This is a genomic window from Pseudomonas sp. MIS38 (assembly GCF_019891575.1).
Taxonomy (GTDB): domain Bacteria; phylum Pseudomonadota; class Gammaproteobacteria; order Pseudomonadales; family Pseudomonadaceae; genus Aquipseudomonas; species Aquipseudomonas putida_A.
This window is the reverse complement of record NZ_JAFLXF010000008.1, coordinates 1-113,332: the sequence shown is the minus strand read 5'-3', so window position 1 is coordinate 113,332 and position 113,332 is coordinate 1. Positions and strand designations below refer to the sequence as shown.

Below are 113,332 nucleotides of genomic sequence, written 5' to 3'. Positions count from 1 at the left end.
AAGAGGCCATAACTGGCAACGCATAAACATCTGACTGAAGAGATCAAGCATGAGCGACTCCGGCCGCGCCGACGCGCTGTTAGCAGACCTGCCCCGCGACGGCCGTGGCCGGCTGAAGATTTTCCTCGGCGCCGCCCCCGGGGTCGGCAAGACCTACGCGATGCTCCAGGCCGCGCACACGCAATTGCGCCAGGGCGTGAAAATCATCGCCGGTGTCGTCGAAACTCACGGCCGCGCGGAGACCGAAGCGCTGCTCGGCGGTTTGCCGCAGCAGCCGCTGGTGCGCTCGGAATACCGTGGCGTGATGCTCGAAGAAATGGACCTCGACGGCCTGCTCGCGGCCAAACCCAAGCTGGTGCTGGTGGACGAACTGGCGCACACCAACGCCCCCGGCAGCCGACATGCCAAGCGCTGGCAGGACATTCAGGAACTGCTCGCCGCCGGCATTGACGTCTACACCACGGTCAACGTCCAGCACCTGGAAAGTCTCAACGATCAGGTGCGCGGCATCACCGGCGTGCAGGTGCGCGAAACCCTGCCGGACTGGGTGCTGCAGGAAGCCTACGAACTGCTGCTGATCGACCTGCCGCCGCGTGAATTGCTGGAGCGTCTGCGCGAAGGCAAGGTCTACGTGCCGGAGCAGGCGCGGGCGGCGATCGATGCGTTTTTCACCCAGACCAACCTCACCGCGTTGCGCGAGCTGGCGATGCAAACGGCGGCCGCGCAGGTTGATAACGATCTTGCGCAAGGCTATCGCCAACTTGGTCAGGCAGCTCCGGCGGTGCGCGGGCGTTTGCTGGTCGGCGTCGATGGCGATGCGCATGCCGAACGCCTGGTGCGTCACGCCAGCCGCGTGGCCCAGCGCCGGCATTTGCCGTGGAGTCTGGTGCATGTCGACAACGGCACAGTGCGCGACGAGCAATCGCGCCTGCGCCTGCAAAATGCCCAGCAACTGGCCGAACGCCTCGGCGGCGAAGTGGTGTTGTTACGCGCCGGCGAAGTGGCGAAAACCCTGATTCAGCATGCTGCCGAACGCCGGGCGAGTCTGCTGCTGGTCGGCCAGTCGCGGCCGAGTCTGCGCCGTCGCCTGTTCGGTGGCGGGCTCGCCGCGCGTTTGCTGCGCCAGGCCCACGGCCTGGAAATCAACGTCCTCGACAACGACCATGAGCACCCGCAACAGCGCCTGCGAACGACGCCGACGCTGGTCTGGTTCGACTATCTGTTGGCGCTGGTTGCCACGCTGTTGGCCAGTGCCCTGGCCTGGGCGGTATCGAGTATTTTGCCGCTGCCGAACATCTCGCTGGTGTTCCTCGCGGCGGTGTTGCTGGTGGCGGTGCGCAGCAGTCTGGGCCCGGCGCTGGCCTGCGCGGCTTTGTCGTTTCTGACTTACGATTTTCTGTTTATTCCGCCGAATTTTTCCTTCGCCATCCAGCGCGAAGAAGATGTTCTGACCTTGCTGTTCTTCCTGCTGATGGCGGCGCTCACCGGCAATCTCGCGGCGCGTCAGCGGCGGCAGTTGCAGGCGTTGCGCGATACGCAGGAAGAGACCACGGAGCTGCTCGATCTGTCGCGCAAACTGACTGCGGCAACGGATCGTCAGGCGGTAGTCAGCGCTGCGGCGCAGCACCTCAACGGCTGGAGCGATCTGCAATTGTGCCTGCTCAACCGCGACGGGCAGGGCGGCTGGAAAGTCGAGACCGGCGGGCCTCTGGAATTCAGCGAATCGGAGCGCGCCGCCGCCGACTGGGCCTGGCAACACGATCAACCGGCCGGCATGGGCACCGGCACGCTGCCTTTCGGTCGCTGGTGGTGGTGGCCGCTGTCGGTGGAGGACGGGCCGCTGGCGCTGCTCGGGGTCTGCGCCAAAGAGGGCCAGACCTTGAGCGGCCAGCGTCGACGCCTGCTCACCGCGTTGAGTCAGCCACTGGCGCAGGCGCTGGCGCGGGCGCAACTGGCGGACGATCTGGAAGCCGCGCGCCTGCACGGTGAAACCGAGCAGTTGCGCAGTGCGCTGCTGGCCTCGGTATCGCATGATCTGCGCACACCGCTGACCGCCATGCGCGGCAGCATCGACAGCCTGCTGGCCCTCGGCGAAGCCATTCCGCTGGAGGATCGCCGCGAGTTGCTCGAAGGCACCCGCGACGAAGCCGAACGCCTCGATCGCTACATTCAGAACCTGCTGGACATGACCCGCCTCGGCCATGGTGCATTGAAGCTCGCGCGCGACTGGGTAGCGCCGGCGGACATCGTCGGCAGTTCGCTCAATCGCCTGCGTGCGGTGCTCGCGCCGTTGCAGGTCAGCACCGATGTGCCGTCCGAGTTGCCGCTGCTGTTCGTGCATGCGGCGCTGATCGAGCAGGCGCTGGTCAATGTGCTGGAAAACGCTGCACGCTTCTCGCCGCCACACGGGCGTTTGCAATTGAGTGCTGGTGCCAATAACGAAGAGATCTTCTTCACGGTCAGCGACGAAGGCCCGGGGATTCCCGAGGACGAGCGAGCGAAAATTTTCGACATGTTCTACACCGCCGCGCGCGGCGATCGCGGCGGGCAGGGCACCGGTCTGGGGCTGGCGATCTGTCAGGGCATGGTCGGCGCGCATGGCGGCCGGATCAGCGTCGCCGACGGCATCGACGGGCGCGGCACCAGCATCACCCTGCACCTGCCGTTGCAGACGCAACCGGGGATGGACAATGAAGCCTGATCGCGACTGCGCTACTCTCTTGCCAATCTTTTGTGTTGATGTGAATTCATGAGCCAGACCGCGACCATTTTGGTCATCGATGACGAACCGCAGATCCGTAAATTCCTGCGCATCAGCCTCGCCTCACAAGGCTACAAAGTGCTCGAGGCCGGCACCGGTGCCGAAGGCCTGGCCCAGGCGGCGCTGAACAAGCCCGACTTGCTGGTGCTCGACCTCGGCCTGCCGGACATGGACGGCCAGCAGGTGCTACGCGAGTTTCGCGAGTGGGCCACCGCGCCGGTGCTGGTGCTTTCGGTGCGGGCCAGCGAAGGGCAGAAAGTCCAGGCGCTGGATGGCGGCGCCAATGATTACGTGACCAAGCCGTTCGGCATTCAGGAATTTCTCGCCCGGGTCCGTGCGTTGTTGCGTCAGGCACCGGCCGGCGAGGCCCAGCAAGCGGCGCTGACGTTCGGCCCGTTGACCGTGGACCTGGCCTATCGACGAGTGCTGCTCGACGGTGCCGAAGTGGCGCTGACCCGCAAGGAATATGCGGTGCTGGCGCAACTGGCGCGGCACCCGGGGCGGGTGATCACCCAGCAGCAATTGCTCAAGGATATCTGGGGGCCGACGCATACCGAGGACAGTCATTACCTGCGGATTGTCGTTGGGCATTTGCGACAGAAACTGGCGGATGATCCGACGCGGCCGCGGTTTATTGTGACGGAGGCGGGGGTTGGGTATCGGTTGTTGAGTGAGAACAGCCTGTAGGTTTTGGGGTGGCTGAGCTGACGCCTTCGCGAGCAAGCCCGCTCCCACAGGGTTCTTCGGTGTGATTGAAATTTTGTGTTTCACACCCGGCCACTGTGGGAGCGGGCTTGCTCGCGAAGAGGCCCTGACAGCCAGCCGAGAACTTCAGGGCTCTCTACTCTGCTCACTCTCATACCGATCCAGCGTATCCCGCGCAATCTCCCGCCCCAGCGCGATCAGTTCCGGCGCCTTGTAGAACTCGAAAAACCGGCACACGCGCTTCGGCACGTTGATCAGGATGTCCGGCGGATAGCCGGCGATCTTGTATTGCGCCAACGAGGTCTGCATCACCTCGAAACTCTGGTTGATCAGGTCCAACAGTGACGCCGGCCCGACGTTGTCGATGATGAAAGAACCGGTGGCGGACTTCGGCGCGCCTTCGCGCTCGGGTGCCGCTGCCGGTTGCTGACTTTCCGGTTCGCTGCCTTCCAGCCATGGGTTGATGTCCGACGCCTCCGCGCGCAGGGCTTCCTGCTCAAGCAACAGCAATTGCTCGGCCTGTTTGCGGCGGAACGGCATCTTCGAACCCAGCGAACTGAGCAAACTGTCAAAGCGCGAACGAAACGCGGGCGGGCGCTGGATCACCGGCAATTTGTAGTGGCGCTGGTTGGTCGCGTTGAGGTTGACCGCGATGATCAGATCACAGTGGCTGGAGACCACCGGCACGATCGGCAACGGGTTGAGAATGCCGCCGTCCACCAGCATCCGGTTGCCCTGCATCACTGGGGTGAACAGGCTGGGAATCGCCGCCGAGGCGCGCATCGCCTGATGCAGACAGCCTTCCTGAAACCAGATTTCCTGCTGGTTGGTCAGGTCGGCGGCGACCGCGGTGTAGGGGATGCGCAAGTCTTCGATGTTGATCTCGCCGACGATCTTGCGGATCTGCCCGAAGACCTTTTCGCCACGTATCGCCCCGAGGCGAAAACTCACGTCTACCAGCCGCAGCACATCCAGATAATCGAGGGTTTCGATCCAGGTGCGGTACTCGTCGAGTTTGCCTGCGGCATAGATCCCGCCGACCACCGCGCCCATCGAACAACCGGCAATGCAGGCAATGTCGTAACCGCGTCTTTCGATCTCCTCAATGACCCCGATATGGGCATAGCCCCGGGCGCCACCGGAACCCAGCACCAGTGCGACACGCTTTTTCATCAAACATCCTCCCGACAAGGCTCCACAATGCACCCATCCGGGGGCGGGCGACAATCGCCAGGGTCGTTCGGGGCGGCAGCAGAGTCGTTTTCCGATACTGTGTGACCCGTCGGGGTTATCTTTTCGTTACCGCAGATTCACCGGGCGCCAAGGCACTTTTTTCGCGCCGCAACGTCTTACCTGCACGACTGTTGACCTATTTTGAGGTGTGAGTGATGAAAGCCTGGATCTGTGTGCCGTTGATTGCGCTGGCATTGGCCGGTTGCGCTGGCAAGACTGCTTATCGTGACAGCTGTGGCAGTCAGCTGGATGCGGCGTGGCATGAGCTGGACCTGGCCAAGGCCGAAGGTTTCGCCGGCACGGTCAGCTACTCCAAGGCGCTGTCGCTGCTGACGGCGGCCAAGACTCAGCAGCAATTCGAAGGCTTTGAAGGCTGCAGCAACAAGGCCGAGAAAGCCCGTTTCTATATTCGCGAATCCCGCGCCGGGCGCTAAGCTGCTGACTTGACGCAAGGATGCGGCTGGCCGACCACGGCAGACTCATCCTTCAAGCCATGTGAATCAGGAGCAAGTGATGTCTGCGTTGGTTGACCGGTTGGTGGCTCATGTCCTGAGTCTGGAAGTGCGTTTGCTGGCCTGTCAGGCGCGCGTGACTGCGCGTACCGACCCCGAGGCGCTACATGATTTGCGCACCACGGTGCGCCGCTTGCGCAGCCTGTTGCGACCCTTGCGTGGTTTGCCCGGAGTCGAGCAACTGGAAGGTGCCGCCTCGGCGGTCGGTCAGTTGACCACCCCGTGGCGCGATCGCGAGGTACTGGCGGCGTACCTGCTCAAGCATGATCAACCGCAAGCCGCACAGCGACGCATGGCGCAAATGGACGAAGCCTATCCAGCATTGGCAGCGAGCGCCGAAGTCGCTTCGCTGCTGATCATTCTCGACGCCTTCCCACGATTCCTGCGTGCCTCCGAGCGTCAGGGCCTGCTCAAGGGCCTGGGCAAACGCATCGAAAAACGCCTGCACAAACAATGGAAGAAACTCGACGAGGCGCTGCACGATCCGGCCCACGACCGCCATCGTCTGCGCTTGCTGATCAAGCGCGTGCGGTATGGCATCGAAGCCTATCCGGAACTGGATCGCCTGCCTGAGCCGGCGCTGGAGCGGCTGAAGTCGGCGCAGGGCGCGCTGGGTGACTGGCACGATTGCTGGCAGTGGCTGGCGCGGGCCGAACTGGAAAGCGATCTGCAAGCCTGCGTCGCGACCTGGCAGGCGGGCCTGATCAAGGCTGAAGCCAAGGCCGATCGGGTGCTGGAAAAACTCAGTTCAAGCTGCTTCAAATCCTGAATCCACTCAGATCCCCTGTGGGAGCGGGCTTGCTCGCGAAAGCGGTGTGTCAGTCACAGATGTGTCTACTGATACAGCGCTTTCGCGAGCAAGCCCGTTCCCACATTCGAATATCTTCCTGACCTTAAGGCCTTTCTGTCAGTCCATTTGACCGGAATAGACGCTGCGGCGCTCTGCCATGCTGGTTAAGATCGCTGCATTCCTTTTTTCGCTTGCCGAGGTTGTCATGCGTTTTTCCGATCTGCTCGATGCGGTTCGTCGCCAGCCAGAAGTGACCATTCCTGCCGAGTGGGGTCAGGGTCGGGCCAGTTTTGGTGGCCTGGTGGCGGCGCTGCAATACGAAACCATGCGCGCGAAAGTGCCGGCGGAGCGTCCGGTGCGTTCGTTGGCGATCACCTTTGTCGGCCCGGTCGAACCGGAAGTCCCGGTGAGCTTCGAAGTCGATGTGTTGCGCGAAGGCAAAGCGGTCAGCCAAGTGCTGGGCCGGGCTGTGCAGAACGGTCAGGTAGTGACGATCGTGCAGGGCAGCTTTGGTGCTTCGCGACCTTCGGAAGTCGCAGTCGAGGCCTATCCGGCAGCTGAAATGAAACACTGGGAAGAATGCCAGGAGTTGCCGTACATCAAGGGCGTGACCCCGGAGTTCATGCGCCATCTGGCGATGCGCTGGAGTGTCGGCGGCATGCCTTTCACCGGCAACACTTCGCGGCAGATGGGCGGCTGGGTGCGTTTGCGTGGCGATGTGAAGGAAGAGCCGGTCAATGAGGCGCATCTGCTGGCGCTGGTGGATGCGTGGCCACCGGCCTTGTTGCCGTACCTGAAGAGACCGGCACCGGGCAGCACGCTGACCTGGACTATTGAATTCGTGCAGCCGTTACGCGAGTTGAGCACGCTGGACTGGTGCAAATACTTGGCAGACATCGAATACGCCGCCGACGGCTATGGCCATGTCGCCGCCAAGTTGTGGAGCGCGGAGGGAGAGTTGATCGCCATGAGTCGGCAGACCGTGACGATTTTTGCCTGAATCACTCAATGCCGACGGTGGCGCTCACGCCAGGCGCGCCACCAGCCGCCACTGAGGAAGAACCGCGGAAAGGTCAGAAACTGCTCGACCAGCAAGCGTGACACGGCATCTTTGCGATCACTGAACGGCTCGGAGGCTTGCGCCTCCAGGCTGTGGCCGTGGCGCTGCAGACCCAGCGCCGCGACGATACCGATTACGCCGATGGCGATACTGGCCAGACTCAAGCTGAACACGCCGGACACGATCAACAGAAATGCAACGATAAACAGCGGCACGGCAATCAGGTGCAGCACCAGATTGGTCGGGTGCTGGTGATTGTTCGGGTACGCGCGCCATTGCCACGCGGGAAGATTGGGGTGACGTTTGCCCATGTTGACTACTCCTCGATCCATGTTGAACACATGCTTGAAGAATAGGCCGGGGCGGGTGGGGCGGCGAATCAAGGTTGGCTATGGCGGTGATAGGCGCAATGGCTGGATTCGATGGTGTTGCAATTGACGCCATCGCGAGCAGGCTCACTCCTACAAAGGATCTGCTGCGCACACAAATCCCCTGTAGGAGTGAGCCTGCTCGCGATGAGTCCCTTAAAGTTTGAGTTGACCGATGGCCTTGCTCAACTCCCCGGCCAGCGTCGCCAACTCATTACTGGTAGTCGCCGAATCCACGGTCTGTTGCACGGTGTTTTCGGTCACATCACGAATGCTCACCACCGCCCGATTCATCTCTTCCGCGACCTGACTCTGCTGCTCCGCCGCCACCGCAATCTGCGTGTTGCTCTCGCGCATCTGCGCCACCGCGCCAGTGATTTCCGCCAGCGCCTCGCCAGCCTCCTGCGCCTGCTGCACGCAGTCGTCGGCCTTGTACGAACTCTCCTGCATGAAGTCCACCGCATCGCGGGTGCCGGCCTGCAGCGCTGAGACCATGGTGGTGATTTCATCGGTGGAGGTCTGCACACGTTTCGCCAGGTTGCGCACCTCATCAGCGACCACCGCAAAACCGCGGCCCATCTCGCCGGCACGCGCCGCTTCGATGGCGGCGTTGAGCGCCAGCAGATTGGTCTGTTCGGCGATGCTGTGGATCACACTGACTACGCCGTTGATCTTCTGGCTGTCTTCGGCCAGGCGCTGGATCATTTCGGCAGTCTGCTGCACGCCGCTGGAGAGTCCGGCAATCGACTGCTGCACACGGCTGACCACTTGCTGGCCGCTGCCCGCGAGACCATCGGCGGTCTGCGACAGGTCACGGGTGGCGCCGGCGTGTTGAGCGATGTGATAAACCGTGGCGGTCATTTCATTAATTGCGGTGGCGGCCTGATCGGTCTCGCTCTGTTGACCGAGCATGCCGTGGCGCACTTCGTTCATGCTCGCCGCCAGACGCGCAGCGCCGACGTCGAGTTGCCGCGCGGTGTTGGCGACGGTGGTGACCACGCGCTGATAACCGGCCTGCATCGCGTTGAACGCATTGGCCATTTGCCCGACTTCGTCCTTGCAGGCCAGCGGCACGCGGGCCGAGAGATCGCCGCTTTTCTCGACATGCAGCATTACGTCTTTCAAGGTGTTGAGCTGACTGAGCAGGAAGCGGATCAGCAGTTGCGAAGCGCCGAGCATGGCCAGCATCAGGATGAACACCGCCACGGCGTAGTTGGCGAAACGATCACTGAACACTTGCGCCAGACTTGGGCCATAGGCGATGACCGCGACTTGCTCGCCGTCGCCACGACTGAACACTTCAGCGCCCAGCAGCGGGTTGCTGCCGAACAGCGGCAGATGATTGATCTCGTTCCAGCCGTTGTTGTCGCCGATCTCCAGCACGGGTTGATCGTTGATGCGCGGCGCTTCACCGCGTTTGAAGGTCAGCACCTGATCAGTCTTGGGCAAGGCCTGCCCGGTCGGCCAGGCCTTGAGCAATTGTGCCTGGGCTTGCGCGGAGGTTTTCGACGCGTGGCTGCGTGCCTGCTGCTCAAGCTGCACGGCATACAGCACCAGCAGCAGGGTGGTGACGAAAGCGACCGCATTGACCGCCCAGAATTTGTATTTCAGCGAGATATTGCTAAGCCAGGCACCCATGGAGGTCTTCTCTGATAGCGGAAACAGTTTTGGCAAGGTGCCAGCATTGTGCCGCTATGCAGATCTGAAGATCTTGATACAGGTCAACAGGTTCTACGCTGAGCCCCTTTGTGGGAGCGGGCTTGCTCGCGAATGCGGTGGTTCAGTTAATTAACAATGACTGACACACCGCCTTCGCGAGCAAGCCCGCTCCCACAATGGGATTTGAGGCGTGTCAGGGCAGGGCGGGGAGGTTGAAGAACGCGCGGGCACAAGCCGTTGTGTGCGCAGCCAGATCTTCCTCGGTCTCGCCCCGATGCAGCGCCACTTCGCGCAGCACCTCGGTCAGATACGCCGGTTCATTGCGGCCGTTCTTCGGCTTTGGGCGCAAGGTGCGCGGTAGCAGGTACGGCGCGTCGCTTTCGAGCATCAGTCGTCCGCGCTTGATCTCCTTGACCAGCGGGTGCAGATGCGTGCCACGGCGCTCGTCGCAGATCCAGCCGGTGATGCCGATGTGCAGGTCCAGATCGAGGTAACTGAACAGGGCTTTTTGCTCGCCGGTAAAGCAGTGCACCACGGCGGCGGGCAGTTGGTCGCGGAAGTCCCTGAGGATTTCCAGCAGACGCTGACTGGCATCCCGCTCATGCAGGAACACCGGCAATTGCAGTTCTACCGCCAGCGCCAGATGTTCTTCGAGGACTTTTTCCTGTTGCGGGCGCGGCGAGAAATCACGGTTGAAATCCAGCCCGCATTCGCCCACGGCGACCACGTTTTGCTCTTGCAGCAGACTGCGCAAACGACGCGCGCTGTCAGCGTTCCAGTCACTGGCCGAATGCGGGTGAATGCCAGCGGTGGCAAACAGCCGCTGGCCGCTTTGATCCAGTTGCCGGCAGAGCTCCAGCGCCTGTTCGCTACTCTCGACGCTGGTGCCGGTCAGCACCAGTTGGCAGACCCCTGCAGCGTAGGCGCGGTCGAGCACGGCCTGATGTTTTTCGGCGAAACTGGGGTTGGTCAGGTTGACGCCGATATCGATGAGTTGCATGGTTCTACCTCGGGCCGAAGGCCGGAAAGCATACCAGAGCTGTAGATTTATAAGAAAAGCCAAGAACTACAACGAGTTATAGCTGTCTTTTGATGCCGTGACGTAGCCCGGGTTGGCAGAAAAGCCATCACTGTGCCAGTCTCTCGCACTTTGCCAGCGCTCCAGGCGCTCTGTTTTCGTCGGTGATTTCGACCGTTCAGCGGTGAAATCACCCCGTATTCTTTCCGGAGAGTGGATGCATCGTCCCTCGGTTTTGCTCCTGTTGTGCGCGTCACTGCTGCTGCTGCCGATAACGGCGGTTGCGCGCTTGCCCGGGCCACAGCAAGCCGTGCCGGCCGCCAAGGTTCGTGACCTGTCGGAGATCCGCAGCAGTCGAGTGTTGCGCGTGCTGGTCAATCAGAGTCGCAACAGTTCCGGTGAAGTCCAGGGTCAGGCCATCGGCGTCGAATACCATCGCCTGCGCGCCTTCGAGCAATACCTCAATGGCCACGCCCGCGATGGTCAGGAGGTCACCCTCAAGATCATTCCCAAAGCCAAGGATCAACTGCTTGGCGCGTTGCAGCGTGGTGAAGGAGATCTGGTCGCGCCCGGCGAGCTGCTTGATCTGCAACCCGGCCACGCGGTTGCCAGCAGTGAGCCGATCGCCAGCAACGTGCCGCTGGTGCTGGTCGGCATCAAGGGCGAGCGCCGTTACACCAAGGTCGAGCAGCTTTCCGGCAAAACCCTGGCCTTGCCCACCGGCAGCGCGGCGGGGGAGGCGGTCAGCCAGCTCAATCAGAAACTGGCGTTGCACAAACTGGCGCCGATCAAGATCGAATGGGTCGATCCGACGCTGGCGGTCGAGGACGTGCTGGAGATGGTGCAGGGCGGGATTTTCCACCTGACCGTCGTCGAGCAACCGATCGCCGAGCGTTGGGGCAAGATCCTGCCCAAGCTGCGTTTCGACCGGCAATTGATGATCAGCGAACCGGGTGAGGAATACTGGTTCGTGCGCCGGGATGCCTCGATGCTGCGGGCGAGCATCGATCGTTTCCTGGGCGGCTACAGGAAGCCGGCGAACGAGGATGCAGAGTTTCTGCGGATTTATCGACGGCTCTATCAAGTGCATTATCCGTTGGCCAAGGCTGACCGCCAGCGTCTGGAGAAACTGCGCCCGACCCTGCAAAAACACGCCGACGCGCAAAGCATGGACTGGCTGAATCTGGCGGCGCTGGCCTTCAAGGAGTCAGCCCTGCAACCCAGCGCCCGCAGCGGCAGTGGCCCGACCGGGTTGATGCAGATTACCCCGTCCGCCGCGCAGCGGGTCGGTGTGAACAATATCCAGAATCTCGATGCGAATGTGCAGGCCGGGGCCAAGTACCTGGCGATGATTCGCCGCAAGTTTTTCAACAGTCCGAAACTCAATGAGCGCGAGCGCATGGCGTTCACCCTGGCGGCCTACAACATCGGCCCGGAGCGGGTGCAAGGCATGCGCGCCGAGGCACGGCGGCGCGGGCTGAATCCGAACCAGTGGTTCTTTCAGGTCGAGCGCATCGCCATGGAGCAGGTGGGCATGGGCCCCGTCAGCTATGTTAATAGCGTGAACAAGTATTACCTGGCGTTCGACCGGGAGCGGGAGTCGCTGGAGCCCCGGGGACAGAAAGTCGCTTCACGGAAATGATCTAATAATTTGATTGTTATGGCGGAATAATTGCGCTTTTAACATGAATTTAACTGATTAATATAGCGGCCAATCCCAACACACTTCTCGCAAAACAAGGAATGCCCCATGAGCTCTCTGATCAACAAGGTTCTGTTCACTCGCGCCGGTTACGGCCTGACCATTCTGCGTATCGCGGTCGGCGTGATCTTCGCCGCCCACGGTTCGCAAAAACTGTTTGGTCTGTTCGGTGGTTACGGTCTGGCGGGCACCGCGCAATACATGGACAGCCTCGGTCTGCACCCGGGTTACCTGATGGCCACGCTGGCCGGCGGTACCGAGTTCTTCGCCGGTCTGGCGCTGATCATCGGCCTGCTGGTGCGCCCGGCGGCGCTGGGTCTGACCTTCCTGTCGCTGGTGGCGATCTTCACCGTACACATCAGCAACGGTCTGTTCATGGCCAACAACGGTTACGAGTTCGCCCTGGCGCTGCTCGGTGGCAGCCTCGCGGTGATGATCGAAGGCGCCGGCAAGCTGTCGGTGGATCGCGCCATCGCCGGTTGAGCGCTCTGGCTCAAGCAAAAGGCCCGCATTGTGCGGGCCTTTTTTGTTGCGGCCGATTCTTGACACTCATCGGTCACGTTATCTAGGATGTTGCTCATGCGCCGATTTAAACAGCTACTTGCGGGGCGCCAGGTGACTCAGAAAGTTGCCGTCAGAAGCCGGAACAGGGCTTCGAAATACCGCTAAAGCGCTGGTTCGGTGTTGCCTCTCACCTGCCATGCAGACTTTTGAGGCAGAGACACGACACGATGAATGCACTACGCCCTCCAGCACGTCCCGCGCCGATCACGGCACATATCACCCAGCGCAACCCGAAAATCCTGCTTGGCGGCAAACATCAGCCGACGCTGTTGCGTTATCTCGATGGCTGGCCACGTCGCAGCGGCGGTCCTGCCGCGTTCCTGATCCAGTTCGTTGAAGATGGCGAGTCGCTGGCGCGGTTTGCCAGTGACAGTTTTGATCTGGCAGTGATTCAGGCACCGAGCGCTGAAGACGCTCCGGAAATGATCAAGCAACTGACCCGCGTTGCACGGCAGGGTTTGATCACCCGCCGCTGAAACGCTCAGGGATAGTCGATCGCCACGATATAGACAAACTGCTCACCGGTTGGCGTCTGTACCCGGACTTCGGCGTCCAGCGCCTTGCCGATCAAGGCGCGGGCCAGTGGTGAGTCGATGCTGATCAGACCCAGTTTCAGATCCAGTTCATCCGGACCGACGATGCGGTAGCGCGACTGCTTGCCGTCTTCGTCCTCGATGGTGACCCAGGCGCCGAAGTAGACCTTGTTCGGATCGCTGGGTTTTTCGCTGACGACCTTCAGTGCTTCGAGACGCTTGGTGAGAAATCGCACGCGGCTGTCGATCTCGCGCAGCATTTTCTTGCCGTAGGTGTACTCGGCGTTTTCCGAACGATCACCCTGCGCCGCTGCTTCGCTGACCGCTTGCGTTACCTGCGGGCGGCGCACATGCCACAGCTCATGGAATTCGGCGCGCATCCGCGCTTCACCTTCAGGGGTGATCAGCGCGGTGCCGGCGGTGCGGGGAGGGCGATAACGGCTCATGGCAACTTCTTGTGGTGACGAAGGCTGGAGTCTATCAACCCTCGCGCAAGACTGTCAGCGGGCTCGCATTCAACGCCCGACGCGTACCGAACACGCCGGCACCGCCAATCAGCGAGGCGCCAATCAACGGCAGCATCAGCAACCATGGATGCGGATGCCATGGCAGATCGAATGCATAGCGATACAACACCAGACTCACGACTTCCGAACCGATGGCTGCCAGCAAGCCGCTGACCGCACCGAGCAAGCCGAACTCGATGCGGCGGGCCTTGACCAGCAATTGCCGCTGCGCCCCCAGCGCACGTAACAGCGCGCCTTGGCGAATGCGTTCATCCAGGGTCGCCTGCAGGCCGGAGAACAGCACCGCCATCCCCGCCGCCAACACGAACAACAACACGTATTCCACCGCCAGGGTGACCTGGGCGAGGATGCTGCGCAGCTGTTCGAGCAGAGCTTCGACCTGAAGGATGGTCACCGCCGGGAATGCCCGTGACAGTTCGACGATCTGCTGATCGTGACCGGGGGCCAGATAGAAACTGGTCAGGTAAGTCGCCGGCAGATCCTTGAGGGTGCCGGGCTGGAAGATCATGAAGAAGTTCGGCTGGAAGTTGTCCCAGTTGATCTCGCGCAGGCTGGTGACTTTCGCTTCACGATTGACCCCGCCCACGCTGAACACCATGTGATCGCCGAGTTTGAGCTTGAGGCTTTCGGCGACTTTGCCTTCAACCGACACGCCGGGTACGTCATCCGAGGGTTGCCCGGTCCACCACGAACCGGCGGTGAGCTTGTTGCCAGCCGGGAGGTCGGCGGCCCAGGTCAGGCTCAAGTCACGTTGCACGGCACGGTCGCCGGCCGAATCCTTGCTGACGATCTGCTGCACCGGTTCGCCGTTGATGCTGATCAGCCGTCCTGGCACTACGGGGTACAGTGGCGCTGCTTGTGCGGACACCTTGATCAAATGATCGGTGAAGGCCTGTTTGTCCGCCGGCAGAATGTTCAGGGCGAAGTAGTTGGGGGCGTTTTTCGGCAACTGGTTTTGCCAGGTGTCGAGCAGCTCGCCACGCAGCAGGGCGATCAGCGCCATCGACAGCAGGATCAAACCGAACGCCAGCGCCTGACCGGCAGCGGCCAGTGGATGACGCAGCAGCTGCCCTAGGCCGAGACGCCACGGCAGCGGCGCGCGGGCGAGCATTCGGCGCAGGCTGTTGAGCAACAACAGCAGCAAGCCACCCAGCACCAGCGCAGCGACCACGCCACCGCCCAGCAGGGCGAAGGTCAGCAGCAGATCCAGACTCAGGCGCCACATGATCAGGCCCAGTGCACCCAGCGCCGCGCCATAGACCATCCAGGTGCTCGACGGAATCGGCAGCATGTCGCGGCGCAGTACCCGCAGCGGTGGCACCCGACCCAGCGCGGCAAGTGGCGGCAGGGCGAAGCCGGCCAGCGCCACCAGCCCGGTGCCGATCCCGGCGAGTGCCGGAAACAGACCGCCCGGTGGCACATCGGCAGGCAGTAGATCATGTAATAGAGCGAACAGGCCCAGTTGCGCCAGCCAGCCGAGCACTGCGCCGCTGAGGGCAGCGAACAGGCCGAGTACGGCCAGTTGAATGCTGAACAGCAACATGGTTTCCCGACGCGACAAACCAAGGCAGCGCAGCAAGGCACTGGCATCGAAACGGCGACTGGCGAAGCGGTTGGCCGACAGCGCCACGGCCACACCGGCCAACAGCACCGCGACCAGACTGGCCATGTTCAGGTAGCGCTCGGCCTTGCCCAGTGCGCCGCCAATCTGCCGGTTGCCGTCGCGCGCATCCTGTATGCGCTGATTGGCGGCCAGACCGGGTTTGAGCAATTGTCGGTAGGTTTCCAGCGCCTGCGGTTCGCCGCGCCACAGTTCGCGATAACTCACGCGGCTGCCGGGTTGCACCACGCCGGTGGCGGCGAGGTCATCGAGGTTGATCATCACCCGAGGCGTGAGGCTGTAGAAGTTGCCGGCGCGATCCGGCTCGTAAGTCAGCACGCGGGTCAGCTTCAAGGTTTTCATGCCGACGTCGATGCTGTCGCCGATCTTCAGATCCAGCGCAGTCAGCAGACGAGCTTCAACCCACGCTTCACCGGGTTGCGGCTCGCCGCCCGAGGTTTCAGCGGCAAACGGGGCCGGGGCACTTTTCAGCTCGCCGCGCAGCGGGTAGGCGCGGTCGACGGCTTTGATGCTCGATAACTGAATGCCATTGTCGGTGGCAATGACGCTGGAAAACTCCACCACCTGCGCATGATTCAAGCGCAGCTCGGTGCCGCTGCGGATCTGTTCGTCGCGGGCCGGCGAGCTGCCCTCAAGCACCAGGTCGGCGCCAAGGAACTCGGTGGCGCGCAGCATCATCGCACCGTTGAGGCGGGCGCCGAAGTAGCCGATGGCAGTACTCGCCGCGACCGCCACGACCAAGGCAAAAAACAACACGCGCAATTCGCCGGCGCGTGCATCGCGCATGAGTTGACGTAGGGCGAGACTGAACAGACGCAACAGCGGCAGACGTGCCATCAAGGCTCCAGAGGGGCAACCAGCAGCCCGGCTTCAAGTCGGATCAGGCGCCGGCAGCGATGGGCCAGGCGTTCGTCGTGGGTCACCAGCACGAGGGTGGTGCCGCGTTCCTTGTTCAGTTCGAACAGCAAGTCGCTGATGCGCTCGCCGGTGTGGCTGTCGAGGTTGCCGGTGGGTTCGTCGGCGAATAGCACGTCCGGCTCGGCAGCGAAAGCCCGGGCAATCGCCACGCGCTGTTGTTCGCCGCCGGAGAGCTGGCGCGGCGAGTGCGTCAGGCGCTGGCCGAGACCGACCCGTTGCAGCAGTTCGGTGGCGCGTTCGCGGGCGTCTTTGCGGCCATCGAGTTCCAGCGGCAGCATGACGTTTTCCAGGGCGTTGAGGCTGTCGAGCAACTGGAAGGATTGAAAGACGAAACCCACGTGTTCGGCACGGATGCGCGCGCGCTGGTCTTCGTCGAGATTGCTCAGGCCTTGCCCCGCGAGGATGACTTCGCCGCTGCTTGGCAGGTCGAGGCCGGCGAGCAGGCCGAGCAGGGTGGATTTGCCGGAACCGGACGCGCCGACGATGGCCAGGCTGTCGCCCTGGTTCAGTTCCAGGCTGAGTTCGTGCAGGATAGTCAGTTCACCTTCCGCGCTGGGAACCACTTTGCTGAGGTTCTTCGCGGTGAGAATGCTTGCGCCCATGGAGAATCCGATGCGTGTGTGGTTTTTGAGTGCTGGCCTGGCCTTGATGTGCATGGCCCAGAACGCAGCGGCGGGTACTGTCCTGATCGTTGGCGATAGTATCAGCGCCGGTTTCGGACTGGATACCCGCCTGGGGTGGGTATCGCTGCTCGAGCAACGGCTCAAACAGGAGGGTTTTGACGACAAAGTGGTCAATGCCTCGATCAGCGGCGACACCAGTGCCGGAGGCCAGGCACGCCTGCCGGCGCTGCTTGCAGAGCACAAGCCGGAACTGGTGATCCTCGAATTGGGGGGCAACGACGGCCTGCGCGGAATGCCGCCAACGCAATTGCAACAAAACCTTGCGGCGATGATCGACAGCTCGCGTCAGAGTGGCGCCAAGGTGCTGCTGCTGGGCATGCAATTGCCGCCCAACTACGGCAAGCGTTACACCGATGCCTTCGCCGAGGTCTACGGCAAACTCGCCGACGATAAAAAGATCCCGCTGGTGCCGTTTTTCCTCGACGGCGTGGGTGGGCATCCCGAGCTGATGCAGGCCGATGGTCTGCACCCGGCCGCCGGGGCTCAGGGCAAGTTGCTGGAAAATGTCTGGCCGACGCTAAAACCGCTGTTATGAGGCTTTTCTAGTGGCAGGCTTTCGGCTAATGTGGCGCCCCCTTATTTGGAGCCCCCGATGCCGCGTCCTGCCTGGTCCCTGTTTGCCTACCAACTGATCGAGCCTGACGAACAGCTGGATCTGTTCGCCTGCCAGGAAGTGCGGGTGCATCTGGTGACCCGTCAGCTCGAACTCGGTGGCTCGGCAGACCGCACGTTGTGTGGCAGTCTGCTGCCGGCACAACCGCGTTGGTCGAGTGTGGATCGTCGGGTGTTTCAGGATCAGCGTCTGTGTTCGTTGTGCCGGGCGATTCTCGAGTCGCAGAAGCGCGGCACCTCGCCGATCTGGCCTGAGTTGCGTTTCGAACTCTAGGATCAACAGATCGCAGCCTGCGACAGCTCCTACATGAAGACTTCTGGCTGCCCATCGGCGCATCTCCCCGAATTCCCGAGGTGCGGTGTACAATCGCGCTCTTATACCCTTGTTGATCATGCGAAGGATTTTCCGGATGTTGCCGCGCTTTCCTGCCGTCACCCGCTGCCTGTCACTTGCCGCCCTGTGTGTGGCCGGTCCCGTTGCTGCATTGGAGTTTCCCCTGCCACCACCCGGTGAGGACATCATCGGCCAGGTGCAGGTGATCAAGGCCAAATACGAAGACACCTTCGCTGACCTGGGCACCAAGTACGACCTGGGTTATTCGGAAATGGTCGCGGCCAACCCGGGCGTCGATGCCTGGCTGCCGGGCGCCGGTACTGAAATCGTCCTGCCGACCCGGTTCATTCTGCCGCCGGGTCCACGCGAAGGCATCGTGATCAACCTCGCCGAGTACCGCCTCTACTACTACCCGAAAGGCCGGAACGTGGTGTACACCTTCCCGCTGGGGATCGGGCGTGAAGGTTGGGGCTCGCCAATCGCCCACACCTCGATCACTGCCAAGACGCCGAACCCGACCTGGACCCCTCCGGCGTCGATCAAGGCCGAGCACGCCGCCGACGGTGATCCGCTGCCGAACGTGGTACCGGCCGGTCCGGACAACCCGCTGGGGCCGTTCAAGTTCACCTTGGGTACCCCGGGCTACCTGATCCACGGTTCGAACAAGAAGTTCGGCATCGGCATGCGCACCAGCCACGGCTGCTTCCGCATGTTCAACAACAACGTGCTGGAAATGGCGGCCATGGTGCCGGTCGGCACTTCGGTGCGCATTCTCAACGATGCGTACAAGTTCGGCAGCAGTGGCGGCAAGGTCTATCTGGAAGCGCACACACCCATCGATGACAAGGGCAACCCGTCGGTGGTCGACAAGCACACTGCAGTGATCAATGCGATGCTCAAGCGCGAAGATGTCACCAACAACCTGCGCGTGAACTGGGATGTCGTGCGTGATGTGGTAGCGGCCGAAGATGGCCTGCCAACTGAAATCGGCACACCGAATACCTCGGCGCCGATGGTCTCGAACACCCCGATCGACCTGCAGCAGTAAGTCGATCAAAACCCGCAGGCGCGTGCAGCGTCGGCGGGTTTTTTATTGCCCGGGGGAAAGTGCCGGCAATAAAAAAGCCGACCCAAAAAATGGGTCGGCTTGATAACAATCCCGAGGGATTATTACTTGCGGCTAGCTTTGTCCAGCATGCGCAGAGCACGCTCGTTAGCTTCGTCAGCAGTCTGTTGTGCTTTTTGAGCAGCAGCCAGAGCTTCATCAGCTTTACGGTAAGCTTCGTCTGCACGAGCTTGGGAGCGAGCAGCTGCGTCTTCAGTAGCGGTCAGACGTGCTTCGGTTTCTTTCGATGCGCTGCTGCAACCGGTAGCCAGAACTGCGGCCAGAGCCAGAGCAGAGAATTTCAGAACGTTGTTCATCGTGTTCCCCTTCAAGGACTTTCAATTAAGTGGCTTTCTCCTCCGATTGAGGAAATAGCCGGCGTACATACTACCCATTACTTGTAGTAAGTAAACTGACCTAACGCAAGAAGCAAAAAAAATTGTAGGCGTTGATTCTTTTTCGAGCAACTTTTAACCGGGCTGTATAAAAAATATCCAGCTGCAGGCCCCGGCCTGAGCGTGTTAATGAGAAAAAGTTCCCGTTGTCCGGTGCTGTTTCTGCGTCTTGCACCAAGTCTGCCTAGATGAATTCGTCTACACTTTTGTTCCGATTTTGCATGACGCCTCACATATCTTTGTCGCTCTTGAGGTGACTTTAAAGAAGAGGCTGCGTCTTAAGTCTCGACATTCGGCAATGTTCCGGTGAGCGCTTCGGGAAGATCTTCCCTGCGCCTGCCGCTGCGTCCATCGGAGTCACCCGGTCAACGAGCACGATGACGAGCGCACCTTGAGCATTTTCGCCAATGGTGCCTACTATTTATCACGTGCTCGGTTGCGCGAGATCGGTGTGGTTTTTCTCGGTGTCCATCAGGCACGGGGTGGCGTAGATGTTCCTTCGCCGGAAAAACATCGGTAAGGTAGGGGTCAGAATTCAAGACCCGCGAGGAGTAGTGATGAGCGAGGCGTTGTCCATCCACCATGACCAGGCTGGTCATCAGTTCGAGACCAATGTGGACGGTCATCGTGCCTACCTGACCTATATGGATCTGGGGAAACAGACCCTGGATATCTATCGCACCTTCGTGCCCAACGCCTTGCGCGGCCGTGGCATTGCCGCCGCGCTGACCGAGAGCGCGCTGCAGTACGCCGAAGAAATGGGCTACACGGTGATCCCGTCGTGCTCCTACGTCGAGCGCTACATGGAACGTCATCAGCGCCGCGCCGCGAAGATCTGAATCGCACACACGAAAACGCCGGGCAATGCCCGGCGTTTTTTTATGCCCGTGAAACGCTGATCAGCTGCGCTGACGTTTCGGCAGAACATCCTTGAGCTTGGCGTGCATGCCGCGCAGGGTGTTCTCGGTGGCGGACCAGTCGATGCAGGCATCGGTGATCGACACGCCATATTGCAGGTCGGCGAGGTCTTTCGGGATGGCCTGGCAGCCCCAGTTCAGATGACTCTCGACCATCAGGCCGATGATCGACTGGTTGCCTTCGAGGATCTGGTTGGCGACGTTCTCCATCACCAGCGGTTGCAGGGCCGGGTCCTTGTTGGAGTTGGCGTGGCTGCAATCGACCATGATGTTCGGTTTGATCTTCGCCTTGTTCAGCGCCTGCTCGCACAGGGCGACGCTGACCGAATCGTAGTTCGGCTTGCCGTTGCCGCCACGCAGCACCACGTGACCGTAGGCGTTGCCCTTGGTGGTGACGATCGACACGCCACCTTCCTGGTTGATCCCCAGGAAACGGTGCGGGCTGGACACCGACTGCAGGGCGTTGATCGCCACGGTCAGGCCGCCGTCAGTGCCGTTCTTGAAGCCGACAGCCGAAGACAGGCCGGAAGCCATTTCACGGTGGGTCTGGGATTCGGTAGTGCGTGCGCCGATGGCCGACCAGCTGATCAGGTCCTGCAGGTACTGCGGGGAGATCGGGTCGAGGGCTTCGGTGGCGGTCGGCAGGCCTTTCTCGGCCAGGTCCAGCAGCAACTGGCGACCGATGTGCAGACCGTCCTGAATCTTGAACGAGTCATCCAGGTACGGATCGTTGATCAGGCCTTTCCAGCCAACGGTGGTTCGTGGCTTCTCGAAATACACGCGCATGACCAGATACAGGGTGTCGGAGACTTCCTCCGCCAGCACCTTGAGGCGATCGGCGTATTCGTGGGCAGCCTTGATATCGTGGATCGAGCACGGGCCGATCACTACGAACAGACGGTGGTCGGTGCCATCAAGAATGTTGCGAATGACTTCGCGGCCCTTGGTGACGGTGCGCAGCGCAGCATCGCTCAGAGGGATATCACGCTTGAGCTGATCGGGAGTGATCAGGGTCTCGTTAGAGGCGACGTTTAGGTCGTTGATCGGTAAATCAGCCATCGTTTACTCGTCAGGTCACGGGTGCCGGCCGCCAGCGATCCCCGCGCGGCGGAGCACAGCAGATTTAAGCGCGTCGGGGAGCCGAACCTTAGCGCGTCAGACGCGGCTCGACAATGGGCAAACGCCGCTTTAATCCAGCACTGGCTGGGCAAAAGCCTTGCGCACGCTGTCGTGGGAGAACTCGTCGGCGTGTTGTTCGACCCATTGCAGGGCCAGCGCCTGAACATCCTGCAGATCGTCGTGGGCCTCGTTCATGCGGCAATAACGTTCGATCTGGCACACCTGTTCGCCCATCCGGGCACTGAACAGCGTCTGCTCATCGGTGAACGCGATCCCCACCAGATAGCCCTTTTTGCGCCGCAGACACCATGCGACATAGCCCGGATAACAGATCTCGGCGTTGAGTGTCGGCATGCGCACTTGCAGCGCCGTGCCGTGGCGCCACGCGCGGTGATAATTGCAAGCGATCCCGCCGAGGCTGATAGTGTGCAGCTGTTGCCTGGAAATACACTCGGGCTTGAGCAAGGTTAATTCAACCGGCACTTCGTCCGGATGAGGAATGAAACGTCCCATGAGCACAGACTCCCTGTGTCGGCCATTTGACATTGTTTCCCCCAGTATAGTGGTCGAATCCGAGCTGACCGATTTCGACGCCGACCAGCGGTTGCTGGCGATGAGCGGCGTTTCGCTGGTGATTTTCACCAGCGTCGGCTGTTCCAGCTGCCGCTATGCCAGAGAGGTGTTGCCCGGGTTCGAGCTGGCGGTGGATCGCCTGTGCTGGATCGATGCCGGCAACAACGGCGGGTTGGTGGAGCGCTATCAGGTCTTTCATTTGCCGGCGCTGTTTGTGGTGCGCGACGGCGAGTTCTTTGGGGCATTGCACACGCGTCTGACCGCCGTTGCGCTGAACGCGGCAGTGGCGCAGGCGCTGGGTCGAATTGCAGAGGAGTTGCCATAGATGGTGGGAGCAGACAGCAAACCGGTGATCGGGATTATCGGCACTGGGGCCATTGGCGGGTTTTACGGTGTGATGCTGGCGCGGGCCGGTTTCGATGTGCACTTTTTACTGCGCAGTGAATTCTCGGCGGTGGCCGAACGTGGTTTGCAGGTGGACAGTGCCGTGCATGGCACCCTGACGCTGAACCCGGTGCAGGCGTATGCGAAGGCCGAGGACATGCCGGCCTGCGACTGGTTGCTGGTCGGCGCCAAGACCACCAGCAGCGCGGGTCTGGCCCCGGCGATCATTGCTGCGGCCAGGCCCGGCGCGAAAGTGCTGGTGCTGCAGAACGGTCTGGACGTCGAAGACAGCTTGCGCGAGTTGCTGCCCGATTCCCTGCATATGCTCGGTGGTCTGTGCCTGATCTGCGTGCATCGCGAAGGGCCGGGACACATCACCCATCAGGCCTTGGGTGCGGTGAATGTCGGCTATCACAGTGGCCCGGCGGCGGATGAAGCGGCGCGCATGGCGCTGGTCGAGGAGGGTGCCGGTCTGTTCCGCGCCGCTGGCATCGATTCGCAGGCGATGCCCAATCTGCAACAGGCGCGCTGGCAGAAACTGGTGTGGAATATTCCCTACAACGGTCTCTCGGTGTTGCTCGGCGCCGGCACCACGCCGCTGATGGCCGACGCGGACAGTCGCGCGCTGATCCAGGCGTTGATGGCCGAAGTGGTGCAGGGCGCCAGGGCCTGCGGTCACGACGTTCCGCCCGGTTACGCCGATTACCTGTTCATGATGACCGAGAAAATGCCCGACTATTGGCCGAGCATGTACCACGATTTCCTGCATAAACGGCCGCTGGAGCTGGAAGCGATTTACGCCCGGCCATTGGCCGCAGCCAAAGCGGCAGGCTGTGAGTTGCCACGGATCGAAGCGCTGTATCGCACATTGAGTTTTATCGACCGACGCAACACTTGAGTCGGTTTTCGGGGGAGTGGGGGAAGGCATGGCCAAGAACATCGATGACAAACTGGTGCTGGCGATTTCGTCTCGCGCCTTGTTCGACCTGAGCGAGAGTCATAAGGTCTATCTGGCGAGCGGCGTCGAAGCCTATCGGCAATACCAGATTGAACACGAAGACGAAATTCTCGCGCCCGGCGATGCGTTCCCGCTGGTGGAAAAACTCCTGAGCCTCAACAGTCGCCTCGACCGCGCCCGGGTCGAGGTGATTCTGGTTTCGCGCAACAGTGCCGACACCGGCCTGCGCGCGTTCAACTCGATTGATCATTATGGGCTGGACATCTCGCGAGCGGCCTTCGTCGGCGGGCGCAGTCCGTATCCCTATCTCAAAGCGTTTGGCTGTGACTTGTTTCTGTCCACCCACGCCGAGGATGTGCGCGCCGCGCTGGACGCCGGGTTTGCCGCGGCGACGATTCTCTCCGGCGGCGCCAGTCGCGCGGCCAGTGATGAGTTGCGCATCGCCTTCGACGGCGACGCGGTGTTGTTCTCCGACGAATCCGAGCGCGTTTATCAGGCCGGCGGGCTGCTGGCGTTTCAGGCCAAGGAACGCGAGTCGGCGCGCGAGCCCTTGCGCGGTGGGCCTTTCAAGGGCTTTCTGGCGGCACTCAATGCGCTGCAACGCGAGTTCCCCGAAGACGACTGCCCGATCCGCACGGCGCTGGTTACTGCGCGTTCGGCACCGGCCCATGAGCGGGTGATCCGCACCTTGCGCGAGTGGGACATCCGCCTCGACGAGTCGCTGTTTCTCGGCGGGCTGACCAAATCGGCGTTTCTCGAAGCCTTCGCTGCCGATGTGTTCTTCGACGATCAGACCGGCCACTGCGAGGCGGCCCGCGAAGTGGTCGCCACCGGACACGTACCGCATGGCATCAGTAACGAACCGTCGATCTAAAGCCCCAGTGCTTCAAGACGTTGCGTCGCACGTCGTACTCGCCAAGGCACTGCTAAGCTGAATCAAATCTCCGCCATGTTGGCACGCGAGGAGGTCATATGATTCGTTCGATGCTGTATGCCACTGACCTCGGTCTGTACGCACCTTTAGTGATGCAGCATGCCCTGGCGCTGGCGCGGACATTCAATGCCGACTTGTATGTGGTGCATGCAGTGGAACCCATGGGGCTGTTTGCCGAGTCGGTGTTGCAGAGTTATCTCGACGAACAGGCATTGAACGAATTTCACAGTCAGGGTCTGAAAACTGTCATCGCCAATATCGAGCAACGGGTGCTGGACAGTTTTCGCGAAGAGCTGGGCGACGAGGGCGAGCAGGATCTGCAGCGGATTTGCGCGGTTCGGGTAGTGCAGGGCGATCCGGCGCAGGTGATTCTCGACCAGGTGCAGAAACTCTCGGTGGATTTGCTGATCGTAGGCACTCACAGCCACGGCGTAGGGGCGGAAACGCCTTTGGGGCGCACGGCGACCCGGGTCCTGCAATTGGCCAAGGTACCGGTTTATCTGGTGCCATTGGTGGAGCGCCGGCGCCGGGGGGATCGCTGAAGCGGGAATAATGGCCTTTTGATAAAAAAGTTCTAGATTTATTCATCAAACCATTAATATAGTTATATACCGTCGCTGATGCCCGTGGCGTCTACCTGCTTTGAGGGATACATATGAAGCTTCAACAATTGCGCTACATCTGGGAAGTGGCGCACCACGACCTCAACGTTTCCGCTACCGCCCAAAGCCTTTACACCTCGCAACCGGGTATCAGTAAACAGATTCGCCTGCTGGAAGACGAACTTGGCGTTGAAGTGTTTGCCCGCAGCGGCAAGCACCTGACCCGCGTCACCCCGGCCGGCGAGCGCATCATCACCACCGCGGGCGAAATCCTGCGCAAGGTCGAAAGCATCAAGCAGATTGCCCAGGAATTCTCCAACGAGAAAAAAGGCACCCTGTCGATCGCCACCACCCACACCCAGGCGCGTTATGCATTGCCGCCGGTGATCAGCAATTTCATCAAACAATACCCGGACGTGGCGCTGCACATGCACCAGGGTTCGCCAATGCAGATCGCCGAGATGGCCGCTGACGGCACCGTCGATTTCGCCATCGCCACCGAAGCGCTGGAGCTGTTCGGTGATCTGGTGATGATGCCGTGCTATCGCTGGAACCGCTGCGTGGTCGTGCCCCAGGGCCACCCGCTGACCAAGCTGCCGAAGCTGACCCTCGAAGCGCTGGCCGAATACCCGATCGTGACTTACGTGTTCGGTTTCACCGGCCGTTCGAAACTCGACGAAGCCTTCAGTCATCGTGGCCTGACGCCGAAAGTGGTGTTCACCGCGGCCGACGCCGACGTGATCAAAACCTACGTGCGTCTGGGCCTGGGCGTGGGCATCGTCGCCAAGATGGCGGTCGACACCAAGCTCGATAACGACCTGGTGGTGCTGGATGCCAGCGAACTGTTCGAGTCGAGCATCACCAAGATCGGTTTCCGTCGCGGTACTTTCCTGCGTGGTTTCATGTGCGACTTCATCGAGAAGTTCGCCCCGCACCTGACCCGCGAAGTAATGGCCAAAGCCATCCAGTGCCACAACAAGCAGGAACTGGAAGAGCTGTTCGACGGCGTCGAACTGCCGGTCCACTAAGACCCTGCCTCAAAGCACCTCGGTGACAGCAAACTGTTGCCGGGTGCCCGCTACCAGAATCACCACCTCATCACCTTCGAACTTGCCCAGCAGGCTTTTGCCCAGCGGCGAGCGCGGGGTGATGACGGTAATCGGCTGACCCACCACATCGACTTTCAGGCCCGCCGCATCCGGGGCCAGAAACAGCCATTGCTCGCGCCCTTTTTCGTCTTCCAGGCCGAGCAGGGCGCCGATCTCGATGCCGCGATTTTCGTCATAGGCGCGCAGTGTCAGGTTCTGGCACAGCGCCAGTGACTGGCGGATTTCCTCGACCCGTTTCGCCTGACCCGCCGCCAGATAGGAAGCCTCAAGCCCGAGCGTGTCGTATTTGTTCTCGGCGATGTTTTCTTCGTGGGTCGCGGTTTCGTAAGCGGTCTGCGCGGCGCGTTCGGCGATGTCGAGGTCGACGCGCAGTTTGTCGAGGATCAGTTGGTGGACGGTGTGTTTGTTCATGATCAATCGCAGAATTGCAAAACGTTGGCGCGGCTCTTTTCGCTCGGCGCGGTCTGGTCCTGTTGCAGCCAGAACTGGCATTTCGGATTTGACTGGTTGCGACTGCTGCCGCGAGCCTGATCCAGGCGCGCCTGCTGCTCGTTCTTGCGCAGGTTTTCTTCGTACTGTTCGAACAGCGGACTCTGTGGCGGAATGTCCGGTTGTACCTGAACGGCCGCTGGCGGCTTGGCCAGTTGCTGCACCGCCTGAGCAACCGGTGCCAGTTGCTCGGTCAACACAAAACGCGAAATCAGCCAGCAAGTCAGGGCAATGGCGAGAAAACCCAGCCACATGCCCAAGGCAATGCTGCCGGTCAGTTGCAGCGCGCTAAGCTGAACGGGCAACGGGCGACGCGGATTGGGACGATAGGGCATGGCTGCCTCCTGGCGGATGATTGCGGGCAAGTGGCGATTGTCGCACGAAGATTAATCGCCGTCGGCTCTTCTGCGCGAGGTCATTTATGCGGACAATCAGCGCTTTTGCCAACGGGAGTCTTGCATGCCGATACCGAAAACCCGCTGGGATATTTTTTGCACCGTGGTCGACAACTATGGCGACATCGGCGTGACCTGGCGTCTGGCCCGGCAACTGGTAGCCGAGCATGGGCTGGCGGTGCGCCTGTGGGTCGATGACCTGCGCGCCTTTGAACGTATCTGCCCCGAGATCGACATCCACCTGGCGCAGCAATCGCAGCAGGGCGTCGAGGTGCGGCATTGGCCGAGCGACTGGCCGCAGACGGAGGCGGCGGACGTGGTGATCGCCGCATTTGCCTGTCAGCTGCCATCGGCGTACATGGACGCCATGGCCGAGCGGCAACAGCCACCGCTGTGGATGAACCTCGATTACCTCAGCGCCGAAGACTGGGTCACCGGTTGTCACGGTTTGCCGTCGGTGAAGTACAAGTCGGTACAGAAATTCTTTTTCTTTCCCGGATTTCAACCGGGGACGGGCGGCTTGCTGCGTGAAAACGGTCTGCTTGAGCGGCGTCGGCGATTTCAGCAGGACGCGGCTGCGCAGCGACAATTCCTGCACGGCCTGGGCGTAGATCGCGCAGCTGACGCACAGCTGATCTCGTTGTTTGCCTACGAAAATGCCGGGCTGGCCAGTTGGCTGGATGCGTTGGCGGCCGATAGCACGCCGACCCATCTGCTGGTGCCGGAAGGGCGGATCCTCGGTGACGTTGCGCGCTGGCTCGGGGTCGATGCGTTGGCTGTCGGCGATCTGGACGTGCGTCAGGCGCTGACGGTGCAGGTGCTGCCGTTCGTCCGTCAGGATCAATACGATCAGTTGCTGTGGTGCTGCGACTTCAACGCGGTGCGCGGTGAAGACTCGTTCGTCCGTGCACAGTGGGCCGGGCGACCGATGCTCTGGCATATCTATCAGCAGGACGAAGACATCCACCTCGACAAGCTCGATGCCTTTCTCGCGCTCTATACCAAAGGGCTTTCACCGGCCGCTGCCGAGGCGATGAGCGGTCTGTGGCGGGCCTGGAGTGCCGGGAAACCGATCGGCGAGCACTGGCTCCAGGTCCGTAAACACTGGCCAGAACTGCAGGAAAACGCCGAGGCGTGGTGTCTGGAACAAGGCTTGCAGGCGGATCTTGCCACGGCGCTGGTACAGTTTTACCTAAATTGGATATGATACGCGGCCTAGATTTTTGTAAATCCCATCCAAATTCGGATATTCGCAATGAAAACTGGTAAAGAACTCAAACCCGGTACCGTGATCCGTATCGACAACGATCCTTGGCTGGTTCAGAAAGCTGAATTCACCAAGTCGGGCCGTAACAGCGCGATCATGAAGACCAAGCTGAAGAACCTGCTGACCGGTTACAAGACCGAAACCGTTTACGGTGCGGACGACAAGCTGGACGACGTGATCCTCGACCGCAAAGAAGCGACCCTGTCCTTCATCAGCGGCGACACCTACACGTTCATGGACACCACTGACTACACCATGTACGAACTGAACGCCGAAGACATCGAAAGCGTTCTGCCTTTCGTTGAAGAAGGCATGACCGACGTTTGCGAAGCCGTGTTCTTCGAAGAGCGTCTGGTTTCCGTAGAACTGCCGACCACCATCGTGCGTCAGGTTGACTACACCGAAGGTTCCGCTCGCGGTGACACTTCCGGCAAGGTGATGAAGCCTGCCAAACTGAAGAACGGTACCGAGCTGTCGGTTGCTGACTTCATTGAAATCGGCGACATGATCGAGATCGATACCCGCGAAGGCGGTTCCTACAAAGGCCGTGCCAAATAAGCACTGCTTTTTACGGAAAGAAAAAGCCCGACCATTGAGTCGGGCTTTTTTGTGCCTGCGATTCCACGTCTACCCCCGAACCCTGTGGGAGCGAGCTTGCTCGCGAATAGGCCCGGTCAGACAATCTGTGTGTTGAATGACACAAAGCATTCGCGAGCAAGCCCGCTCCCACAGTGGATTGGTGTTGTTCTCAAACGGTGGTGTGCAGGCGTACGTCAACGTTGCCACGGGTGGCGTTGGAGTACGGGCAGACCTGATGCGCCGCTTCAACCAGGCTCTGTGCATCCGCCTGTTCCAGGCCCGGCAGGCTGATGTGCAGGTCGATGTCCAGACCGAAACCACCAGGAATCTGACCGATACCGACATGAGCAGTGATCGAGGCATCGTCGGGGATTTTGCGTTTGGTCTGGCTGGCGACGAATTTCAGTGCGCCGATGAAGCAGGCCGAGTAACCGGCAGCGAACAGTTGCTCAGGGTTGGTCGCTGCGCCGCCGGCACCGCCGAGTTCTTTCGGGGTAGCGAGTTTGACGTCGAGGATGTTGTCGCTGGAGATCGCACGACCGTCACGGCCGCCAGTGGAGGTTGCGATTGCAGTGTAGAGAGTTTGCATGGTGTGGGCCTCGTTGGGTGTCTGTTTTTGCGCTAATTGTTTGCGCGCTAAGTAAGTGCGAGGTGAATGTAGCTCGCTAATGTTTAGTGCGCAAGATAATTTTTTGAGAAAGCTGAATCTCGGTCCTTTAAAGGCACTGTCGATCAGCTTGAAAGTGAAGATTTAGAGCGGATGGTGGGGGCGCGGGCTGAAGAATATTTTTCCTGATGAACCGATCCTTTGTAGGATTGAGCCTGCTCGCGATAGCGGTGGAGCAGGCAATAAGGGGGCCGACTGAACCACCGCTATCGCGAGCAGGCTCACTCCTACAAGAGGGCAGCGCTGTTATCCGGTCAGGCTTTCTTGCAGATGGCTGCGCAGGGCTTGCAGCTCAGATTGAAGATTCTGCAGGCGTTCGAGGGTGAAACCACTGGCGCCCAAGATGCATTGCGGAACGCTTTTGGCCTGCTCACGAAGAGCCCGTCCCTGCGCGGTCAGTTCGACGATCACCACCCGTTCGTCTTCACGGCTGCGGGTTCTGCTGAGCAGACCTTCACCTTCTAGCCGTTTGAGCAACGGTGTCAGCGAGCCTGGATCGGTCAGCAACCGCGTGCTGATTTCGCCCACGGTCAAACCATCCTTTTCCCACAGAACCATCATCGCCAGATACTGCGGGTAGGTCAGGCCCAGCGCTTGCAGCAGCGGCTTGTAGACCTTGGTCATCATCAGTGAAGTGGAATGCAGGGCGAAGCACGCCTGATTGTCGAGCAGCAGGTCGTCGCAGGTGTCGCGTTCGGTGGTCATGGCAAAGCCTTGTTCGGTGATGGGCTTGAATCTAGCGCCCGAATGTTTAATGCGCCAGATAATTATCCAGGATCTAGTGTCGGCCCAGCTCGCGTTGCAGCGCCAGATCCCACGGTGGCACCGGGCTGAAGCGGGTCTTGAGGTATTCCAAAAGCAGACGGCTGCGCGAGTGGGTCTGCTGTTCCATGCGCAATGCATAAATGCCAGTACTCTCCGGTTGTGGCAGACCGTTCTCGCAGAACAGCGGCAGTAGTTCGCCACGCAGCAGGTACTCACTGGCCAGCCAGGTCGGCAAATGCGCGATGCCCAGCCCGGCCAGAGCACCGCACACCAGCGCTTCGGCATTGTTGGCGCTCATGCGGATGCGCGCGGGGCGATGCAGTTGCATTTGCCCGTCCAGTTCGAAGCGCCAGGCGAAGGGCGGGGCGAGACCTTCCCAATCCAGCCCGTCATGTTCACTCAACTGCGCGGGATGGCGCGGTGCGCCACGGCGTTTGAGGTAGTCGGGGCTGGCGCAGGCAATGCGCACCATGCTCGCCAGCGGCGTGGCGACCAGCCGCGTATCGGCCATTTGCCCGGCACGCAGCACCAGATCGACTTTGCCCAGGTTCGAGCCGTGCATATCGATGAAGCTGTCGATCAGGTGCAACTGCACGTCGAGGCCCGGGTACAGCACCAGAAAGTCAGCGATGACCGGCGCGAGATGGCGGCGACCAAAAGCGGCCGGGGCATCGATACGGATCAAGCCTTCCGGCGCACTGCTCAACGACACCGCTTCGGCGCGGGCCAGTTGCAGCTCGCTGACAATGCGTCGCGCCCGCTCGGCAAACGCCAGACCCGCCGGGGTTGCCCGCACGGCGTGGGTGCTGCGGATGAACAACTGGCTGCCGACCGCGCTTTCCAGGCTGTCGATGCGCCGCGCGACGGCGGAAGGCGTCAGCGGATGACGACGGGAAGCCGCAGAAAAACTGCCACTTTCCAGCACATCGAGAAACAGCCCGAGCTGTTCGGTCAACTGATTGGGATTCATGAGTGTTTCGGTGCTTGTGCGAAATTGGCATAGCCATTGTGCGTTGCTGTGCGTTTCCCCGCCAGCCTCGACTGCGTAGGATGAATCGCCTGACGGATGAGGACATCGCTGTGATCGAGTTTTTGTTGTACCTGCTGTTTGGCGCCGCCCTTGGCACATTGGGCGGGATCTTCGGCATCGGCGGTGGTTTGATCGCCATCCCGCTGCTGGGCGTATGGTTTGGCCTCGATCAGCAGATCGCCCAAGGCACGGCGCTGGTGATGGTGGTGCCCAACGTGATGCTGGCGCTGTGGCGCTATCATCAGCGCAATCGCATCGAGCTGCGTCATGCGCTGCCGCTGGCGACCATGGGTTTTTGCTTTGCGTGGATCGGTTCGATCTGGGCGGTGGGCATCGATGCGCAAACCATGCGCATCGGTTTTGTCGCTTTCCTTGTGGTGCTCTCGGCGTACAACCTGCTGAAGATGTTCGGCAAGAAAACCGCCGTGACCTCCGAGATGCGTTACTCATGGCCATGGCTGGGTGTTTTGGGCGCAGCGTCCGGGACCATGGGCGGTTTGTTCGGTGTCGGCGGGGCCGTGGTGGCGACGCCCGTGCTGACCAGTTTGTTCGGCACCAGCCAAGTGGTTGCCCAGGGCCTGTCGCTGGCGTTGGCATTGCCGAGCACCGGCGTGACCTTGGTGACGTACGCGGTGCATCACGAAGTGGACTGGATGATCGGCCTGCCGCTGGCCATCGGCGGTCTGGCCAGCATCAGTTGGGGGGTGAAAGTCGCCCACGCCATGCCGGAACGGCTCTTGCGCGGGCTGTTTTGCGGTTTTCTGGTGCTGTGCGCGGTGATGCTCGCGTTTAAAGTTTGAAGCCTTCGACGATGTGCTCGGCCAGGCATTCGGTGATCGGCGACGGATTGTTCAGGTTGCGGATCAGCATGATGCTGGCCTCGGGCAACAGCGGCAGATCTTCGGCGGCGCCAAGAATGCGCATGTCCGGGGTGATCAGGCTTTCCAGTTGCGCGGTGATCGCCAGACCCGCGCTCACCACCGCCATCAACGCCGACAGGCTGGTGCTGTTGTAGGCGATGCGGTAGTCGCGGCCCATCGCGTCCAGCGCATTGCACGCCCACAAACGGCAGAAACAATCACTGTTGAACATGGCCAGCGGCAACGGCGTCTGCTCGTGGGCGCTGAAATTCTGCGCCTCGGCCCAGACGAAACGCTCCTTGCGCAGCAACTGACCGATCTCGTTGCCCGGCTCGCGGGTGACAATCGACAAGTCCAGATCGGTGCGCTGCAACAGCTGTTTGCTGGATTCGCAGTGCACTTCGATCTGGATCAGCGGGTAGAACTGAGCGAACCGCGAGAGGATCCCCGGCAGAAACCGCATCACGTAATCGTCCGGCGTACCGATGCGCACGGTGCCGACCATGTGCGGCTCGCGCAGCGTGTTGAACACTTCGCTGTGCAGTTTCAGGATGCGCCGCGCATAGCCCAGCAACACCTGGCCCTCGGCGGTCAGGCGCACCTGGCGGCCGTCGCGCTCGAACAAACGACGTTGCAGCACATCTTCTTCGAGGCGCTTCATCTGCATGCTCACCGCCGATTGCGTGCGGTTGACCATTTCGCCGGCGCGGGTAAACCCGCCCTGATCGGCAATCGCAACGAAAGTGCGCAGGACATCGGTATCGATACTGGGGTAGGCCGACAATTGATGAATCTCCGTGATGAATGCCATCAGAAACATTCGTTGGATTGATCTTAGCGCCAGCGCGAGACTTGAGCCATCCACAAGGAGGGCAACACGATGAAAGGTCAAAGAGAGTATGTAGACGACGCAAAATTTTCCGGCCACGGCCATATCGTTTCCGACCTGCTGCACAAGTTTAGCCGCTGGTACGAACTGCACCGTGAGCGTGAGTTGCTTGCCAGCCTGAGCGACGAAGCGCTGAAGGACATCGGGGTCAGCCGTGCCGACGTCGAACACGAGGCCATTCGGCCGTTCTGGGACGATCCGATGCATAAATGATCAGGGCCTTACTACACAAACCACTTTCAGGTGAGGTAGGTTGCGAGCAGACAAGGAGATGCTCATGCCCGCGACTCTGGCCTTTTCTCTCAAACAGGCGCGACGACTGGCGCTGGCTGCCCAAGGGTTCAACGGGCGCCAGCCGCCGACCGTCAAGGCGCCGCAACTCAACCGGCTGATCGAACGGCTGGGGCTGTTGCAGATCGACTCCGTCAACGCCGTGGTGCGCTCGCACTACCTGCCGCTGTTTTCCCGTCTGGGTTCCTATTCTTCCGATCTGCTCGACCAGGCTGCCTGGGGTTCGGGCCGTCGGCGCACGCTGTTCGAATACTGGGGCCACGAAGCGTCGTTGCTGCCGCTGGCGATGTATCCGTTGATGGGGTGGCGGATGCAGCGGGCCAGAACTGGCAGAGACATCTATCAGCAACTGGCGAAGTTTGGTCTTGAGCAGCAGGACGTCGTGCGCCGGGTTTTAAGCGCGGTTGAGGCGCGCGGTGCATTGGGCGCCGGCAGTCTGTCGACCCGCGAGGACAAGGCCGGGCAATGGTGGGACTGGAGCGCGGAAAAGCATGCGCTGGAATGGTTGTTCGCCGCCGGTGAAGTGACCGTCGCCGGCCGCCGCGGTTTTGAGCGTTTGTATGATTTGCCGGAGCGGGTGATCCCGACGTCGATTCTGCAGCAGCCGTTGCCGGATGAAGCCGAAGCACAACGTGGTTTGCTGCTGCACGCGGCCCAGGCACAGGGCGTCGGCACGGAAAAGGATCTGCGCGATTATTTCCGCTTGAACCCTGGCGATGCGCGCCCGCGTCTGGCGGAGCTGGTCGAGGACGGGCAGTTGCAGACCTGCGAAGTCGCTGGCTGGCGACAGATCGCCTACTGCCTGCCGCAGCCGAAAGTCCCGCGAAAAGTCGTCGCCAGTGCGCTGTTGTCACCGTTCGATTCGCTGATCTGGGAGCGCAGTCGCACCGAGCGCTTGTTTGACTTCCGCTATCGGCTGGAGATTTATACGCCGCAGGACAAGCGGGTCTACGGCTACTACGTGTTGCCGTTTCTGCACAATGAGCGGATTGCCGCGCGGGTCGATCTGCGCGCCGAGCGGGCGTCGGGACGATTGGCGGTGCATGCAGTGCACGAGGAAGAGCCGGGGCTGGACGAAGAGGGGATGCTGGCGCTGGCGTTGAATTTGCGGCAGATGGCCGATTGGCTGGGGCTTGCGCGAGTGCAGCTTAATTGTCAGCGTGAGAGTGCGGGGCGGTTGCGGGTGGCATTGGCGCAGATCGGCTGTGACTGAGCGGGCCTCTTCGCGAGCAAGCCCGCTCCCACATGGGTTTTGTGTACGACACAGATCCAGTGTGGGAGCGGGCTTGCTCGCGAAGGCGGCCTGCCCGACGCTAAAAATCTGACTGATTCAGCGGCGAACCTGTTTCAGGGTTTCAGCAATCAAAAACGCCAGTTCCAGCGACTGATCGGCATTCATCCGCGGGTCACAGTGGGTGTGATAACGATCCGACAACCCGTCTTCAGTGATCGGCCGCGCACCACCGATGCACTCGGTGACATTCTGCCCGGTCATCTCGATATGAATCCCGCCGGCATAAGTGCCTTCGGCTTCGTGCACCTGGAAAAACTGCTTCACCTCACCCAGGATCTGCGCGAAGTCGCGGGTCTTGTAGCCGCTGCTGGCCTTGATGGTGTTGCCATGCATCGGGTCGGAGCTCCACAGCACCTGTTTGCCCTCACGCTGCACCGCACGGATCAGCGCCGGCAGGTGATCGCCGACCTTGTTCGCACCCATCCGCGCAATCAGGTTCAGGCGTCCCGGATCGTTGTCCGGGTTGAGCACGTCGATCAGGCGAATCAGATCATCCGGGTTCATGCTCGGGCCGACTTTCACCCCGATCGGGTTGTTCACCCCGCGCAGGAATTCGACGTGAGCGCCGTCGAGCTGACGAGTGCGGTCGCCGATCCACAGCATGTGCGCCGAGCAATCGTAGTAATCGTTGGTCAGGCTGTCGCGACGCACGAAGGCTTCTTCGTAGTTCAGTAGCAGCGCTTCGTGGGCAGTGAAGAAACTGGTTTCGCGCAGTTGCGGCGAACTGTCCATGCCGCAGGCGCGCATGAACGCCAGGGTTTCATCGATGCGATCGGCGAGGTGGCTGTATTTTTCGGCCAGTGCCGAGTTGGCGATGAAGTCCAGGTTCCACTTGTGCACCTGATGCAGGTCGGCGAAACCGCCCTGGGCGAAGGCGCGCAACAGGTTCAGGGTGGCGGTGGACTGGTGGTACGACTGCAACAGGCGCTCCGGATCCGGCACGCGGTTTTTTTCATCGAAACCGATGCCGTTGACGATGTCGCCCCGGTAGGCGGGCAGGGTCACGCCGTCGATGGTTTCATCGTTGGCCGAGCGCGGTTTGGCGAACTGGCCGGCCATGCGCCCGACCTTGACCACCGGGCAACCGGCGGCGAAGGTCATGACGATCGCCATTTGCAGCAATACTTTGAACGTGTCGCGAATCTTCGCCGCCGAGAACTCGGCAAAGCTTTCCGCGCAATCGCCGCCCTGCAGCAGGAACGCCCGACCCTGAGTCACTTCGGCAAACTGACGGCGCAGCTCGCGCGCTTCGCCGGCAAACACCAGCGGCGGATAACTGGCCAGGGTCTGCTCGACCTGGCGCAGATGCGCCGCGTCAGGGTATTGGGGTTGTTGCTGGATCGGCAGGGCGCGCCAGCTGTCAGGGCTCCACGGTTGGCTCATCACGGTCTCTAATTGGTTCTACGCACGGGAAGCCCATGGTAGCAGCAATTAGTGCGTGACCTGCTCCCGCCCCATCACCGACAATCGCCGCTTTGCCACGGCGCCGCAGCGGTGCCATCGCGTCACCGCGCCCGGTGACCATCAGGAGACGAAATGACTGAGGAGCGCGTCGAGCTGTTGCTCGCCGAGGTACAGGATGAGTTCGGCGTGATTCGCGTGCTGGAAGTGGCCGATTACCGCTTTCTGGAATTTGGCGATGCCATCGAACAGAGCTGCGTGTTCACCGCCGATCCGAGCTGGCTCGAATATGACTACACCCGGGCGATGCTGATTGGCGCGTTGTGCCATGAGCAACCGGAGAGCGCGCTGTTTCTCGGCCTCGGTGCCGGCACGCTGACCCAGGCCTGCCTCAAGTTCCTGCCGCTGGAAGACGTCGAAGCCATCGAACTGCGCCCGGACGTGCCGCGTCTGGCGATCGAGTACCTGGGGCTGGATGACGATCCGCGCTTGTACATTCGGGTCGGCGATGCGCTGGAGTTGCTGCCGACGGCCGAGCCTGCGGATCTGATCTTTGTCGATCTGTACACCGATGTCGGCCCGGGTGTCGGGCACCTGGCCTGGAGTTTTCTCGGCGACTGTCAGAAGCGTCTGAACCCGGGCGGCTGGCTGGTGATCAACCAGTGGGCCACCGATGACGGCAAACCGTTGGGCGCGGCGTTGTTGCGCGGGCTCTATCACCGGCATTACTGGGAGCTGCCGGTGAAGGAGGGCAATGTGATTCTGATTGTGCCGGCGGATCTCGATCAGGAGCTGGACATGCAGGCGCTGACCGCCCGCGCCGAAGTGCTGGCGCCACGGCTGGGTTATTCGCTGCAGTCGTTGATCAAGGCGATTCGCCCGGCGACTTGAGTGGTCAGTGATGGCCCCTTCGCGAGCAAGCCCGCTCCCACACTTGAAATGCATTCCAAATGTGGGAGCGAGCTTGCTCGCGAAGAGGGCCTGAAGAACACCCTTTTTCTCAGATCCCTTTGAAGATGCCCGGGCGCCGCTCAACCAGCGACCTCACCCCCTCCTTGGCATCCTCACTCCCCAGCAACTTCTTCACCAGCGCCGGCAATCCCTGCGCCGCCGCCGTCTCGCCTTCATACCGCGCCTGGCGCGCCGACATCAGCGTTGCCTGCACCCCCAACGGTGCCTGCCGGGCAATCCGTTCGGCCAGTTCGATCGCCCGCGGCAACAGATCCTCACTGGCCATCACTTCCTGCACCAAACCCAGACGCAACGCATCGTGGGCATCAAACTCATCGCCGGTCAGCAACCAGCGCATCGCGTTGCCCCAACCGGCCACCTGGTGAAAGCGCAATGTCGCGCCCCCAAACGGAAAAATCCCCCGCTGCACTTCCATTTGCGCGAAGCGGGTATTGCTCGCGCACAGGTTGATATCCGCGGCCAGCATCAACTCGATACCGATGGTCAGGCAGTAGCCCTGCGCGGCGACAATGACCGGTTTGCTGACCCGTGGACCAACGAAAACACCCCATGGGTCGCAACCACCGGTCGGAACCTGCCAGCCTTCGGCGAGGGCGGCGCTGGCGTTGAGCAGATCCAGACCGGCGGTAAAGTGTTCGCCATGCCCGAACACCACCGCCACCCGCGCCTCGCTGTCGGCCTCGAACTCGCCGTAGGCCAGGCTCAAGTCATTGAGCAGATCGAGGTCGAAGGCGTTGCGTTTGGCGGCCCGGTCGAGGCCGATCAAGTGGATATGACCACGACGTTCACGGCTGACGCGGCCGGGGCAGGGCTGATTCATGGAGAAATCCTCGGGCGGGAAGGGCGGGTGCAGCGACGGTATGCCGCACATCGATGAATCGTTTAAGCGTCATCACCCGCAGGGCCGGGCCTTTGCAAAATAGACCTTTGCACGATTATCCGCAAAACCCCGTTACACAGCGGTGACACACCGATTCAGGCGATAAAAAAAGCTCCCTTTTTGGGCAAATTCCGGTATAGTGCGCGCCGGCCTTTAACCGGGCCGCGTTTAGGTAGCGCAATTCCCCGAAGTCAGCTTCGGCTGCATGTCCGCACTGCGGGCTCTTCCTTGACGATTCTTTTTCATTCATACGTTTTCGCAAATCCCCGCCGACAAAGCTGCCAGGGCGACTCTTGAGTCTCAACACGGCATGTGCAGCTTTGGAGCATGGGTCTTTGCGGATGCACTTAGAGGCAGACCCATGACCCAGGAAATCGGCGGCTTCGCCGCTCTTGAACTTCATCCCAATATTGTCGCTGCAGTAGTCGCTACCGGCTATGAAGAGCCTTCGGCCATTCAGCAGCAGTCGATCCCGATCATCCTCGCCGGTCACGATATGATTGGTCAGGCGCAAACCGGTACCGGTAAAACCGCTGCCTTTGCCCTGCCTATCCTGCACCGCATTGATCCGTCCAAGCGCGAGCCGCAAGCTCTGATCCTGGCCCCAACTCGTGAGTTGGCGCTACAAGTTGCAACCGCTTTCGAAACTTACGCCAAGCAAATGCCGGGCGTAACTGTTGTGGCTGTCTACGGCGGCGCGCCGATGGGCCCACAATTGAAAGCAATCCGTAATGGCGCACAGATCGTTGTCGCCACTCCGGGCCGTCTGTGCGACCACCTGCGTCGCGACGAAAAAGTCCTCGCTACCGTGAACCACCTGGTTCTGGACGAAGCAGACGAAATGCTCAAACTCGGTTTCATGGACGACCTGGAAGTGATCTTCAAGGCCATGCCGGAAACCCGTCAGACCGTATTGTTCTCGGCAACCCTGCCGCAGTCGATCCGTGCCATCGCCGAGCGCCACCTGCGCGATCCGAAGCACGTGAAGATCCAGAGCAAGACCCAGACCGTTACCGCGATCGAACAGGCTCACCTGTTGGTTCACGCTGACCAGAAGACCTCCGCCGTTCTCAGCTTGCTGGAAGTGGAAGACTTCGACGCGCTGATCATGTTCGTGCGCACCAAGCAAGCGACCCTGGATCTGGCCAGTGCCCTCGACGCCAAAGGCTACAAGGCCGCTGCGCTGAACGGTGACATCGCCCAGAACCAGCGTGAACGCGTCATCGACTCGCTGAAAGATGGCCGTCTGGACATCGTTGTCGCGACCGACGTGGCTGCCCGTGGTCTGGACGTTCCGCGCATCACCCACGTGTTCAACGTGGACATGCCGTACGACCCGGAATCCTACGTGCACCGTATCGGCCGTACCGGCCGTGCCGGTCGCGAAGGTCGCGCACTGCTGCTGGTGACTCCACGTGAGCGCCGCATGCTGCAAGTGATCGAGCGTGTCACCGGTCAGAAGGTTGCCGAAGTTCGCCTGCCGGACGCTCAGGCTGTTCTCGATGCACGCATCAAGAAACTGACCAACAGCCTGTCGCCGCTGGTCGCTGATGCCGAGTCGACTCACGGCGAACTGCTGGATCGCCTGACCGCTGACATCGGTTGCACCCCGCGTGCCCTGGCTGCAGCTCTGCTGCGCAAGGCGACCAACGGTCAAGCGCTGAACCTGGCCGCGATCGAGAAGGAACGTCCACTGGTGCCGAACAACGCACCGCGTGGCGACCGTCCTGAGCGTTCCGGTGATCGTCCTGAGCGTGGTGACCGCGAGCGTCGCGCGCCAATGCCTCTGGGCGAAGGTCGTGCCCGTTGCCGTACCGCGCTGGGTGCGCGTGACGGTATCGCCGCCAAGAACCTGCTGGGCGCCATCCTCAACGAAGGTGGTCTGGCCCGCGAAGCGATCGGTCGCATCCAGGTGCGTGACAGCTTCAGCCTCGTCGAGCTGCCGGAAGATGGTCTGGACAAACTCCTGACCAAGCTGAAGGACACTCGCGTCGCTGGCAAGCAGCTGAAACTGCGTCGCTACCGCGAAGATTGATCCGCTCTCGGGCTGATTGATCGAACATGAAAAATCCCCGACTGGTTCGGGGATTTTTTTTGCCTGCTTTTTGCCTCGCTCCACAACCCTGTGGGAGCTGGCTTGCCAGCGATGACGTCAGCCGAAGCGATAGATATCCATACCCAGTGCACCCATCGTGAAGCCTTTATGCGCTACGCGGAACTCACCTCCCGCACCACGGGCAAAATACAGCGGCAGCAAATGCTCATCACTCGGATGGCTGCGCACCGCATTGGGCGCCTGCTGACGATAATCATGCAGTGCCGCCTCGTCGTCGGCCGCCAGCTTGTCGATCATCCAGTCACGGAAGTCCCGTGCCCACGGCTCGACGCTTTCCGGGCCGGCGTGCCAGTCCAGTTCGCGCAGGTTGTGGGTGATGCTGCCGGAGCCGATCAGCAGAATGCCCTGCTCGCGCAGACTCGCCAGCGCTTGTCCGACACGGGTTTGCAACACCGGGCCGCCGCGACTCGGCAGCGACACCTGCACCACCGGAATATCCGCCTGCGGGTACATCAGCGACAGCGGCACCCACACGCCGTGATCGAACGGGCGTTGCGGGTCGAGGCGTGCTGGCAGATGCGCGGCGTCAAGCAATTCAGCCACTTCGGTTGCCAGTTGCGGATCGCCCGGTGCCGGGTACTGCACTTCGAAAAGGGCACGCGGGAAGCCGCCGAAGTCATGCCAGGTTTCCGGACGAGGATTGCTGCTGACCAGCAGTTCCTGGCTTTCCCAGTGGGCAGAGACGATCACGATGGCTTTAGGCCGCGGCAGTTCGGCCGCCAGACGCGCCAGCGCCGGGCCACTGGCACCGGGTTCCAGGGCCAGCATCGGTGAGCCGTGGGAGATAAACAGGCTGGGAAACATGGAAAGGTTCCTGAGCGGTAAGATGGCCTCATCTTCAGTCAGATCATTGATCTAAATCTAATATAAGTTTTAACGCCTTTTGATCGAATTTTTTGGGGTGATGCATGCAGCCTGAGTTTTGGCACAAGAAGTGGGAATCCAATCAGATCGGCTTTCATTTGCCTGAGGTGAACCCGTATCTGCAGCGGCACTGGGCGCAACTGGCGATCCCGGCCCAGACCCGGGTGCTGGTGCCGCTGTGCGGGAAAAGCCTGGATCTGCTGTGGCTGGCCGGGCGCGGGCATCAGGTGCTCGGAGTCGAGCTGTCGCTGAAGGCCGTCGAGGATTTTTTCAGTGAGCATCAGATAACGCCGCAGGTCAGTGCCAAGGGGCCGTTCAAGGTCTATCGCGCCGATTCCATCGAGTTGTGGTGCGGTGATTTCTTTGCGCTGACAGCCGACGATGTAGCGGATTGCGCGGCGTTGTACGACCGGGCAGCGCTGATTGCCTTGCCGGCTCCGATGCGTGAGCGCTATGCGGCGCATTTGCAGCAGATCCTGCCGCAAAGTGTGCAAGGGTTGTTGATCACCCTGGATTACGATCAAGCGCAGATGCCAGGGCCACCGTTTGCGGTGAGCGATGATGAAGTGCAGCGCTTGCTGGGCGAAGTCTGGCAGGTGCAGGTGCTTGAGGAGCAGGATGTGCTGGCGGAGAGTGTCAGGTTCCTGCAGGCGGGGGTAACGCGGTTGGAGGAGCGGGTGTATCGGGTTTCTGGCCGATAGTTTTGTATTGGCATTAACGGCCTCTTCGCGAGCAAGCCCGCTCCCACAGGGAGCGTCGGTGTTATAGCAATCTCGAATACACCAGAAAACACTGTGGGAGGGGGCTTGCTCCCGAAGAGGCCAGAACAGGCAACCCATAATCCCGCGCACAAAAAAAGGCCCGCATCGCTGCGGGCCTTTTCGTTACTGCGCCAAACCGATCAACCGCGACGACGCAGCGCGTCGATACGCTCTTCCAGCGGCGGGTGGCTCATGAACATGCGGGCAAAGCCCTGTTTGATGCCGCCGTTGATGCCGAAGGCGTTCAGGGTGTCCGGCATGTGCACCGGCAGGCCCTGTTCGGCGCGCAGGCGTTGCAATGCACCGATCATCGCATTGGTACCGGCCAGACGTGCGCCGGCTTCATCGGCACGGAATTCGCGTTTGCGCGAGAACCACATGACGATGGCGCTGGCGAGAATGCCCAGAACCAGCTCGGCGAAGATCGTCGCCACGTAGTAGGCGATACCCTGGCCTTCTTCGTTCTTGAAAATCACCTTGTCGACGAAGTTGCCGATGATCCGCGCGAAGAACATCACAAAGGTGTTCACCACGCCCTGGATCAGCGCCAGGGTGACCATGTCACCGTTGGCCACGTGACCGATTTCGTGGGCCAGAACGGCTTTCACTTCATCTGGCGAAAAACGTTCGAGCAGGCCCTGACTGACCGCGACCAGCGCGTCGTTCTTGTTCCAGCCGGTGGCGAAGGCGTTTGCTTCGTAGGCCGGGAAAATACCGACTTCGGGCATCTTGATCCCGGCTTCGCGGGACAGTTGCTCGACGGTTTGCAGCAGCCATTGCTCATGCCGGGTACGTGGCTGGCTGATGATCTGGGTGCTGGTGCTCATCTTCGCCATCCACTTGGAGATGAACAGCGAGAACAGTGAACCGGCGAAACCAAAGACCGCACAGAAAACCAGCAGCTGACTGAGGTTGAGATCAACCCCGTTGGCCGCCATGAACCCGTTGAAGCCGAACAGGCTCAGGGTGATGCTGGCTATCAGCACGACCGCCAGGTTAGTGGCCAAAAACAGCAGGATGCGCATCATGGTTGTAGAAATCTCCTCAAGCTAAAGATGTAGCGTACTGCGGGGTATATAAGGTGCGGCACCGGGTGATTCAACCGAGTGACTATTTCAAACTGTGTCCTACAGCGGATTCCCGAGTCGGCAGGTCATTGCCCACGGCCAAAACCGAAAGGGATGACAGCCAGCCGCTACCCGCCGCCACTGCGCCAGAGGCGGGTGGGCCCTATGAATCGCAAGTGTAGAAGGCGCAGCGAGGCGGGGAGAGCAGAAGTGTTGCTGAATCAGACAGTGCGCAACGTTCGGGCCGTTGCGCACCGTTGACCGGTTACTGGCGGTAGGACTTGAGGAAGTTGCCGATGCGGCCGATGGCCATCTCGAGATCGTCGACGCGGGGCAGGGTTACCACGCGGAAGTGATCCGGCCACGGCCAGTTGAAGGCCGTGCCTTGCACCACCAGCAGCTTCTCGGAGAGCAGCAGGTCGAGGACGAATTTTTCGTCGTTGTGGATCGGGCAGACTTTCGGGTCGATCCGCGGGAACGCATACAGCGCGCCCATCGGCTTGACGCAGCTGACGCCCGGAATGTCGTTGAGCAATTCCCAGGTGCGGTTGCGCTGCTCCAGCAGGCGGCCCTGCGGCAGTACCAGGTCATTGATGCTCTGATAGCCGCCGAGGGCGGTCTGGATCGCATGCTGACTCGGGACGTTGGCACACAGGCGCATGTTGGCCAGCATGTCGATGCCTTCGATGTAGCTCTGGGCATTGTGTTTCGGCCCGGAGATGGCGATCCAGCCGGAGCGGAAACCCGCCACGCGGTAGGATTTCGACAGACCGTTGAAGGTCAGGCACAGCAGGTCCGGCGCCAGCGAAGCGGTGCAGATGTGCACGGCGTCGTCGTAAAGGATCTTGTCGTAAATTTCGTCGGAGAACACCACCAGATTGTGCGCACGGGCGATTTCCAGCATGCCCAGCAGCACTTCCTTGGAATACACCGCGCCAGTCGGGTTGTTCGGGTTGATGATCACCATGGCTTTGGTGTTCGGGGTGATCTTGGCCTTGATGTCGGCCAGATCAGGGAACCAGTCGGCACCCTCGTCGCACAGGTAGTGCACGGCGTTACCGCCGGCCAGGCTCACGGCGGCGGTCCACAGCGGGTAGTCCGGGGCCGGCACCAGGACTTCATCACCGTTGTTGAGCAGCGCCTGCAACGACATCACGATCAGCTCGGACACGCCGTTGCCCAAGTAGATGTCTTCGATGCCGACGCCTTCGACATTTTTTTGCTGGTAGTACTGCATCACCGCCTTACGGGCGCTGAACAGGCCTTTTGAGTCGCTGTAGCCTTGGGCGGTCGGCAGGTTGCGGATCACATCCTGAAGAATTTCGTCCGGCGCTTCGAAACCAAACGGCGCCGGGTTGCCGATGTTCAGCTTGAGGATGCGCTGGCCTTCCTCCTCCAGACGTTTGGCGTGCTTGAGCACCGGGCCGCGAATGTCGTAGCAGACGTTGGCGAGCTTGTTCGATTTGCTGAACTGCATGGCGATGTGATCCCGAAAATGAACGATCCAGACGGCGGATGGCCAACCGTACTGGGATTCCTGCGTCTTCGCACAGGCGGAGTCTTGCGCCATGGCGCCGAGAATCCGTTTGAATGCGCCCGGTCTGGCTGCCAGACTGGCGTGTGACGAGGCGCAATCATACGTGCCACCCGATCCGTGGAAAAGGTACAGATCGGGCTTTTTCAGCCGCTGAGGTGTGATGATGGAAAAGTTGGAAAAAACCCTGGAAGAATGGCGGGCGATGCTCGACCCCGAGCAGTACAACGTGTGCCGTCTCAGTGCGACCGAACGGCCGTTTTCCGGCAAATACAACGACACCAAAACCGACGGTGTCTATCACTGCGTCTGCTGCAATGAGCCGCTGTTCGACTCCACGACCAAATTCGATTCCGGCTGCGGCTGGCCAAGCTTTTACGCGCCGATCGGCGAAAGCGCCATGACCGAGATTCGCGATACCAGCCACGGCATGATCCGCACCGAGGTCAAATGCGCCCGCTGCGACGCGCATCTGGGTCACGTGTTCCCCGATGGCCCGCCACCGACCGGCCTGCGTTATTGCATCAACTCGGTGTGCCTGAATCTCGAGCCGCGCGAGTAAGCGGACCGGCGACCTGCGGGTCGCCTTTCGGATAATTAAATTGCACACAATTTAATTGCTCGCTATGTTTGGCCTTTCCCGATAACCCGTGGAGCCGTCTCATGAGCGACAACCTGCTGAATATCCCTGTCACCACCATCAAGGGTGAGCAAAAGACCCTGGCCGATTTTGCCGGCAAAGCGGTGTTGGTGGTCAACACCGCCAGCAAATGCGGCTTCACCCCGCAATACAAAGGCCTGGAAGAGCTGTGGCAGACCTACAAGGATCAGGGCCTGGTGGTATTGGGATTCCCGTGCAATCAGTTCGGCAAGCAGGAGCCGGGTAACGAGGGGGCGATCAGCGAGTTCTGTGAGCTGAATTACGGCGTGAGCTTCCCGCTGTTCAAGAAGATCGACGTCAACGGTTCTGACGCGCATCCGCTGTTCGTGCAGTTGAAAAAGCGCGCTCCGGGTTTGCTCGGCTCCGAGGGCATCAAGTGGAACTTCACCAAGTTCCTGATCGGCAAGGATGGGCAACTGGTCAAGCGTTTCGCCCCGACCACCAAGCCGCAGGACATCAGCGGCGAGATCGAAGCCCTGCTCAAATGAACAGCCTGCCCGACGATTCGCTGAAGCTCGACAGTCAGTTGTGCTTCAAGTTGTACGCCGCGTCCCGGGCGGTGATTCGCGCTTACAAGCCGATGCTCGATCAACTCGGCCTGACCTACCCGCAGTACCTGGCGATGCTGGTGCTGTGGGAGTGGCAGGACAGTGCACCGGAGCAACCGACGGTCAAGGCGTTGGGCGAGCGCCTGGCGCTGGACTCCGGCACCCTGACGCCGTTGCTCAAGCGTCTTGAACAATTGCAGTGGGTGCAGCGCCAGCGTTCGGCGCGCGACGAGCGTGAAGTGCATCTGAGCCTGACCGCGCAAGGCCAAGCGCTGCGCGAGCAGGTCGGGCCGCTCAAGGCCCGGTTGTTGTGCGACAGCGGGGTGGATCTTGATCGGCTCAACGATTTGCGCAATGGCCTCGATCATCTGCTGGGGCAGATCAAAGCGCTGACGTAGCCGGCATCCACTGGTCGAGCAGGGCCGCCAGCTCTTCGCGGCGGAACGGCTTGGCCAGGTAATCGCTCATGCCGGCCGCACGGCAGCGCTCGCGTTCCTCGGACATGGCGTTGGCGGTCAGCGCGACGATCGGCAAATGCGGCCAGCGCCCGCTCTGGCGGATCTGCCGGCTCGCTTCGTAGCCGTCCATCACCGGCATGTTGCAGTCCATCAGCACCAGATCGAACTCATCGTGCTCCAGTTGATCCAGCGCCTCGGCACCGTGGGCAGCGACCACCACGTCGCAACCGAGCTTGCCGAGCATGCCTTTGGCCACCAGTTGATTGACCGGATTGTCCTCCACCAGCAGCACCTTTCCGCGCCGCCGGACCGGCTGGCTCTCGAGGCGCGCATCGTTGCTCGTGGTGACATCGGCCAGCAGAATGCGCCGCAGGATCTGGTACAGCGCGTTGCGTGCCAGCGGTCGGGCTTGTTGCTGCAATGGCGCCAGCGCGGCGGCTTCTTCGCCGGGCATGAAACTGCCATAAGCGGTTACGACGAGGATCGGTGCGCTGATGGTCGGGCGCAGACTGAACAGGCATTCCGGGCAATCGGTGATCAGCAGATCGGGTGACAGGCCCAGCAACGGGTCATCCATGGTGCGCTGTTCATAGCTCACGCCCCACACTGGCAACAATGTCTTGAGCAGTTCTGCCAAGCCGCTGCTGGCCGCGGTGATCGCCAGCACCTTGCCGTGCAGTGGCGGCGGCATGACCGCCCGGGTGTGACACGGCAGTGGCAGGTCGGCACAGAACTGACTGCCGAAACCGGCCTCGGAACTGATGGTCAGCCGGCCTTGCATGGCCTCGCACAGGTTGTAGGTCAACGCCAGACCGAGACCGGTGCCGCCGTACTGCCGGGTGATGCCGGCACCGGCCTGGGTGAACGGCTGGAAGATTTTCACCTGGGCATCCTGAGCGATGCCAATGCCGGTGTCGCAGACTTCGATGCGCACCCCGTCCTTGTGGGCGGACAGGCGCACATCGACCCGGCCGAAGCGGGTGAACTTCAGGGCATTGGACAGCAGGTTGCTGACGATTTGCCGTACCCGGGTCGGATCCCCCAGCACCAGCGCGGGGAAGTGCGGGTCGATCAGGCAGGTCAGCTCGACGCTCGGCGCAGCGTTCTGCGACAGCAGGTTGGCGGTGTCCTCGATCAGCGAGCCGAGGTCGAACGGGATGTGTTCGAGCTCCAGTTGCCCCGCATCGAACTTGGACAGGTCGAGAATATCGTTAAGCAGCTCGACCAGCACCTTGCCCGAGTCATGGGCAATCGACAGTTGCTGTTGCTGCTCGGCATTCAGCGGCCCATCGAGGGACAGGGCGATCATCCCCAGCAGGCCGTTGAGCGGGGTGCGGATCTCGTGGCTCATGTTGGCGAGGAATGCCGAGCGCGCTTCGGCCATGTCCAGTGCGGTGCTGCGAGCGACTTCCAGTTCTTCGTTGGACTGGCTGAGCCGGGTGTTGATGGCCTTGAGCTCGGCGGTGCGGGCCGAGACGATGTGCTCCAGTTGCCCGAGGTAATCGGTGAGGCGGTTTTCCGCGTTGCGCCGTTGCTGGATTTCCGTGGCGATGTTGTCGAACTGCTGGTTGGCGACTTTGACCAGTACGCCGATCTCGTCATTGGCGTGGCCAGCCGGACATTCCAGGGTCGTCGGTTCTGCGCTGCGTGCGTCACGCGCGCTGAGTTCCCGGATCAGGCGCACCAGTGGCTTGGTCAGCATCACGTAGAACAGCGCCAACAGGATCCCGGTGAGAATCAGGCTGCGGGCAAAGCCGTTGAGCAGGGTGACTTCGGCGCGGCGCAGAAACCGGCTGCCGAACGCGTAGGTATCGACCTCCAGGCTCAGCGTGCCCAATGATTCCTCGGGCAGGTGGTCGAGGTACAGGCGGTCTTCGAACTGGCGCTTGGCACCGAACAGAAAGTCGCTGATCACCCGGTAACCGCTTTGCAGCTCCGGGCGCTTGACGTTGGCCAGGACGTTGCCGTTGTTGTCGGTCAGTTGCGCCGAGATGATCGCCGGCGAACGCAACAGGCCCAGGGTCAGTTCCTGCGCCAGTTCCGCATCGATGTTGTAGGCGATTCGCGACGCCGGATTGTGGCTGATTTCCAGCAAAGACAGGATTTCACGGTTGATGGAGGCGTCTTCACTGGCATAATCGATGCCGATTTGCAGCAGGCTGAGCAGCGTGCCCAGAACGAACCCGACCAGCACCGTGAATCTGGCTTGCTTGTATGACAGCCGGTGGGTGAATTTGATATCCATGGGGTGTTGAACCACTTCCGTTTCCCTTCGCTGCTCAAGCATAGTCGATCATGTATGGATACCGAGGTTCCCGAAGCGCCTTGTAACAAGGCTTGAACGGGGATTGAGATCTGTCTGTCGTCGCTGGATCGACATCATCACTGTGAACGTGCCCGAGGAGAAGACGTGGATTCCCGATTGAATGCTTTTCTTGAACGCGCCGAGTCGGTTCTGGCGCGGATCGAACCCTTGCTGCCGGCGCCGCGTCCGCTGATCGACTGGGAAACCTGCCTGGCGGCGCGCTGGCAGCGTGACGGGCGCAGCGGCTATTTGCTGCCACTGGAAGTCAGCCTCGACATGCGCCTGTCCGACCTGATCGGTGTTGATCGTCAGTTGGAACAACTGGGCCGCAACACTCAGCAGTTTCTCGACGGCATGCCGGCGAACCATGCGCTGCTCTGGGGCTCGCGCGGCACCGGTAAATCGTCGCTGGTGCGCGCGTTGCTGGCCGAACACGCCAAGGCCGGCCTGCGTTTGATCGAAATCGAGCGCGACCATCTGGCCGACCTGCCGCGCGTGGTCGAGCAGATCGGCAAACTGCCGCAACGCTTCGTGCTGTTCTGCGATGACCTGTCGTTCGAGTCCGGCGAAGGCGATTACCGCGTGCTGAAAAGCGTGCTCGACGGCTCGCTCGAACAGGCCCCGGACAACGTTCTGCTGTACGCCACTTCCAACCGCCGCCATCTGGTGCCGGAAAAGGAAAGCGACAACGAAAACTGGAAACGCGTCGACGGCGAGCTGCATCCGAGTGAGGCGGTGGAAGACAAGATCGCCTTGTCCGACCGTTTCGGCCTGTGGTTGTCGTTTTATCCGTTTACCCAGGAACACTTCCTCAACGTCGTCGAGCACTGGATCGGCCAGTTGGCCGCCAAGGCCGGCTTGAGCTGGCAGCGCGACGAAGAGCTCGACATCCTCGCCGTGCGCTGGGCAACCGGGCGCGGCAATCGCAACGGACGTTGCGCGTACCAATTCGCCCGTTACTGGGTGGGACTGAAATTGCTGGAGCACAAGGCATGATTGATTTGCAACAAAGCGGCCAGGGCCTCGAAGGCTATGGCATGTTGGCCGCACAACTGGAATCGCTGCTGGCGGACGAGCGCGATTTCATCGCCAACGCCGCGCAGTTTTCGGCGTTCCTGTTCAACCAGCTCGACGATTTGAACTGGGCCGGTTTCTACCTCAATCGCAACGAAGAACTGGTGCTTGGCCCGTTTCAGGGGCAGATCGCCTGTGTGCGCATTCCGTTCGGTCGCGGTGTGTGTGGCGCGGCAGCGGCCAGTCGGCAGACCCAGCGCGTTGAAGACGTGCATGCGTTCCCCGGTCATATCGCTTGCGACAGCGCCTCCAACAGCGAGCTGGTAGTGCCGCTGGTCAAGGACGGTCGGCTGATCGGCGTACTTGATCTCGACAGCCCGAAACTTGCACGTTTCGGCACCGCCGATCAGGCCGGAATCGAGCAACTGGCGGCGATTTTCCTGCGTCTGACCGACTGCTGATCAGGCACTCAGGCCAGCCTTGCGCAGCAGGCTGGCCGGATCCACCACATCGATCTGGCGCGGATCGAGAAACCGTGCGGCGTACTGCATGTACACCCCATCGTTGATGAACAGCGCAAACAGCTCGGGGTCGATGTGCGCCTCGCGGGACATGGTGGCCATGATCCCCAGCGCCTCGTTCAAGGATTTGGCCTTCTTGTACGGCCGATCGGCCGCTGTCAGGGCCTCGAAAATATCGGCAATCGCCATCATCCTCGCCGGCAGGCTCATGTCCTCGCGCTTCAGGCGTTTGGGATAACCGCTGCCGTCCATCTTTTCGTGATGCCCACCGGCGATTTCCGCGACGCTGTCCAGGTGCCCGGGGAAGGGCAGGTGGCTGAGCATCAGGATCGTCTGCACCATGTGGTGATTGATGATGTAGCGCTCTTCGCGGGTCAGCGTGCCCCGGGCAATGCTCAGGTTGTACAGTTCGCCGCGATTGTATTTGTAACGCGGCACATCCAGTTTGAACCCCCACGGATTGTCTTCCGGAATCAGTTCGCTGTCGGCGCGTTCGATCAGATGTTCGGGCTTGTCCGCCAGCAGTGGCTCGCTGACTGGCAGATTCGCCGCCGGCGTTTGCGCCTGGCGGCGGTTTTCCTCCCATGACACCCCCAAGCGATCATCGAGGGTGCGCATCCAGCGGCGCTCGGCAATGCGTTCAAGACGTTGCAGATCGGCGGGCGCCATGGCCTCACCGCCCAGATTGCAACGGGCAACGAAGGCAAAGTCGTCATCCAGTTGCGTCAGCGTGGCGTCACGCAGTTCGCTCAGTTGCGCCGCGTTGCCGCCCAGTGCGATCGCCTGCCAGTAACTGATCCAGGCATCGCGCTTGAGCACTTCGAAACGGGTGCGGATTTCGTGGATGCGATCGTTGAGGGTTTCCAGTTTGGTCGCCTTGTCGACGACATACTCCGGCGTCGTGACTTTGCCGCAATCGTGCAGCCAGGCCGCAATGTGCAGGGCTTCCCATTCGTCTTCGCTCGGTTGGTAGCTCTGGAACGCCGGCGCCTGGCTGGCGGCCGCGGCCTGCGCGAGCATCAGGGTCAGTTCCGGCACGCGCTGGCAGTGGCCACCGGTGTACGGGCTCTTGGCGTCGATGGCGCCGGCCAGTAACTGGATGAACGCATCGAGCAACTGTTTTTGCTTCGCTTGCAGGCGCTGACTTTCGATACTCACCGCCGCCGCACCAGACACGGCTTGCAGGAAGCCGATGCGGTCCGGGCGCAGTTTTTCCAGGTCCTGAGCGCTGCCGCTGTCGTTGATCAGCAGAAGCAACAGGCCGATGGTTTCGTTGTGCCGATTACGCAGGCGGATGCCGATCAGGTGGATGCGCGGCGACTGCATGGCCAACAGGACTTTCTGCAAGTCCCCGGCCTGCTCGAAGCCAAGGCTGCTGACCACGTTGTCAGCGTTGATCAGTTGCTGGAACCACGCCGGCCCTTGATCGGCCAGGAGATCCCGGCCCAGCACAGCGAACTCGCCCGGCTCGTGCGAGGCGCCATCAATGACCAGTCCGTAAGGCTCCATCCGGTTGCCATCGCTTTCGCGCAGATAGATCAACCCCGCCTGCGCCTGGGCGATCTGCACCGTTTCGAACAGCACCCTTTGCAGCAGCGGGGCGAAGCGGGTTTCGGCGCAGAGGCTGTCGGTGATGCGGAAGAAACTGGCGAGCGTGTCCTTCATGCGCGCCATCGACAGGCTCAACTGGTCAACCTCCAGCACCGGCGAGCGGCGGGTGACCGGAAAGTTGAAATCGAAACTGCGGATCGCGTCGGCTTCCTTGACCAGCGCGTGCAACGGTTTGACCAGAATCCGCGAGATCAGCCAGCCCAGCGGCAGGCACAGCAGCAAGATCGCCAAGGTGATCAGCGCGCCTTGCCAGCGCATGCGGTAGGCATCGGCAAGCAGTTCGTCCTCGGGCACCAGCAGGGCCATCTGCAAACCTTTCGGCCCGCCTTCCTGCAGGGTGCTGCGGGCGACGATCCAGTGGCGGCCATTGACGTCGAGCCGTTTGCCCGGATGGGCGGTGGACAGCAACGCGTGCAGATTCGGACTGAGGTCGGCCGCTTTGGCCAGGCGTGCGCTGCTGCCGTCGACGATCAGTCGGCTGCTGTCCGGATAGGCCACGGCATTGCCATCGGCATCGAACAACACGATTTCGGTCGAGGGGGTGACCACATGCTTGGTCAAGGTGGCCGAGAGTGCCTCCAAAGTCAGATCGGCACCGATCACACTGGTTGCGCTGCTGCGTCGGGCCAGGGTGGTGCCCACATTGTGCGTGGAGAAAAATACATAGGGTTCGGTGGTGATCTGATCGCCCTGTTGCAGGGCGTTGCTGTACCAGTTGCGGGTACGCGGGTCGTAGCGGTCGTCGGGATTGGTGTCGCGTCCGACAGGCGTCAGCGTCTGGTCGAAGAACAGTGACTGCGACAATACGGTGCCGCTGGCGTCGTGCTCGATGCTCCAGACCTGATAGACCGCTGTTGGTGGTGCCTTGAGCAGGGTTTTCAGCGCGCTGGTGCGCAAGGGCCGGACCATGAAGAAATCGCCGTTGCCGTACCCCAGATACAGCGAGGCGAGGTCGGTGTTGTCCTTGAGCGACTGACTGAACGGCTTGAGCAGCGCCAGACGCTGTTGCAGGTTCGGCGTCTCGGCCGCCTGATTGTCGGCCAGCAGGCTCAGCAGGTGCCGGATCGGTTCGTAGGTTGAATGCAGGTCCAGGCGCACATCCTGTTCGATGCGATTGAACAGGTTTTCACTGCTCGACAGGATGATCCGGGTGGTCTGGCGATAATTGAACAGCCCCAGCACCACGCCTGTGAGCAACAGCAGAAAGGTGAACATGACGCTGATGTGCACGTGCAACGGGAACCGGCGTTGATCCGGGCGCAGTGGGCTGGGCATTGCTGACTCTCCATTGAAGTAAACACACTGCTCAGCGTCCAAGCATAGTTAAGGCTCGGTCATTGTGCTTTCTGCGAACGGTTCCAGTTGTTGCCGCAACGCCTGCTCCAGTTCGAGCATGGCTGCGTCGGTGGCCTCGACGCAGTGCACGATGGTCGGTGCGGGCGTTGTCTGCATGCAGGCCTGTTCCAGCGCATCGCAACAGGCGATCAGACGCGAGGCCTGGGCGATCCGGGCGGCGCCTTTGATCTTGTGGGCGACCAGCGCCACTGCCTGACGATCATTGCAGGGGGCCAGGGCTAATAATTCCTCGCGATCGAGACGGCTGCTCTTGAGCAATTGCGTGAGCAGACGCCGGACTTGCAGCGGGTTGCCGCCAGTCAACTGACTCAACCCGTCAAGATTGAACGCCGGTTCAAGCGTCGCGGGCTGCAGACCATTGATCCAGTGGCTCAGTGCGCTGAGGCTCAACGGCTTGAACAGGCAGTCATTCATGCCGGCCTGTTTGCAGCGCTGTACTTCTTCAGGCTGCGCGTTGGCCGTGAAACCCAGCACGGTACACGGAGGGCGGCCAGTGCGTTGTTCCTGCTGGCGGATCGCCTCGGTCAGTTCGTAGCCGTTCATCAACGGCATGTTGCAGTCAGCGATAACCAGGTCGAATGCACCGGTCTGCCATTTCTCGAATCCACTCCGACCCTCTTCGGCGAGGGTGAATCGGTGCCCGAGGAACTCCAGTTGCTGGCACATCAGCAGGCGATTGGCCGGATGATCGTCGACCACCAGAATGTTCAGTGGTGCAGAGGTTTGCAGCACAGGCTCGGTTTTTGCCGTGGTCACCTGGCACGGTAGCGTTTGCAGCGGCAGTGACAGGCAGACCTGGGTGCCGATCCCCGGCTGGCTGCTCAACTGCAGCTGCCCACCCATCATTTCACACAGGTTGCGACAGATCACCAGCCCCAGGCCTGCGCCGCTGCGAGCTTGCTGCCGGCCACTCTCGGTCTGGGCGAACGGCTCGAACAGGCGTTGTTGATCTTCGATGCTGATGCCGACCCCGGTGTCCTGGATCGTCAACTGAACGAGCGAGCATTGGCCCGGCCCGTTGGGCAGCACATCCAGATTGATCCGCACCTGCCCGGACTCAGTGAATTTGATGGCATTGCTGATCAGGTTCGACAGGATCTGCTTGAAGCGCAACGGATCCAGTTCCACGTCGACCTGCAGCCCGGGCGGATTGATGATCAGCGGCAGGAGGAGGTTTTTCTGGCGGGCGAGGCCGTCGAAGATCCTGACCACCGACGCCACTGTTTCGACCAGATTGACCCGTTCCGGGCTCAGGCTCAGGTGCCCGGATTCGATCCGCGCGATATCGAGAATGTCGCCGATCAGGCCCAGCAGATCCTTGGCCGAGCAGTAGGCGGTTTCAATGGAGGAGCGATCCGGAGCCTGATCATTCATGCGTTTGAGCGTCAGTTCGAGCATGCCGATAATGGCATTCATCGGCGTGCGGATTTCGTGGCTCATGGTGGCCAGAAAGGTACTTTTGGCGCGGTTGGCGTTGTCCGCCTGTTCCTTGGCCCGGCGCAGTTCATCGAACAACTGGCGACGTTCACTGATGTCGATCCAGCCGCCGATGATCCCTTGCACATCGCCACTGGAGTCGCGGTACGGCAGGATCCAGTGGTAGATCGTCAAACGCCGGCCACCGATGTGCAGCGGTCGATCGAGCAGCAGAGGCGTGCCTTCGGCCACCACCCGCTGGTAATCCGCCTGGTAGGCCTGGGCTTCGAAGGCGTTGCTCAGGGTGCCCTGCATGACACTTTTGCCGATCACGTCTTCGCGTTTGGCGTTGAAGGCTTCGAGGTAGCTGTCGTTGCAGCTTTGCAGCAGACCCTGGCGGTCGCGCACGTAGATCGGGTGAGGGGTGCCATTGACCAGTGAACGCATGAATTCGAACTGATCGTTGAGTGCCCGTTCGGCGGCCTGGCGTTGCTTGATCTGGCGACGCATGTAGGCGTTCCACAACAGCGACAGCAATAGCAGCAGGCAGGCCGCGCCGATCAATTGGTAAAACAGGCGCTTGTAGTGATGCCAGTTGCTTTGAGCCGCATTGGAGAAACCGCGCCAGCGACTGTTGATGACCCCCAGTTCCTCCGGTGTGATGCTCAGCAGCGCCTTGTCGAGGATCGAGCCCAGTTCGGCATTGTCACGGGCGCTGGCCAGCGAGAAGGCCGCCTGACGTGTGCCCAGGGTGGTGGTGATCTGCAACTGATGTTCGAAGATCCGCGATGAAATCAGATAATTGGCAATCACCAGCGAGGCGACGGCGCCATCGGCCTTGCCTTCGGCAAGCAAGGTTGCGGCACCGAAAGTGTCGGAGGTTTCGATCAGGTGGATGTTGGGGAATTCGCGGCGCAGGTAATCAGCCATGGGACTGCCTTGGGCAATCGCCAGGTATCGGTTCTTGAGCTGGGTGGGATGTGTCGGGCTGTCAGCGGATTTGCGCGTCAGCAGGACGAAGGAGTTTTCCAGATAGGGACGGCTGAATTGCAGGGTCTTTTCCCGTTGGGGGCTGGGTAGCAACGCGGCGATCAGATCCGCCCGATGTTGATTGATCTGCTCGATCATTTCTCCGTCACTGCGGCTGCGGACCAGTTCGAAGCGCAGGCCGGTACGCAGGCGCAGCAGTTCGAGCAGGTCGGCAGTGATGCCCCGCAGGTTGCCGTCGCTGTCGAAGAATGTCAGCGGCGCGAACGCCTCGTTGACGACGACGCGTAGCACCGGGTGCTGTTTGAGCCACTGTTCTTCGTGGTGGGTCAATTGCAGCTTCTGGTCGGTCAGCAGAATGTCGCTGCCGGCGCTCCAGCGCTTGGCGATGTTGTCCCGTTCGCTGGCCGGTATGGCTTGCAGCACGGTGTTGATGATCGCCAGCAGTTGCGGGTTGTCGGCGTGAACGGCAAAGCTGAAACCGTGGGCTTCCTGTTTGCCGAAATTGGCCATGCGAATGTTGTTCAGATAACCCTTGTTGATCATGTAGTGGGTGGAAATGGTGTCACCCAGAAACACGTCAGCCTGATCGAAAGCCACCGCGTTGATTGCGTTTTGATAGGAGGGATAGGACGTCAGGATGGCTTTGGGATACTGCGCCTTGACCTCATCCTGGGGCAGATAGTGATAGACCATGCTCAGCCGCAGACCGGCCAGGTCTTCAGTCAGCGAGCGGGTCTCGCCTTCGCGGGTAACCAGAACCGGCTGATCGATGGCGTAGGGCGTTGAAAGCAGGATATTTGCGTTACTGGCCTCGAAACCGTTGGCCGTACCGAGCATGTCGACCTGACCTGCAATCAACGCCTGCAAGGCGGCTTCCCGTGAGGCAAAGCGCTGGACCCGGATTGGCAACCCGACAGCCTGTTCGAGCAGACCGGCGTAGTCGGCGGTAAAACCTTCGTAATCACGACCGCTGGCGGTCATGTCGAACGGCGGATAGTCCGGCGCGGAAGTGCCCAGTACCAGTTCGCGGCGACTCTCCAGCCATTGCCGTTGCGCGGGTTCAAGGGACACGGATGGCGCTTCGTGGCCCGAGCGGCTGCGCAGCACATAATCTTGCGCGGTGACGAAGCTGGCATGCACCTGAGTCGTCAGGCACAGGCTGACGCAACATAGGGCGAGACAGATCTTTAAACGACTGGGCATTCAGGCTCTCACACTAGCGCGTTGCGTTTGGCCATCTCGATCAGTTCCACCAGAGATCTGGCCTTGAGTTTTTGCATCAGGCGTTTTTTGTAGGTACTGACTGTCTTGTTACTGAGAAACATGCCCTTGGCTATTTCCTTGTTGGTGCGCCCTTGGGCAAATAATTGCAGGACCATCAGCTCGCGGTCGTTGACGGATTTGAATAACTCCAGTTCGGCATAACGCACGTCGTCGAGGCGTACCGGATTCAATGCCTGGCTGGGGAAATAGTTGTAACCGGAAAGTACCGCCTTGATCGCACTGACCAGTTCACTCAAGTCTTCCACTTTGCAGACATAACCGGATGCACCGGACTGCATGCAGCGAATGCCGAACAGCGTCGGGCATTGCGCCGTCAGTACCAGGGTTTTGAGCGGGGTGCCCATGGCGTTGAACCGGGCGAGAACTTCCAGGCCGTCGAGTTTGGGTATGCTGATATCAAGGATGATCAGGTCGGGCATGCATTCGCGGACCATTTGCATGGCATCGACCCCGTTATCGGTTTCGCCGACGACCTTGTAACCTTCATGCTCGAGCAGCATTCGAACGGCAAGTCGGATGACGGGGTGATCATCGACAATAAAAACGGAGTTCATAATCAAATCCCATACGTGCGCGAATAAAGGGCGCACCTTAGCTCAGATAAATGAGCTGCCGCATGAACTCCCGGGGCTGTTGCGGCAATATAGGATAAGTCCTACGCACTAAAAGGAAACCGACTACGACCAAACTCTGTGTCGCGTAAGGAAGTGTTGTGCTGATTTGTTTATCTGAATGTTTTAAGTTGCTTGTCGAACCTTGAATAAACAAGGTTTTGTTTGCGTAGTTGGCTGTTAAACGGATTTACCTTTCAGTCGATCCGTTTGCCTGAGACCAGAGAACCGGTTCAATCGAGGTATCGCTCATCCGGGCAGTTGCCTGACCCGGTTGAGCAACTTTTTTTCTGTCAGTGGCTGGAACGCCCGGTCATTTCCAGCGCCATGTCACTGGCGTAGCTGTCGGTCATCCCGGCGATGAAGTCGATCATGCGCAGGAACGAGGTGTGCAGCGGGCCATGGGGATCCGGCGCATTGTTGCCCAGCAGATCGAGGATCCGGCGGCTCTTGAACGACGGCGTGCGGCCGCCATGTTGCTCCAGGGCCGCGCCGCAGAACGCGTTGAGGAGGATTTCCAGGGTGGTGTAGGCGCCGATTTCATGCAGCGTCTTGCGTTTGTCCTGGAAGATTTTCTTGCGGGCGATGTCCTTGGCGTTGAGTACGCAGCGTTTGGCCGGGCCGTGCATGTGTTCCACCAGGTCGCCGTGCAGGGTGCCGGCCAGCAGCGCATCCTGTTGCTCGACGAATGCCCGGGCAGCGGCGTTGGTCAGGTGCTCGATGGCCTTGCCGCGCAGGATCGCCAGTTTGCGTCGACGCGAATCCTGCGGGCCGAGCTGGCGATAGGTTTCCGGCAGATCGTCTCCCACCAGACCGAGCAGCAGCGATTCGACTTCCGCGTACTCCAGCAGCTCCATTTCCAGGCCGTCTTCGAGGTCGATCAGCGCGTAACAAATGTCGTCGGCGGCCTCCATCAGGTACACCAATGGGTGGCGCGCCCAGCGCTGGTCTTCCAGTTGTGGCAGGCCGAGCTTGTGGGCGATCTGCTCCAGCAGCGGCAGTTCGCTCTGATAGCAGCCGAACTTGTGTTTCTTGTAGCCCAGCGAGTCGGCGTGACGTGCGGTCCACGGATACTTCAGATAGGTGCCGAGGGTGGCGTAGGTGAGGCGGGTACCGCCGTCGAACTGGTGATACTCAAGCTGAGTCAGCACCCGGAAGCCTTGCGCGTTGCCTTCGAAATTGAGGAAGTCACCGCGCTCGGCTTCGCTCATGCCGTCGAGCCAGCCGCGCCCGGCCGCCTGCTGGAACCAGTGCCGAATCGCATCTTCACCGGAGTGGCCGAACGGCGGGTTGCCGATGTCATGGGCCAGGCAGGCCGATTGCACGACCATGCCCAGATCGCTCGGGTCGCACCAGTCGGGCAGGGCGCTGCGCAAGGTTTCACCGACGCGCATGCCCAGCGAACGGCCCACACAACTGACCTCCAGCGAATGGGTCAGGCGGGTGTGGATGTGGTCGTTACTCGATACCGGATGCACCTGGGTCTTGCGGCCCAGACGGCGGAAGGCACCGGAGAAGATGATGCGGTCGTGGTCTTTGTGGAACGGGCTGCGGCCCAGTTCTTGCGGGCTGTGCAGCGGTTTTCCAAGGCGTTCGCGGTTGAGCAGGGTCTGCCAATCCAAGGCTGGTTCTCTCCGTCGGTGACTGGGATGACTGTTGCCCTAGCTTCCCGGTTCAGCCACACACCTGCAAGCGGAACTACAAGCCCGCGGCATCAATATCGATCAGCAGCAGGCGCTCGCCGTTATCGAAGAACTGCCCGGCGGTCAGGCAATACTGGTTGCTGGTGGCATCGCGGTAGGTGCTGGACAGGGTCAGGCGCCGCTCTTCCCAGCCTTCGGCGAGCAAATGATAGAAGTACGGACGCCATGACCAGTTGTGGCCCAGATAGCGGTTATCGGCGACCCAGCCGTTGTTGCGCCATTCGAGGTTGGGCGTGAGTTGGGTGCCGTGACGGTCGCATTGGTAGAACCGCAGCAACCACGGGAAGGCTTCGAGTTGCGGCAGCGCACTCAGCGGCGCGTGGGCCTGAGCCCAGCTCTGGAGGATCGCCATCAGTTCGCCGAGTTGCTGGCGCATCTGCATCAGGCGCCCGCGTTCGGCCAGTTTCTGCCGCACGTAACGCTGGCGCAGTTCGGCGAAGCGCTGCACGAAGGCGTCGGTCGGATAAAACGCCTCCTGCGCCCGGGCGAACAGGAAACCCTGAACGTAGCGCGAACCGCATTCCAGGGCGAAATTGAGCTGGGCCTCGGTTTCCACGCCTTCGGCGATGATCCAGCAGCCGGTTTTTTCAGCCATTTGCGCCAGAGCCTTGACCACGTCACTGCTCGGCCCGCCCAGTGCGGCAGCCTGAAACAGGCGCATGTCGAGTTTGAGAATGTCCGGCTGCAACGCCAGCACCCGATCGAGCTGCGAGTAACCGGCGCCGAAGTCATCGATGGCGATCCGCGCTCCTGCCTCGCGGTAGCGTGCCACCACTTCGGCCAGACGCTGACCATTGCCGCCCAGTTCAGTGATCTCGAACACGATGCGTTGCGGATCGACGCCGTGGCGCAGCATCTGCTTGAGGCTGGGCAGCGGTTGATCGGCGCGCAGGCGACTGATCCAGCGCGGCGACATGTTCAGGCTGAGAAACCACTCGGCGGGGGCTTCATGCAGTCGGCTCAGGGCGTTGTCGCGGATCTGCCGGTCGAGCCGGCGCAGGGCGATGGCGGGTGTGCGTGGGTCGGCAAACAACGGCCCGACCGAGGCCAGTTGGCCGTCAGGCTGGCGCAGGCGACCCAATGCTTCGACGCCTGCAATACGTCCGGTGGCGGTATCGATGAAAGGTTGAAAGCAGGCGAGCGGTTGCCCGTCGATCACGGGGCCTCCTTAGTCGTTCTTGTTCTGGATGAACCCCGCCGACCGGGTAGGCGCGCGGGATTGAACCTCCGGGTAAAGAGGTTCATCCCGCGGATATTGCAAGAATGTAGCCAGATGCGTCGGCTTAGCGTTTGCCCGAACTCTGCATGACCAGTTTGATCAGTGGCCCGAGGCTGGTGCCCAGCCGTATCAGCCGGGTCAGCCCGCCAACACCGCCGCTTTTTGCGCCTTTGCCGGTGATGAAGCCCAGCAGGGTGACGGCGGCCACGCCCCAAAGCGGCGCGTGCTTGATGCCGAAGCCGCCTTGCAGGTTTTGCGTCATGCCGCGCATGCGCTGCAAGGGCTGCAGCACTTGCCCGGCTTCGTGGCGGATTTCCTGACGATGCATTTCCATGCGCAGGCGGATCAGCGCCTTGCGCATTTCCCGGCGCGAGCTGTTGTGTGGCAGTTCAGGCAGGCTCATGGCAGCAGGCGCTCCCGATCATTGGCCAATTCTTCCAGCGTGCCGTGGAAGGGCGAGGATTCATCGAAGACTGCTGCCTTGAGACGCAGCCCGCAGAAAGCGGCCGCCAGGGTGTAGAACACGCACAGGCCGATGATCGCTGCCAGACGATAGGTATCCCAGAACACGATCAGCACCAGCGTCGACAGACCCACCAGCAACAGCAGGGCAAACACCAGCGCCAGCCCTGCGAACAGCAACAGGCTGACGGTGCGTGATTTCTGCTCCTGCAATTCAATGCCGAACAGTTCGACATGGCTGTGCAGCAAGCCGAGAACAGCGGCGCCCAGACGCCGCGTGGAAGAGGAGGTGCCCGACCCCAGGCCGGATTCGCCGATCGACATGATCAGCGCCGAGTGGCCAGCAGGCCAATCAGGAAGCCCACCCCGGCGGCGATGCCCACCGACTGCCAAGGATTGGCGGACACGTAGTCTTCGGTGGCGGTGACCGCCGCCTGACCGCGATCGCGCAGGGTGTCTTCGGTCAGCTTCAGGGTTTCCCGGGCGCGCAACAGGCTGTCATGAATCTGATCACGCAGCTCATCAGCCTGATCGCCCGCCAGGGACGCGGTGTGTTCGAGCAGCCGCTCGGTGTCGGCGACCAGAGTCTGGAAGTCGTTCATCAGGATTTCTTGAGCAGTCTTTGCCTTGATGCTGGCCATGGGTGGATCTCCGTAAGTGACGTCTGAAGCGTTCGAGTATGAGCCTTGCGCGAAGGTTCAGTACAAATGACTGGTACAGCTTTTGCTATGTCGTGGTGCGTTCTGCTGCCGCCGTGCGCTGTTGGCGGGCGTACATGCAGCAAAACCTTAACTCAAATAATCCTGGTTCGTGTCAGGACATCGACCTTGTGCGCCAAACCGGTTCATCGCAGCTTCATTGCGCAGACCGACCGGTCGCAACTTGGTGCATGAATTGTCCGCGCGAACCGCTTTGGTGCCTTTTTAGCCTTCAGGTCTGCCTCTTTATGGAAAATCTGCAAAGCGCTGTGGACACGCTGGTTCACAGCTCCAACACGTTGTTCATTCTGATCGGTGCGGTGATGGTGCTGGCGATGCACGCCGGTTTCGCCTTCCTTGAAGTCGGCACGGTGCGCCAGAAAAACCAGGTCAACGCACTGTCGAAGATCCTCAGCGACTTTGCCGTTTCGACCCTGGCCTATTTCTTTATAGGCTATTGGATCTCCTATGGGGTCACCTTCATGCAACCGGCGGCGGTGCTGAGTGCCGATCACGGATATGGGCTGGTGAAGTTTTTCTTCCTGCTGACGTTTGCAGCGGCAATTCCGGCGATCATCTCCGGCGGGATTGCCGAGCGTGCGCGCTTCGTTCCGCAGTTGTGTGCAACGGCGCTGATCGTGGCGTTCATCTACCCGTTTTTCGAGGGCATGGTCTGGAACGGCAACTTCGGTCTGCAGGCCTGGCTGACGGCGCGCTTTGGCGCGGCGTTCCATGATTTCGCCGGATCGGTGGTGGTGCACGCCATGGGCGGCTGGCTGGCACTGGCGGCGGTTTTGCTGCTCGGCCCGCGTAACGGCCGTTATCGCGAAGGGCGGCTGGTGGCGTTCGCGCCGTCGAGCATTCCGTTTCTGGCGCTGGGCTCGTGGATTCTGATTGTCGGCTGGTTCGGCTTCAACGTGATGAGCGCGCAGACCTTGCAGGGCGTCAGCGGTCTGGTGGCGGTCAACTCGCTGATGGCCATGGTCGGCGGCACGGTGGCGGCGCTGATCGTCGGGCGCAATGACCCGGGCTTCCTGCACAACGGTCCGTTGGCCGGGCTGGTGGCGATCTGCGCCGGTTCCGACCTGATGCACCCGGTGGGTGCGCTGGTGACCGGCGCGATTGCCGGTGCACTGTTTGTCTGGTGCTTTACCGCCGCGCAAGTCAAATGGCGTATCGACGATGTACTCGGCGTCTGGCCGTTGCACGGTTTGTGCGGGGTGTGGGGCGGGATCGCTTGCGGCATCTTCGGCCAGACTGCGCTGGGTGGCCTCGGTGGCGTCAGCCTGATCAGTCAGTTGATCGGCACTGCGCTCGGTGTGGTGGTCGCATTGCTCGGCGGATTCGCCGTTTACGGCGTGATCAAGGCCTTGCACGGCCTGCGCCTGAGTCAGGAACAAGAGTATTACGGCGCCGACCTGTCGCTGCACAAGATCGGCGCGGTCAGTCAGGACTAAGTTTCCTTGTCGTCGGTGCCGGGGTAAAAGCCATGCAACAGGCGATAGCGATTGATGCGCACCTGGTCGACTTTCTCCTGTACCTGATGAGCTGGCAGACCGAGCATGATCAAGGCGTGGGAGGCGAGCATCAGGCTCGACTCCAATAACTCCGGCACCACTTCGGTGGCGCCGGCCGCTTTGAGTTCAGCCCATTGGCTGTCATCGCGGGTGCGCACCAGAATCGGTATCCGCGCATTGAGCCGGCGCGCTTCCTTGAGAATTCGCAGACTGACATCGCTCTGATCCACGGCGATCACCAGCAGTTTCGCGCGCAACAATCCGATGGCCGTTAGCAAGTCACCGCGCGATGAGTCGCCATAATGCACATCACTTTCCTCGGACGCGGCTTCCTGCACGCGCACCGGATCGTTGTCCAACGCGATGTAAGGTTGATTGGCATTGCGCATGAAGCGGCCGATGGACTGGCCAACGCGCCCGTAGCCGCAAATCACCACATGTTGATCCAGACCGGCATTGAGGGCGCTGATTTCCTCGATTTGCGCCTCCTGATTCGGCTTGCGATGCAGGCGCAGGGCAATTTTCGGTGCCCCGCGCAACAATAGCGGGGTCAGCAACATCGAGCAGAACGTCGCCGCCAGCAGCAGGCCGCCCAGTTCGTCAGGCAGCATGCGGTTTTGCTGCATCTGCGCCATCAATGCGAAGCAGAATTCCCCGCCCTGCGCCAACGCCAGGCCGCTGCGCCAGGCAGTTTCGTGATCGCTGCCGCGCCACTTCACCAAAAGCGCGACGACCGTGCCTTTGATCAGCATCAGACCGAGGGTCAGGCCGAGAATCAGCAGGCTGTGACTGACGAACAGTTGCAGGTCGATCAGCATGCCGATGCTGACGAAAAACACCCCGAGCAGGATGTCGCGAAACGGCCGGATGTCGGCCTCGATCTGATGGCGATAGTGGCTCTCGCCCAACAGCATGCCGGCGAGAAATGCGCCAAGGGCAGGGGACAGGCCCAGCAGGTGTGTCAGCCAGGCGGTCAGCAGCACAATCACCAGCGCCAGCAGGACGAACAATTCCGCCGAGCGCGACGCGGCCACTTCGTGGAACAGCCGTGGCAGCAACCAGCGGCTGGCCAGCAGCAGACCGAAAAACAGCACCACGGTCTTCACCAGCGTCAATGGCAAGGCCCAGTACCAGGCTTGCGTGCTGCTCCCGGCGAACACTGGCACCAGGGTCAGCAACAACACCGCGACCACGTCCTGAAACAGCAAGACCCCGACCGCGTTCTGCCCGTGGCTGCTGAACACTTCGCCCAGGCTGCTCAACTCCTTGGTGACAATCGCCGTCGACGACAACGACAGCCCGGCCCCGAGCAACATTGCCGGGGCCAGCGGCATGCCCAGCAGGATCAGCACCAGCCCGAGCACCCCGGTGCTGAGCAATACCTGCTGACTGCCCAGGCGAAACACCACCTGGCGCAGCGCGATCATTTTCGACAGGGAAAACTCCAGGCCCAGCGAAAACAGCAGAAACACCACGCCCAACTCGGCCACGTCCGGCAGGTGCTCGCTCTCGTTGACCCAGTTGAACGCGGTCGGGCCCACCATCAGGCCCACGCACAGATAGCCCAGCACCGGCGGCAAGCGCAGGCGGCGAAACAGGGCAATCATCACCAGGGATGAGGCGAGGATGATCAGCAGGTTGGCAAACACAAGGCACTCCGATGTCAGGCTCAGGCTTCTCAAGCGTAGAGGCAAAAAGCCCGGGAGCATGGCCTGATTGGCTTTTCTCTGGACTGATTTGCGTCAGGGTTTTGCGTACTGGTTGCCGTGCTCGGGCCTTTGGGCGGCAGCGGCTCGACGGGTTTTCGAGGCAGGCCTAAAATGAATGCTCATTTTTCCGGTTGAGCGATCATGCCTCCTGAATGTCAGTTGTTCGGCACCTTGGGATGCCATTTGTGTGAGTTGGCAGAAGCCGAGTTGATGCCTTTCGTCGAGCACGGTCTGCTGGTCGAACTGGTGGATATTGCCGACGATGAGTCCTGGTTCGAGGCTTACAGCCTGCGGATTCCGGTGCTGCGCCGTGTTGATAATGGTGCGGAGCTGAGCTGGCCGTTCAATGCCGATCAGGTCGTGGCATTCCTGCGCTGAGCCTTTTCTTCGGTGACGCGACATGGCTTTCCGCCGGTCGTGACCGTGCATCCTTCCCTTGGCACTCTGTGGTTTATTCGGTTACTGTATGTGCATACAGTAATTGGGTTGGCCTGCTGCTTTGCATGACTTGAGCAGGTGAATCCGGCAGTCAGAGGGACGAACCGTGGTCAATGTCGAACAGTTGAAGAACAGCGTGAACCGGATGTCGGTTGACGTGGTGCGCGAGGCGGTCCTCGAGTTGCGCCTGGACGGGCTGGTCACGGAGGGCAAGACGCCTTTCAACAAACTGCATTTCAACACCTGTTTTGCCGAGATCGAGGCGCTGTTCCAGCGTGCCGGTTATCACAAGCAGCTGGATGTGGTCGGTTATCAGGGCTTGCTGTACGCCTTGTATGACCCGGGGCGCTGGGAGGCGGTCGATGTGCTGCGCTGGCTCAAGGAATTCACCGAAGCCGCCGCGCTCAAGTCGATCCCGGCCTGAAGCGGGCGGTGGAATCGGCGCTAGGTTCGTATCGCTCAGTGTTGGATAATGCCGACCTGCATTGAGGGTTCGAATTTCCGTATGTCCACACCAACGTTTTCCGCTGCGCAGAATCAGGCCAGCACCCTTTACCTTCCTCCGGGCAGTTGGCCTACCGTCCTTGATTGCCTGTGTGAGCATTTCAGTGCGATCAGTCGCGAGCAATGGATGGACCGGATCGCCCGGGGCCGGGTACTGGATGGGCAGGGACAGCCGATTGCGCTGGATCTGCCGTACAAGGAAGGCCTGCGTATTCACTACTTCCGTGAAGTGCCGGATGAAAAACCGATCCCGGTGGTCGAGTCGATCCTGTATGCGGACGAACATCTGGTGGTGGCGGACAAGCCGCACTTCCTGCCGGTGACACCGGCCGGCGAGTACGTCGAACAGACGTTGCTGCGCCGTCTGATCCGTCGCCTCGATAATCCGCATCTGGTGCCACTGCACCGCATTGACCGGCACACGGCAGGCTTAGTGATCTTTTCGGCTAACCCACATACCCGCTCCGCTTATCAGTCGCTGTTCCCTACGCGGCAGATCGATAAACGCTATGAGGCGATTGCCCATGCGCTTCCGGAGCTGGAATTTCCCCTGGTACACAAAAGCCGTCTGATCGATGGCGAACCATTCTTCCGCATGCAGGAAGGGCCAGGCGCGGCCAATACGGAAACAGCGGTGGAAGTCCGGGAAAAGAACGGTGATCTGTGGCGCTATGGCCTTTACCCTGTAACCGGCAAGAAGCATCAGTTGCGGGTACACATGACCGCGCTGGGGGCGAGTATCTGCAACGATCCGTTCTACCCGGATGTGTTGAAAGACGTTGAGGATGATTACGCCAATCCGCTCAAGCTGCTGGCGCAGGGTTTGCGGTTTATCGACCCAGTGACCGGTGAGGCGCGCGAGTTCGAGAGCCAGATCACCTTGCAATGGTGACGCCACTCACTATCCAGCGCCCATGAAAAAGCCCGCATCAATGCGGGCTTTTCTGTATCCGGTATCGACGTAAAGCTTACAGCTCTTTAACGGTACGAACCTGATCCTTGTTGATGCGGGTCTCTTTGCCGTCCAGTTGCTTGAACTCGTAGAAGCCCGAATCTTCATCGTATTTCGGGGTGTCGACGGCCTGGATTTCGCGACCATCATTCAAGGTGATCACTGTTGGCGACGAGCAACCAGCGAGGGTAGCCAGGCCCAGTGCGAGCATGAAAGTGGCGAGGGTCCGTTGAGTCATGGGTGTGTCTCCGAATGGGAATACTTTTGGTTACTGAGCTTGAGACGTGTACAAGGCGTGAGAGTTCCTTGAATGCTGTCAGTCTGACACAGTGTTGTGCGTATTTAACAGTTCGGGGGTGTTCAGGTTGGCCAGGCGCGGGTCATTGTCCGGGCATTGCAGGGCAGTCGCGCCGAGATTGCGCATGATCCGGCCGGGGCTGCGTTCGCCGGCGTTCCACGCGGTTTCGAAGGCGGGCAACAGGGCGACGGGAATTACACACAGCAGGGGTTCCCAGTGGTCGTCGTGACGCAACATTAAAGGTTTTTCAGGAAACCGGCCGGCGGTTTCACGCATGTCCTGCAACAGCGCGGCCTCGATTTGCGGCACATCGCAGGGCAAGACCAGCAGGTGTGGCTGGCGGGCGGCCTTGAGTCCGGCGAGGATGCCGGCCAGGGGACCGGGAAAATCGCCTTGCTCATCGCTGACCAATTGATCGGCGTAGGCTGCATAACGCTCGTGATTGCGATTGCAGGAGATGATCAGATCGTCAGTCAGCGGTCGGACCTTGCGCTGCAAATGCGCAATCAGCGGCTCACCCTGCCATTCAACCAGCCCTTTGTCCTGGCCGCCCATGCGCTGGCCGCGTCCGCCTGCCAGGAGCAGAATGGAGCAGGGGGGCAATGGCGTATTCGAGGTCATGGCAGCTCTCCAGCGGGGCGGCGAAAAATTCAGGCGCTGTGATATAACACCGGGCTGTTTCTCCTACAACTGGACGAGCCTAATGAAAGCCAAGGCCGATGTACCTTTTGCGCCGCTGAACATTGCGGTGCTGACTGTCAGCGATACCCGAACCCTGGAAACCGACACCTCAGGCCAGGTCTTCGTCGACCGCCTGACTGCTGCCGGTCACCGCTTGGCCGAACGGGTCCTGCTCAAAGATGACCTGTACAAGATCCGCGCGCAAGTTGCCCACTGGATTGCCGAGGACGTCGTGCAGGTCGTGTTGATTACCGGCGGCACTGGTTTCACCGGGCGTGACAGCACGCCTGAAGCCGTGGCTTGTCTGCTCGACAAGCAGGTTGACGGCTTCGGTGAACTGTTCCGCCAGATCTCGGTGGCCGATATCGGTACTTCGACCGTGCAGTCGCGGGCACTGGCCGGCCTGGCCAATGGCACACTGGTGTGCTGCCTGCCAGGTTCGACCAATGCGGTGCGCACCGGTTGGGACGGCATTCTCGCCGAACAGCTGGATTCGCGGCACCGTCCGTGCAACTTCGTCCCTCACCTGAAACAGGCGGCGCCCTGTGAATCCCGTGGGTAAGCCGGGCAAGACCGGCAGCCTGATGCCTGTCGAGCAAGCGTTGGCCCGCCTGCTGGAGATGGCTGAAGCCTCGCCGATTGTCGAACGCGAGTTTCTGCCCTTGGCCGAAGTCGAGGGGCGGGTGCTCGCCGAGGACCTGGTTTCGACCCTGGACCTACCACCCTGGCCAAATAGCGCCATGGATGGTTATGCCCTGAATCTGGCCGACTGGACCGGCGCACCGCTGCCGGTCAGCCAGAAAGTCTTTGCCGGGCAGGCGCCTGAGCCGTTGAAGCCCGGTACCTGCGCGCGGATCTTCACCGGTGCGCCAGTGCCTGACGGGGCCGATTGCGTGGAAATGCAGGAGAACGCCGAAGTTCAGGACGATGGCAGCGTGCGTTTCATCGAAACCATGAGCGTCGGCCAGAACATTCGCCCGCAAGGCCAGGAAACCACGGTGGGTGAGTTGATTCTGGCTGCAGGTACCCGGCTGGGACCGATCGAACAAGGTCTGGCGGCGTCGCAGGGGTGTGCCGGGCTGAATGTGGTACGCAAGGTCCGAGTGGCGGTGCTGTCCACCGGCGATGAGCTGGTCGAGCCGGGCCGGCCGCTGGGGCCGGGGCAGATCTACAACAGTAATCGGGTGGTGTTGTGCAGCTGGCTGCAGCGCCTGGGTTGTGAAGTGATTGATGCCGGTATTCTTCCGGACGATCTGGCGACCACGCGGGCGCGCCTTGGCGACTTGCAGGGTGTCGACCTGATTCTCTCGACCGGAGGCGTGTCGGTCGGTGAAGCGGATTTTCTTGGCATCGCATTGCGGGAAGAGGGCGAGCTGGCGCTGTGGAAACTGGCCATCAAACCGGGCAAGCCGCTGACATTCGGTCATTTTCGCAAGGTGCCGGTCATCGGCCTGCCGGGCAACCCCGCTTCGACGCTGGTGACCTTTGCTCTGCTCACGCGGCCCTACTTGTTGCGGCGTCAGGGCGTACAGGATGTCGAACCCCTGAAGTTTACGGTTCCGGCAGGTTTTGTCTGGCCTGTGGCCGGCAATCGGCGCGAATACCTGCGCGGTCGTCTCGAGCAGGGGCGGGCGATCATCTACCGCAATCAAAGCTCCGGTGTGCTGCGCAGCGCGGCCTGGGCGGATGGTCTGGTAGAGGTGCTGGAAGGCCGCACGCTGGTAGAAGGCGATGAGGTCGGGTTCATTCCCCTGAGCGACCTGCTCGGCTGATCCGCTTCCGGTAATTGCAGGCTCGACCGATACCGCGTCGATGCCTGCATTCCTCTGTCAATGGCTCATCAGTGTGACCAACTGATCGAACCGGCTGTTGGCAACCCATCCCAGCAGTCCCAGGACCACCGCCGTCGCACCCGCCGAATAGGCGAGACGGTGCTTGATGGTCTTTACATCCCCGCGAACTTCGTCCATATCCCGACGAATGTATTTGAGGTGGGTTTCCAGTTCGGTCACGCGCGGTTCCATATCAACTTCTCCAGCGGTTCTGGCGTTCTTTCTGAAATCGGATTTGTGACTGGCGCGACTTTCGTCCAGAGGGGCAACTGGACTATTTGCAATTCTGGCTTCATGGCTTGGCATGGAAATGTCCATCGGCTGTTTCAAATGTAAGCGCACCGGCCTTCCCGTCATCCAGACTGCCAACAGCTCCGAGGGTGTATCCAATCATTACCTGCACATCCTTGTGTTGTTGAATCGAAAATTGATACCACCTGCACAAGGTGAATCAAGGATCGTGTCCGGTCAATTGAGCCGATTCCTCACATGTTGTAAGAAAAAATACCGTCGCGTAGGACGCAACAGGTCAGTCGCTTGAATTAAATGGTGTTCCCATGGCTTTTTTGCCTGCACCAGTGGTCAAGATGTTTCATACCGATTCAATCTTGGGGAGTGACCGTAATGAGTGAACGCAGGGCGCTGTTGATTCTGCATGGCAAGCAGGCACTCAATGAGGCGGTTCGCGCCGCCGTCGAAGGCAAACGCAAGCAGGGCTGGGAATTGGCCGTAAGGCTGACCTGGGAGGCCGGTGACGCTCAGCGTCTGGTGGAAGAAGCACTGGCGAGTGGCTATCGGAAGATCATCGCCGGAGGCGGAGATGGCACGTTGCGCGATATCGCTGAAGCGCTTGCCGCGCATCCGGACGAGGCCAGTCTGGTGCTGTTGCCGCTAGGAACGGCTAACGATTTTTCCCGCGCGGCGGGGATCCCGCTGGAGCCGGCCGAAGCACTGGAAATGCTGGACGTGCCACCGCGCAAGATTGACCTGGGCGAAGTCGGTGGGCAGATTTTCCTGAACATGGCGACGGGTGGTTTCGGCAGCCAGGTCACGGCCAATACCTCTGAAGATCTGAAAAAAGTGCTCGGCGGGGCCGCCTATCTGTTCACCGGTTTGTCGCGCTTCAGTGAGCTGCACGCGGCTTACGGTGAACTGCAAGGGCCGGACTTTCACTGGAGCGGCGAGCTGCTCGCATTGGGCATCGGCAACGGTCGTCAGGCAGGCGGCGGACACGTCTTGTGCCCGCAGGCACTGGCGGACGATGGTCTATTGGACATCAGTATTCTGCCGGCGCCACAGGAGTTGGTGGGCACGCTGAAGAACCTGCTCAGCGACGGCTTCGGCCTCGACAATATGTTTGTCCGGGCCCGTTTGCCCTGGGTCGAAATCAAGGTCGCCGAGGGGCTGAGCATCAACCTTGACGGCGAGCCGCTGGAGGGCGACAGCCTGCGTTTCGAGGCGCGCCCCGCCGCCTTGCAGGTGCATTTGCCGGAGCATTCGCCGCTGTTGGGCGGCGCGGGTTCGATCAGTCGTCCAGACTGATGATCTGTTCGCGCACCGCGAACAGCACCAGACCCGCCACGTCGTAGATCTGCAGGCGTTTCATGATCTGCGAGCGGTGGGTCTCGACGGTCTTGATGCTCAGGCCCAGGCCGTTGGCGATCTCCCGGGTGGATTTGCCGCGTACGATCAACCGCAGGATTTCCAGCTGGCGTGCCGTCAGATTGTGCGAGTCGGCGACTTCCGGCTGGTTTTTCTGCGTGCGGGTCAGCGCCTGGTTGATCACGGTGTGGGCGATGGCCGGGCTCAGGTAGCGCTCGTTATTACGCAAGGCTTCGAGGGCGTGTTCAAGCTCGGTGGCCGTGGTGTCCTTGAGCAGGTAACCGTGCGCGCCGGATTCCAGCGCCTGCATGATCAGCGCCGGATCGGTGTGCATCGAGAGAATCAGCACCTTGCTTTGCGGGCGCACCCGCTTGAGCCGTTGCAAGGCTTCCAGGCCACCGGTTTCCTTCATCGAGATATCCAGCAACACGATGTCGGGCGCCAGTTGCTCGACCATTTCGAGCAACTGCGAGCCGTCGCTGGCTTCGCCAACGACCGCGTAACCGGGAATATCGAGCACCAGAGCGCGCACGCCGGCCCTGATCAGCGAGTGGTCATCCACCAGAAGTAAGTTACAAGTCAACGCATAACCTTATTCGTACTGGCCCGCTCGAGTGCACGGGGCGCCCAGGGGAATAGTGCTTCGATTTGAGTGCCTTTGCCCGGCTCGCTGATGACGTTCAGCGTGCCGCCCAACTGTTCGATCCTTTCGGCCATCCCGGCCATTCCGCGCTGTCCTTCCCGGCCCGGATCCGCGGCAGGCGCAAAGCCTTGGCCGTCGTCGCTGATCAACAGCGTCAGGCCTTTTGGCAAGCGTTGCATGCGGATCAGCAGATTGCTGGCCTGCGCGTGACGCAGAATGTTGGTGACCGCTTCCTGGGCAATGCGAAAGGCAGCGACCGCCATTTCTTCCGGAATGCCATTGAGCCGTTGCTGGCAATCGAGGCTCCAGTGCACCGAGGTGTTCGCCAGGGTCTTGAGCAGGTGCGCGCGCAGACTGGCCTCCAGCCCGAGGCTGGTCAGTTGGCGCGGATTGAGAATGGCGGAAACGTCGCGCACCTTGTTGAGGGTTTCATCAAGGGTGTCGCAGAGTGTCGAGCATTGCGCTTGCAAGTCGGCTGGCAGGCGTTTTTTCAACCATTCACTTTGCAGCTTGGCCGCTGTCAGTAACTGGCCGATATCGTCGTGCAGTTCACGGCTGAGACGGTGGCGTTCGTTTTCCTGGACTTCCAGCAAACGGTCGGCGAGTTCCTGAGGCTGAAACTTGATCGATTTGCGCGACAGTCGATATTGCACCCAGACACAAGCAGTGGCGGCAATATTCAACAGCAGCAGACCCAGTGAGAGCGGAGCAGACAATCCGTAGGTCAGCAGGCTGCCAGCGGCGGCGATGACACTCAATATGAGAGTGAACCGGCGTGCATTTTCCCGGGACGGTGGCCATTTGATGATTGACTTGAGGCTGGCGTACATAACGGATGGAGCCAATGGATGTTCGCTACGGGCAGACCGGCCGGTGGCTGGCGGATCTCTGTCTGAAAATGCTGTCAATTATGTTATTGATTTTAACGAAGTACAGTGAACGATATTCGACCATCAAGTTCGTTGGATGACAGTCGCTGAATCACTGTGCCATTAGTTGAAAGCAACTAACGGTCGGCATAATACCACTTAAGATACCGTTGGTCGCGTTTGCCATATATGTCCAATGAGTCAGGAAATACGTCATGTTGGACGTGAGTTCCATTATGGAAAATGTCGTTTTATTGTGCTTGGTAGAGATCCGTGCGGTTCGAAGTTGATCGTTACACAGATACAGGCAAACCCTGAGGCCGCGGCAGAATATCCGCTGGTGTCAGGTGTGATTATTTAATTCGAATTGTCGCTGGCAGGTATGAACTATCCAATTGCGACATTCAGCGATTCCCGTCTTCAGCCTGGATTTACGCTTTGAATGCGGCGGATCACGCCTGACGCTCGGAATAAGACAACAGCGAAACCGGCTGAGGCCGGAGCGGTGGCTTGAACTGGTTTTGACCGACCTGAAACGCGAAAGCTTCGATCAGTGAGGTTTGTTCGCTGCCATCCAGGCTCAATTGGCCGGTATTGTGATCGACCAGTTCAATCTGCCAGGCCATCAAGGTGAAACAGTCCTGCAGCGCATTCAGCGCCTGTGCATGCAGATCGACAGGGTCCGGCGCGTGGTCGAGCAGGCTGTGAATGTGCAGGGAAAACTCGGAGATCGCCTCCAGTGCCAGTGCTTCAGCTCGACTCGCAAGCTTGAGCAGGGTACTGCGCATGCAGTCGATGGCGTCTTTGTCGTTGCTGATCAATTGCAGGTGGCTCAGGCACTCTTCGGACTTGGCCAGGAGTGTTTCAGCTTCGACGAGGAATTCGGGAAAGCGTTGCGCCCAGTCTTTACGGTCGATTGGCATGCTTATCTCCACAGCGTCATGTCTGATGAGGGAATGCCGTGTGTGTCGACGATCATGAACCGTCGGGAGATCGCGCCCCACCGTGCAAGTGCACTGGCTGAGGTTTTCCAGAGGGTGGGGTTCCACTGACCTGCGATCGCACACAATAGCCTGACTCCGTTCATGCAATGAGAATGGCGTCACATTAATGGCTATTGGATATTGCGAACATCAGGTTGGGCCTGATTGTTCCTAGGGGATTCCCTTACGCGCGGGAACCTGTGGCGCAAACTGTGGTCGCGCCAGAAGAGAATGTAGCAGATGAAAACACCGGGTCAGTAAACCATGATGTTAATGTGACATCAATGCCCATGTGTGGCATTTTGATGGTGAATTTTGTGGGGATCAAGAATCGCCATAAACAGCCGATAACCCCACTTAGTAGTGAATTCATCAGAACAAGCCCAGGAGTCATTGATGGCCGGCATTCTCGACACGGTAGACCAACGCACGCAACTGGTGGGTGAGAATCGCCTGGAAATTCTCATGTTTCGACTGGCCGGACGCCAATTGTTCGCGATCAACGTGTTCAAGGTTCAGGAAGTTCTCCAACTGCCGAAGTTGACCCTGATGCCACAGCGTCACCCGTTTGTCTGCGGCGTGGTCAACCTGCGTGGGCAGACGCTGCCGGTGATCGATCTGTCTCAGGCGATCGGCATGCGCCCGCTGGTGCCGGGCCCGAACAGCACCATCATCGTCACCGAGTACAACCGTTCGGTGCAGGCTTTCCTCGTCGGTGGCGTGGATCGCATCGTCAACATGAACTGGGAAGCCATTCTGCCGCCGCCGACCAGTGCTGGCCGCCAGCACTACCTGACTGCAATCAGCAAGGTTGACGATCAATTGGTGGAAATCATCGACGTCGAGAAAGTCCTCGCCGAAATCGTCCCGTACAACGCCAAGGTCTCGCGTGACAAGCTCGATGATCCGGTGCTGGAGCGTGCCCGTGGCCGCGAAGTGCTGCTGGTGGACGACTCCAACGTGGCGCTTTCGCAACTGCGCGACACCCTTGGCCAGCTCGGGGTGAAAATGCACATCGCCAGTGACGGTCTGAAGGCGCTGAACATGCTCAAGGCCTGGGCCGATACCGGCGTGAACATGACCGACAAGCTGTTGATGGTGTTCACCGACGCGGAGATGCCGGAAATGGACGGCTATCGCCTGACCACCGAGATCCGCAACGATCCGCGTCTGCGCGGTCTGTACGTGGTGTTGCACACTTCGCTGTCCGGCAGCTTCAACGACTCGATGGTGAAGAAGGTCGGTTGCGACAACTTCCTCTCCAAATTCCAGCCGGACAAACTGGTCGATGTGGTGCGTCAGCGTCTGATGCTCGATGAAGTGCCAGCCTGACGAAACCCTGTAGCGAGGGGATTTATCCCCGATGGACTGCGCAGCGGTCCCGCTTCTTGATTCAGGTGGGGCCGCTTCGCGCCCCATCGGGGATAAATCCCCTCGCCACAAAGTTATCTTTTCAGGGGGGCGCGCATCTGTCTTTGATTCGCCGATAAAGCTCGTATAGGGTGGCTTTTTTGCCCACCAGGGAGCTGGCCATGCTGCGTCTGAGCGCGCTTTATCGTTATCCGTTGAAATCCGGCAAACCCGAGATTCTGCAATCGATTGGCCTGGACAAACTGGGCCTTGCAGGGGACCGACGCTGGATGCTCGTGGATGAAGCCAGCGGCCGCTTTCTGACCCAGCGGGCCGAGGCGAAAATGAGCCAGTTGTCGGCGCTGTGGAATGCGCAGGGCGGTCTGACCCTGAGTGCCCCCGGGCTTGCCGCGCTGGACGTGCCATTGCCCGAGGCCGATTCCGACTTGCGCGGTGTGACCATCTGGCGTGACACCCTGCGCGTGCCGGATGCCGGTGATGCAGCGGCCCGCTGGGTCAGCGATTTCATCGGCAAACCGACCCGTCTGGTGCAGGTGCCGCTTGATCGCGCGCGCATGACGCAGGCCGGTTATGGCCGTGAGGACGATCAGGTCGCGTTCGCTGACGGTTTCCCGCTGTTGCTGATTGGCGAAGCGTCACTTGAGGATCTGGTGCAAAAGGTCGGACGACCGCTGGAGATGTTGCGCTTTCGGCCGAATCTGGTGATTGAAGGCAGCGCGGCGTTCGCCGAGGACGGCTGGAAGCGCATGCGTATCGGTGACGTCGATTTCCGCGTGGTGAAGCCTTGCTCGCGCTGCATTCTGACCACCATCGATCCGCAAACCGGCGAACGCAGTGCTGATCGCGAACCGCTGGCGACCCTGCAGAAATACCGTGCGCAGGCCGATGGTGCGATGTTCGGGCAAAATTTGGTCAACGACAGCAATGGTCAACTGGAAGTCGGAATGCCGGTGGAAATCCTCGAGTAACCGAGGCCAGAAATGAAAATGCCCGTGTCCATGGACACGGGCAATTTTTGCACCGGGAAAAACCGTGGGCTTAGCCGCGGTATTCGCACAGGTAAGCGGTATCAACGGCGACTTTCAGCTGGAACTTGCTGTTGGCCGGAACGTTGAACTGGCTGCCGGCGGCGAAGGTTTCCCAGTCGCTGCTGTCCGGCAGTTTGACGGTCAGCGCACCGGAGACCACGTGCATGATCTCGCGCTGAGCGGTACCGAATTCGTATTCGCCCGGGGCCATGACGCCGATGGTCGCCGGACCTTCAGCGGTGCCAAAAGCGATCGACTTGACGGTGCCGTCGAAGTACTCGTTGACTTTGAACATGGGCGATTCCTCTCGAAAAGGGCAAAAAAGGGTTAAAAAGGGCTGGCCAGTATGCACAAGGCTCCCTGCGCCGTCACCTGCCCGGGGCGTGTCCGGCGAGTTCTCGCCCTGACTTCAGAGTGGCAAGACCAACGGCAGCAACCGCGCGGTATTGCGCGCATCTTCCAGGGCCCGGTGCTGTTGACCGCTGAACTGCATGCCGGCCAGTTGCAGCGCACCGTTCAGGCCCAACGGTCGTTCCAGGCGCCGAGCTTTGGCAAAGCGCTGCTTGAGGTTCATGTGCGGCACCCGGCTCAGCAGGCTGTCGAGTTGCAGGCGCTGCCATTCCTGGAGCAACTGCTTGCGGTCGTAATCGCCCCAACTGGCCCAGCCTTCGAGGCGCGTCTGATGTTGCCCGAGCCAGCGTTCAAACGCCGGCCAGACCTCGCTCAGCGGCTGTGCGGTGTCGATGTTGGCCTGGGTGATGTGCGTGAGCTCACGGCAGAACGGCGTCAGCAACGGCCGCCGGGTCGGTTTGACGAACCGCTGAAAGTGATCCTGCTCGCGACCGGCACGGTCGACCAGCGTCGCGCCGATTTCGATGATTTCCATTTCCGTAACCGGCCAGCCACCTTCATCTGTGGTGGCTTCCAGATCAATGACCAGCCAATGGGGCATCGCAGGTTTCCTGATTTACGCGTCCTGATAGATCAGAGCGTAGTCAAACCTTGCGTTTGCGCCTGGCGACTCACTCGACCTGCAACAGAACCTGACGATTTTTTACCTGATCGCCGACCTTGACCTGCACCCGCTTGAGCACGCCATCGATGCCGGCCTTGAGCGGATGCTCCATTTTCATTGCCTCCAGCACCACCAGCAACTGACCCTTGCTGACCGGGCTGCCTTCGCTGACCAGCACGTCGATGATGGCACCGTCCATCGGCGCCTTCAGGGTGCCGGAGCTGACGCTGCTCTGACTGCTGATCAGCGCATGAGTTCGATCCTCCAGGCGCAGGTTGCCGGGGTGGGTGAACAGCCAGAGTTCTTCGTCATCGATCCGGTAGGCGTGACGCTGGCGCAGGCCGTCGACTTCCAGCGTCACCGAGCGCTCGTCGCAATTGATGACGGTCAGTACCAGTGCGCGCTGCATCACGTTCACGGTGAAGCGGCCAGCGCCGTCCGCAAGCAGTTGCAAGCTCCAGTCCTGCTGTTCAAGCCCGAGGCGGTAATTGAGCGGCGCGCCGACATTGTTGCGCCAACCCTTGAGCGGCGCACGATGCACCTGCGCGCCAGCCTGATAAAACAGCACGGCGGCGATGGCCAGCTCCTCGGCAGTGGGGGCGTAAGTGTGCAGGCATGGGTGGTCAGTGAAATGCTGAGCAATGAACGCGGTGCTGAACTCGCCGCTGATGAACTGCGGATGCTGCAGCAGGCTGACCAGCAAACGCTGGTTGCTCTGAACGCCGAGCAGCACGCTGTCCTGCACCGCGCGCAGCAGCTTGCGCCGTGCCTCCTCGCGAGTGGCGCCGTGGGCGATCAGTTTGCCGAGCATCGGATCATAAAACGGGCTGATCGACTGACCTTCGAGCAAGCCATGATCGATCCGCGCCCCCGGACACAACGCCGGTTCCCAGGCCTGTACACGACCGGTCTGCGGCAGGAAATTCTGCGTCGGATCTTCGGCATACAGACGCACTTCCATGGCGTGACCGTTCAGCGCGACCTGATCCTGAGTCAACGGCAGCGGCTGCCCTTCGGCGACGGCCAATTGCCAGGCGACCAGATCCTGCCCGGTGATCAGTTCGGTCACCGGATGCTCGACCTGCAGACGCGTGTTCATTTCCAGAAAGTAGAACTGCCCACGGGCATCGAGCAGAAACTCGACGGTGCCGGCACCGAGGTAATTCACCGCTCGGCCAGCCTTCAATGCCGCTTCGCCCATGGCCTGGCGCAACTCGCGGGTCATCACCGGGCAGGGTGCCTCCTCGACGACTTTCTGATGGCGGCGCTGCACCGAGCAATCGCGCTCGCCGAGGTAGATCAGGTTGCCGTGATGATCGCCGAACAGTTGTACCTCGACGTGCCGTGGTTCGATCAGTGCCTGTTCGAGGATCAGTTCGTCGCTGCCGAAACCGTTCAGCGCTTCGGAGCGGGCGGTGCGCAATTGCGCCGGCAATTCCTCGCTGCTGTGCACCAGACGCATGCCGCGTCCACCGCCGCCAGCACTGGCCTTGATCATCAGCGGGTAGCCGATGCGCTCGGCTTCACGCAGCAGAGTGGCGTCGTCCTGCGCGGCGCCTTGATAGCCGGCGATGCAAGGAACACCGGCGTCGAGCATGGCGATTTTCGACAGGCGCTTGCTGCCCATCAGTTCGATGGCCTCGGCGCTGGGGCCGATGAAGGTCAGGTTGGCCGCTGCGCAGGCGCGGGCGAATCCGGCGTTTTCCGAGAGGAAGCCATAGCCGGGATGGATCGCGTCGGCACCGCTGCGGCGGGCGGCGTCGAGGATCGCCGGGATGTTCAGGTAGGACTGTTGCACCGCTGCCGGGCCGATGTTCACCGCTTGGTCGGCCATCTGCACGTGCAGGGCATCGGCGTCTGCATCGCTGAATACGGCGACGGTGCGATAGCCGAGGGCCTGGGCGGTGCGCTGGATGCGGCAGGTGATTTCACCGCGGTTGGCGATCAGGATTTTGTGGAGGGCGGGCATGTTGATCTTCCTGAGTATTTGGCGGTGGGTTGGCTGGCCTCTTCGCGAGCAAGCCCGCTCCCACAAGGAATTTGCATCGTTCACGAAAGCTGTGGGAGCGAGCCTGCTCGCGAAGCTTTTAAGGGGCCCATCGCGGTTTACGCTTTTGCACGAAAGCCATGGTGCCCTCGATCCCTTCGGCCCCGGTCACCGCTTCGCTGAACCACCGCGCCGCTTCATCCAGCAATTCACTCGAAGGCTGCCCGGCACTGGCGAGCAGCAGTTTTTTGGTCGCCGCATTCGCTTCGGGTGCGCAGCACAAAACATGGTCGAGCACTTCGTCGAGTCGTTCTGCCAGTGCCTGCGGATCCTGCTCGACGAAATGCACCAGCCCCAACCGCCGCGCCTGATGACCATCGAAACGCGCAGCGGTCAGTGCCAGTCGGCGGGTCTCGGTCAGGCCGATGCGCTGCACCACGAATGGCGCGATCTGCGCCGGCAGCAGACCGAGGCTGGTTTCCGGCAGGCCGAACTGCGCCTGATGATCGGCCATGGCGATATCGCTGACACATGCCAGCCCGAAACCACCACCGAGCACTGCGCCCTGTAAAACGGTGATCAGCACTTGTGGTGCGTCCTGAGCCTCTTGCAGCAGGGCTCCAAAGGCGCGGTTCAACTCGCGGTAAGCGTCGGTGCCTTGGGCACGGGCATTGGCCATGTCCTTGATGTCGCCCCCCGCACAGAAATGCCCACCGGCACCGCTGAGGATCAGAGCGCGAACCCCGCGGTCATCGCGCACCGCCGCCAATACCGCGCGCAGTTCGGCGACCATTTGCAGGCTCATCGCATTGCGGCTGTCCGGGCGATTGAGGGTGATGTGCAGCACGCCGCCGTGCAGTTCCAGCAGCAGAGTCTGACAGTCGGGCAGGGGGCTCATTTCTTTTTCCCCGGCAGGATGCCCATGAGTTTGCAGATGATCCCCAGCATGATTTCGTCGGCGCCGCCGCCGATCGAAACCAGCCGCACGTCGCGATAGGCGCGGGCCACCGGGTTGTCCCACATGAAGCCCATGCCGCCCCAATATTGCAGGCAGCTGTCGCTGACTTCACGGCCGAGACGGCCGGCCTTGAGCTTGGCCATCGACGCCAGGCGCGTGACGTCCTGACCTTTCACATATTGCTCGGTGGCCTGATAGACCAGCGCTCGCAGGCATTCGATTTCGGTCTGCAGTTCGGCGAGGCGGAAGTGGATCACCTGATTGTCGATCAGCGCGTTGCCGAAGGTCTTGCGCTCCTTGCAGTACTCGATGGTGCTGTCGACGCAATATTCCAGACCCTTGATCATGTTCGCCGCGCCGAACAGGCGTTCTTCCTGGAACTGCAGCATCTGCATCATGAACCCGGCGCCTTCGTGGCCGATGCGGTTGCGCTGCGGCACACGCACATTATCGAAAAACACCTGGGCGGTTTCCGAGCTGCGCATGCCGAGCTTGTCCAGGTGCGAGCTGAGGCTGATGCCCGGGGTGTTCATCGGCACCATGATCAGCGACTTGTTGATGTGCGGCTTGTCGTCCGAGGTGTTGGCCAGCAGGCAGATGAAGTCGGCGCTGGGCGAGTTGGTGATCCACATCTTGCTGCCGTTGATCACGTAGTCGTCGCCGTCCTTGCGCGCGGTGGTCTTGAGCCCGGCGACGTCGGAGCCGGCACCGACTTCCGAGACGCCGATGCAACCGACCTGCTCGCCGGTGATCGCCGGACGGAGGAATTCGTCGCGCAATTCATCGGAGCCGAAACGGGCCAGCGCCGGGGTGCACATGTCGGTCTGCACGCCGATCGACATCGGAATGCCGCCACAATGAATGGTGCCGAACTCTTCGGCGGCGACAATCGAATAGCTGTAGTCGAGACCCATGCCGCCGAATTTTTCCGGCTTGGAAATCCCCAGCAGACCGAGGTCGCCGGCCTTGCGGAAAATCTCGTGGATTGGAAAGCGTCCGGCCTTTTCCCATTCATCGACGTGCGGGTTGATTTCGTGCTCGACGAATTGGCGGACGGTGCGGCGCAGTGCTTCGTGTTCCGGGGTGAAGATCATTTTTATTGTTCTCCTTGGGATCTGTGGCAGTCAGAAGCGGCTGACGCCGAAGCTGTTGGGTTGCAGCGTGCGGATGTCGGCTTCGTGGCAGATATCCAGCAGGTAACCGAGCAGGGTGCGCGTATCGCGCGGATCGATCAGGCCGTCATCCCACAGGTTGGCGCTGCCGTAGAGCGCGGTGGACTGGCTGTCGAGTTTCTGCGCGGTGACCTGTTCGAGCATGTCGAGCATTTTCGGATCCGGCACCAGGCCTTCCTTGAGCTGTTTGGCCTCGGTGACGATGCGCAACACCTTGCCGGCCTGCGCGCCGCCCATTACCGCGGTGCGGCTGTTGGGCCAGGCGAAGATGAAACGTGGATCGAGACCGCGTCCGCACATCGCATAGTTGCCGGCACCGTAGGAGCCACCGACGACAATCGTCAGTTTAGGCACTCGCGCATTGGCCACCGCTTGAATCAGTTTCGAGCCGTGTTTGATCACGCCTTGCTGCTCGGACTCGGTGCCAACCATGAAGCCGGTGGTGTTGTGGAAAAACAGCAGCGGCGTCTGGCTCTGGTCGCACAGCTGAATGAACTGCGCGGCCTTGCTCGCGCCGGCGGGGGTGATCGGGCCGTTGTTGCCGATCAAGCCGCAGGCGCGGCCCTGGATTTTCAATTGGCCGCAGATGGTTTGCTGATCGAACTCGCCCTTGAATTCGAGAAACTCCGATTCATCGGCAATCCGCGCAACGATTTCGCGCACGTCGTAGGGCTTCTTCGGGTCGTCGGGAATCAGCCCGAGCAGCTCGTCGATCGGGTACAGCGGCGCCTTGTATTGCGGCTCCGGCAGCCACGGCAATTGCTCGTTCCACGGCAGCATGCGCAAGATCTCGCGGACCAGGCGCACGCCGTCGGCATCGTTCTCGGCCAGGTACTCGGCGGTGCCGGCGACCTGCGCGTGCATCTCGGCGCCGCCCAGCTCTTCATCGGTGGCGACCTCGCCCGTCGCGGCTTTGAGCAGTGGCGGTCCGGCGAGAAACAGCTTGGCCTTGCCGCGCACCACCACCACGTAATCCGACAGCCCCGGTTGATAGGCGCCACCGGCCGTCGCCGAGCCGTGCACCACGGTAATTTGCGGCAACCCCATGGCCGACATCCGCGCCTGATTGGCAAAACTGCGTGCGCCTTCGACGAATATCTCCGCCGCATAATTGAGGTTGGCGCCGCCGCTTTCGGCCAGAGTGATCACCGGCAGTTTGTTTTCCAGGGCGATCTGTTGCAGCCGCAGGGATTTTTTCAGGCCGGTGGGGGAGATCGTGCCGCCCTTGATCGCGCTGTTGTTGGCCACCACCATCGCCCGTATGCCGGACACGTAACCGATGCCGGCGATCAGGCCGCCACCGGCAGCGCTGCCGTCCTTGTCGTCGTGCAGCTTGTAGCCGGCCAGACTCGCCAGTTCGAGGAACGGCGCACCGGGGTCGAGCAGCAGGTTCAGGCGTTCGCGGGGCAGCAGTTGCCCGCGCTTGTCGAATTTGCCCTTGGCTTCGGCAGCCTTGTTCAGCAGGTTCTGTTCCAGTTGCTGGACTTGCTCGATGGCCGTGAGCATCGCCGCGCAGTTGCGCGCGAAAGCTTCACTGTGCGGATCGAGTTGGGACTGGATCTGCGGCATGGCTTACTCCTTGTCCTTGAGCACGTCGGGCAGGTACGCCCGATGGAAACCGTTGAACGACTCGCTGTGGCTTGCCTTGTGCAACGGCCATGCGCGGCTGCCGAGACTGGCCGCACCATCGATTTTCAAGGTGCTGCCGCTGATGAACGCCGCCGCCGGACTGAGCAGGAAAACGATCGCTGCACTGACTTCCGATTCGGTACCGATGCGCTTGAGTGGCACGTGTTCGCGCAGGGTCGGGATCACGGCTTTGAACGCGCCCTCATAAGTGTCCATGCCGCTGGACGCGATCCAGCCCGGCGCCACTGCATTGACCCGCACCCCGGCGTACCCCCACTCGAACGCGGCGGTTTTGGTGAAGTTGTCCATCCCCGAACGTGCCGCGCCGGAATGGCCCATGCCGGGCATGCCGCCCCACATGTCGGCGAGCATATTGACGATGTTGCCGCCGTGCTTGCTCATCGACTGGTTGAACACTTCCCGGGCCATCAGGAAGCCGCCGACCAGATTGGTGCGCAACACGGTTTCGAAGCCTTTCTGATTGATCGAGGCCAGTGGTGACGGGTACTGGCCGCCGGCATTGTTGACCAGACCGTGGATCGGCCCGTGTTCTGCGATCAGCCCGGCGACCAGTTGTTTCACCGCGTCTTCGTCACGGATATCGCAGGCCTGCCAATGGGCGCGGCCGCCGTCTTCGCTGATTTCGGCGGCGACCTTTTGCAGCTTCTCCGGTTTGCGCCCGACCAGCAGCACAGTGGCTCCGAGCGCCGCCAGTTCATGCGCGGTGCAACGGCCGATGCCACTGCCGCCACCGGTGACGATGATGGTCTGGCCGCTGAACAGATCGGCTTTGAAAATCGATGCGTAAGCCATGAAGCCCAACCTCTAGTCGAGTTGTTCGGCGATGCTCTGCGGCACCGGGATCTGGATTTCCAGCAGTTGCTGAGCGAAGGCCTTGCCCTGGGGATCGATGCGCAGACTCGCCACGCCACCGCCGCCAAGCGCGTTCTCCAGCAGAAAATTCAGGCTGTGGGTGCCGGGCAGGTACCAGCGTTCGACCCGGCCGTGGATCGGGTCGAGCACATGGCGCATCCAGTCGACGATCACCGCCGGCGTCAGCGCTTCGGCGATCCAGGGCAGGTATTCCGGTCGACGCGGCAGGACACCGATGTTGCTGTGGTTGCCCTTGTCACCGGAGCGCGCCACCGCCAGTTTCACCAACGGCACACTGGCGTCGGCGCGGCCTTGGGGTTTGGGTGGCTGGTCGGGGGTTGGCAGGTCATGGCTGTCGAGCGGCATTTGCGCGGGGAGGGCGCAGGGATGCTGTTCACCGGCCATGTCGATGTGCAGGCTGCAGGCGGTTTTATCGATCAGGAATGAGAACAGACGGATCAGCGGATACACCGTCGGCCGTCCGCCGACGATGCCGGTCAGTCCCGGTGCCATGCCGGTGGCAGCCTGGGCGATTTCCCGGGAGAACAGGATCAGCGCCGGTTTCAGTGGATGGCGCACCGCAAGTTTGATCACCACCTCGCGGCTGTCACGACGCTGGCCGTGAGGGCCGTATGTGGCTTCGCTGCCGAGCAGTTCAATGTTGACTTCGCTGTAGGGCGGCCAGCCGCGCTGACTGAACATTTCCGAGGTCTTGGCGATGATTGCCTGACTGACGCGGCGCGCCTTGTCCACCGCATCGATGCCGGCGATCAGGCAACTGGCGGTGCAGCGGAAACCGTCCGGCCAGGTCGCGCTGACCTTGTATTTATCGCTGGGCGGCAGGCCTTTGGCTCCGTGGACATGCACGGTGTTTTTGCCCTGTTGCTGCAGTTTGACCTGAGTGAAATCGCAGACCACATCCGGCAACAGATAGGCCTGCGGATCACCGATTTCATAGAGCATCTGCTCGCCAACCGTCAGCGGCGTCACCAACCCGCCGGAGCCTTCGGGTTTGCTCACGATGAACTGGCCGTCGGCACTGACTTCAACGATGGGAAAACCGATGTGTTCGTAGTCCGGCACGTCGCGCCAGTCGGTGAAATTGCCCCCGGTGCATTGCGCGCCGCATTCGATGATGTGCCCGGCGAGCGCGGCCTGGGCCAGTTTGTCGTAGTCGTGCCACGCCCAGCCGAACTCATGCACCAGCGCCGCACTGACCACCGCGCTGTCGACCACGCGCCCGGTGATGACGATGTCGGCACCCAGGCGCAGGGCTTCGACGATGCCCGGTGCGCCGAGGTAGGCGTTGGTCGATACGCACATCGGCGGCAGCGGCGTGCCGTTGAACATTTCGTGGATGCCTTGGGCGGCAAGTTGCTTGAATTGCGGTTGCAGGTCATCGCCGAGCAGCACGGCGATTTTCAGACTGACCCCGGCCTTGTCGCAGGCAGCCTGCAGGGCGGCGGCACAGGCTTTCGGATTGATCCCGCCGGCATTGCTGATGACGCGGATTTTCTGTTCAGCCAGTTGCGGCAGCAGCGGCGCGAGCACCTCAACGAAGTCCCCGGCGAACCCTGCCTGCGGGTCCTTCATGCGCGCGCCGGCCATGATCGACAGGGTGATTTCGGCCAGGTAATCGAACACCAGATAATCCAGCTGCCCGCCGGCCACAAGTTGTGCGGCGGCGGTACTGGTGTCACCCCAGAATGCGCTGGCGCATCCGATCCGAACGGTGGTGGGCATTTTTATCTCCGACTCAGGAACCTGCGACAGAAGTGTCTGGAGGCTACCAAGCAAGCGCTTGGTTTGTAAACCACTGAAATATCTTCTGCCCAAGCGCTTGCTTGGTTGCGGCCCGCGGCTTAAATTGCGCGCAACCCTGCGTGTTCAGGGGGCAACAGACTGATCGACTGTAGGAGAGAACGGGTGGACGAGCAAAAAGCCCTGAGGGTCATGCGCGAACTGGTCGACCAGGGCCAGTTGACTGACCCCGACAGCGCCCGCGGCAAACTGCTGCAAGTGGCCGCTCACCTGTTCCGCAACAAAGGCTACGAGCGCACCACGGTGCGTGACCTGGCGGGGGCGGTGGGGATCCAGTCCGGGAGCATTTTTCATCACTTCAAGAGCAAGGATGAAATCCTCCGGGCGGTGATGGAAGAAACCATCCGCTACAACACCGCGCTGATGCGCGCCGCGTTGGCTGAAGCCAGTAACGTGCGCGAGCGGGTGCTGGCGCTGATTCGCTGCGAGTTGCAGTCGATCATGGGCGGCAGCGGCGAAGCCATGGCGGTGCTGGTCTATGAATGGCGTTCGCTGTCCGAAGAAGGTCAGGCCCGGGTGCTGGCCCTGCGCGATGTCTACGAAGACATCTGGCTGCAGGTGCTGGGCGAAGCCAAGGAGGCGGGGTTTATCCGTGGCGATGTATTCATTACCCGACGTTTTCTCACTGGCGCGCTGTCCTGGACCACCACCTGGTTTCGTGCCGGCGGCAGCCTGAGCCTCGATCAGTTGGCCGATGAAGCGCTGATTCTGGTGCTCGAAGAGCGTTAACCCACGTTTCAACAGGTCAGGAAACTGGCTAACTGGGCGAAACCGCCTAGCTTGAATGCATTGATCGGTATTTTTTCGGGGAGTGGGGTGTTTTGAAGTCTTCGCCAATTCGGACGGCCACGGGGCTGGTACTCGTCGCGCTGACGGCATTTTCAGGGCTGCCTGCGCAGGCGGCGCAACTGGTTCGAGTGGGCGCCGCGCACTTTCCGCCTTACACCATCCGCCCGGAAAACGGTGCCGACACCGGTCTGCTGCCGGAATTGGTCGAAGCGCTGAATGCGTTGCAGACGGAGTATCAGTTTGTCCTGGTACCGACCTCGATTCCCCGGCGTTTCGGTGACTTGAAGGAAGGGCGCACCGACATGGCGATTTTCGAAAACCCGGAGTGGGGCTGGAAGGACATTCCACACACCACGGTCGATATGGGGCTGGAAGATGCCGAGATTTTCGTCGCGCAACGCGAAGAGGGTCGGCAGCAGGATTACTTCTCGGACCTCAAGGGCAAGCGGCTGGCGCTGTACAGCGGTTATCACTACGAGTTCGCCAATTTCAACGCCGACCCCAAATTTCTCGCGGATACGTTCAAGGCCACGTTGACCTATTCCCATGACAGCAACCTGTTGATGGTGCTGCGCGGGCGCGCCGACATCGCCTTGGTCACGCGCTCCTACCTGTTCGACTACTTGAAACGCAACGAAAAGGTGGCTGACAAGTTGCTGGTGTCGCAGCGCATCGATCAGGTTTATCACCATTACTCCATTCTGCGCCCGGCCGCGCCGATCACCGGCGAGGCGTTTGGCAAATTGTTGCAGGAGCTGCGGGACAACGGGCAGATGCTGAAGATTTTCGAGCCATACAAGATCGCTCTGGTACCGGTACCGCAACACTGATTTGACCCCGCCGGCTAAATTTTCCCGTGCGGCTCACGTCCCATCGTTGAACTGTCGACGATTATCGTGAGCCCGACCCATGTCCAATCTGAATGACCTGACTGCCCTGGCCTTGCCTTCGGGCAGTGAACTGGTAGCCGATGCTACTGAAAGCCGTCTGAGCCTGAGCCTGGACGGGCAACCGCTGGTTCGCTTGCGTCTGAATCGTGACGGCACCGGCCCGATTCAGCTCGATGAGCGTTTTGCCCTGCCGCCCGGCCTGGCGTTGTGGGCTGCCTGTTACTGGTTGTTCGCCCGTGAGCCGGAGCGCCAGCAATTGCTCTGGCAGCTGGATCAGCCACCCACCGAAGCCTTGCTCAGCGGCTTGCTGGTCAGCACCGAAGTGGCCGGCGAATACCGTTGCGAGCGCACCCTGTTCTGGCAATTGCCGCAGCCATGGCTCGGTACATCGCTGAGCGGCAGCTACCCGCAACAAATGGTGATCAGCCAGGGCAAGCGCCATCCGCAGCGCCCGGTCAAGCCGCGCGGTGAAGTCTATCGACGTTTCGATGCACGCCTCGGGGCGTGGATTTCCCTGCGCACGCTGGAGATCGAGCAGGATCTGGCGCGGTTCAATCGCTGGCAGAACAGTCCGCGTGTCGCCAGTTTCTGGCAGGAGGAGGGCAGTCTTGAGCAGCATCGCGAATACCTGAGCAAGCTCGACGCCGATCCGCACACGCTGACGTTGATCGGCTGTTTCGACGATCAGCCGTTTGCCTATTTCGAGGCCTACTGGGCCAAGGAAGATCGCATCGCGCCGTTCTATGATGTCGACAATTACGACCGTGGCATTCACATGCTGGTGGGGGAAGAGAATCACCGTGGCCCGCACAAGGTCGCGAGCTGGTTGTCGGCGCTGGTGCACTATCTGTTTCTGGATGATCCGCGTACCCAGCGCGTGGTCGCCGAACCGCGTGCCGACAACGCGAAGATGATCGGCCACATGCAGAATCAGTGCTTCCACTGCGAGAAGGAATTCGATTTCCCGCACAAGCGTGCGGCGTTGATGATTCTGGGGCGTGAGCGGTTTTTTGATCGGTGCAAGCTGGCCTGAAGTGACAAGGCCTGGGATCTATTGCGGTTTCAAGTCTGCATTCGCGAGCAAGCCCGCTCCCACATCGACCTGTGTACGCCGGTCAAATGTGGGAGCGGGCTTGCTCGCGAATGGCTTGACGCCGAATTCAGGGCTTAGCGACGACCCATCGAAGCCGCATCCCCACGACTGCCCGACACCTTGCGGCAGTGCACCAGCGCATCGCGAATCATGAAGTTGACCAGGGTCGGCGAAACGCCGAGTTCCTTGGCGATGTCCTTTTGCGGCACGCCGTGCAGACGGTACATCTCGAAGGCGTAGCGGGTGCGGCTGGGCAGTTCGGTCAGCGCGTCGGCGATGTGTTCCAGCGTCGAGAAGTTGATATGCGAGGTTTCCGGCGAAGCGCCCTGAATGACCACATTCAACCCTTCCTCTTCCGGGCCTGAGTACTTCTGTTCCAGCGCCTGTTTGCGGTAGTGATCGATGGCGAGGTTGCGCACGATCTGGAACAGATAACTCAATTGCGCCTTGATCGACGACGTGATCGGCGGGGCCGACTGCAAGCGGAAGAACGCATCCTGCACCACGTCTTCGGCGCGCGAACGGCAGCCGGTAATGCGCGCTGCGATCTTCACCAGAATCAGTCGATTGTCGACGAAGGCCTGAAGTAGCGGTGAATCGCACCTGCTTGTGGATACTTGTTCCGTCATGGAAATCACCTTGCTGCCAATAGGTTAGTGGGACGCCGGGGGACGAGGCCGTCCTACACATCGAGCGACAAATTATGTTGAATGATAATGATTGTCAATTGAGAAAGAGAACTAATGCTCCGTAAAGGTGCGAATCGAGAACTGCGACACACCGCCACACCCCAGCCTCTGTTGGCGATCCAGCCTGCCGACTAATTATTTCAAGACGTCATCCGTTCTCATTGGTGAATGGTTCCGGGTACCGAGCCCCGGCCAGACAGCATTCCGATGCCTTGCGCGGTCGGCACAGACCGCGCCCTGCACGCCCTCGACCGGCGTGACGCAGCAACCCGATTCCACTTAGCAAGCCGAATTCAGGCAGGAAACCTCATGACCGACGCGTTCGAACTCCCCAGCACTCTGGTCCAAGCCCTCCAGCGCCGTGCGGCACAGACGCCGGATCGCCTGGCCCTGCGCTTTCTCGCCGAAACCGAGGAGCAGGGCGTGGTGCTCAGTTACCGCGAACTGGATCAGCGCGCGCGGACCATTGCGGCCGCGTTGCAGGCCCAGGCTGAATTCGGTAATCGCGCGGTGCTGCTGTTTCCCAGCGGCGCGGATTACGTTGCGGCGTTTTTCGGTTGCCTGTACGCCGGGGTGATCGCCGTGCCGGCCTATCCACCGGAGTCTGCCCGTCGTCATCATCAGGAACGCCTGCTGTCGATCATTGCCGACGCCGAACCGCGTCTGCTGCTGACCAGTGCCGACCTGCGCGATGCCTTGCAGCAAATCGACGGCGCGCCGCCGTTGCTGTGCGTCGATACCCTCGACAACGCCCAGGCCGAGCGCTGGGTCGAACCGACTTTGCCGCAAGACCACATCGCCTTCCTGCAATACACCTCCGGCTCCACCGCGCTGCCCAAAGGCGTGCAGGTCAGCCACGGTAATCTGGTGGCCAACGAGCTGCTGATTCGCCACGGTTTCGGCATCGACGTGAACCCCGACGATGTGATCGTCAGCTGGCTGCCGCTGTACCACGACATGGGTCTGATCGGCGGATTACTCCAGCCGATTTTCAGCGGCGTACCGTGCATCCTGATGTCACCCGCGTACTTCCTTGGTCGCCCGTTGCGCTGGCTTGAAGCGATCAGCCAATACGGCGGCACCATCAGCGGCGGGCCGGATTTCGCCTATCGTTTGTGCAGCGAGCGGGTCAGCGAATCGGCGCTGGAGCGCCTCGACCTGAGCCGCTGGCGCGTGGCCTATTCCGGCTCCGAACCGATCCGTCTCGATACCCTTGAGCGCTTCGCCGAGAAGTTCACCCCGTGCGGCTTCAGCGAAGACAGCTTCATGGCCTCCTATGGTCTGGCCGAGGCGACCCTGTTCGTCGCCGGCACACCACGGGGCACCGGCATTCCTGCGCTGCGCGTCGATGATCAGGCACTGGCGCAAAATCGCGCTGAACCGGGCGACGGCAGCCCGATCATGAGTTGCGGCATCAGCCAGCCTGAGCATGCGGTGCTGATCGTCGAGCCGAGCAGTCTGCAAGAACTCAATGACAATGCGGTCGGCGAAGTCTGGGCCGCCGGCCCGAGCATCGCTCACGGCTACTGGCGCAACCCCGAGGCCAGCGCCAAAACCTTCGTTCAGCACGCCGGCCGCACCTGGCTGCGCACTGGCGATCTGGGCTTCATCCGCGACGGTGAACTGTTCATCACCGGGCGCCTGAAAGACATGCTGATCGTGCGTGGCCACAACCTCTATCCGCAGGACATCGAGAAGACCGTCGAGAACGAAGTGGAGGTGGTGCGCAAAGGTCGCGTCGCGGCATTCGCGGTCACTCAAGGCGGTGAAGAAGGCATTGGCATCGCCGCAGAAATCAGCCGCAGCGTGCAGAAAATCCTGCCGCCCGAAGCGCTGATCAAAGCTATTCGCCAAGCGGTGGCCGAGGCCTATCAAGAGGCGCCGAACGTGGTGGTGCTGCTCAACCCGGGCGCGCTGCCGAAGACGTCCAGCGGCAAGCTGCAACGCTCGGCGTGCCGCAATCGTCTGGCCGATGGCAGCCTCGACAGCTACGCGGTGTTCCCCTCCGCCGAGCTGCAAAGTACCGAGCCGACCCTGGCAGCTTCCGAGCTGGAAGCGCTGATTGGCAAGATCTGGGCCGAGCAACTCAACCTCAAACAGGTCAACGCCGACGATCATTTCTTCCTGCTCGGCGGCAACTCGATTGCGGCAACTCAGGTGATCGCCAAGGTGCGCGAAGAACTGGGCCTGGAGCTGAACCTGCGCCTGTTGTTCGAAGCACCGACCCTGTCGGCATTCGCCGCTGCCGTGGCGCAGCAGCAACAGGATGGCGGTAACGCCCAAGACGCAATCAACGCCTTGTCGCGCAGCGAAGCACTGCCGCAATCGCTGGCGCAAAACCGACTTTGGATCACCTGGCAACTCGACCCGCACAGCAGCGCCTACAACATCCCCGGCGCCCTGCGTCTGCGCGGCGAGCTGGACGAAGACGCGTTGCGCGCCAGCTTCCAGCAACTAATTGAGCGCCACGAGTCACTGCGCACGCGCTTCTTCGAGCGCGCCGGCGTAGCGCTGCAACAAGTCGACGCCGCACCTGAATTCAACCTGCAACTGATCGACATCAGCGACCTGCCGGCGCACGAGCGTGAAGCCCGCGCGCAACAGATCCGCGAAAACGAAGCGCGCACCCAGTTCGACCTGGAAAAAGGCCCGCTGCTGTGGGTGACGCTGGTGCGTCTCGACGACGAAGATCACCAGTTGCTGGTGACCCTGCACCACATCATCGCCGACGGCTGGTCGCTGAACGTGCTGATCGACGAATTCTCGCGCCTGTACGCTGCGGCATCCCAAGGCCAGCGCGCCGAACTCGCGCCGCTGCCCACCCAATACGCCGACTACGGCAGTTGGCAGCGCCAGTGGCTGGCGCAAGGCGAGGGCGAGCGGCAACTGGCGTACTGGAAAGCCCGGCTGGGCGACGAACATCCGGTGCTGGAACTGGCCACCGATCATCCGCGTTCGGCCAAACAATTGCACAGCGCTGCGCGCCACAGTGTGCGCCTCGGCGTCAGCCTCAGCGACGCGATCAAGCAGACTGCGCAGGCGCATCAATCGACGCCGTTCATGCTGTTGCTCTCGGCGTTCCAGAGCCTGCTGCACCGCTACAGCGGTCAACGCGATATCCGCATCGGCATCCCCAACGCCAACCGTCCGCGCCTGGAAACCCAGGGCTTGATCGGCTTCTTCATCAACACCCAGGTGCTGCGTGCCGAGGTTGATTCGCGGCTGTCGTTTGTCGAGTTGCTGGCGCAGACCCGCGAGGCTGCACTGGGTGCTCAGGCCCATCAGGATCTGCCGTTCGAACAACTGCTCGAGGCGTTCCCGCAGGCCCGCGAGCAGGGTCTGTTCCAAGTCATGTTCAACCATCAGCAGCGCGACTTGAGTGCGCTCAAGCGCCTGCCGGGTCTGCTCGCCGAAGAGTTGCCGTGGCACAGCCGCGAAGCCAAGTTCGACCTGCAACTGCACAGCGAAGAAGATCGCAACGGGCGCCTGACCCTGTCCTTCGACTACGCCGATGAGCTGTTCGACGCAGCGACCATCGCGCGTCTGGCCGAACACTTCAGCAATCTGCTGCGCGCCGTCTGCGAGCAACCACAGCAGGCGATCGGCGACCTGCAATTGCTGACTCCATGCGAGCACGAACAGCAACAAGCATGGAGCATCGCCCCGTGCACCCCGGCGCAACACTGGCTACCGGAATTGCTCAACGAACAGGCGCGCCAGACTCCGGAACGCACCGCGCTGGTGTGGGACGGCGGCAGTCTCGATTTTGCCGAATTGCACGCCCAGGCCAACCGTCTCGCGCATTATCTGCGCGACAAAGGTGTCGGCCCGGATGTGTGCGTGGCAATTGCAGCCGAGCGTTCGCCACAACTGTTGATCGGCCTGCTGGCGATCATCAAGGCCGGTGGCGCTTATGTGCCGCTGGACCCGGATTACCCGGCCGACCGTCTGGCCTACATGCTCAGCGACAGCGGTGTCGAGCTGCTGCTGACTCAGACTGCATTGCTCGACCGTCTGCCAGCCAGTGACGGCGTCAGCGTGATCGCCATGGACGCGTTGCACCTGGAAAACTGGCCCAGTCAGGCACCGGGTCTGCACCTGCACGGCGACAATCTCGCCTACGTGATTTACACCTCCGGCTCCACTGGTCAACCGAAAGGCGTCGGTAACACCCACGCCGCATTGGCCGAACGGCTGCAGTGGATGCAGAACAGCTATCGCCTGAACGACAGCGACGTGTTGATGCAAAAGGCGCCGATCAGTTTCGACGTGTCGGTGTGGGAGTGCTTCTGGCCGCTGATCACTGGCGCGCGTCTGTTGATCGCCGGCCCCGGTGAACACCGCGATCCGCATCGCATCGCGCAGTTGGTTCAGCAGTACGGCGTGACTACGCTGCACTTCGTGCCGCCGCTGCTCGCGCTGTTCATCGATGAGCCGCTGAGCGCCGAATGCACCAGCCTGCGCCGGTTATTCTCCGGCGGTGAAGCGCTGCCGGCGGAACTGCGCAACCGCGTGCTGGCGCAGCTGCCGGCGGTGCAACTGCACAACCGTTACGGCCCGACCGAAACCGCGATCAACGTCACCCACTGGCACTGCACCACGGCCGACGGCGAGCGTTCGCCGATTGGCCGGCCGCTGGGCAATGTGATCTGCCGCGTGCTCGACGCCGATCTCAATCCCGTGCCGGCCGGTGTTCCGGGTGAACTGTGCATCAGCGGCATCGGTCTGGCCCGGGGTTACCTCGGTCGCCCGGCGCTGACGGCCGAGCGCTTTGTGGTCGACCCGTTGGGCGAGCAGGGCGCACGTTTGTACCGCACCGGCGACCGTGCACGTTGGACCTCGGACGGCGTGATCGAATACCTCGGGCGTCTCGATCAGCAGGTCAAACTGCGTGGCTTCCGCGTTGAACCGGAAGAAATCGAGGCGCGGCTGCTGGCGCAAAACGGCGTCGCCCAGGCCGTGGTGTTGGTACGGGAAACCGCAGCCGGTGCGCAACTGATCGGCTATTTCACTGCCGCCGACGCCAGCGAAGATCAGGACGCACAGATCGCCCGCCTGAAAACCGCGCTGGCCGGCGAACTGCCGGAATACATGGTCCCGGCGCAACTGATGCGCCTGGACGCAATGCCCCTGAGCCCGAGCGGCAAGCTCGACCGTCGCGCCTTGCCCGAGCCGCAGTGGCAAGTGCGTGAGCATATCGAACCGGTCACCGAGCTGGAACAACAGATCGCCGCGATCTGGCGCGAAGTGCTGGGTCTGCCACGGATCGGTCTGCGCGACGACTTCTTCGCCCTCGGCGGGCACTCGTTGCTGGCCACACAAATCATCTCGCGTAGCCGTCAGGCCTGTGACGTCGAGTTGCCGTTGCGCGCCTTGTTCGAGCACAGCGAACTCGGCGATTTCGCCGAGCAGATCCGCCTGATCCAGGCCAGCGGCCAGACCAACCAACAGCCGCCGATTGCCAAAGTCGATCGCCGCCAAGCCGTACCGCTGTCCTATTCGCAGCAACGCATGTGGTTCCTCTGGCAGATGGAACCGGACAGCCCGGCGTACAACGTCGGCGGCATGGCGCGCCTGCGCGGCGTGTTGCACGTCGAGCATTTCGAGGCAGCCTTGCAGGCGTTGATCCTGCGCCACGAAACCCTGCGCACCACGTTCCCGAGCGTCGATGGCGTGGCCCGTCAACAGGTGCATGCCGAGACCGGCGTGCGCATGGGCTGGAAGGACTTCTCGAAACTGCCGGCTGACCAGCGTGAGCAGCAGGTCCAGCAACTGGCCGATGACGAAGCGCATCTGCCGTTCGACCTGGAAAGCGGCCCGCTGATTCGCGCCTGTCTGGTGAAGACCGCCGAGCACGAGCATTACTTCGTGCTGACCCTGCATCACATCGTCACCGAAGGCTGGGCGATGGATATTTTTGCCCGCGAGCTCAGCGCGCTGTACGAAGCGTTCGTCGATGACCGCGATTCGCCGCTTGAAGCGTTGCCGGTGCAGTACCTGGATTACAGCGTCTGGCAACGGCAGTGGCTGGAGTCAGGTGAACGTCAGCGCCAGCTCGACTACTGGACCGCGCAACTGGGTCGCGAACATCCGTTGCTGGAACTGCCCGGCGACCGTCCGCGGCCACCGGTGCAAAGCCACCAGGGTGAGCTGTTCCGTTTCGATCTGAGCGACGATCTCGCCGCTCGCGTCCGCGCGTTCAATGCGCAGAACGGTCTGACCCTGTTCATGACCATGACCGCTGCGCTCGCCACCTTGCTCTACCGCTACAGCGGCCAGACCGACTTGCGCATCGGCGCGCCGGTGGCCAACCGTATCCGCCCGGAAAGCGAAGGGCTGATCGGCGCATTCCTCAACACTCAGGTGCTGCGTTGCCAGCTCGACGGCCAGATGTCGGTCGGCGAACTGTTCGAGCAAGTGCGCCACACCGTTATCGAAGGCCAGTCGCATCAGGACCTGCCGTTCGATCATCTGGTCGAAGCGCTGCAACCGCCGCGCAGTGCGGCGTACAACCCGTTGTTCCAGGTGATGTGCAACGTGCAGCGCTGGGAATTCCAGCAGAGCCGGATGCTCGCCGGGATGACCGTCGAGTACCTGGCCAACGATGCGCGGGCGACCAAGTTCGACCTCAACCTGGAAGTCACCGACCTCGATCATCGCCTCGGTTGCTGCCTGACCTACAGCACCGACCTGTTCGACGAACCGACCATCGCGCGCATGGCCCAGCATTGGCGCAACCTGCTGGAAGCGTTGATCGCCGATCCGCAACAGCGTCTGAGCCAGTTGCCGCTGCTCGCCCCGACTGAACAACAGCAGTTGCTCGACAGCCTCGGCGTTGAACCGGGCGAACGTCGTCTCGACCAGTGCATCCATCACCTGTTCGCCGAGCAGGCGCTGGCGCGCAAAGATGCCCCGGCCCTGACTTTCGCCGGACAGACTTTGAGCTACGCCGAACTCGATGCCCGCGCCAATCGCCTGGCCTGGGCCCTGCGCGAGCGTGGGGTCGGCCCGCAAGTGCGGGTTGGTCTGGCGCTGGAGCGTTCGCTGGAAATGGTCGTCGGCCTGCTGGCGATTCTCAAGGCCGGCGGCGCTTATGTGCCGCTGGACCCGGAATATCCGCTCGATCGCCTGCACTACATGATCGAAGACAGCCGCATCGGTCTGCTGCTCAGCGACCGGGCGATGTTCACTGCCCTCGGTGATTTGCCGTCGAGCGTGGCGCGCTGGTGCCTGGAAGATGACAGCGCGGCGCTGGCGGATTACCCGGCCACTGAGCTGCCCTTTATCAGCCTGCCGCAGCATCAGGCCTATCTGATTTACACCTCGGGCTCGACCGGCAAGCCGAAAGGCGTGGTGGTGTCCCACGGTGAAATCGCCATGCATTGCCAGGCCGTGATCGAACGTTTCGGCATGCGCCCGGACGACTGCGAGCTGCACTTCTATTCGATCAACTTCGACGCCGCCACCGAGCGTCTGCTGGTGCCGTTGCTCAGCGGCGCGCACGTGGTGCTGCGAGCGCAAGGGCAGTGGGATGCGGAAGAAATCTGCGGGTTGATCCGCACCCACCGGATCAATGTGCTCGGCTTCACCCCGAGCTATGGCAGCCAGTTGGCGCAGTTCCTCGCGACGCAAAACCAGGTTCTGCCGGTGCGGATGATCATCACCGGCGGCGAAGCGCTGACCGGCGAACACCTGCAACGGATTCGCGCGGCGTTCAAGCCGAGTCTGTTCTTCAATGCCTATGGCCCGACTGAAACGGTGGTCATGCCGCTCGCCAGTCTCGCCCCGGAAGTGCTGGAAGAAGGCGCCGGCAGCGTGCCGATCGGCAGCGTGATCGGTGATCGCGTGGCTTACATTCTCGACGCCGATCTGGCGTTGGTACCGCAAGGTGCGACCGGTGAGTTGTTCGTCGGCGGCGCCGGTCTGGCGCAGGGCTATCACGACCGTCCGGGCATCAGCGCCGAGCGTTTCGTGGCAGACCCGTTTGCCGCCGATGGCGGGCGCATGTACCGCACCGGCGATCTGGTGCGCCAGCGTGCCGATGGGCTGGTGGAGTACCTGGGGCGGATCGACCATCAGGTGAAAATCCGTGGTTTCCGCATCGAGCTGGGTGAGATCGAAACCCGTCTGCTCGATCACCACTCGATCCGCGAAGCGGTGGTGCTGGCGCTGGATGCGCCGAGCGGCAAGCAACTGGTGGGCTACCTGGTCAGCGACGTCGCCGAGCAAGGCGAAGCGCAACAGGCCGAACTGCGTGAAGCACTGAAGTCGCACCTCAAGGCGCAATTGCCGGACTACATGGTGCCGACGCACCTGATCCTGCTGGCGAGCATGCCGCTGACCGCCAACGGCAAACTCGACCGCCGCGCCTTGCCGGCACCGGATCCCGAGCTGAACCGTCAGCACTACGTCGCCCCGAGCAATGAGCTGGAGCAGACCCTGGCGCAGATCTGGTGCGAGGTGCTCAACGTCGAGCAGGTCGGTCTCAACGACAACTTCTTCGAACTCGGCGGCGACTCGATCCTGTCGATTCAAGTGGTCAGCCGCGCGCGGCAGCAGGGCATTCATTTCAGCCCGCGGGATCTGTTCCAGCATCAGACCGTGCAGACCCTCGCCGCTGTCGCCAGCCGCAGCGAGCAAGTCACTGCCGAGCAGGGACTGGTGGTCGGTGAGTCGGCGATGACGCCGATTCAACACTGGTTCTTCGACACTGATATTCCTGAGCGTCAGCACTGGAACCAGGCGCTGCTGCTGGAGCCGAGCGTGGCGCTGGAACCGCATCGTCTGGAGCAGGCGCTGCTGGCAGTGATCGAACAGCACGACGCCCTGCGTCTGCGCTTCACCCAGGTCAACGATCAATGGCAAGCAACGCATCAACCGGTGTCCGACGCCGAGGTGTTGTGGCAGGTGCGGGTGGCGGCGATGGACAAGTGCGCAGCGCTGTTCGCTGATGCCCAGCGCAGTCTCGATCTGCAGAACGGCCCGCTGCTGCGCGCCTTACTGGTCGATGGTCCCGAAGGGCAGCAACGCCTGTTCATTGCGATTCATCACTTGGTGGTCGACGGCGTGTCGTGGCGCGTTTTGCTCGACGATCTGCAAACCGTGTACCGCCAGCTCGAAGCCGAACAGTCGGTAAAACTGCCGGCGAAAACCAGTGCCTTCAAGGACTGGGCGGCACGTTTGCAGGCCTACGCCGGCAGCGAATCACTGCGTGAAGAACTGAACTGGTGGCAAAGCCAACTGGCCGGATCGAACGCCGATCTGCCGTGCGAAAACCCGCAGGGCGGACAACAGAATCGTCACGCGCAAACCGTCAGCGTGCGCCTGGATGCCGAGCGTACCCAACAACTGCTGCAACAGGCGCCGCGGGCCTACCGCACACAGGTCAACGATCTGCTGCTGACCGCGCTGGCCCGCGTGCTGTGCCGCTGGAGCGGGCAGCCGTCGGCGTTGATTCAACTGGAGGGCCACGGCCGCGAAACGCTGTTCGACGAGATCGACCTGACCCGCACCGTCGGCTGGTTCACCAGCGCCTATCCATTACGCCTGACCCCGCACAACATCGAAGAGGCCGCCGGGCAGGGCGCTTCGATCAAGGCGATCAAGGAGCAACTGCGCGCGGTACCGCACAAAGGCCTCGGTTATGGCGTGTTGCGTTATCTGGCCGATGACCTCAGTCAGCGCAGCATGGCGGCGTTGCCGAATGCTCCGGTGACCTTCAACTACCTCGGCCAGTTCGATCAGAGTTTCGCCAGCGATGCGCTGTTCCGTCCGCTGGACGAGCCGGTCGGTGCGGCCCACGATCCGCAGGCGCCGTTGCCCAACGAGTTGAGCATCGACAGTCAGGTGTACGGCGGCGAACTGCTGCTGCGCTGGACTTTCAGTGCCGAGCGCTACGAGGCGCAAACCATCAACGATCTGGCCGACGCCTACCTCGGTGAGCTGCAAAGCCTGATCGAACATTGCCTGCAAGACGAAGCCGGCGGCCTGACGCCGTCGGACTTCCCATTGGCGAAACTGACCCAGGCGCAACTCGATGCACTGCCGGTGCCGGCGGCGCAGATCGAAGACGTCTACCCGCTGACGCCGATGCAGGAAGGCATGTTGCTGCACACCTTGCTCGAACCGGGCACCGGTCTGTACTACATGCAGGATCGCTACCGCATCAACAGCGAGCTCGATCCCGAGCGTTTCGCCCAGGCCTGGCAAGCGGTGGTCGCCCGTCATGAAGCGCTGCGTGCGTCGTTCTGCTGGAACGTCGGCGAGGACATGCTGCAAGTGATCCACACCCCGGGTCGTACGCCGATCGAGTACCTGGACTGGAGCGCCATCGCCGAGGACGAGCAAGAACCGAAGCTGCAAGCGCTGCTGAAAAGCGAGCGCGAGGCCGGATTCGATCTGCTCAATCAGGCACCGTTCCACCTGCGCCTGATCAAGGTCGGTGCGGCGCGTTACTGGTTCATGATGAGTAACCACCACATCCTCATCGATGCCTGGTGCCGTTCGCTGCTGATGAACGATTTCTTCGAGATCTATACCGCCCTCGGTGAGGGGCGCGAAGCACAGTTGTCGGTGCCGCCGCGTTACCGCGACTACATCGGCTGGCTGCAACGCCAGAGCCTGGCCGAGGCACGCCAGTGGTGGCAGCAGAACCTGCAAGGTTTCGAACGCACCACGCCGATCCCGAGCGACCGGCCGTTCCTGCGCGAACACGCCGGCGAAAGCGGCGGCATGATCGTCGGTGATCGCTATACCCGTCTCAACGTTGAAGATGGCGCCCGTCTGCGTGAGCTGGCCCAGGCCCATCAACTGACCATCAACACCTTCGCCCAAGCGGCATGGGCCTTGGTACTCCGCCGCTTGAGCGGTGATCGCGACGTGCTGTTCGGCGTGACGGTGGCCGGGCGGCCGGTGGAAATGCCGGAGATGCAACGCACCGTCGGCCTGTTCATCAACAGCATCGCGCTGCGGGTGCAGATCCCGGCGGACGATCAGCGCGCCAGTGTGCGCCAGTGGTTGAGCGGCCTGCTCGACAGCAACATGCAACTGCGCGAGTACGAATACCTGCCGCTGGTGAACATTCAGGAGCAGAGCGAACTGCCGAAAGGCCAGCCGCTGTTCGACAGTCTGTTCGTGTTCGAAAACGCCCCGGTGGAAGTCTCGGTACTGGACCGTGCGCAGAGCCTCAATGCGACTTCGGACTCCGGCCGCACTCACACCAACTTCCCGCTGACAGCGGTGTGCTACCCGGGCGATGACCTCGGTCTGCATCTGTCGTATGACCAGCGTTACTTCGACGAGTCGACCATTGAGCGCATGCTCGGCGAGTTCAAGCGCCTGCTGCTGGCGTTGGTCGAGGGTTTCCACGGCGACATGGCCGATCTGCCGCTGCTGGGCGCCGAGGAACAGGACTTCCTGCTGCACGGCTGCAACCAGAGCGCCCACGACTATCCGCTGGAGCAGAGCTACGTGGCGCTGTTCGAAGCGCAGGTCGCGGCGTACCCGCAGCGCATCGCCGCCACTTGCCTCGAACAGCAACTGAGCTATGCCGCGCTCAACCACAATGCCAACCGTCTCGGTCATGCACTGGTTGCGGCCGGGGTGCAGATGGATCAACCGGTGGCATTGCTGGCCGAGCGTAATCTCGATCTGCTGGGGATGATCATCGGCAGCTTCAAGGCCGGTGCCGGTTACCTGCCGCTGGACCCGGGCCTGCCGAGCCAGCGCCTGCAACGCATCATCGAGCTGAGCCGCACGCCGGTGCTGGTGTGCAGCGAAGCCTGCCGCGAACAGGCGCAGACCTTGCTCGATGAATTCAGCTGCGCCAACCGTCCGCGGCTGTTGGTCTGGGAAGATCTTCAGGCCGCCGCGACCTCCGCGGACAACCTCGGCATCCACAGTGGCCCGGACAATCTGGCTTACGTGATCTACACCTCGGGTTCGACCGGGTTGCCGAAGGGCGTGATGGTCGAGCAAAGCGGCATGCTCAACAACCAGTTGAGCAAGGTGCCGTACCTGAAACTGACGGACGCCGACGTGATCGCACAGACCGCCTCGCAAAGCTTCGATATTTCAGTCTGGCAGTTCCTCGCCGCGCCGTTGTTCGGCGCGCGGGTGGACATTGTGCCGAACACCATCGCCCACGATCCGCAAGGCTTGCTGGTGCATGTACAGGCGCAGGGCATCACCGTGCTGGAGAGTGTGCCGTCGCTGATTCAGGGCATGCTCGCCTCCGATCGCCTGAGCCTCGACGGCCTGCGCTGGATGCTGCCGACCGGCGAAGCGATGCCGCCGGAACTGGCGCACCAGTGGCTGCTGCGTTACCCGGACATTGGTCTGGTCAACGCTTACGGCCCGGCGGAATGCTCGGATGACGTGGCGTTCTTCCGTGTGGACATGGCTTCGACTCGCGGCAGCTATTTGCCGATCGGTACGCCGACCGACAACAACTTGCTGTATCTGGTCGATGGCGCGCTGGAACTGGTGCCGCTGGGCGCGGTGGGTGAGTTGTGCGTGGCCGGGACCGGTGTCGGTCGCGGTTACGTCAGCGATCCGCTGCGCACCGCGCCGGTATTTGTGCCGAACCCGTTCGGCGCGCCGGGCGAGCGTCTGTATCGCACCGGTGACCTCGCGCGGCGGCGCAGTGACGGGGTGCTGGAGTACGTTGGCCGGGTCGACCATCAGGTGAAGATTCGCGGTTACCGCATCGAACTGGGTGAAATCGAAGCGCGTCTGCACGAACAGCCGGAAGTCCGCGATGCGGCGGTCGGCGTGCAGGAAGGCGTGAATGGCAAGCACTTGGTCGGCTATCTGGTCGCGGCGGATTCGGCGCTCAACCCGAGCGAACGTCTGGAGCGGATCAAGCAACGCCTGCGCAGCGAACTGCCGGAATACATGGTGCCGCTGCACTGGTTGTGGCTCGATCAGCTGCCGCACAACGCCAACGGCAAGCTAGACCGCAAGGCCTTGCCGGCGCTGGAGATCGGTCAGTTGCAGAGCGAGGATTACCTGGCCCCGCGCAACGAACTGGAGCAGACCCTGGCCGACATCTGGGCCGAGGTGCTCAAGGTCGACAAGGTCGGGGTGCGCGACAACTTCTTCGAGCTGGGCGGACATTCATTGCTGGCCACGCAGATCGCCTCGCGGGTGCAGAAAACCCTGCAACGCGATGTGCCGCTGCGGGCGATGTTCGAGTGCAGCACGGTGCAGGAACTGGCCGAGTACATCGAAGGCCTGGCGGCGAGTGACATGACCGAGGACAAGGTGGATCGCTTGAATGATCTGATGGCGGAGCTGGAGGGCTTGTAATCTTCGGCGTCTGTACCGGCCCCTTCGCGAGCAGGCTCACTCCTACATTGGGTATGCGTTCCCTTGTAGGAGTGAGCCTGCTCGCGATTGGGGGCGGCACATTTTCAGACATTTACACGGTTGACGATCATGAACCGGCAGCTCAGTCTGCCGGTTCTCTTTTTTTGTCGCGGGGGTGGTCGATGCCTTTCTTCACGGTTGACGGACAAGCGCTGCACTACATTGATCAAGGCACCGGCCCGGCCGTGTTGCTGGCGGGCAGTTATCTGTGGGACACGGCCATGTGGGCGCCGCAGATCGCTGCATTGTCGCCGCACTATCGGGTGATTGCCCTGGACCTGTGGGGCCACGGCGAATCCGGGCGCTTGCCGCCAGGCACCACCTCACTGGATGACATCGCGCGGCAGGTCGAGGCCTTGCTCGATCATCTGCAGATCGAACGGATCACTCTGGCGGGGCTGTCGGTCGGCGGCATGTGGGGCGTGCGTCTGGCGTTGTCGGCACCGCAGCGGATCAACGGTCTGGTGCTACTCGACACCTACGTCGGCGTCGAGCCTGAGCCAACCCGTCAGTACTATTTCTCGCTGTTCAAGCAGATCGAGGAAAGCGGCGAGATTGCGCCTCAGTTGCTCGACATCGTGGTGCCGATCTTCTTCCGCCCGGGCATCGATCCGCAGTCGGCGCTGTATCAGGACTTCCGCGCCAAACTCGCGGCGTACACCGCGGATCGCCTGCGCGAAAGCATCGTGCCGATGGGGCGTATCACCTTCAGCCGTGATGATCTGTTGCCGCGCCTGGGCGAACTGAATGCCGCGACCACCCTGGTGCTGTGCGGCGATCAGGACAAACCGCGACCGCCGTCGGAGGCACAGGAAATGGCTGAATTGATCGGCTGCCCGTGGGTGCTGGTGCCGGAGGCGGGGCATATCTCCAGTCTGGAGAATCCGCAGTTTGTGAGCGAGGTGTTGTTTACTTTTTTGGCTGAGCGCAACCGCTAAACCGTGTCATCGTTCTTTTCGCGAGCAAGCCCGATCAGGCAATAAAGAAGCCGGACTCACTTTGGCCCGAGAATCTTCGCCAGTTTCTCCGGTGAAGGCGCCCCTTGCTGCTGTTGCAGCTCGCCCTTGTCATCCATGTAGAAAATCGCCGGTGTCGCCTGCAGTTCCAGGTCTTCCATCAACTGCATGTTGGCGGCCAGTTTGGTCTGCACTGCTTTTGGAATGTCTTTCAATGGCTTGAGGATGCTGGCCTTGCCGGCCTTCTCGTGATCTTCCAGGGCCTTGGCCGGATCTTTCGCCGCCAGCAGCGCGGCGGATTTCGCCGGGCTGTCTTCGCGGATGATCCCGACCATGATGTGCCGCAGCTGCACCTTGCCGGCCTTGACCCATGGTCGCGCCTGTTCCCAGAACATGTTGCAGTACGGGCAGTTCGGATCGCTGAACAGGTACACGGTGCGCGGGGCATCCTTGTTGCCGTCCTGAATCCAGTTGCTGGCTTCGAACTTGCCCCAGATTTCCTTGGCCATCGGCGCATAGACCAGTTTCTGCAACGGCTCGCTGCTCAGATCCTTGCCGTCGGCGTCGTACAGATTGCCGAGCAAAACGTGTTGGCCGTCCGGCGTCAGGTACAGCGCCATGCCACGGTTCTGGTACTGCGCCGCATAACCGCGCAGGCCGTCCGGGGCGTCGAACTGGCCGACGATTTTTGCGCCCTTGGCTTCGATCTGCTTGATCGCGGCGGGCAATTCTTCGGCGGCCTGCACCGACGGCAGGTGCAGCAGGGCAGTGCCCAGAGTCAGCGTCAGCAGGTGGCGGAGGCGGGGCATGGCAGTTTCCTTGCAGAGGTGGCCGGTGCGGCGGTTGGATTCGGGATGTCGAAATTTTCCAGGGCGCGGGCCAGGCTGGCGTTCGACAGTTCGCCCAGATGACTGCTCAGCAAGCGACCGTCAGGGCTATAGAACAGCGTAGTCGGCAACGCCATGGAACCCACGGCCTGACCCAGTCGACCGCTACGGTCGAACAGCACATTGTTCAGGCTCAGGCCCTGGGTTTCCAGGAAGGTGGCAACGCTTTGCATGCTTTCGGCCTGATTGACGAACAGAAAGGTCAGGTCCGGGCGTTGTTGTTGAGCGTTTTCCAGCACCGGCATCTCGCGCCGGCAGGGCGGGCACCAGGTTGCCCAGAGGTTGATCACCAATGGACCGCCCTGATAGTCGCTGAGCTGGATGGTCTCGCCTGCGGCGTTGCGCAGGGTGATTTCCGGCAGGCGCGTGCCTTGTTCGTAGATGTTCAGTGACAGGGTCGCCAACAACCAGAACAGCACGCCGCTGGCCACGCCAAAACCCAATGGCCGACGCAGGCCCGGGCGGCGCCAGCCGCGATAGAGAGCGGTGAGCAGCAGCACGATCACCCCCGGCCAGGCGAGGAATCCACCATCGCGCAGGTCGATGATCTGCCACGGATCGTTGCGATAGTGGCCCCAGTACAGGGCGACAAACGCCACGCGTGCCGCGAGCATGCCCAGCAGAAACAGGCTGAACAGCGCCGACTCGGGGTTATCGCCGCCACGCTTGGCCACCCGCCAGCCGACAAAGGTCGCCAGCGCCAGGGCACTGATCAGCAGCAGGTGGTTAAGCGCGATGGCAAAGGTGCCGAGGGTGAACGTCAGCATTTAATTGGCGTCTCGGGTGGTGGTCCAGCGTTGCAGGAACGTCTCGGCATCCACCTCACCGGTGATGCGCTGGCTACGTCGTTCTTCGCCGTCGGTGCCGATCCAGACAAAACTCGGTGGCCCCGGGACTTTGTAGCGGCCGAGCAGCTCGCGGCTGGCGGCGTTGTCAGCAGTGACATCGAGGCGCAGCAGGCGCACATCACTCAGCGCCTGCATGACCTTGTCCTTGCCGAACACCTGTTTCTCCATGACTTTGCACGACACGCACCAGTCGGCGTAGTAATCGAGCAGCACCCACTGGCCCTGGGCTTTGGCGCTATCCAGTTCACGCTGCAGGGCTGCCGGATCCTTGATCGTGGTGAACGCGTCATGCCCGCTCGGCGTGGTGCTGGCGACCCGGCCGGCGCTGTACACCTGCAGCGGTTGATAAGGGTCGTCACTGCCACCGGCAGCGCCGATCAGCAACAGGCTGCCCCACAGACCGAGCAGCAACGAACTGGCGCCGAACACCTGGGCAACCCGGCCGAAGCCGTCCGATTGCTTCCAGGCACAGAACGCGGCGATCAGCAGCAGCGCGCCACACAGCCCCAGCCACAGCGACGAGTCCAGCACCGGGCGCAGCATCAGCAGCGCGGTCGCGAGGAACAGGAAACCGAAGATGCCCTTGAGCAGGTTCATCCACGCGCCAGGCTTTGGCAGGAAGCGATTGCCGACGGTCACTAACAGCAACAGCGGCACCCCGATACCGATGCCCAACGCGAACAGAATCAAGCCCCCGTGCAGCGCATTGCCGCTCTGCGCGATGTACAGCAAAGCGCCGGCCAGTGGTGCGGTCATGCACGGGCCGACCAGCAGACCGGACAATGCGCCGAGCACCCCGGCACCGATCAGGCTGCCGCCATTGCGACTGCGCGAAGCGTGTTCGAGGCGGTCACGCAGGGCCACCGGCAATTGCAATTCGAAGAAGCCAAACATCGGTAGCGCCAGCACCACGAACACTGCTGCAAATGCACCGAGCAGCCATGGATTTTGCAGCCAGGCCTGCAGGTTGGCGCCGAGCAGCGCAGCGATCACCCCCATCGCCGCATACACCAGCGCCATGCAGATCACATAGCTGCTGGCCAAGGCAAAACCACGGCGCGGGGTGGCGCCGCTGCCGACAATCATGCCCGCCAGAATCGGTAGCATCGGCAACGAGCACGGAGTGAACGCCAGCAACAGGCCGAGGCCGAAAAACACCAGCAGGCTCCAGCCCAGCGCCCGTTGTTGCAGGCTGCTGGCCAGGGCCTGATCCGGTGCTTCGGCACTGGCCGTTGGCGTCGCTTTGCCGCCCAGATCGATGACCCGGGTCTGCGGCGGATAACACAGGCCGGCATCGGCGCAGCCCTGATAACTGACCTTGATCTGACCGCTGGCCGAGGCCGGAATTTTTACCTCCAAGCCCTGGCGATACACCGGTTGTTCACCGAAGAACTCGTCACTGTGCGACTCGCCCTCGGGCAGCGCAGGCTGCTGCTCGGCCGTCAAACCGTCGAATTTCAGGCGTTTCTGGTACAGGTAATAGCCGTCGGTGATTTGCCAGAACAGCTGGGTTTCCCCGGACTCAAGGCGTTCGGAGGTGAGCACGAAGGCTTTGTCGACCGGCAGAAACTCCGGTTTGGTCTCGAATGGGTTGTTTCCCGCCTGGGCCAGGCCGGAGATCAGCAGTGCAAACAAAAGAAAAAAATGACGCATGGAGGAGCCTTGTCCCTGTGCAAGTGTGGGCACAATGGTGGATGGCGATTAACCGATGATTAACCGTCACGCCCTTGTCGCTGTGGCGTTGCGCGCCATAATGTCAGCTTAATCGGCCAACGGCCTAATCGGCTTTTTTCTACGGGACGGATCATGCACGTACTGGTTTGCGAAGACGATGAACTGATCGCCAGCGGTATCGTTGCCGGTCTCACGGCGCAGGGCCTGACGGTCGAGCACGTCAACACCGCCTCGAAAGCACGGGCGATGCTCAAAGTTGCCGAATTCGACGTGATGGTGCTCGATCTCGGCCTGCCCGACGAAGATGGCCTCAAGTTGCTGCAACAACTGCGTCAGCAGGGCCTGGAAATTCCGGTGCTGATCCTGACCGCACGCGACTCGGTGACCGACCGGGTCGATGGCTTGCAGGCCGGGGCTGACGATTACCTGCTCAAACCCTTCGATCTGCGGGAATTGTTCGCCCGTCTGCAAACCCTCCTGCGCCGGGTCGCCGGGCGCAGCGTCAACCTGATCGAACACGGCGCACTGACCTACGATCCAAGCAGCCGCGAAACCATGTTGGCCGGGCAACCGGTGGACTTGTCGCGCCGCGAGCAATCGCTGTTGCAGGCGCTGCTGCACAACCGTGGCCGAGTGCTGTCCACCGAGCAGTTGAAGGACAGCGTCTACGGCTTCAATGACGAACTGGAAAGCAACGCGCTGAACGTGCATATCCATCACCTGCGCAGCAAACTCGGCAAGGGCATCGTCGAAACCGTGCGCGGTCTGGGCTATCGCCTTGGGCCGGCCGATGGTGGAGAGCAGCAGAAGTGATGAGTCTGCGTCTGCGCCTGAGTCTGACCCTCGGCGCCGCGTTCGCCCTGATCTGGGCACTGGCTGCGGCCTGGATGCTCAGCGACTTGCGCAATCAAATGATGTTTTCCCTCGACCAGCGGCTGGTAGCCTCGGCGCGCATGGTCGCCGGGCTGCTGGAGCAACTGCCGGCGCTGCCGAGCAAGGGCGAGGGCACCCATTTCAGTGCCGAACAATTGAACATTCCCGGCGGCATGGCCTGTCAGGTCAGTTCGTTGCGCGGGGAAATTCTGGCCCGTAGTCACAGCAGTCCCGAGCAAACCCTGGAAGCGGAAAAAATGGGCTTCCACGATCAGATGATCGATGGCGCGCCGTGGCGCAGTTTCACTCTCGCGCGGGGGGATGTGCGGATCACCACGGCCGATCGGCAGATCGAACGCGAAGCGCTGAACATGTCGATCCTGCTGGCGGCCTCGGTGCCGGTGGGCGTGGCGTTGCTCGGTTGCCTGTGCCTGTTGTGGCTGGGCATCGGCCAGGGGCTGGCGCCGCTCAATCGGCTGCGCGAAGCACTGATGCGACGTAATGCCGACTCGCTTGAGCCGCTGCAATTGCAATCGTTTCCCAGCGAACTGAAACCGTTGCTCGATACGCAGAACCAGCTGTTCCAGCGCATCGGCAAGACCATCGAGCGCGAACGCCGCCTGACCGGTGATGCCGCCCACGAACTGCGCAGCCCGCTGACGGCGATCAAGACCCACCTGCAAGTGGCACGCATGACCGAAGGCAGTGCCCGCGATCAGTCGCTGGCAAGGGCCGAAGAGGGCGCCGACCGCATGCACCGCACCCTTGAGCAACTGCTGTTGCTGGCGCGGGTCGAGGGCAGTCTGTCGTTCGATGACGGCGTGCAGTGCAGCGCCGAACAGGTGGCGAAACTGGCGATGCAGGATGCGGCTGGTGGCGAGCGTCAGCGCATCAAGCTGCAATTGCCCAAGCAGCTCTCCAGTGCGCCGGTGCAAATGCCGGCGGTGCTGTCGATTGCCGCGTTGCGCAATCTGCTCGACAACGCCCTGCGCCATACCCCGGCGGATGCTGAGGTGGAGCTGAGCCTGGAAACGGTCGGCCAGCGCGCCCGTTTTGTGGTGCGCGACCACGGCCCGGGGATTGCGGCGCAAGATCTGCAGCATCTGACCCAACGCTTCTGGCGCAACGGCCAGAGCACCGGCTGCGGTCTCGGCCTGGCCATCGTGCAAGCCATCGTCCAGCGCTGCGCCTGCACCCTGCATTTCGACAGCCGGCCGGATGGCTTGCGCGTCGAGTTGACCATGCCGCTGCAACCTGTCTGAACCAGCAAAAATCCGCTGTGGGAGCGGGCTTGCTCGCGAAGGCGTCCGGTCAGTCGACAGGTTGCTGACTGGCACGCCGCCTTCGCGAGCAAGCCCGCTCCCACATTAGGGGATCCGTGGTGTGGCACATCAAATGTAACGTCTCTGCGTTGGTGATTCGCCGGCCTCGGCGTTAAGGTCGGGGCTGCTCTGACTCAATGGATTGAGGGAACGCGCCATGGAAGCATCGATCTGCATCTGCCCGGCGAAACCTGCCGACGCCGGCATCATCAGTCGCATCATCGAGCGATCGATTCGCGTCGGTTGTGCGCTCGAACACCGCAACGATCCGCAACTGGTCAGCCGCTGGATCGGCCGACAATCTGCCGACGTCATCAGCGCGCACCTTGCCGACGCGCATTGCTACCTGAATATCGCCTTGTTGCAGGACAAACCGGTGGGTGTCGGCATGGCCACGGCCAGCGGTGAGATAGGCTTTTGTCATGTGCAGCCGGAATGGTTTCGCCGTGGCGCAGGGCGCGCCCTGATGACCGACCTTGAAGGCTGGCTGCGGATTCGTGGTGTGCCGCAGGCGCGCATCGCCAGCACACGTAGCGGCGCGGCTTTTTATCGGCATCTGGGCTACTGCGATGCAGTGCCACGCGCCAGCGATCAGGGCTTGCACCGCGTTACGCTGCACAAGCTGTTGCCATTGTCCGACTGACATCTCGATCAAGGGTCTAAATCCTCGCCCCGCTTAAGCGTTTCCAGAACAGGAAAACCTGCATGTGCGCCCCGCGACCGGAACGCGCACCTGTGCAGTGTGCTGTTTTGGTCACTATCCATAGCGTATTGAGGGGTCGAGAGATGTCAGTCGCCACCAGCCTTATCGAAGAGTCGTCGGCCCGGATCAGCTCCGCGACGGCGGAAACCCTGTATCAGTTCAACGAATCACCACTACTGGCCCGGCAGAGCCAGCAGGAATCCAATGCCCGCAGCTATCCGCGACGCATTCCGCTGGCACTCAAGCGCGCCAAGGGCCTGTATGTCGAAGATGTCGAAGGCCGCACCTTCATCGATTGCCTGGCCGGTGCCGGGACTCTGGCCTTGGGGCACAACCACCCGGTGGTAATCGAGGCGATCCAGCAAGTGCTGGCCGATGAGCTGCCGCTGCACACCCTCGACCTGACCACGCCAGTGAAGGATCAGTTCGTCCAGGACCTGTTCGGTTTGCTGCCGCCATTACTGGCGGCCGAAGCGAAAATCCAGTTCTGCGGCCCGACCGGTACCGATGCGGTGGAAGCCGCGTTGAAACTGGTGCGCACCGCCACCGGGCGCAGCACGGTGTTGTCGTTCTCCGGCGGTTATCACGGCATGAGCCAAGGCGCATTGAGCCTGATGGGCAGTCTGGGGCCAAAAAAGCCGCTGGGCGCCTTGCTCAGCAACGGTGTGCAATTCATGCCGTTCCCTTATGACTATCGTTGCCCATTCGGTCTCGGCGGCGCGGCCGGGGTCAAAGCCAACCTGAGTTATCTGGAAAACCTGCTTAATGATCCTGAGGCCGGCGTGCAGTTGCCGGCAGCGGTGATCGTCGAAGCGGTGCAGGGCGAGGGCGGGGTGATCCCGGCCGATATCGAGTGGCTGCGCGGCTTGCGTCGGATCACCGAGAAGGCCGGGGTGGCGCTGATCGTCGACGAGATCCAAAGCGGTTTCGCCCGCACCGGCAAAATGTTTGCCTTCGAACACGCCGACATCGTCCCCGACGTGGTGGTGTTGTCCAAAGCCATCGGCGGCAGCCTGCCGCTGGCGGTGGTGGTCTATCGCGACTGGCTCGACACCTGGCAACCGGGCGCCCATGCGGGCACCTTCCGTGGCAATCAGATGGCGATGGCCGCCGGTTCCGCGGTGATGCGTTATCTGCTTGAGCACAAGGTCTGCGAACACGCCGCCGCCATGGGCGAACGCCTGAGCGAACACCTGCGCATCCTGCAACGCGACTTCCCGCAACTGGGCGACATTCGTGGTCGTGGCTTGATGCTCGGCGTCGAACTGGTTGATCCGAACGGCGCGCCGGATGCGCTCGGTCACCCACCCGCGTTCGCGCGTCTGGCACCGCTGGTGCAGCGCGAATGCCTCAAGCGTGGGCTGATTCTCGAACTGGGCGGCCGGCATGGCGCGGTGGTGCGCTTCCTGCCGCCGCTGGTGATCACCGCCGCCGAAATCGACCGCGTCGCCGAGATCTTCGGCCGGGCCCTGGCCGCCGCCACCGCCGCCGAGTAAATTTTTCGCAGCGCCGAACGTTCTATCTACATACCCGGCTGCACCCCTGGTGCAGCCCACCCTTACAACGATGGAGAACCAGCATGACGTCAGTATTCGACCGCGAGGACATCCTCTTTCAGGTCGTGGTCAACCACGAAGAGCAATACTCGATCTGGCCGGATTACAAAGCCGTGCCGGAAGGCTGGCGCACCGTGGGCAAGAGCGGCCTGAAGAAGGAATGCCTGGCCTATATCGAAGAAGTCTGGACCGACATGCGTCCGCTGAGCCTGCGGCAGAAGATGGAAGGGCAGGCGGCGGCTCAGTAATTTATCCGCCAAAAACAAACCCGCTGGACTGGTGACAGGCAGCGGGTTTTTTCATTGCTCGCAATGGTGTTGTTCTAGCGGGCCTCTTCGCGAGCAAGCCCGCTCCCACATTGGATCTGTGGTGCGCACAACTCCCCTGTGGGAGCAGGCTTGCTCGCGAAGAACGATAACGCGGTATTACTGAAACTACGCCCCACTCAACCCCTTGAGCAGCAAATCGACATTGCCTTCCAGCTCCGCCACCGGATCTTCGGCATCGGTGCTCAACACCAGCAAATGACTCCCCGACTCGGCAATCGCCGCTTTCACCGCTTCCGACGGCTGACGATGATGCAGCACCAGCGCCACGTCGTTGTCCTTGAGCGTCGCCGTGAGTTGCTTCAGCTCTTGCACCGTCCACTCGCTATCAGGCCGAGGATCCTGACCGATCAGCTCCAGATTCAGGCTGCCGATCAGATAACCGAAGTGATCGCTGAGGCTCATCACGCTCAGGTTTTCAGCCTCGGCCAGGCGCGCTTCGCTGTCGGCACTGAGCTTGAGCAGGCGCTGTTTCAGCGCCGTCAGATTGGCCTCGATCTTCGGTTTGGCCGACGGCGCCAGGCGCACCAGGTCTGCCGCGATCACATCAGCCATCCGTCCCATGTTGTTGCTCGCCAGCCATGGCTGACTGTTCAAGCCATCGACCTTCAGCCCCGGTTGCACGGCGATCCCCGGCAGGGCGCCATCAACCGGGCGCGCCGCGTCGACTTCGACAATGCGAATGTTGCTGCGCCGCGCGATCGGGTACAGCGGATCATCGGCCCACAGCGAGCGCACGCCGATCACCGCGTCGGCATTGCTCGCCAGTTTGCCCAGCGCCGGAGCGCCGCGACCGGTGAAGTATGCGGTCTGACGGCTGCCCGGCAGATTCGCCGGGGCTGCGCGCTCCAGGCTGACGTCGGTGCCTTTGAGCAGCACTTCGCCGAGGCCGTAGGTGATGGGCAGCGAGGCCAGTACGCGCAATGGTTTGGTGTTTTCAGCCGCCAGCAACGGGCTGCCGACCACGCCGCACAGGGCCATGGCCAGGGTCAGTTTTCGCAGTGAGAATATCATTTATCCAAGGTTCCCTTTCAGACTCGGGACAACCCCGCGCGCGATGGCGGCGAGGGCGAAGGCGATGCCGGCGACCAGAATGATCGCGGCGCCGGACGGGATCGGCAGATCGAAGACGATCGGCGCGAGGATCCCGCACAGCGTGCTGACGGTAGCAATCAGCACCGAGCACCAGAAGAAGCCCTTGAGCGACTGGCTGAGCAAGCGCGCTGCCGCCGCCGGAATCACCAGCAACGCGCCGACCAGAATCGCGCCGATGACCTTCACCGCCGCGACGGTGATCAGCGTCACCAGAATCACGAACAGGTAATCCAGAGTCTTCACCGCGACGCCGCGCACCGCCGCCAGTTGCGGGTTGAAACTGGCGAGCATGATCCGGTTGTACAAAGGCAGTGCCAGGGCCATGACCAGCGAACCGACGATGGCCAGCACCAGCAAGTCATTGCCGTTAACGGTGAGCACCGAACCGAACAGCACGTTCTCCAGAATGTGCACGTTGATCTTGCCGGCCAGAATCAACAGCAGGCTCGCGCCAAGCGCCAGCGACACCGAGAGAAACACGCCGATCAGGGTGTCGGGCGCCAGGCCGGTGCGGTTGCGCAGGTAGTTGAGCAGGATGCCGAACAACAGGCAGTAACCGAACAGGCTGCCGTACGGCCCGGTGTAGGGTTCGCCGAGCAGAATGCCGATGGCCACGCCGGTCAGTGCTGCGTGCCCGACCGCTTCGGAGAAAAACGCAAAGCGCTTGACCACCACCAGCGTGCCGAGGCCACCGAGCACCGGGCCGATCAACAGGCCGGCGAGCAATGCGTTGACCACAAAGCCGTAGGCCAGCGCTTCCGGCAGGTAACCGGACGACGCCCAGCCCTGGACCATCAAACGAAAGGCTTCGTAACTCATCAGACCGCGCTCCGTGGATGGGTGGAAAACAGACTCAGCAGCCGTTCCGGGGTCAGCGCCTGTTGCGGCGTGGCGTCGAACAGCACGCGGCGGTTGAGACCGGTGACCCGGTCGGCCAGACGCTTGACCGCTTCCAGATCGTGCTCGATCCACAGCACGGTGATGCCAGCGGCGCGCCAGTCGCCGAGCAGGCGTTCGAACACCTGGATCCCGGCTTCGTCGAGGGCCGACATCGGCTCATCCAGCACCAGCAATTGCGGAGCCGGGATCAAGCCTTGAGCGAGCAACACGCGCTGCCGTTCGCCACCGGACAACGCGCCCATGCGCCGCTTGCGTTTGTCCTGCATGCCGACCCGTTCCAGCGCCTCGCCGATGGCCTTGGCGTAGTGCTTGCTAAGGCCGAGAAACGCCGGGCGGCGCTGGCACATGGCGGCCATGAAGTCGTCGACGGTCATCGGCAGGCCGCGATCGAACTCCAGCGCCTGCGGCACGTAGCCGATGGTGCCGGGTTGGCCGGGCCAGTGCAGGCTCAACTGGCCTTGATGCGGCATTTGCCCGAGCAAGGTCTTGATCAGCGAACTCTTGCCACCGCCGTTGGGGCCGACCAGGGCGTGGACGTGACCGGGCTGAACCTGGAAGGTGACGTTGTCGAGGATTGTCGTGCGACCGAGGGTCAGAGAGACTCCCGCAAAATCCAGAGTCGGCCCACTTACCCCTTGTGGGAGCGGGCTTGCTCGCGAATGCGGTAGTTCATTCAATAATGATGTTGACTGACCGGACGCCTTCACGAGCAAGCTCGCTCCCACAGGGGATGGCGGGGTGTCAGAGAGGGTTTCTTTTGCTGTCATGCCCCGGACTCCTGAATCGCCCGCACCACGGTGTCGAGGT

At 61.5% G+C, this 113,332-nt stretch carries 101 protein-coding genes and 1 pseudogene; 49 read left to right on the top strand and 53 right to left on the bottom strand.

Annotated features, from left to right (window positions below; genetic code table 11):
• Positions 1-49: 49 nt before the first annotated feature.
• Positions 50-2,701: a sensor histidine kinase gene (locus J1G18_RS11755; protein WP_135296298.1), complete on the top strand. Its 2,652-nt coding sequence runs from the start codon at positions 50-52 to the stop codon at positions 2,699-2,701.
• A gap of 48 nt (positions 2,702-2,749) precedes the next feature.
• On the top strand, positions 2,750-3,448 hold the full coding sequence (locus J1G18_RS11750; RefSeq protein ID WP_007963684.1) for a response regulator: 699 nt from the start codon (positions 2,750-2,752) through the stop codon (positions 3,446-3,448).
• A gap of 144 nt (positions 3,449-3,592) precedes the next feature.
• Here J1G18_RS11750 and J1G18_RS11745 read toward each other — a convergent pair whose 3' ends face one another.
• Positions 3,593-4,639: a patatin-like phospholipase family protein gene (locus J1G18_RS11745; RefSeq protein ID WP_223007711.1), complete on the bottom strand. Its 1,047-nt coding sequence runs from the start codon at positions 4,637-4,639 to the stop codon at positions 3,593-3,595.
• 215 nt (positions 4,640-4,854) lie between these two features.
• Between J1G18_RS11745 and J1G18_RS11740 the strand changes: the two genes are divergently transcribed.
• The 3 genes from J1G18_RS11740 to J1G18_RS11730 all read left to right on the top strand — a co-directional run bounded on the left by J1G18_RS11740 (position 4,855) and on the right by J1G18_RS11730 (position 7,001).
• Positions 4,855-5,133 (top strand): hypothetical protein, encoded by a 279-nt coding sequence (locus tag J1G18_RS11740; RefSeq protein WP_007963692.1) that lies wholly within the window; start codon positions 4,855-4,857, stop codon positions 5,131-5,133.
• Between the two features lie 79 nt (positions 5,134-5,212).
• Positions 5,213-5,980 (top strand): CHAD domain-containing protein, encoded by a 768-nt coding sequence (locus tag J1G18_RS11735; RefSeq protein WP_134787028.1) that lies wholly within the window; start codon positions 5,213-5,215, stop codon positions 5,978-5,980.
• 226 nt (positions 5,981-6,206) lie between these two features.
• Positions 6,207-7,001: an acyl-CoA thioesterase gene (locus J1G18_RS11730; protein WP_223007709.1), complete on the top strand. Its 795-nt coding sequence runs from the start codon at positions 6,207-6,209 to the stop codon at positions 6,999-7,001.
• 5 nt (positions 7,002-7,006) lie between these two features.
• On the opposite strand, the gene J1G18_RS11725 is transcribed toward J1G18_RS11730, so the two are convergent.
• The 3 genes from J1G18_RS11725 to J1G18_RS11715 all read right to left on the bottom strand — a co-directional run bounded on the left by J1G18_RS11725 (position 7,007) and on the right by J1G18_RS11715 (position 10,088).
• Positions 7,007-7,372: an Mpo1-like protein gene (locus J1G18_RS11725; protein ID WP_027612458.1), complete on the bottom strand. Its 366-nt coding sequence runs from the start codon at positions 7,370-7,372 to the stop codon at positions 7,007-7,009.
• Between the two features lie 213 nt (positions 7,373-7,585).
• On the bottom strand, positions 7,586-9,067 hold the full coding sequence (locus tag J1G18_RS11720) for a methyl-accepting chemotaxis protein (RefSeq protein ID WP_223007707.1): 1,482 nt from the start codon (positions 9,065-9,067) through the stop codon (positions 7,586-7,588).
• A 214-nt stretch (positions 9,068-9,281) separates the two neighbouring features.
• Entirely contained in the window at positions 9,282-10,088 is an 807-nt protein-coding gene (locus J1G18_RS11715) for a TatD family hydrolase (protein ID WP_134787025.1), read from the bottom strand.
• 235 nt (positions 10,089-10,323) lie between these two features.
• Here J1G18_RS11715 and J1G18_RS11710 point away from each other — a divergent pair, with 235 nt between their 5' ends.
• From J1G18_RS11710 to J1G18_RS11700, 3 genes are all read left to right on the top strand, one after another.
• Positions 10,324-11,748, top strand: coding sequence for a transglycosylase SLT domain-containing protein (locus J1G18_RS11710; RefSeq protein WP_223007705.1), 1,425 nt, complete (start codon positions 10,324-10,326; stop codon positions 11,746-11,748).
• A 108-nt stretch (positions 11,749-11,856) separates the two neighbouring features.
• A complete protein-coding gene (locus J1G18_RS11705; RefSeq protein WP_003226822.1) occupies positions 11,857-12,291 on the top strand; it encodes a DoxX family protein in 435 nt (144 codons plus the stop codon).
• Positions 12,292-12,539: 248 nt separating this feature from the next.
• A complete protein-coding gene (locus J1G18_RS11700) occupies positions 12,540-12,848 on the top strand; it encodes a hypothetical protein (protein WP_003226820.1) in 309 nt (102 codons plus the stop codon).
• 5 nt (positions 12,849-12,853) lie between these two features.
• Here the strand turns inward: J1G18_RS11700 and greB are convergent, their stop codons facing one another.
• The 3 genes from greB to J1G18_RS11685 are packed head-to-tail and all read right to left on the bottom strand — an operon-like array spanning position 12,854 to position 16,573.
• Complete coding sequence (greB, locus tag J1G18_RS11695) at positions 12,854-13,351, bottom strand: transcription elongation factor GreB (RefSeq protein ID WP_007964774.1); 498 nt, start codon at positions 13,349-13,351, stop codon at positions 12,854-12,856.
• A gap of 34 nt (positions 13,352-13,385) precedes the next feature.
• Positions 13,386-15,890 (bottom strand): ABC transporter permease, encoded by a 2,505-nt coding sequence (locus tag J1G18_RS11690; protein ID WP_223007703.1) that lies wholly within the window; start codon positions 15,888-15,890, stop codon positions 13,386-13,388.
• A complete protein-coding gene (locus tag J1G18_RS11685) occupies positions 15,890-16,573 on the bottom strand; it encodes an ABC transporter ATP-binding protein (protein ID WP_007964778.1) in 684 nt (227 codons plus the stop codon). Before J1G18_RS11685 ends, J1G18_RS11690 begins: the two co-directional genes overlap by 1 nt.
• Before the next feature lie 10 nt (positions 16,574-16,583).
• Between J1G18_RS11685 and J1G18_RS11680 the strand changes: the two genes are divergently transcribed.
• The 3 genes from J1G18_RS11680 to J1G18_RS11670 all read left to right on the top strand — a co-directional run bounded on the left by J1G18_RS11680 (position 16,584) and on the right by J1G18_RS11670 (position 18,648).
• Positions 16,584-17,189, top strand: coding sequence for an arylesterase (locus J1G18_RS11680; protein ID WP_007964780.1), 606 nt, complete (start codon positions 16,584-16,586; stop codon positions 17,187-17,189).
• A 57-nt stretch (positions 17,190-17,246) separates the two neighbouring features.
• Positions 17,247-17,540, top strand: a complete 294-nt coding sequence (locus J1G18_RS11675) for a hypothetical protein (RefSeq protein WP_003226812.1) — start codon at positions 17,247-17,249, stop codon at positions 17,538-17,540.
• Between the two features lie 136 nt (positions 17,541-17,676).
• A complete protein-coding gene (locus tag J1G18_RS11670) occupies positions 17,677-18,648 on the top strand; it encodes a L,D-transpeptidase family protein (protein WP_027613458.1) in 972 nt (323 codons plus the stop codon).
• 122 nt (positions 18,649-18,770) lie between these two features.
• Here the strand turns inward: J1G18_RS11670 and oprI are convergent, their stop codons facing one another.
• The gene (oprI, locus tag J1G18_RS11665; protein WP_003199355.1) at positions 18,771-19,022 is read right to left on the bottom strand and encodes an outer membrane lipoprotei OprI; all 252 of its coding nucleotides are present in this window, start codon (positions 19,020-19,022) and stop codon (positions 18,771-18,773) included.
• Positions 19,023-19,657: 635 nt separating this feature from the next.
• On the opposite strand from oprI, the gene J1G18_RS11660 reads away from it, so the two are divergent.
• On the top strand, positions 19,658-19,939 hold the full coding sequence (locus tag J1G18_RS11660; protein WP_003226804.1) for a GNAT family N-acetyltransferase: 282 nt from the start codon (positions 19,658-19,660) through the stop codon (positions 19,937-19,939).
• 60 nt (positions 19,940-19,999) lie between these two features.
• Here J1G18_RS11660 and J1G18_RS11655 read toward each other — a convergent pair whose 3' ends face one another.
• Complete coding sequence (locus J1G18_RS11655; RefSeq protein ID WP_027613457.1) at positions 20,000-21,076, bottom strand: 3-deoxy-7-phosphoheptulonate synthase; 1,077 nt, start codon at positions 21,074-21,076, stop codon at positions 20,000-20,002.
• 129 nt (positions 21,077-21,205) lie between these two features.
• Positions 21,206-21,649 carry a PilZ domain-containing protein gene (locus tag J1G18_RS11650; RefSeq protein WP_223007701.1) on the bottom strand — a complete coding sequence of 148 codons (444 nt, stop codon included), beginning with the start codon at positions 21,647-21,649 and terminating at the stop codon, positions 21,206-21,208.
• Here J1G18_RS11650 and J1G18_RS11645 point away from each other — a divergent pair.
• The 5 genes from J1G18_RS11645 (at position 21,648) to cysB (ending at position 25,615) form a co-directional block, all read left to right on the top strand.
• Positions 21,648-22,034 carry a thioredoxin family protein gene (locus tag J1G18_RS11645; protein WP_027613456.1) on the top strand — a complete coding sequence of 129 codons (387 nt, stop codon included), beginning with the start codon at positions 21,648-21,650 and terminating at the stop codon, positions 22,032-22,034. The genes J1G18_RS11650 and J1G18_RS11645 overlap by 2 nt on opposite strands.
• Complete coding sequence (locus tag J1G18_RS11640) at positions 22,035-22,991, top strand: putative 2-dehydropantoate 2-reductase (protein WP_223007699.1); 957 nt, start codon at positions 22,035-22,037, stop codon at positions 22,989-22,991.
• Between the two features lie 28 nt (positions 22,992-23,019).
• Positions 23,020-23,925, top strand: a complete 906-nt coding sequence (locus J1G18_RS11635; protein ID WP_027613454.1) for a 5'-nucleotidase — start codon at positions 23,020-23,022, stop codon at positions 23,923-23,925.
• 98 nt (positions 23,926-24,023) lie between these two features.
• Complete coding sequence (locus J1G18_RS11630; protein ID WP_027613453.1) at positions 24,024-24,527, top strand: universal stress protein; 504 nt, start codon at positions 24,024-24,026, stop codon at positions 24,525-24,527.
• A 113-nt stretch (positions 24,528-24,640) separates the two neighbouring features.
• Positions 24,641-25,615 carry an HTH-type transcriptional regulator CysB gene (cysB, locus tag J1G18_RS11625; RefSeq protein ID WP_007908591.1) on the top strand — a complete coding sequence of 325 codons (975 nt, stop codon included), beginning with the start codon at positions 24,641-24,643 and terminating at the stop codon, positions 25,613-25,615.
• 9 nt (positions 25,616-25,624) lie between these two features.
• Here cysB and J1G18_RS11620 read toward each other — a convergent pair whose 3' ends face one another.
• Together J1G18_RS11620 and J1G18_RS11615 are read right to left on the bottom strand one after the other, a co-directional pair.
• Positions 25,625-26,107 (bottom strand): GreA/GreB family elongation factor, encoded by a 483-nt coding sequence (locus J1G18_RS11620; protein WP_134787017.1) that lies wholly within the window; start codon positions 26,105-26,107, stop codon positions 25,625-25,627.
• Between the two features lie 2 nt (positions 26,108-26,109).
• Positions 26,110-26,520, bottom strand: coding sequence for a hypothetical protein (locus tag J1G18_RS11615; protein WP_041069540.1), 411 nt, complete (start codon positions 26,518-26,520; stop codon positions 26,110-26,112).
• 124 nt (positions 26,521-26,644) lie between these two features.
• Between J1G18_RS11615 and earP the strand changes: the two genes are divergently transcribed.
• Both earP and J1G18_RS11605 read left to right on the top strand, forming a co-directional pair.
• Positions 26,645-27,787 (top strand): elongation factor P maturation arginine rhamnosyltransferase EarP, encoded by a 1,143-nt coding sequence (gene earP, locus J1G18_RS11610; RefSeq protein WP_223007697.1) that lies wholly within the window; start codon positions 26,645-26,647, stop codon positions 27,785-27,787.
• Positions 27,788-27,835: 48 nt separating this feature from the next.
• Complete coding sequence (locus J1G18_RS11605; protein WP_003226785.1) at positions 27,836-28,405, top strand: elongation factor P; 570 nt, start codon at positions 27,836-27,838, stop codon at positions 28,403-28,405.
• Between the two features lie 190 nt (positions 28,406-28,595).
• On the opposite strand, the gene J1G18_RS11600 is transcribed toward J1G18_RS11605, so the two are convergent.
• The 3 genes from J1G18_RS11600 to J1G18_RS11590 form a co-directional block, all read right to left on the bottom strand.
• Complete coding sequence (locus J1G18_RS11600; RefSeq protein WP_007964807.1) at positions 28,596-29,015, bottom strand: organic hydroperoxide resistance protein; 420 nt, start codon at positions 29,013-29,015, stop codon at positions 28,596-28,598.
• A gap of 324 nt (positions 29,016-29,339) precedes the next feature.
• Complete coding sequence (locus J1G18_RS11595; RefSeq protein WP_135296291.1) at positions 29,340-29,798, bottom strand: MarR family winged helix-turn-helix transcriptional regulator; 459 nt, start codon at positions 29,796-29,798, stop codon at positions 29,340-29,342.
• A 73-nt stretch (positions 29,799-29,871) separates the two neighbouring features.
• A complete protein-coding gene (locus tag J1G18_RS11590; protein ID WP_096794959.1) occupies positions 29,872-30,828 on the bottom strand; it encodes a LysR family transcriptional regulator in 957 nt (318 codons plus the stop codon).
• A gap of 110 nt (positions 30,829-30,938) precedes the next feature.
• On the opposite strand from J1G18_RS11590, the gene J1G18_RS11585 reads away from it, so the two are divergent.
• Positions 30,939-31,688, top strand: coding sequence for a sulfite exporter TauE/SafE family protein (locus J1G18_RS11585; protein ID WP_171061882.1), 750 nt, complete (start codon positions 30,939-30,941; stop codon positions 31,686-31,688).
• Here the strand turns inward: J1G18_RS11585 and J1G18_RS11580 are convergent.
• Entirely contained in the window at positions 31,678-32,532 is an 855-nt protein-coding gene (locus J1G18_RS11580; protein WP_223007757.1) for a LysR substrate-binding domain-containing protein, read from the bottom strand. The genes J1G18_RS11585 and J1G18_RS11580 overlap by 11 nt on opposite strands.
• A 96-nt stretch (positions 32,533-32,628) precedes the next feature.
• Between J1G18_RS11580 and J1G18_RS11575 the strand changes: the two genes are divergently transcribed.
• Together J1G18_RS11575 and J1G18_RS11570 are read left to right on the top strand one after the other, a co-directional pair.
• Positions 32,629-32,850: a DUF1127 domain-containing protein gene (locus J1G18_RS11575; RefSeq protein ID WP_097088306.1), complete on the top strand. Its 222-nt coding sequence runs from the start codon at positions 32,629-32,631 to the stop codon at positions 32,848-32,850.
• A 64-nt stretch (positions 32,851-32,914) separates the two neighbouring features.
• Positions 32,915-34,141, top strand: coding sequence for a winged helix-turn-helix domain-containing protein (locus J1G18_RS11570; protein WP_223007695.1), 1,227 nt, complete (start codon positions 32,915-32,917; stop codon positions 34,139-34,141).
• Between the two features lie 117 nt (positions 34,142-34,258).
• Here J1G18_RS11570 and J1G18_RS11565 read toward each other — a convergent pair whose 3' ends face one another.
• A complete protein-coding gene (locus J1G18_RS11565) occupies positions 34,259-35,605 on the bottom strand; it encodes a class II 3-deoxy-7-phosphoheptulonate synthase (protein ID WP_139054951.1) in 1,347 nt (448 codons plus the stop codon).
• Positions 35,606-35,758: 153 nt separating this feature from the next.
• Between J1G18_RS11565 and J1G18_RS11560 the strand changes: the two genes are divergently transcribed.
• Positions 35,759-36,514, top strand: a complete 756-nt coding sequence (locus J1G18_RS11560) for a spermidine synthase (protein WP_027613441.1) — start codon at positions 35,759-35,761, stop codon at positions 36,512-36,514.
• Positions 36,515-36,623: 109 nt separating this feature from the next.
• Here the strand turns inward: J1G18_RS11560 and J1G18_RS11555 are convergent, their stop codons facing one another.
• A complete protein-coding gene (locus J1G18_RS11555) occupies positions 36,624-37,415 on the bottom strand; it encodes a crotonase/enoyl-CoA hydratase family protein (protein ID WP_210558371.1) in 792 nt (263 codons plus the stop codon).
• A gap of 421 nt (positions 37,416-37,836) precedes the next feature.
• Between J1G18_RS11555 and J1G18_RS11550 the strand changes: the two genes are divergently transcribed.
• Positions 37,837-39,510: a DEAD/DEAH box helicase gene (locus tag J1G18_RS11550; protein ID WP_027613439.1), complete on the top strand. Its 1,674-nt coding sequence runs from the start codon at positions 37,837-37,839 to the stop codon at positions 39,508-39,510.
• Between the two features lie 117 nt (positions 39,511-39,627).
• On the opposite strand, the gene J1G18_RS11545 is transcribed toward J1G18_RS11550, so the two are convergent.
• Positions 39,628-40,395, bottom strand: a complete 768-nt coding sequence (locus J1G18_RS11545) for a DODA-type extradiol aromatic ring-opening family dioxygenase (protein WP_223007694.1) — start codon at positions 40,393-40,395, stop codon at positions 39,628-39,630.
• A gap of 104 nt (positions 40,396-40,499) precedes the next feature.
• On the opposite strand from J1G18_RS11545, the gene J1G18_RS11540 reads away from it, so the two are divergent.
• Positions 40,500-41,156: a thiopurine S-methyltransferase gene (locus tag J1G18_RS11540; RefSeq protein WP_223007691.1), complete on the top strand. Its 657-nt coding sequence runs from the start codon at positions 40,500-40,502 to the stop codon at positions 41,154-41,156.
• Between the two features lie 200 nt (positions 41,157-41,356).
• Here the strand turns inward: J1G18_RS11540 and htpX are convergent, their stop codons facing one another.
• Positions 41,357-42,244: a protease HtpX gene (htpX, locus tag J1G18_RS11535; RefSeq protein ID WP_007964827.1), complete on the bottom strand. Its 888-nt coding sequence runs from the start codon at positions 42,242-42,244 to the stop codon at positions 41,357-41,359.
• Positions 42,245-42,548: 304 nt separating this feature from the next.
• Complete coding sequence (locus J1G18_RS11530; protein WP_003226761.1) at positions 42,549-43,760, bottom strand: pyridoxal phosphate-dependent aminotransferase; 1,212 nt, start codon at positions 43,758-43,760, stop codon at positions 42,549-42,551.
• Between the two features lie 223 nt (positions 43,761-43,983).
• Here J1G18_RS11530 and msrB point away from each other — a divergent pair, with 223 nt between their 5' ends.
• The 3 genes from msrB (at position 43,984) to J1G18_RS11515 (ending at position 45,424) form a co-directional block, all read left to right on the top strand.
• Positions 43,984-44,379: a peptide-methionine (R)-S-oxide reductase MsrB gene (msrB, locus tag J1G18_RS11525; RefSeq protein ID WP_027613436.1), complete on the top strand. Its 396-nt coding sequence runs from the start codon at positions 43,984-43,986 to the stop codon at positions 44,377-44,379.
• Positions 44,380-44,480: 101 nt separating this feature from the next.
• A complete protein-coding gene (locus tag J1G18_RS11520; protein ID WP_027613435.1) occupies positions 44,481-44,966 on the top strand; it encodes a glutathione peroxidase in 486 nt (161 codons plus the stop codon).
• Entirely contained in the window at positions 44,963-45,424 is a 462-nt protein-coding gene (locus tag J1G18_RS11515; protein ID WP_027613434.1) for a MarR family winged helix-turn-helix transcriptional regulator, read from the top strand. Before J1G18_RS11520 ends, J1G18_RS11515 begins: the two co-directional genes overlap by 4 nt.
• On the opposite strand, the gene J1G18_RS11510 is transcribed toward J1G18_RS11515, so the two are convergent.
• The gene (locus tag J1G18_RS11510; RefSeq protein WP_135296285.1) at positions 45,408-47,729 is read right to left on the bottom strand and encodes a response regulator; all 2,322 of its coding nucleotides are present in this window, start codon (positions 47,727-47,729) and stop codon (positions 45,408-45,410) included. The two genes, J1G18_RS11515 and J1G18_RS11510, sit on opposite strands and share 17 nt — an antisense overlap.
• 165 nt (positions 47,730-47,894) lie before the next feature.
• Between J1G18_RS11510 and J1G18_RS11505 the strand changes: the two genes are divergently transcribed.
• Positions 47,895-48,785, top strand: coding sequence for an ATP-binding protein (locus tag J1G18_RS11505; protein ID WP_027613432.1), 891 nt, complete (start codon positions 47,895-47,897; stop codon positions 48,783-48,785).
• Positions 48,782-49,264 (top strand): GAF domain-containing protein, encoded by a 483-nt coding sequence (locus tag J1G18_RS11500; protein WP_123587425.1) that lies wholly within the window; start codon positions 48,782-48,784, stop codon positions 49,262-49,264. The genes J1G18_RS11505 and J1G18_RS11500 overlap by 4 nt, the downstream gene beginning before the upstream one ends.
• Here the strand turns inward: J1G18_RS11500 and J1G18_RS11495 are convergent, their stop codons facing one another.
• The 8 genes from J1G18_RS11495 to J1G18_RS11460 form a co-directional block, all read right to left on the bottom strand.
• On the bottom strand, positions 49,265-52,210 hold the full coding sequence (locus J1G18_RS11495) for an HD domain-containing phosphohydrolase (RefSeq protein ID WP_223007689.1): 2,946 nt from the start codon (positions 52,208-52,210) through the stop codon (positions 49,265-49,267).
• 48 nt (positions 52,211-52,258) lie between these two features.
• Positions 52,259-55,900: a transporter substrate-binding domain-containing protein gene (locus tag J1G18_RS11490; RefSeq protein WP_223007687.1), complete on the bottom strand. Its 3,642-nt coding sequence runs from the start codon at positions 55,898-55,900 to the stop codon at positions 52,259-52,261.
• Between the two features lie 8 nt (positions 55,901-55,908).
• Entirely contained in the window at positions 55,909-56,535 is a 627-nt protein-coding gene (locus tag J1G18_RS11485) for a response regulator transcription factor (protein WP_098964885.1), read from the bottom strand.
• Between the two features lie 350 nt (positions 56,536-56,885).
• On the bottom strand, positions 56,886-58,214 hold the full coding sequence (locus tag J1G18_RS11480; protein WP_003226741.1) for a deoxyguanosinetriphosphate triphosphohydrolase: 1,329 nt from the start codon (positions 58,212-58,214) through the stop codon (positions 56,886-56,888).
• Between the two features lie 76 nt (positions 58,215-58,290).
• Positions 58,291-59,454 carry an EAL domain-containing protein gene (locus tag J1G18_RS11475; protein WP_096794968.1) on the bottom strand — a complete coding sequence of 388 codons (1,164 nt, stop codon included), beginning with the start codon at positions 59,452-59,454 and terminating at the stop codon, positions 58,291-58,293.
• A gap of 124 nt (positions 59,455-59,578) precedes the next feature.
• Positions 59,579-59,917, bottom strand: a complete 339-nt coding sequence (locus J1G18_RS11470) for a hypothetical protein (protein ID WP_027613426.1) — start codon at positions 59,915-59,917, stop codon at positions 59,579-59,581.
• Positions 59,914-60,300, bottom strand: a complete 387-nt coding sequence (locus J1G18_RS11465) for a phage holin family protein (RefSeq protein ID WP_027613425.1) — start codon at positions 60,298-60,300, stop codon at positions 59,914-59,916. Before J1G18_RS11465 ends, J1G18_RS11470 begins: the two co-directional genes overlap by 4 nt.
• Before the next feature lie 2 nt (positions 60,301-60,302).
• The gene (locus J1G18_RS11460; protein ID WP_003226733.1) at positions 60,303-60,617 is read right to left on the bottom strand and encodes a YqjD family protein; all 315 of its coding nucleotides are present in this window, start codon (positions 60,615-60,617) and stop codon (positions 60,303-60,305) included.
• Positions 60,618-60,922: 305 nt separating this feature from the next.
• Between J1G18_RS11460 and J1G18_RS11455 the strand changes: the two genes are divergently transcribed.
• Entirely contained in the window at positions 60,923-62,131 is a 1,209-nt protein-coding gene (locus tag J1G18_RS11455; RefSeq protein ID WP_027613424.1) for an ammonium transporter, read from the top strand.
• Here J1G18_RS11455 and J1G18_RS11450 read toward each other — a convergent pair.
• A complete protein-coding gene (locus J1G18_RS11450) occupies positions 62,128-63,840 on the bottom strand; it encodes a cation:proton antiporter (protein ID WP_098964883.1) in 1,713 nt (570 codons plus the stop codon). The two genes, J1G18_RS11455 and J1G18_RS11450, sit on opposite strands and share 4 nt — an antisense overlap.
• Positions 63,841-64,041: 201 nt before the next feature.
• On the opposite strand from J1G18_RS11450, the gene J1G18_RS11445 reads away from it, so the two are divergent.
• From J1G18_RS11445 to J1G18_RS11435, 3 genes are all read left to right on the top strand, one after another.
• A complete protein-coding gene (locus J1G18_RS11445; RefSeq protein ID WP_098964882.1) occupies positions 64,042-64,278 on the top strand; it encodes a glutaredoxin family protein in 237 nt (78 codons plus the stop codon).
• Positions 64,279-64,444: 166 nt separating this feature from the next.
• A complete protein-coding gene (locus tag J1G18_RS11440) occupies positions 64,445-64,762 on the top strand; it encodes a transcriptional regulator (RefSeq protein WP_003226726.1) in 318 nt (105 codons plus the stop codon).
• 81 nt (positions 64,763-64,843) lie between these two features.
• A complete protein-coding gene (locus tag J1G18_RS11435; RefSeq protein WP_134787002.1) occupies positions 64,844-65,734 on the top strand; it encodes a pseudouridine synthase in 891 nt (296 codons plus the stop codon).
• Positions 65,735-65,810: 76 nt separating this feature from the next.
• On the opposite strand, the gene J1G18_RS11430 is transcribed toward J1G18_RS11435, so the two are convergent.
• On the bottom strand, positions 65,811-66,032 hold the full coding sequence (locus tag J1G18_RS11430; protein ID WP_003226722.1) for a YgdI/YgdR family lipoprotein: 222 nt from the start codon (positions 66,030-66,032) through the stop codon (positions 65,811-65,813).
• Between the two features lie 78 nt (positions 66,033-66,110).
• Positions 66,111-66,713, bottom strand: coding sequence for a molybdenum cofactor guanylyltransferase MobA (gene mobA / locus J1G18_RS11425; RefSeq protein ID WP_223007685.1), 603 nt, complete (start codon positions 66,711-66,713; stop codon positions 66,111-66,113).
• Positions 66,714-66,795: 82 nt separating this feature from the next.
• On the opposite strand from mobA, the gene moaB reads away from it, so the two are divergent.
• Both moaB and glp read left to right on the top strand, forming a co-directional pair.
• Positions 66,796-67,335 (top strand): molybdenum cofactor biosynthesis protein B, encoded by a 540-nt coding sequence (gene moaB / locus J1G18_RS11420; protein WP_003226719.1) that lies wholly within the window; start codon positions 66,796-66,798, stop codon positions 67,333-67,335.
• Positions 67,319-68,545: a gephyrin-like molybdotransferase Glp gene (gene glp, locus J1G18_RS11415; protein WP_223007683.1), complete on the top strand. Its 1,227-nt coding sequence runs from the start codon at positions 67,319-67,321 to the stop codon at positions 68,543-68,545. The genes moaB and glp overlap by 17 nt, the downstream gene beginning before the upstream one ends.
• A gap of 57 nt (positions 68,546-68,602) precedes the next feature.
• Here glp and J1G18_RS11410 read toward each other — a convergent pair whose 3' ends face one another.
• Positions 68,603-68,911, bottom strand: coding sequence for a hypothetical protein (locus tag J1G18_RS11410; protein WP_171061883.1), 309 nt, complete (start codon positions 68,909-68,911; stop codon positions 68,603-68,605).
• A 318-nt stretch (positions 68,912-69,229) separates the two neighbouring features.
• Between J1G18_RS11410 and yegS the strand changes: the two genes are divergently transcribed.
• Entirely contained in the window at positions 69,230-70,147 is a 918-nt protein-coding gene (gene yegS / locus J1G18_RS11405) for a lipid kinase YegS (RefSeq protein WP_096794975.1), read from the top strand.
• Here yegS and J1G18_RS11400 read toward each other — a convergent pair.
• The 3 genes from J1G18_RS11400 to J1G18_RS11390 form a co-directional block, all read right to left on the bottom strand.
• Positions 70,131-70,790: a response regulator transcription factor gene (locus J1G18_RS11400; protein ID WP_007969079.1), complete on the bottom strand. Its 660-nt coding sequence runs from the start codon at positions 70,788-70,790 to the stop codon at positions 70,131-70,133. The genes yegS and J1G18_RS11400 overlap by 17 nt on opposite strands.
• On the bottom strand, positions 70,787-71,680 hold the full coding sequence (locus J1G18_RS11395; RefSeq protein ID WP_223007756.1) for a sensor histidine kinase: 894 nt from the start codon (positions 71,678-71,680) through the stop codon (positions 70,787-70,789). Before J1G18_RS11395 ends, J1G18_RS11400 begins: the two co-directional genes overlap by 4 nt.
• 491 nt (positions 71,681-72,171) lie before the next feature.
• Entirely contained in the window at positions 72,172-72,642 is a 471-nt protein-coding gene (locus J1G18_RS11390) for a hypothetical protein (RefSeq protein ID WP_223007681.1), read from the bottom strand.
• A 456-nt stretch (positions 72,643-73,098) separates the two neighbouring features.
• Between J1G18_RS11390 and J1G18_RS11385 the strand changes: the two genes are divergently transcribed.
• A complete protein-coding gene (locus J1G18_RS11385) occupies positions 73,099-74,034 on the top strand; it encodes a chemotaxis protein CheV (protein ID WP_003226705.1) in 936 nt (311 codons plus the stop codon).
• Positions 74,035-74,234: 200 nt separating this feature from the next.
• Positions 74,235-75,041 carry an MOSC domain-containing protein gene (locus tag J1G18_RS11380; RefSeq protein WP_223007679.1) on the top strand — a complete coding sequence of 269 codons (807 nt, stop codon included), beginning with the start codon at positions 74,235-74,237 and terminating at the stop codon, positions 75,039-75,041.
• A gap of 70 nt (positions 75,042-75,111) precedes the next feature.
• On the opposite strand, the gene J1G18_RS11375 is transcribed toward J1G18_RS11380, so the two are convergent.
• The 9 genes and pseudogenes from J1G18_RS11375 to J1G18_RS11340 form a co-directional block, all read right to left on the bottom strand.
• Positions 75,112-75,396, bottom strand: coding sequence for a pyrimidine/purine nucleoside phosphorylase (locus J1G18_RS11375; RefSeq protein ID WP_003226701.1), 285 nt, complete (start codon positions 75,394-75,396; stop codon positions 75,112-75,114).
• Between the two features lie 114 nt (positions 75,397-75,510).
• Positions 75,511-76,053, bottom strand: coding sequence for an exonuclease domain-containing protein (locus J1G18_RS11370; protein ID WP_134786998.1), 543 nt, complete (start codon positions 76,051-76,053; stop codon positions 75,511-75,513).
• 70 nt (positions 76,054-76,123) lie between these two features.
• Positions 76,124-76,525, bottom strand: coding sequence for an acetyl-CoA carboxylase biotin carboxyl carrier protein subunit (locus J1G18_RS28395; protein ID WP_410477710.1), 402 nt, complete (start codon positions 76,523-76,525; stop codon positions 76,124-76,126).
• A gap of 77 nt (positions 76,526-76,602) precedes the next feature.
• Positions 76,603-78,085: pseudogene (locus J1G18_RS11365) on the bottom strand (acetyl/propionyl/methylcrotonyl-CoA carboxylase subunit alpha); the annotation flags it as partial.
• A gap of 118 nt (positions 78,086-78,203) precedes the next feature.
• Complete coding sequence (locus J1G18_RS11360) at positions 78,204-79,001, bottom strand: enoyl-CoA hydratase/isomerase family protein (protein ID WP_223007675.1); 798 nt, start codon at positions 78,999-79,001, stop codon at positions 78,204-78,206.
• Positions 78,998-80,155 carry a citronellyl-CoA dehydrogenase gene (atuD, locus tag J1G18_RS11355; protein ID WP_115983977.1) on the bottom strand — a complete coding sequence of 386 codons (1,158 nt, stop codon included), beginning with the start codon at positions 80,153-80,155 and terminating at the stop codon, positions 78,998-79,000. The genes J1G18_RS11360 and atuD overlap by 4 nt, the downstream gene beginning before the upstream one ends.
• 30 nt (positions 80,156-80,185) lie before the next feature.
• Positions 80,186-81,802, bottom strand: a complete 1,617-nt coding sequence (gene atuC / locus J1G18_RS11350) for a geranyl-CoA carboxylase subunit beta (RefSeq protein WP_098964870.1) — start codon at positions 81,800-81,802, stop codon at positions 80,186-80,188.
• Between the two features lie 3 nt (positions 81,803-81,805).
• Positions 81,806-82,675 (bottom strand): SDR family oxidoreductase, encoded by an 870-nt coding sequence (locus tag J1G18_RS11345; RefSeq protein ID WP_223007673.1) that lies wholly within the window; start codon positions 82,673-82,675, stop codon positions 81,806-81,808.
• A gap of 12 nt (positions 82,676-82,687) precedes the next feature.
• The gene (locus J1G18_RS11340) at positions 82,688-84,478 is read right to left on the bottom strand and encodes an acyclic terpene utilization AtuA family protein (RefSeq protein WP_223007672.1); all 1,791 of its coding nucleotides are present in this window, start codon (positions 84,476-84,478) and stop codon (positions 82,688-82,690) included.
• 183 nt (positions 84,479-84,661) lie between these two features.
• Here J1G18_RS11340 and J1G18_RS11335 point away from each other — a divergent pair, with 183 nt between their 5' ends.
• The 3 genes from J1G18_RS11335 to J1G18_RS11325 all read left to right on the top strand — a co-directional run bounded on the left by J1G18_RS11335 (position 84,662) and on the right by J1G18_RS11325 (position 87,268).
• Positions 84,662-85,285: a TetR/AcrR family transcriptional regulator gene (locus J1G18_RS11335; RefSeq protein ID WP_223007670.1), complete on the top strand. Its 624-nt coding sequence runs from the start codon at positions 84,662-84,664 to the stop codon at positions 85,283-85,285.
• A gap of 92 nt (positions 85,286-85,377) precedes the next feature.
• Positions 85,378-86,175, top strand: a complete 798-nt coding sequence (locus J1G18_RS11330) for a substrate-binding periplasmic protein (RefSeq protein ID WP_027613404.1) — start codon at positions 85,378-85,380, stop codon at positions 86,173-86,175.
• A gap of 79 nt (positions 86,176-86,254) precedes the next feature.
• Positions 86,255-87,268: a GNAT family N-acetyltransferase gene (locus J1G18_RS11325; protein ID WP_134786993.1), complete on the top strand. Its 1,014-nt coding sequence runs from the start codon at positions 86,255-86,257 to the stop codon at positions 87,266-87,268.
• Positions 87,269-87,402: 134 nt separating this feature from the next.
• Here J1G18_RS11325 and J1G18_RS11320 read toward each other — a convergent pair whose 3' ends face one another.
• Complete coding sequence (locus tag J1G18_RS11320; protein ID WP_027613402.1) at positions 87,403-87,957, bottom strand: RNA polymerase factor sigma-70; 555 nt, start codon at positions 87,955-87,957, stop codon at positions 87,403-87,405.
• A 369-nt stretch (positions 87,958-88,326) separates the two neighbouring features.
• Here J1G18_RS11320 and J1G18_RS11315 point away from each other — a divergent pair, with 369 nt between their 5' ends.
• Positions 88,327-101,325: a non-ribosomal peptide synthetase gene (locus tag J1G18_RS11315; protein ID WP_223007668.1), complete on the top strand. Its 12,999-nt coding sequence runs from the start codon at positions 88,327-88,329 to the stop codon at positions 101,323-101,325.
• A 182-nt stretch (positions 101,326-101,507) separates the two neighbouring features.
• The gene (locus tag J1G18_RS11310; RefSeq protein ID WP_096794985.1) at positions 101,508-102,323 is read left to right on the top strand and encodes an alpha/beta fold hydrolase; all 816 of its coding nucleotides are present in this window, start codon (positions 101,508-101,510) and stop codon (positions 102,321-102,323) included.
• 56 nt (positions 102,324-102,379) lie between these two features.
• On the opposite strand, the gene dsbG is transcribed toward J1G18_RS11310, so the two are convergent.
• From dsbG to dsbD, 3 genes are read right to left on the bottom strand one after another with little or no spacing between them, the layout of a single operon-like run.
• On the bottom strand, positions 102,380-103,150 hold the full coding sequence (gene dsbG, locus J1G18_RS11305; protein WP_223007667.1) for a thiol:disulfide interchange protein DsbG: 771 nt from the start codon (positions 103,148-103,150) through the stop codon (positions 102,380-102,382).
• On the bottom strand, positions 103,126-103,995 hold the full coding sequence (locus tag J1G18_RS11300) for a TlpA disulfide reductase family protein (RefSeq protein ID WP_027613398.1): 870 nt from the start codon (positions 103,993-103,995) through the stop codon (positions 103,126-103,128). Before J1G18_RS11300 ends, dsbG begins: the two co-directional genes overlap by 25 nt.
• Entirely contained in the window at positions 103,996-105,729 is a 1,734-nt protein-coding gene (gene dsbD, locus J1G18_RS11295; protein ID WP_223007665.1) for a protein-disulfide reductase DsbD, read from the bottom strand.
• Positions 105,730-105,882: 153 nt separating this feature from the next.
• On the opposite strand from dsbD, the gene J1G18_RS11290 reads away from it, so the two are divergent.
• From J1G18_RS11290 to J1G18_RS11270, 5 genes are all read left to right on the top strand, one after another.
• Positions 105,883-106,563: a response regulator gene (locus J1G18_RS11290; protein ID WP_096794987.1), complete on the top strand. Its 681-nt coding sequence runs from the start codon at positions 105,883-105,885 to the stop codon at positions 106,561-106,563.
• Positions 106,563-107,885, top strand: a complete 1,323-nt coding sequence (locus J1G18_RS11285; protein ID WP_049827920.1) for an ATP-binding protein — start codon at positions 106,563-106,565, stop codon at positions 107,883-107,885. Before J1G18_RS11290 ends, J1G18_RS11285 begins: the two co-directional genes overlap by 1 nt.
• Positions 107,886-108,102: 217 nt before the next feature.
• Positions 108,103-108,588, top strand: coding sequence for a GNAT family N-acetyltransferase (locus J1G18_RS11280; RefSeq protein ID WP_134786987.1), 486 nt, complete (start codon positions 108,103-108,105; stop codon positions 108,586-108,588).
• Positions 108,589-108,731: 143 nt separating this feature from the next.
• Positions 108,732-110,144, top strand: a complete 1,413-nt coding sequence (locus tag J1G18_RS11275) for an aspartate aminotransferase family protein (RefSeq protein WP_223007664.1) — start codon at positions 108,732-108,734, stop codon at positions 110,142-110,144.
• A gap of 83 nt (positions 110,145-110,227) precedes the next feature.
• Positions 110,228-110,452 (top strand): MbtH family protein, encoded by a 225-nt coding sequence (locus tag J1G18_RS11270; RefSeq protein WP_003226665.1) that lies wholly within the window; start codon positions 110,228-110,230, stop codon positions 110,450-110,452.
• Positions 110,453-110,638: 186 nt separating this feature from the next.
• Here J1G18_RS11270 and J1G18_RS11265 read toward each other — a convergent pair whose 3' ends face one another.
• The 3 genes from J1G18_RS11265 to J1G18_RS11255 are packed head-to-tail and all read right to left on the bottom strand — an operon-like array spanning position 110,639 to position 113,292.
• A complete protein-coding gene (locus J1G18_RS11265) occupies positions 110,639-111,544 on the bottom strand; it encodes a metal ABC transporter substrate-binding protein (protein ID WP_223007662.1) in 906 nt (301 codons plus the stop codon).
• Complete coding sequence (locus J1G18_RS11260) at positions 111,545-112,444, bottom strand: metal ABC transporter permease (RefSeq protein WP_003226663.1); 900 nt, start codon at positions 112,442-112,444, stop codon at positions 111,545-111,547.
• On the bottom strand, positions 112,444-113,292 hold the full coding sequence (locus J1G18_RS11255) for a metal ABC transporter ATP-binding protein (protein ID WP_262415564.1): 849 nt from the start codon (positions 113,290-113,292) through the stop codon (positions 112,444-112,446). Before J1G18_RS11255 ends, J1G18_RS11260 begins: the two co-directional genes overlap by 1 nt.
• Positions 113,293-113,332 lie beyond the last annotated feature (40 nt).

What these genes read in the sequence shown, in the direction of transcription:
- J1G18_RS11755 (WP_135296298.1), top strand. Translation starts at nt 50, where the DNA reads ATGAGCGACTCCGGCCGCGCCGACGCGCTGTTAGCAGACCTGCCCCGC.
- J1G18_RS11750 (WP_007963684.1), top strand. Translation starts at nt 2,750, where the DNA reads ATGAGCCAGACCGCGACCATTTTGGTCATCGATGACGAACCGCAGATC.
- J1G18_RS11745 (WP_223007711.1), bottom strand. Translation starts at nt 4,639, where the DNA reads ATGAAAAAGCGTGTCGCACTGGTGCTGGGTTCCGGTGGCGCCCGGGGC.
- J1G18_RS11740 (WP_007963692.1), top strand. Translation starts at nt 4,855, where the DNA reads ATGAAAGCCTGGATCTGTGTGCCGTTGATTGCGCTGGCATTGGCCGGT.
- J1G18_RS11735 (WP_134787028.1), top strand. Translation starts at nt 5,213, where the DNA reads ATGTCTGCGTTGGTTGACCGGTTGGTGGCTCATGTCCTGAGTCTGGAA.
- J1G18_RS11730 (WP_223007709.1), top strand. Translation starts at nt 6,207, where the DNA reads ATGCGTTTTTCCGATCTGCTCGATGCGGTTCGTCGCCAGCCAGAAGTG.
- J1G18_RS11725 (WP_027612458.1), bottom strand. Translation starts at nt 7,372, where the DNA reads ATGGGCAAACGTCACCCCAATCTTCCCGCGTGGCAATGGCGCGCGTAC.
- J1G18_RS11720 (WP_223007707.1), bottom strand. Translation starts at nt 9,067, where the DNA reads ATGGGTGCCTGGCTTAGCAATATCTCGCTGAAATACAAATTCTGGGCG.
- J1G18_RS11715 (WP_134787025.1), bottom strand. Translation starts at nt 10,088, where the DNA reads ATGCAACTCATCGATATCGGCGTCAACCTGACCAACCCCAGTTTCGCC.
- J1G18_RS11710 (WP_223007705.1), top strand. Translation starts at nt 10,324, where the DNA reads ATGCATCGTCCCTCGGTTTTGCTCCTGTTGTGCGCGTCACTGCTGCTG.
- J1G18_RS11705 (WP_003226822.1), top strand. Translation starts at nt 11,857, where the DNA reads ATGAGCTCTCTGATCAACAAGGTTCTGTTCACTCGCGCCGGTTACGGC.
- J1G18_RS11700 (WP_003226820.1), top strand. Translation starts at nt 12,540, where the DNA reads ATGAATGCACTACGCCCTCCAGCACGTCCCGCGCCGATCACGGCACAT.
- greB (WP_007964774.1), bottom strand. Translation starts at nt 13,351, where the DNA reads ATGAGCCGTTATCGCCCTCCCCGCACCGCCGGCACCGCGCTGATCACC.
- J1G18_RS11690 (WP_223007703.1), bottom strand. Translation starts at nt 15,890, where the DNA reads ATGGCACGTCTGCCGCTGTTGCGTCTGTTCAGTCTCGCCCTACGTCAA.
- J1G18_RS11685 (WP_007964778.1), bottom strand. Translation starts at nt 16,573, where the DNA reads ATGGGCGCAAGCATTCTCACCGCGAAGAACCTCAGCAAAGTGGTTCCC.
- J1G18_RS11680 (WP_007964780.1), top strand. Translation starts at nt 16,584, where the DNA reads ATGCGTGTGTGGTTTTTGAGTGCTGGCCTGGCCTTGATGTGCATGGCC.
- J1G18_RS11675 (WP_003226812.1), top strand. Translation starts at nt 17,247, where the DNA reads ATGCCGCGTCCTGCCTGGTCCCTGTTTGCCTACCAACTGATCGAGCCT.
- J1G18_RS11670 (WP_027613458.1), top strand. Translation starts at nt 17,677, where the DNA reads ATGTTGCCGCGCTTTCCTGCCGTCACCCGCTGCCTGTCACTTGCCGCC.
- oprI (WP_003199355.1), bottom strand. Translation starts at nt 19,022, where the DNA reads ATGAACAACGTTCTGAAATTCTCTGCTCTGGCTCTGGCCGCAGTTCTG.
- J1G18_RS11660 (WP_003226804.1), top strand. Translation starts at nt 19,658, where the DNA reads ATGAGCGAGGCGTTGTCCATCCACCATGACCAGGCTGGTCATCAGTTC.
- J1G18_RS11655 (WP_027613457.1), bottom strand. Translation starts at nt 21,076, where the DNA reads ATGGCTGATTTACCGATCAACGACCTAAACGTCGCCTCTAACGAGACC.
- J1G18_RS11645 (WP_027613456.1), top strand. Translation starts at nt 21,648, where the DNA reads ATGAGCACAGACTCCCTGTGTCGGCCATTTGACATTGTTTCCCCCAGT.
- J1G18_RS11650 (WP_223007701.1), bottom strand. Translation starts at nt 21,649, where the DNA reads ATGGGACGTTTCATTCCTCATCCGGACGAAGTGCCGGTTGAATTAACC.
- J1G18_RS11640 (WP_223007699.1), top strand. Translation starts at nt 22,035, where the DNA reads ATGGTGGGAGCAGACAGCAAACCGGTGATCGGGATTATCGGCACTGGG.
- J1G18_RS11635 (WP_027613454.1), top strand. Translation starts at nt 23,020, where the DNA reads ATGGCCAAGAACATCGATGACAAACTGGTGCTGGCGATTTCGTCTCGC.
- J1G18_RS11630 (WP_027613453.1), top strand. Translation starts at nt 24,024, where the DNA reads ATGATTCGTTCGATGCTGTATGCCACTGACCTCGGTCTGTACGCACCT.
- cysB (WP_007908591.1), top strand. Translation starts at nt 24,641, where the DNA reads ATGAAGCTTCAACAATTGCGCTACATCTGGGAAGTGGCGCACCACGAC.
- J1G18_RS11620 (WP_134787017.1), bottom strand. Translation starts at nt 26,107, where the DNA reads ATGAACAAACACACCGTCCACCAACTGATCCTCGACAAACTGCGCGTC.
- J1G18_RS11615 (WP_041069540.1), bottom strand. Translation starts at nt 26,520, where the DNA reads ATGCCCTATCGTCCCAATCCGCGTCGCCCGTTGCCCGTTCAGCTTAGC.
- earP (WP_223007697.1), top strand. Translation starts at nt 26,645, where the DNA reads ATGCCGATACCGAAAACCCGCTGGGATATTTTTTGCACCGTGGTCGAC.
- J1G18_RS11605 (WP_003226785.1), top strand. Translation starts at nt 27,836, where the DNA reads ATGAAAACTGGTAAAGAACTCAAACCCGGTACCGTGATCCGTATCGAC.
- J1G18_RS11600 (WP_007964807.1), bottom strand. Translation starts at nt 29,015, where the DNA reads ATGCAAACTCTCTACACTGCAATCGCAACCTCCACTGGCGGCCGTGAC.
- J1G18_RS11595 (WP_135296291.1), bottom strand. Translation starts at nt 29,798, where the DNA reads ATGACCACCGAACGCGACACCTGCGACGACCTGCTGCTCGACAATCAG.
- J1G18_RS11590 (WP_096794959.1), bottom strand. Translation starts at nt 30,828, where the DNA reads ATGAATCCCAATCAGTTGACCGAACAGCTCGGGCTGTTTCTCGATGTG.
- J1G18_RS11575 (WP_097088306.1), top strand. Translation starts at nt 32,629, where the DNA reads ATGAAAGGTCAAAGAGAGTATGTAGACGACGCAAAATTTTCCGGCCAC.
- J1G18_RS11570 (WP_223007695.1), top strand. Translation starts at nt 32,915, where the DNA reads ATGCCCGCGACTCTGGCCTTTTCTCTCAAACAGGCGCGACGACTGGCG.
- J1G18_RS11565 (WP_139054951.1), bottom strand. Translation starts at nt 35,605, where the DNA reads ATGAGCCAACCGTGGAGCCCTGACAGCTGGCGCGCCCTGCCGATCCAG.
- J1G18_RS11560 (WP_027613441.1), top strand. Translation starts at nt 35,759, where the DNA reads ATGACTGAGGAGCGCGTCGAGCTGTTGCTCGCCGAGGTACAGGATGAG.
- J1G18_RS11555 (WP_210558371.1), bottom strand. Translation starts at nt 37,415, where the DNA reads ATGAATCAGCCCTGCCCCGGCCGCGTCAGCCGTGAACGTCGTGGTCAT.
- J1G18_RS11550 (WP_027613439.1), top strand. Translation starts at nt 37,837, where the DNA reads ATGACCCAGGAAATCGGCGGCTTCGCCGCTCTTGAACTTCATCCCAAT.
- J1G18_RS11545 (WP_223007694.1), bottom strand. Translation starts at nt 40,395, where the DNA reads ATGTTTCCCAGCCTGTTTATCTCCCACGGCTCACCGATGCTGGCCCTG.
- J1G18_RS11540 (WP_223007691.1), top strand. Translation starts at nt 40,500, where the DNA reads ATGCAGCCTGAGTTTTGGCACAAGAAGTGGGAATCCAATCAGATCGGC.
- htpX (WP_007964827.1), bottom strand. Translation starts at nt 42,244, where the DNA reads ATGATGCGCATCCTGCTGTTTTTGGCCACTAACCTGGCGGTCGTGCTG.
- J1G18_RS11530 (WP_003226761.1), bottom strand. Translation starts at nt 43,760, where the DNA reads ATGCAGTTCAGCAAATCGAACAAGCTCGCCAACGTCTGCTACGACATT.
- msrB (WP_027613436.1), top strand. Translation starts at nt 43,984, where the DNA reads ATGGAAAAGTTGGAAAAAACCCTGGAAGAATGGCGGGCGATGCTCGAC.
- J1G18_RS11520 (WP_027613435.1), top strand. Translation starts at nt 44,481, where the DNA reads ATGAGCGACAACCTGCTGAATATCCCTGTCACCACCATCAAGGGTGAG.
- J1G18_RS11515 (WP_027613434.1), top strand. Translation starts at nt 44,963, where the DNA reads ATGAACAGCCTGCCCGACGATTCGCTGAAGCTCGACAGTCAGTTGTGC.
- J1G18_RS11510 (WP_135296285.1), bottom strand. Translation starts at nt 47,729, where the DNA reads ATGGATATCAAATTCACCCACCGGCTGTCATACAAGCAAGCCAGATTC.
- J1G18_RS11500 (WP_123587425.1), top strand. Translation starts at nt 48,782, where the DNA reads ATGATTGATTTGCAACAAAGCGGCCAGGGCCTCGAAGGCTATGGCATG.
- J1G18_RS11495 (WP_223007689.1), bottom strand. Translation starts at nt 52,210, where the DNA reads ATGCCCAGCCCACTGCGCCCGGATCAACGCCGGTTCCCGTTGCACGTG.
- J1G18_RS11490 (WP_223007687.1), bottom strand. Translation starts at nt 55,900, where the DNA reads ATGCCCAGTCGTTTAAAGATCTGTCTCGCCCTATGTTGCGTCAGCCTG.
- J1G18_RS11485 (WP_098964885.1), bottom strand. Translation starts at nt 56,535, where the DNA reads ATGAACTCCGTTTTTATTGTCGATGATCACCCCGTCATCCGACTTGCC.
- J1G18_RS11470 (WP_027613426.1), bottom strand. Translation starts at nt 59,917, where the DNA reads ATGAGCCTGCCTGAACTGCCACACAACAGCTCGCGCCGGGAAATGCGC.
- J1G18_RS11465 (WP_027613425.1), bottom strand. Translation starts at nt 60,300, where the DNA reads ATGTCGATCGGCGAATCCGGCCTGGGGTCGGGCACCTCCTCTTCCACG.
- J1G18_RS11460 (WP_003226733.1), bottom strand. Translation starts at nt 60,617, where the DNA reads ATGGCCAGCATCAAGGCAAAGACTGCTCAAGAAATCCTGATGAACGAC.
- J1G18_RS11455 (WP_027613424.1), top strand. Translation starts at nt 60,923, where the DNA reads ATGGAAAATCTGCAAAGCGCTGTGGACACGCTGGTTCACAGCTCCAAC.
- J1G18_RS11445 (WP_098964882.1), top strand. Translation starts at nt 64,042, where the DNA reads ATGCCTCCTGAATGTCAGTTGTTCGGCACCTTGGGATGCCATTTGTGT.
- J1G18_RS11435 (WP_134787002.1), top strand. Translation starts at nt 64,844, where the DNA reads ATGTCCACACCAACGTTTTCCGCTGCGCAGAATCAGGCCAGCACCCTT.
- J1G18_RS11430 (WP_003226722.1), bottom strand. Translation starts at nt 66,032, where the DNA reads ATGACTCAACGGACCCTCGCCACTTTCATGCTCGCACTGGGCCTGGCT.
- mobA (WP_223007685.1), bottom strand. Translation starts at nt 66,713, where the DNA reads ATGACCTCGAATACGCCATTGCCCCCCTGCTCCATTCTGCTCCTGGCA.
- moaB (WP_003226719.1), top strand. Translation starts at nt 66,796, where the DNA reads ATGAAAGCCAAGGCCGATGTACCTTTTGCGCCGCTGAACATTGCGGTG.
- J1G18_RS11410 (WP_171061883.1), bottom strand. Translation starts at nt 68,911, where the DNA reads ATGCCAAGCCATGAAGCCAGAATTGCAAATAGTCCAGTTGCCCCTCTG.
- yegS (WP_096794975.1), top strand. Translation starts at nt 69,230, where the DNA reads ATGAGTGAACGCAGGGCGCTGTTGATTCTGCATGGCAAGCAGGCACTC.
- J1G18_RS11395 (WP_223007756.1), bottom strand. Translation starts at nt 71,680, where the DNA reads ATGTACGCCAGCCTCAAGTCAATCATCAAATGGCCACCGTCCCGGGAA.
- J1G18_RS11390 (WP_223007681.1), bottom strand. Translation starts at nt 72,642, where the DNA reads ATGCCAATCGACCGTAAAGACTGGGCGCAACGCTTTCCCGAATTCCTC.
- J1G18_RS11385 (WP_003226705.1), top strand. Translation starts at nt 73,099, where the DNA reads ATGGCCGGCATTCTCGACACGGTAGACCAACGCACGCAACTGGTGGGT.
- J1G18_RS11380 (WP_223007679.1), top strand. Translation starts at nt 74,235, where the DNA reads ATGCTGCGTCTGAGCGCGCTTTATCGTTATCCGTTGAAATCCGGCAAA.
- J1G18_RS11375 (WP_003226701.1), bottom strand. Translation starts at nt 75,396, where the DNA reads ATGTTCAAAGTCAACGAGTACTTCGACGGCACCGTCAAGTCGATCGCT.
- J1G18_RS11370 (WP_134786998.1), bottom strand. Translation starts at nt 76,053, where the DNA reads ATGCCCCATTGGCTGGTCATTGATCTGGAAGCCACCACAGATGAAGGT.
- J1G18_RS28395 (WP_410477710.1), bottom strand. Translation starts at nt 76,525, where the DNA reads ATGCAGCGCGCACTGGTACTGACCGTCATCAATTGCGACGAGCGCTCG.
- J1G18_RS11360 (WP_223007675.1), bottom strand. Translation starts at nt 79,001, where the DNA reads ATGAGCCCCCTGCCCGACTGTCAGACTCTGCTGCTGGAACTGCACGGC.
- atuD (WP_115983977.1), bottom strand. Translation starts at nt 80,155, where the DNA reads ATGATCTTCACCCCGGAACACGAAGCACTGCGCCGCACCGTCCGCCAA.
- atuC (WP_098964870.1), bottom strand. Translation starts at nt 81,802, where the DNA reads ATGCCGCAGATCCAGTCCCAACTCGATCCGCACAGTGAAGCTTTCGCG.
- J1G18_RS11345 (WP_223007673.1), bottom strand. Translation starts at nt 82,675, where the DNA reads ATGGCTTACGCATCGATTTTCAAAGCCGATCTGTTCAGCGGCCAGACC.
- J1G18_RS11340 (WP_223007672.1), bottom strand. Translation starts at nt 84,478, where the DNA reads ATGCCCACCACCGTTCGGATCGGATGCGCCAGCGCATTCTGGGGTGAC.
- J1G18_RS11325 (WP_134786993.1), top strand. Translation starts at nt 86,255, where the DNA reads ATGTCCAATCTGAATGACCTGACTGCCCTGGCCTTGCCTTCGGGCAGT.
- J1G18_RS11320 (WP_027613402.1), bottom strand. Translation starts at nt 87,957, where the DNA reads ATGACGGAACAAGTATCCACAAGCAGGTGCGATTCACCGCTACTTCAG.
- J1G18_RS11315 (WP_223007668.1), top strand. Translation starts at nt 88,327, where the DNA reads ATGACCGACGCGTTCGAACTCCCCAGCACTCTGGTCCAAGCCCTCCAG.
- J1G18_RS11310 (WP_096794985.1), top strand. Translation starts at nt 101,508, where the DNA reads ATGCCTTTCTTCACGGTTGACGGACAAGCGCTGCACTACATTGATCAA.
- dsbG (WP_223007667.1), bottom strand. Translation starts at nt 103,150, where the DNA reads ATGCCCCGCCTCCGCCACCTGCTGACGCTGACTCTGGGCACTGCCCTG.
- J1G18_RS11300 (WP_027613398.1), bottom strand. Translation starts at nt 103,995, where the DNA reads ATGCTGACGTTCACCCTCGGCACCTTTGCCATCGCGCTTAACCACCTG.
- dsbD (WP_223007665.1), bottom strand. Translation starts at nt 105,729, where the DNA reads ATGCGTCATTTTTTTCTTTTGTTTGCACTGCTGATCTCCGGCCTGGCC.
- J1G18_RS11290 (WP_096794987.1), top strand. Translation starts at nt 105,883, where the DNA reads ATGCACGTACTGGTTTGCGAAGACGATGAACTGATCGCCAGCGGTATC.
- J1G18_RS11285 (WP_049827920.1), top strand. Translation starts at nt 106,563, where the DNA reads ATGAGTCTGCGTCTGCGCCTGAGTCTGACCCTCGGCGCCGCGTTCGCC.
- J1G18_RS11280 (WP_134786987.1), top strand. Translation starts at nt 108,103, where the DNA reads ATGGAAGCATCGATCTGCATCTGCCCGGCGAAACCTGCCGACGCCGGC.
- J1G18_RS11275 (WP_223007664.1), top strand. Translation starts at nt 108,732, where the DNA reads ATGTCAGTCGCCACCAGCCTTATCGAAGAGTCGTCGGCCCGGATCAGC.
- J1G18_RS11270 (WP_003226665.1), top strand. Translation starts at nt 110,228, where the DNA reads ATGACGTCAGTATTCGACCGCGAGGACATCCTCTTTCAGGTCGTGGTC.
- J1G18_RS11265 (WP_223007662.1), bottom strand. Translation starts at nt 111,544, where the DNA reads ATGATATTCTCACTGCGAAAACTGACCCTGGCCATGGCCCTGTGCGGC.
- J1G18_RS11260 (WP_003226663.1), bottom strand. Translation starts at nt 112,444, where the DNA reads ATGAGTTACGAAGCCTTTCGTTTGATGGTCCAGGGCTGGGCGTCGTCC.
- J1G18_RS11255 (WP_262415564.1), bottom strand. Translation starts at nt 113,292, where the DNA reads ATGACAGCAAAAGAAACCCTCTCTGACACCCCGCCATCCCCTGTGGGA.